Below are 111,961 nucleotides of genomic sequence, written 5' to 3' on the forward strand. Positions count from 1 at the left end.
CAGATAGGCTGTGGTCACAATCTGCGTGTATTCCGGCTAACGCCCTTATCGGCCTGAAGGAAGGCTTCGACGATGTAGGGCACCAGGTCCGCGACCTGCTCAGCCACCCCGTAAGCCGCTTCATATCGCGCGGCGTACTCCTTCAGCGCTTGGTTCAGATCGGCACCGATGGTGATGGTCAATTTAACGGGTGTGCGATCGGGCAGTTTCGGCAATTTCAGGTCGGTCATTGCGTCAGTCCTCCGCTGCTTCTGTCAGGTCGAGGTCCTTCTCCACAATCAGCCGAAGCGGCCAGCCAGGGCGAACCGTCAAGCTGGGTTGGATTTGAAGGGCGCGATCGACGATCCGCTGGCCAGCCACATTGGCCGTGTCCTGCGTGGACTGGCGCAGCGCGGCGACCAGGCGGTCGTCGTCGTCACGGCCCAGCTCGCCGGCTATGCCAAGCAAGGTGGACAATCCCATGCCCTTGAGTAACTTCGCGGTGTGCGCGTCGACGCGATCTTCAAGGCCGGCAAACCCCTGCGTATCCGCCGCCGGCAGATTGTCGATTTCCAGGGAACGGCCGTCCGGCCACACAAAGCGCTTCCAGACGATCAGGATGCGGGATTGTCCATAGGCCACCTGGCTGTCGTATTTTCCGATGATCCGCGTGCCGCGCGGGATCACGACGGTCACGCCGGTCGCGGAATCCCTGACGTCACGGGTCACCTGCGCGAGCACAAGCCCTGGTAGGTCCGAATTCAGGCCCGTGATGAGCGCGGCCGAGATGACCGTGCCCGCCAACACGACCTGGGAAGTTGGCGCCGGACGCAGGGCGTGCGGGTTTAGGGTGCCGGCTTGGTTCGCTTGGGTGAGGAACGCTATCTTTTGACTCTGCGCGTTCGCGGAGATGTCCGACGCTCCCCGTGTCAGACGAGAAACCGTTGTCTCTGCCGGATCTGCTCGCACACCCGTGAGCGCCACGGCCGGCGAAGACGGCGCCCCCGTCATAGCGAAAAACAGTCCGTTGCCCGCCTGCGCTGTTGAGGTGCTCACCGCGTGGCTGCCCGGTTCGGCCATCGGACCGTCAGCCGACCCGGCATGCCGCTGGTGGTGCTCCAGGATCGGACGCCCCAGATCGCCGGGCAAGGGCGCACCCAGCTGCGGGACATCCGCATAGGTCTTCGGCAGGGCCGCGATCTGATCGGGCACACCGGCCTTATGCTTCTCCGGATCGCTCTCCTGACCAGACGATATTGTCGGATGGACCGACGTCGGGCCCAGGGATAGCCACACCATACCTGCCAAAGCCAGGCAACCGACGGCGGCACCGACGATCAGGACGTGACGCTTGATCCGGATGACCCGACGTGGCCGGGCGCGCAAGACCAGCATTTCCGGGTCAACCTTTTCGACGGGGACCGGCTTAGTCATGGCGACCTCCGGAAGCGGTGGTCGCGGTAATGCGGACAATTGCCTGCGGCTTTTCCCCGAGGCGAAGTTCCGCAACCTGGAACAGGCGGTCGACGATATAGAAGTTCCGGCTGACGCGGTAGTTGGTCAATTCCGCCTTCCCGTCTGGCCCGGCGAGGAAGAGCGGTGGCATCTCGGCCGCGTCAAGCGTCTTTGGGAACTCGATATAGACCCGCACTCCGTCATCAAAGGCGCGCACAGGCCGCCAGGCCGGCGCGCTTCCGGTGATCGCATAGCCGAAATGCAGGTCGTCGAGGGCGATCCCGTCCGCCGTCGGCGCCTTGACCGCCTGTGCTTTCGCGGTGGCCTGTACCGCCAGCAGTTCATCCTGCGGGTAACGCCACGAGATGGCGGCCATCGCGGTCGCGGGCGTGCTTTCGACCTGGAGGTGGTAGGTCCGGCGATCGGTCGCAATGACCAGATTAGTCGCCAGGCCCGATAGCTGCGGCTTGACCAGAATATGGACGGTTTGGTCCGTGCCGGCGCCGCTGTGTGTATTCCCGATGGTCCAGCGGGTGGTATCGCCCGCCGAAATCGCGATCAATTGCTCGCCGCCTTGCAGGGCGATGTCTGTCACGCGATCCGGCGCGGTATAGACACGGTACAACGCCCCGGCCCAATACGGAAACACCTGGATCGCGTTGATGAATCCGTCCGCGCGCGGCTCCTGAACGGCCGCTTTATTGGCGGCTGCGATACGATCCAGGGGCTTGGCGCCACCCGTAGCCACCGGGGTGACCTGGGGTACGGGCATGGAGAGGATCAGGCCCGCCGGCAGAACGGCTGTGTCCAGAGGGCGGACCGTCACGGCCGAAGCGATGGGCATCTGGCGCTGGGCGGGCGCAAAACGGGGTTCTACCGGTGGCCGCAGAGCGGTTCCTGCCGTCGCGCAGCCGGCGAGACCGGCGATCGACAGGGAGAGCGACAAAGTCCAAACGAGAGCATGCATGGGGAAGTCCTTAGGGCTGGGGGTGAGACACGGGTGAACTGGAGGCTGGGGCCAGGTCACCGGCATAGTCTTTCGACCAGGCAAGACTGGTGACGTAGAGCCCGAGCGGATTCTTGCGGAGCACATCGGCCAGGGTCGGTGTCTTCTGGCGAATGCCCAGAAGCGCGGTCCATCTCGTGGTCGAGGTCAGGACGCCCGCCTCGTACGTCTGCTCGATCCACTTGATTTGGAAGCTGTTGGCGGAGGCCCGCACGGTACTGGCGATGCTGACCGTGACGGACCGCTTGCCGACGTCGGCCAGGGGGTCGTTGACCCTTGCCTGATCGCTGAGGAAACGCGCGGCGTCGTCTACGGCGAACACATAGGCCTCCAGCCAGTTCTGGCGCGCGACGATCGGATCGGTCGGCAAGGCTCTGACGTCCGTAATGAACCGCGAGAGGAACCAAGCAATCTGCGCATCCGTCGGCTTGATCTCCAGCTCGGCGGGCGCGACGGCACGCACCCCCTCGGTTGGCCCGACCTCGACCACATAGGGCGTGACCCGGCTTTGGCTGCCCTGATAGATGAGACCGCCGGCGAGGATCGCGCTGACCGCGACCGCGCCAAAGGCCAGGGCGCGCCAATTCGCCGCCTGAGCCAAGGCTGAGCCCATGCGGTTATCCCAGACCTGGGCGGCCTTTTGATAGGGGGTCTCAGGTGTGGGAGTGTCGCCGTAGCGCTGGAGAGGTCGTTTGAACATGAGGGCTCCTTCGGCGGATCGCCGTTTGCGGGTGGGAACGTTCAGAATGTTTAGGCTTAGGACTTGTCGGCGATATCGGGTGCGGGCCCGCTACCGCCTTGATCGCCAGAGGACAGGGCCGACTGCACCATATGAATCTGCGTTTGGCGTTGGTGTTGGGCGTGCTGGCGCCGGGCCCAGGCCGGCGGCACGGTGTCTGTAGTTGGCGGGCCGCCGCCCCCCGGTCGCTGCGGCCCCGGACCGGGTGCGCCGCTCGGTGACCCGCCGGCGGGCGGTGACGAACTGTTGCCTGGCCCCTTTGGCACACCCGCCGCGGCCTTGATCGCCCCCAAGGCTGAGGCGCCCCCGCCGAGGACGGCGCGGGCGGCGCCGCCAGCCAGCAAACCTGCGCCCACGGCGGCGGCCGCTGTGCCGACGGCCGCGCCGGCCCCAAGCTGCGGCGCGCCGGAGACCAAACCGGAGGCGACGGTTGGACCAAATATGCCAAGGCCCAGCAGGGTCAGGGACGCCAGGGCCAGGGTGAGCGCTTCGACCAGGCTCGGGGTGGCCCCATTCAAGCCCGTCACATATTGCCCAAAAAAGGACGATCCGATGCCGACGATGACGGCCAGGACCATCACCTTGATGCCGGACGTCACGACGTTGCCGAGCACCCGTTCCGCCAGGAAGGCCGTCTTGTTCCAGAGGGCAAACGGAACAAGGGTAAAGCCCGCCAGGGTCGTGAGCTTGAATTCCAGAATGGTAATGAAGAGCTGGATAGCCAGCACAAAGAAGGAGAGAATGACGAGCAACCAAACGATCAGCAGGACGGCGATGGTCAGAAAGTTGCTGAAGAAGGTGTCCAGCCCCATCAAATCAGCCAGTTGCGTCATCAGCGGCTGAGCGGCGTCGAAGCCAATGCCTGCCAGCCGCCCCGGTTTCAGGAGGTCGCTCGCCGACAGGGTATTGGCGCTGGCATCCAGACCCAGCGTGGAAAAGGAGCGGAAGATCAGGTCCGCGAGATGTTTGAAGTTGTTGATGATGTAGGCGAAGGCGCCGACAAACAGGATCTTGCGGATAAGCCGGGAGAGGATATGGGCCTCTTCGTCGAGCAACCAGAACAGTGCGGCAAGCGTGACGTCGATGGCAATCAGAATGCTGGCGAGATGGCCAACATCGCCCTTCAAGAGGCCGAAGCCCGTGTCGAGATATTGGCTGAACACGGCCAGAAACTGATCAACGATGTTTAAGTCCATTTTCCCCTCCCGGAGCTTTCGGGGTTTTTAGTGTGGCGTGTAGGCGGAGCCGCTGCCGATGAAGGCCTTGGTCAGGGCCCGTGCGGCAGCCTCGGCCTGGGCCTTCCGGGCGAGGTCGAGCGCTTCGGCCCGGTACTGCGCGGACAAGAGGGTCGCAATCTGCATCTGCTGCTTGATGTTGAGGGCCTGTAACTGATTGGCCGCCTGCTGCGCCTGAAGCCCGCCTTCGCTGCCTTGAGAGGCCGTAACCAGATCGCTCAAGGTGGCCGCATCGGTGCTCAGACTTTCGTTGACCTTGGCTTGCACGAGAAGGGTCTGCTCGAACGCATCCATACTGGCCTGCCAGCGGGTCGTGGCCTCGTTGACCAGCCCACTCGACGTGGCGGCGGCGTAGGCGGCCGGGTACTGGGCCTTGAACGCTGCCTGCGTGCTCTGCAGGGTAAAGGCGATGCCTTTCGCCTGCTTCATCAGGTCCGTGATGGCCGCAAGATCGCCATTGAGACGGCCGAGCGTGTTCAGGTCCAGGGACTGCAGGTTCTTCGCCATGCCGATCAGCATTGTGGCCTCGTTCGACAGGCTCTTGATCTGGTTGTTGACCTGCTGCAGGGCCCGTGCCGCCTGGAGCACATTTTGCGCATAGTTCGACGGGTCATAGACCGCCATTTGCGCGCCCGCCGGCGCCACCGTCGTTGTCGCAAGCGTTAAAGCGATGATCGAGGACAGTAGGCAAGATTTCAAGCTAAACATCTGATACTCCTTGTATAAATGATGAATGATTCACGCTGTGACTGAGCTGACTTTTGCGCTGTCGAAGGCCGGCAAGAGGTCCTTCGCCCAGGCTGGCCCCCGCGCGTTCAACAGGGCGGACGCAAAGCCGTCGGCCCCGTGTTCGGCCCAGAGCCGGTCGATCAGGGCCTGGTCGGCGGGGCTCGACGCGGTACAGATGGCCAGGGCCAGGGGACCGAGGTTGAGATCGAACAAGCGGTTGCCCTGGCGCGACTGGAGATAATAGTGCCGCTTAGGCGTCGCCTGCCCGATCAGCTCGATCTGACGTGCGTTCAGGCCGAGCGCCTCATAGGCGGCGCGGCTCTGCAGTTCGGTGGCCCGGAGGTTTGGCAGGAACAGCCGCTGCGGACACGACTCGATCACTGCGGGGGCGACGGCGCTGTCGATGATATCGGCCAGGGATTGGGTGGCGAAAACGACGCTGACATTTCGCTTGCGCAGGACCTTCAGCCACTCGCGAATGCGCGCCGCAAACAGCGGGTTATCGAGAAAAACCCAGGCCTCATCCAGGATCAGCAAGGTTGGCCGGCCGTCGAAGCGGGCATCCAGCTGATGAAACAGGTAGGTCAGGACCGGCGCCATCAAGTTGGGTGCGGCCATCAGCTCTTCCGTTTCAAAGCAGACGCACGCGCTTAGATCCAGGCGCTCGTCGTCCGAATCCAGACATTGGCCGAACACCCCGTCCAGGGTGTAAGGCTGAAGGGCCTGCTTCACCGCGTTGGAGGCGAGGAGCATCACCAGACCTGTCAGTGTCCGTTCCGACACCGGGGCCTGAGACAGGCTGGACAGCGCCGACCATAGGGTTTCCTTGATCTCCGGGGTGATGGCGACATTTTCCTGCGTCAGCAACAAGATCAGCCAATCGAGGGCCCACCCCCGTTCTGTCACGTCATCGATCCGCCGCAGCGGCTGAAACGCTAGCCCGGCTTCGCGGCCGAGCGGATAATGGCTGCCTCCGAGCGCCAGGGTCACGGCGCGCGCCGACGCCCCCTTGTCAAAGATGAAGACCTGCGCCTCAGGATAGCGCTGGAACTGAAGCGCCATGAAGCTCAGGAGGACCGATTTGCCCGCGCCGGTTGGCCCGACGATCAAGGTGTGTCCGACATCGCCGACATGCAGATTGAAGCGAAACGGCGTGGCCCCGGAACTCAGGGCGTGGAATAGCGGTGGACCGTCCAGGTGGCCATCCCTCACCTCGCCGGCCCACACGGACGACATCGGCATCAGATGCACCAGGTTCAGGCTGTGGATCAATGGTTGACGGATATTTGCATAGAGATGGCCGGGCAAGCTGCCGAGCCAGGCTTCGACGGCGTTCAGGCTTTCATCGATCGTCGTGAACCCAAGCCCGTTGATGACCTGCTCGACCTGACGCAGCCGGTCGTCCGCCACACTGCGCTCGGGATGGCTGACGGTGACCGTCGTCGTCAAATAGCCGAAACTGACCTGGTCGGCGCCGACGGCCTGCAACGCTGCATCGGCGTCCAGCATCTTGTTGTCGGCATCGGTATCGACCAGCCGGCTTTCCTGCGCATACATGACTTCGCGGAGGATCGCGGTCACCGACTTGCGCTTGGCAAACCATTGCCGGCGCAACCGCGTCAGGCTGGCGACCGCCGCGGTTTTGTCCAGAGGGATGAAGCGCGTAACCCAGCGATATGGCAGGTCCAGTTGGTTCAGGTGATCCAGGAGGCCCGGCACCGTGTGGTTCGGGAAGCCCTGAACAGTCAGGGTCCGCAGCCAGTCGTCGCCGAGACGTGGCGCGACGCCGCCCGACAGGGGCATGTCCGCCAGGATGGCGTCGAGGTACACCGGCGTTTCGGGCACCGCGACTGGATGCGCTTTCGTCGACACACAGGCGTGCAGGTAGGTCAGGGTCGCCGCGTCATCGAGCGGGTCGATCTGGGCAAAACAGCCAGCCAGCAGGTCCAGGCAGGCATCCGTGCGGCGGACGAAGCGCCCGATGGCATCGTGCCAGTCCCGGCCGCCAACCGTGCGGCTGGTCTCGATCATCGCCGCATTCAGGCTGTCCGTCTGATCGGCCTCTGGAAGACAGGTGAGTGTCAGGTAGTAGGTTGTCTCGAAGGTATGGGCGAGTTCGCCCTCGAACGCCGCGCGCCGTTCCGCCTCGATCAGGCGCGCGAGACCACGCTCGGCGCCGGTGTCGGGATAGCTGTGGGCGGGCGCCCGCAAGGCTTCGAAGCAGAAGGCCCAACCGGACCCAAAGCGGCGCAAGGCGTTGTTCAACCGGGCACACACGCCGACTAGCTCTTCCGGCGTCGCGCTCTCGATATCCGGTCCCCGGTAACGGAAGGTGCGCTGTAAACTGCCATCCTTGTTGAGGATGACGCCCCGCGCCACCAGGGCGGCCCAGGGCAGATGATCGGTGAGGCGATCGGCGGTGCGGCGGTATTGAAAGAGGTTCAGCATGACCAATAGCCTTTCTGGCGCAGGTGACGAAGCAGGACCGGCAGAATGTCCGGATCCTTGCGGGCGGCGAACACGGCGAGGCTATGCCCGACCAGCCAAAGGGCCAGGCCGGGCAGCCACAGGTGAAGGCCGAGGCCCAGGGCGGCCGCGAGTGTGCCGTTGATGATGGCAATGCCGCGCGGGGCGCCGCCCAGTAGGATGGGCTGGGTCAGCGCCTGATGGACTGGCACCTCGAACCCTTCGACCGGATGTGACATCAGACGACTGCGCCTCCGCCGAAGCTGAAGAAGGTCAGGAAGAAGCTGGAGGCGGCGAAGGCGATCGATAGGCCGAAAACGATCTGGATCAGCTTGCGAAAGCCGCCGCTGGTCTCCCCGAAGGCCAAGGTCAGGCCGGTCACGATGATGATCATCACGGCGATGATCTTCGCCACGGGGCCTTGCACGGAGTCGAGGATTTGCTGGAGGGGCTCTTCCCACGGCATATTGCTGCCGGTGGCACGGGCCAGGGTGGCGAGACAAAGGAGCGGCAGGGCAAGCGCGGCCGCGCGGGAGGTCCGGTAAAGGCGTATCGGTCGTGTGCGTTTAGCAAACATAGGTATCTCCTTGATTTTGGGTGGGATCTTCGCCCCTAGATGAGAGGCTGAAGCAGGTAGTCGCCGGCTGCGTCGAGACCGACCACTTGGGTGATGGCCTCCACCCGCCTCGGCGAATGGGTGTGCGGATTGTATCCGGCAATGAACACAACGATGTCGATGGCGTCGACGATCAGCACGCGCGGCACATGGCTGACAGCCTCCTGAATCAGCTGCTCAAGCCGATAGAGGGCGCCGCGGGCGGAATTGGCGTGCAGGGTGGCAAGGCCACCGGGATGGCCGGTATTCCACGCCTTGATCATGTCGAGGGCTTCGCCGCCCCGCACCTCGCCGACGATGATGCGATCCGGGCGCAAACGCAGGGTCGACCGGACGAGGTCGTTCAGGGTGACCAGGCCGGGCCGGGTACGGAGCGCCACACAGTCACGGGCGGCGCAGCGCAGTTCGCGGGTGTCTTCGATCAGGATAATGCGTTGGTCCAGCTCGGCGATTTCGGCCAGAAGCGCATTGGTCAGGGTGGTCTTGCCGGAACTGGTGCCTCCGGCGACGAGGATATTGCGGCGATCCTGTACGGCCGTGCGCAGCGCCTTCACCTGGCGGGAGGTCATCACGCCATCCGCGACGTAGTCCCCTAAGGTATAAACGCGATGCGCCGGCTTACGGATCGAGAAACAGGGTGCGGTCACCACCGGCGGCAGAAGCCCTTCGAAACGTTCGCCGGTCAGGCCCTCGCCGGCCGGCAATTCCGCGCTAACGATCGGACTGTCCTGGTGCACTTCGGCACGGACATGGCTGGCGACGAGCCGAATGACGCGCTCGACCTCGGCGCGCTCCAGCTTATGGCCGGTTTCGACGCGGCCTTGCCCCAGTCGATCCACCCGGATGTGGCCGTCGGGATTGACCATGATCTCACTGATTTCGGGATCGGTCAGGGCCTGGGTCAGCACGTCGCCCATGGCGGTCCGCAACATGCGCCGTAACCGGCTGGCGGAAATGGTTTCAGTCATCGAGACCTCCCAAGATGTCTGGATCAAAGCTCGGCTGGTCCTGCGCCAACCGACGGCCGACTTCGGCGATGAACGCGCGGAACCGCTCCGTGCCGCGGGCGCGCGTGGCCGCGTCCGTCTCCGGCAGGAAGGCGTCGCGTTGCAGGTTGAGGCGAATGAAGAGCGCCAGGGTCTCCATCAGAATGCGTTGGTCCCGCTCGAAGCGGTCCAGTTGCGCGGCATAGGCGCGGAAGCGAATGCTAAAGCGATCATCCAGCTCATTGCCGCCGTTCCGGTCCAGCCAATGGGTGATGGCCATGGCGAGGATGGCGGACTTGTTGGCGCCCGGCTTCGTGGCAAGCGCCTCAAAGCGCTCGGCGACCGGTCCGTAGAGGTAGATCTGATATTTTTTCTTGAACGGGAGCAGGGTCATCTCAGTTGTCCCGGAACAGATCGAGGTTCAGACCCCGGGCCGCGAGCTTGCGATCGGAGGCGAGGGTCGCGGCGGCCGTGGCGGCACGCCCCATCCGTGCGCGATCCATGGCCTTCTTGTCGGCGGCCACATCGGCCTCGTCTTCGATGCCCGCCTGGGTCTCGGGCTCGACCGGCTTAGGCGCCGTCCCGCACGCCGCCAAATCCGGGGCCTGCTGTAAACTCTTGCCCTCGTCCGCCCCGTCCCGTGCCTCTTCGGCCTTCAGGGCATCACGCAAGGCGTTCGAGACACCGCAGACATGACCCGCCCAGTCGTCAGGCCGCGCGACGGGCGCATCCGCGTACTTTCCGTCCCCCAAAGCCGGCGGCGGCAAGCGCCTGGCAATAAAGTTAGCGTCCTCAAAGTAGCGCAGCTTCTTGGCGCGGATCGGGGCGAGGCCTGAGACGAGGACCAGTTCGTCCGATGGCGGCAATTGCATGATTTCACCGGGGGTCAGGAGCGGCCGCGCCGTTTCCTGGCGAGACACCATCACATGGGCGAGCCACGGTGACAGGCGGTGGCCGGCATAGTTGCGTTGCGCCCGCTGCTCGGTGGCGGTGCCGAGGGCATCGGATATCCGTTTGGCGGTGCGCTCGTCATTGGTCGAAAACGCAATACGGACATGGCAGTTGTCTAAGATCGAGTTGTTCTCGCCGTACGCCTTGGAAATCTGGTTCAGGCTCTGCGCGATCAAAAAGGCGCGAATGCCGTAGCCGGCAATAAAGGCCAGCGTCGTCTCAAAGAAGTCGAGGCGCCCGAGGGCCGGGAACTCGTCGAGCATCATCAGCAGCTGGAAGCGATGCTTGAAGCCGTCGTTCCCTTCCAGCTTTTCCGTCAGGCGCCGGCCGATTTGGTTGAGGATCAACCGAACCAGGGGTTTGGTACGGCTTATGTCTGACGGCGGCACGACCAGATACAGGGAGGCCGGACGGTCGCCATCCATCAGATCGGCAATCCGCCAGTCACAGGCCGCCGTGGTCATGGACACCACGGGATCGCGGTACAGGCCGAGGAACGACATGGCTGTCGACAGGACGCCGGAGCGTTCGTTTTCCGACTTGTTCAGGATCTCCCGGGCCGCCGACGCCACCACCGGATGCACAACAGGGGCTTTGACGGTGCCGAGGTGATTGGAGGTCATCATCCGGCGCAGGGTGTTCTCGAACGTGCGTTCCGGATCGGACAGGAAGGTGGCCACTCGGGCGAGGGTCTTTTCCGGCTCGGCATACAAAACGTGCAGGATGACGCCGACCAGGAGCGAATGGCTGGTTTTCTCCCAGTGTGAGCGGTGCTCCAGGGCGCCTTCCGGATCAACGAGCACATCGGCAATGTTCTGCACATCGCGCACCTCATCGGCCCCTCTGCGCACTTCCAGCAACGGGTTGAACCGGGCGGACCGGACGTCGGTGGGGTTGAACAGCAGGCAGTTCGAGAATTGCGCGCGCCACCCGGCCGTCAGTTCCCAGTTTTCGCCCTTGATGTCATGGACGATGACGGACCCGGTCCAGGATAGAAGTGTCGGGACGACAAGGCCGACGCCCTTCCCGCTCCGGGTCGGCGCGAAGGCCATGACATGTTCGGGGCCGACATGTCGGAGATAGCCCTGTTTCCAGCGACCGAGAAACACACCGGCATCGCGCAACAGACCGAACTTTTCAATTTCCCCATTGGTGGCCCAACGCGCGGAGCCATAGGTCGTGACCCATTTGGCCTGACGCGCGCGCCAGACCGAGCCGACAATGGCCGTGAGGCATCCGGCCAAGCCGCTGCCCGCTGCCAGCGCACCGCACCGCGCAAAGACGCCGGGGGCATAGGCGTCGTAAAAGTACCACCAGATGAACAGCTGCCAGGGACGATAGACCGGGACACCGAACACGACCGCCCAGGCAGGCCCTAGTTGCGACTGATACCCCAATTGCAGGGCCGCCCACTGGGTTGCGCACCAGACGCCCAAAACGGCCGTCAGCAGCACGATCAGTATTTGCCCGATGAGGAGCTTCGTGGGGGTCATTCGCGCGGTCCAAAAATCCGATGGCAGGATCGGCATCCTCGGGCACTGGCGCGAAATGAAGGAGTCACCTAAGAAGGTCAGGTACGGACTGGTTTGGTCAACATCGACTTCGGCATCAAGCCGCAACTGCACCTGACCATCGCATTCGCATTGAACCGCTTAGGGCCGAACACCACCAAGCGAGTTCCAAACCTGGGTGGGGATCATGAATTCGATATTTTGGTCATGGCAAAGCGACCTTGATCCCAGAGTGACGCGGAACCTTATCCGCGAAGCTTTAGCTGGCGCGATCGCCGAACTCGATGCCGAATTGGAGGAACGACATGAGCTCACCTCTGATACGATGGGCGTCGCGGGTAGCCCGGATATTGTTGCAACCATTCTGGCCAAGATAGATGCAGCCAAGGTTTTCGTCGGCGATGTAACACCTATTGCGTTCAGTGCAGGCGGCAAGGCCTTGGCGAACCCCAACGTTCTCATCGAACTTGGCTACGCCAAGCGGGCCATTGGTCTGGAGCGTGTCGTCCTCGTTTGGAACACAGCGTTTCCGGGTGCGACGATCGAAAACCTGCCTTTCGACATGCGCGGACGCCGGGCGCCAATGGCGTTTCACCTTCCGACGGGCGCCACGACAGCTGACCTCAGAACCGCGCGCGAGGGTCTTCGCAATCAGTTGCGAGAGGCATTGCGGCTCAGCATCGCGGTTGCTTCGCCATCGTCGCCTCCACCACTCCCAGAGTGGCAACAATCCACATCTACACCGGCCCTTTGGTTTGATCCTGGCGAACGCCTAACAATAAACGAGTTGGGAATGGCGGGCTCAAAGCCCATGGCTCCTGGACCTTATCGGTATGTGCGAATATTGCCGCGACGGTGGGCGGCGCCGGTTAATTTTGGCAACGATGGCACCAACCCCAGAATTCTTGGCCCGACTAGTGGATACAGCTACGGCACTACAAAAGGTGGCTTCCTGACCTACACGGGAAGCCTGCGCGCTGGTGAAAGTCAGCTTGGAAATATGGTGATGCAGTTTCGGAAGACTGGTGAGTTGTGGGGCGTAGACCCTTTCGCCTTCAATGGTGAGTCTGGAAATCGCTTCTTCGCCGACGCCGCTATCAGCCACTTCTCACGTTTCATAAACGATAACCTGCCTTACCTTGCAGAACATGGCGGTCAGGGACCGTACCGGATCAAGCTTGGTGTCTCCGATTTGTCAGGGATGTTATGGAGTTCTGAAACGCGATGGGGGGGATCACCGATTGCGCTCGAAAATCAGGTAGAAGTCGAGTTTGAAGTCGCTTCCACAGATCGAGATCAGGTATTCGACGCACTTCTTACCGCTTGGGCCGAGGTTGCTGCGGCATTCGGGTTAAGCGCTCCGCCGCGCCAGATTATGGTGAGTCAAATACAGGTGTGATGACGCCTTAAGAAATGCCAACACCACGCCCTCGGGCGATCGACCAGTTGATCCCCTCGTCGCGATAGATGCCCGAGACCGTTTTGCCGAGATGATTTTCGAGCACCGGTCGCCACGGCACGAGCGTGAATTCCTTCCCGTGCTCGACCACCGCGAACTTGCCGCTGGGCAAGTGAAGCGATTGACGAAGCTGTCCCTCCACCCGGTCGCCAACCTTTGCCGGCCGATAGGTCAGTCCGGTCTCCTTCACTAATCGATCACTGGCAGCGGTGAGGTCACGGGTTTCCAGGTGCGAGAGCAGTCCGGATATTGGCCGGATCTCACCATCGAACTCAAACGCAAGTTCTTCCTGCAACAGCCACACTTGCCGTTGACGTAGGGCATCAGTCAGTTCCTTACCGAAGCCGGCTTCAGCCACCGAAACGGACGGCTCCACCAGTTCCCTGTCCAGCCAGGTGGCGCCGTTGTATTCCGGCAATCGCGCCAAGGGTATGGGTGACACAAGATCGACCGATACGGGCGCCTGCTGCAACCGCTTCTCTTCATAGGTCAGTGCGGTCTGCAAATAGCTTTCCGGTATCGTGAAACTGCCCGTGTCCGATCGCTCCACGCCTCCGGTCGTTCGACGAATGGCTTCCAGTCGCCGGACATGGGTTTCAGCGAAGGCCTCAGTCGCGGATTGATCGTGGTTCAGATGCGCCGCAACGTCATAGGATCCGCCATTGGCGCCGGCGACGGCGACAATCGTGCGATCAGCCTGTTTGATTTCCGCCCGGCGGAACTCGACTCGGACCAAAGCATCGTCCGCGAGAGGGCGTGTCCGATCCGCCTGACCGATGTCTATCCAGTGGACCTTACCATCGACGCCATCGATCATCAGGAAGTGCCGGTCGCCTTCACCGTCGAGGAGCCCGCGTTTGATCACCCTCCCAACTAAAGGTCCGGCGTCTGTGCGATCCTGCGCCACGCGATGAATGACGCTCTCCTCAGTGGCGCGGGACATACCTTTCAGGGCCAGCTCGCGATGAAGAGATTTAATGATGTCGCCCCGTTCACCCATATCGCGCAAAGTCGTATCGAAGTGTTCGGCGAGGCGCCAGAGCCCCTGCCCTAAATGCTCTGCCAGTCCAAAAGCCTGGAGCTTGGTCAGGCGTCCCGTCAGCACAGCCCGATTTTTTTGATCCAATTCGTCCGTACCGACGATCCGCTCGACGGACATGGTGCGGACCAGGTGCCGGTCCAGACTGGTCAATCGCGCCTGGTCCACTTCCTGCCAGCGCGCCAGGTCGATTTCGCGCTGGGTACGTGGCCCCAGATCTAGGGTGACCAACGCCTCCAACCGGTCGCGCATGCCGTCCTTTATGTAATCTCGGGCAATGACGAGATCCTTGCCGTTTTCGTCCCGGCCCCGGATGACGATATGGGTGTGGGGATGGCCCGTGTTGTGGTGGTCCACCGCCACCCAGTCGAGGCCGGTCCCCAGGTCCTTTTCGACCTGCGCCATGAACCGCCGGGTGAGTGGCTTCAGATCCGCGTATTTGTCGCCATCCTCTGCCGACACGATCAGTCGGAACTGTAGGGGATCTTCAGCTGCCCGATCCATGAACGCTCGACCATCAGCCTGGTCACCGCTACGGTCATATAACTGCCCGGCCTGCCTGTCGGGCGTTACGCCATCCCGCTGCAGATATCTGAGGTGCGCACGCGCCGCGCGCACGCCCTTGCCGGCGAGCTTCGTGTATCGCGTTTTGACTACGACGCGCCGGGCGCTCGGCCCGCGAAGCCGGCCACCGGCGGTCACGGCTGCAATTCCTGCCCCGCGGCCTCGGCTCCAACCCCGCCCCTTGCTGGCTGACGTTTTCAGTCCCCCCGCCTTTTGGGCGGCCTTCAGGACTTTTGGCAGGTACGACTGACCGCCTTTGGACCGAATTCGGCCGAGACGCGGCGTCACCTCATCCCGATCACCAGCCATGACCATATCCCATAGAAATCAACCCCTTACAGCGATTTAAATCCTGCCGAACGGTCCTAAATCCTGAAAAACGATGTGCAGACAATCACTTACGAGAAACAGGAGTTGAGCCTTTATCTTGCCTTATCTCCCCCTCCCTTTCACACGCCTGGTCAGTTCTGGTCGATCGGCACGAACACGGTCGGTAACGGTGGAATTTCCCGATCGGACCCTCCGCGCCCGTCGAGCTCCACGAACAGCCGATCTGCCGGCGGCGGTGTCTCGCCCAGGTAGCGCAAGACGGTGGTGAGATAGGTGCGTGTTTCGGCGGGCAAAGGCGTGCCGGTGAGACTGAGGGCGTACCGGTCGGGACCACAGTTGTACGCCGCGAACAGCCCCGGAAATCCGAACCGGTCGTAGGTCAGGCGCAGATAAGCGGTGCCCGCGAGAATGTTGTCCGATGGCCAATAGGGATCAGGGCCCAATCCGTAGGTCCGGCGCATATCGTCGTAGGTGGCGGGCATGAGTTGCATCAAGCCCATCGCGCCTTTCACGGAGATAATGGGCCGTCCGGCGCGGGTGGTTTGTCCCGCGCATTCCGCCGCCATGACGGCCTCAATCCACGGTATGGGGACGCCGAAGCGCAGGGACGCGACCGCGACTTCGGGACGCCAACGCAGCACCGACGCGGTGTGTGATTCCCCGGCGGCGTGAGCTTCCTTCGCATCAACTGACGGGGCCAGGACATCCATCACCATGGTCGTGGTCAGCCCGGCAAGCACGTGTCTCCGGTTCATAATGGCACCAGCCGCGCGCGGATGGCTGAGCGCTTCACCGGGCCAAAATAACGCCCATCGAACGAGTTGACCGCCCGGACGTTCAGAAGAAAGACGTCATCGTGGCCGAGGGTCGTACATCCCTGCCACCACGGCAAGGTCCGGCCCTTATGATCGACCGCCAGGCGCATCGCCACGGCCTGTCCATTGATAGAGATTGTCTTGCCGTGGGCGCAGATGCGATCGCCCGCCAGCCCGGCTATGGCTTTGATCATCGGCACGGTCGACGGCAGATACCCGCGCGCGTCGGCTAGGGTCCGCGCCGCGTCGGGCGCGTCCACCAGCACCCAATCGCCAAGACGGATAGAGGTCGGTGCGAGGGCGCGATAATATCCCAGCGGCGCGCTGGGGCTCGGATTGTAGATCAGAACCGGGCGAACGGTGTGGGTGGACAGGGCCAAGAGCCCGGCGCCGACGGCGGCCGTTGTCAGAACCAGGCGCACATCACGGCGGCTCGCTTTTGACCGCGCCGGGCGTTGCCAACGCACCGTCATGACGATTTCCCCGGTGTGCGCGGTGGCAGTTTGGTGATGGTTTCGGCGTCGCACCAAGCCTTCAGATCGTCCACGTGATATCGCACGGTGGCCCCCAGTTTCCGGAAGGCCGGGCCGCCGCCGTTGACCCGCAGCCGCTGCAGCGTTTTGGGGGATAGGCCGAGGTAAAAACAGGCCTGTTTGACGCCCAGATAGGGCGTGCCTTTGCGCGCCAGGGCCGCGCGGGAAATCTCGTCATCCATGGGAAATCTGTCCTGTCAGCGCCGGTGGCGGGAGGCGACCGGTCGTGTGGACAGCTTGGTTGCGGGGTCCCCCTTCCGGGAGATTCGGAAACGAGGGGCTCCAAAATCGAATCCCGTTGTGCGATCGACCCGCGAGCCATGCCGCAGGCATGGCGAGCGCCGGGGCTCTCTTCAGACCCCCGGCGCAACCTCAGAAAACCGCTGGCTTTAGGCTACGCCTGCCATCAGTTTCTTGGCCTTGCTCTCCAGATCGAGACGGCTGTCCTGATGGGCTTTCGTTCGGGCCAAGGCGGTTATGCCCTGCACAAAATCGAAGAGACTTTCCGGCTTTTTGCCTTCTTCATTCAGCACGGTTTGAATGATTTTGGCTGTCTCCGGCTTGGTAAACCCGCGCTTTTTCAGGAAGGTTTCGCGGTCGTCGTCATCCTTGGCCACGATCGTTTCACGGGCCGCCTTAATACCGGCGATGAACCCGGCGGGAGACGAGTCCGCGAACTTCGTCAACGCTGGCGCGGCTTCATAAGCGAAGCGCTGGGCCGCGAACTTGCTGTGACGGATGGTGATTTCTTCAAAGTTCTCGACGCCCCACAGGTTGCGATTTTGGCAGACGGCGCGCAGATAAAAGCTGGCGATGCCGAGGGTTTTGGAGCCCACTTCCGAGTTCCATGCGTAAAATCCCCGGAAGTACAAGTCGGGCTCCCCATTGGGCAAACGGCCCGCCTCGATAGGGTGCGTATCGTCCACAAGAAACAGAAACACGTCCCGATCGCTAGCATAGAGCGTGGTGGTTTCCTTGGTGACATCGACATAGGGATTGTGCCGCATGGTGCCCCAGTCGAGCACGCCGGGCACCTTCCAGCGGGTGTCCCCGAGACCGTTTCCGGCAATCTTGCGCACGGCGGACACCAGTTCATGGTCCCAAATCCGGCCATAGTCCGGCCCGGTGACGGCGCGCATTTCGACGCGCCCGTCGTCGGTCTCCAAGCTCTTGATCAGTTCGCTGCGATGGTTCAGCAGACCATGCTGCAAGTTGATCCCGGCCAGCGGCGCGGGAAGTGTACGCAGATACTGAGCGGGTGCGCCGACCAGCCCGCTTAACTGGCCAAAACTCCAATGGGTGGGACTGACCGGCGTGTCCCGTCCGGGCAGGATCAGGGCCAGACTTTCCATGTCGTCGCGGCTGGCTTCCACGCGAACCGCGCTGCTTGCAACCGTGCGGACGTGTGCGCCATCCGCCCGTTTACGGGTGGCGGCATAGAGGTCATCGAGGTTCAGGAAGCGTTCGTCGTCGGGGCGGGAAAACCATTGCGAGGACACGCGGCCATTATGGCCGCCACGCGTCACATCGACGGCAAACGCGCCGGACACAGGGGCATCTTTGGGCAGACTGATAGGGACATTCATTTCGATCTCTCCTAATGGGCTTGGGTTACAGCGGCCTTGCTTGGTCCGCTGAAACCCTGCCCCTCGGCGAGAGCGGGTGTGCAAACGGAGTAGGTGCCTTCGCGGGGAACCGGCTGCAGGGTGCGCAGCGCCCGAAGCTGGGCGGAAGGCACCTCGAAGTGCGCCGAGGGCGGAGCCCTAAGTCCCTTTCTTTTCTGCGGCGACACACTACGGCCCCATTTCTCGCCTAGCAGGAGAATTCGCCACCACCTTCAATTCCCCCCAGAATTGGGTGGCGTGCGGGTGTCCCTGCCCCCCTCGGACACCCGCCCCTTCCCCGAAATTCAACCAAGAAAAAGCCCCACATCGGATGATGCGGGGCCTGCTCTGTTAGTCTATCAGTTGCTGCGCGGACGCGACCACAGGAGATTGTAGGTGTCCGGGTCGTCGCCGGGAAACAGGCTGGCGAAGATCGGGTTGGTCAGGGAGGGATCGTCAAGCTTGAGCGAAATATATTCGCGCTGATTGTCGCTCGTCTTCTTCCACCCGGCCCCGATTTCGGCATCGTCCGAATAGACCCGGTAGGCGGGCGCCTGATCCGATCCGCCTTCGATCGGGACCAGTTTCGCCTTGAACTTGAAAGCGAGGGTCTTGACCGTGCCGGTAAAGGTGTCGCCCGATTTGGTGAATGTACCGATGATTGACATGGTGTCGTCCTTTCTGTGCTCGGGCCGCGACCATCGCGACCTCGATGGCGGTCGTTCGAACGGGACCGGGCCGACCGCACCCGCAGGGCCGGAACGCAGTGGAGGACAGCCGACAGGCTGTTGCGGTCCAAGGACCGGTTTCGTTTAGACCCCAACGTGGAGAGGTCGCCTTGTCGCGTTCCCCACAGACCGGGCGACGTCCTGTCACTCATCGGGGCGTTTGCCAGGTCGGGCGACACCTTTACCGGCACGGTCCCTCGATTTCACGGTCAAGGGGGAACGGGCTGTCGCCGAACGCCCTCTCTTGCTCCCGCCCGCCGGGTCTATCCGGACGATGCCAACGTCGGGGTTCGCCTCACCGCTGCGGCAATCCTGTGAATGGGTTTCGGTCGCGCGCGACGATCCGTCCCCGACAAACCCGATCTTTACCCCTGCCCGCGATCCGGATGCCTCGTATCTCCTGTGGTCCTGTCCGCGTGGACCCTGATGGACCAACAGTCAGGCCCTGCCTCAGCCGATGCGGGGCTTTGGCCCATACCCACCGCCCGTGGCGGTGACACATAAAAAAAGGGACCGCCGTAGCGGTCCCTCCCCATCTATGCCGCCGCCTGTGGCAAGGCGTCCGGATCAATCTCTATTTCAGATGCCGGACTATCGGGCTCCGTCATGTCCGGGGTGGCCGGTTTGGTGCGCAGCGCCACCGGCAACCATTTGCTGGTGGCCAACAGGTCCGCCGCCATGGCCGCCATCTCCGGCTTTTTCAGGCTGGCGATGCGACTGGCCGCCTCATCACCCACCGCCTCCCTAACCGTCTCCTCGATCTGGGCCTTGGTGATCCGGCCCAGATAGGTGCCGACCGTGGGCCGCCAATGCTCCGTCATATCGAGGGTGAGACAGGTGGCCAGACGGTCTGCGGGCAAACGGTTCGCACCGGATTGCTGGTGGGTGTGCTGGACGGCATCGACGGTCTGCGCCACGCAGTGGGCCAGCAGCGCCCCAAGTGTTTCCGGCTCCATCGCCCAGATGTACTCCCAGAGATCGGCGGGCTCATCCGGCATCTGCGAATGCCATGCGTCGTGGCGGGCCTGCACCGCATCGATCACCGCCGTGTCGCCGCCGTCATCGATGAAGTGGGTAAAGCCGGGCGACGTGGCGGAAATCGTCAGGCACCCGCCATAGGACCGGCGGTAAAAGACCGTCAGCACAAGGGTGTGCGCCAGAAGACGGGTGGTCAGTTCGGGTTGCTCGCCCAAAGCCAGACGCAGGGCATAGGTCTTGTGGGCAGTCAGTTCCCGGACCAAACTGTCCGGTAGCGGACGGGACGGCTCCGGGTCTTCCGCCCCCTCGCCGTCCTGATCATCGCGGAAGTCGCCGCCGTCACCGCCCTCAGCGGCGGATTCGTCGTCGTCGCCCGTTTCCGGCTCGGGGTCGGGCGTCAGGTCTTCGAGACGAATAAAGCCGCGCTCGAACTTGGGCTGGCCGTGATAGTCCAGGCTGACGATCACGCCGCCGCGCGCGATGTCGTCGGGATCGTAGGCTGAGGTCAGGGCTTCAATCCGGGCGATTTCGGCTTCGAGTTCGGTCATGCGTGTATCAACGTCATCGGGGATTTCGTCCGCCTCCGCGTAGTCCTCAGACAGGGCCAGCAGCGCGTCCTGTGCAGTTTGCAGAACCTCGGCGTCTTCCGCCGACAAAGCTACCTGCTTGGTGTAGACGCGACGATGGCCGTGGCCATGCGGGAAATCGATATAGGCATCCGCCCATTTCCAGCCTTCGGCATTCTGAACGCCGAGCACAATGGCAGTCAGCCGGTCCAGCGTCATCTGGTTCAGCTTCTCCGGATCATCGAAATAGCCTTCCCCGGCATCGGTGAACAGGTCGCGGTCGATGTGACCGCCCGCCGCTTCGTACGCTTCGATCCCGACGAACTTGGCCCGGCGATCATTGGACCCCACCCGACCTTCGGACACAGCGCGGCGGATTTGATACGGGTCCCGCTGGTAGGCTGGGAGCCGATCGAAGACGGCTTCCTGCCGCTGGTGATCCTCGGTGACGCAGAAGGCCATCAACTGGCCCAAGGTCAGGCTATCGTCACGATAGGCCTGCATCAACCGGGGAGACGCCGCGCCAAGACGGAGGCGCTGCTGCACGGTCTTGGCGCTGACGCCGAAACGGGCGGCAATGTCCTCGACGCCCATCCCCCGCTCGACATTGAGCGCGCGAAACGCGTCGAACTGGTCGGCCGGGTGCATGTCTTCGCGGGTGACGTTTTCATCAAGGCTGATTTCCTGCGGGTCGTTGACGGTGTCGATGACACAGGGGATCGGCTCGGCATCGGTGATTTCGCCACGCGCGACGCGGAGCAACTGGGCCAGCCGACGCCCCTCCCCGATGGTGACGAAGAACTTGCCGGTCGGCGTGTTTGCGCCATCGACTTCCGGCTCGACCACGAGGTTTTGCAGGATGCCCTTGGCGGCGATACTGGCCGCCTTGGCTTCGATGGCGGCGGGGCTATGCGGGGTTTTCCGGGCGTTCCGGGGGGATTTGAGCAACTGGCTCAGGGGGATCAGGGTGTGCTGACCGGCGATCAGGGCGGCGGTAGAAACATGTTTGGTCATGGTCTTAGCTCCTTAGTGGGCTTGGGTTACAGCGCACAAAACGCGCTGCAACCCTGGCCCTCGCCGAGAGCGGGGGGTAGCAAGGGCAAGGGCGGCGCAGCGGAGGGGGATCGCCCGGCCTGCACGCGCCCTCGCCCTCTCAATAATCGTCGTCCTGTACCGCGGAAGGCTGGGGACACCGCCGCGCCGGTCCGCAGGATGCACCCTTGCGTGCGCGAGGGGGCCGCGCCCCCTTAGCGGATGACGTCGCGCCGGGATTCGAGGGCCTGCGGCCAGCGACCGGGCAGTCCCAACAATCGCTTGACGGAAATCGAATTGCTTGGTGAAATCGCTTCCAGTGCTCTTTACGCGAAGGAACGGACGGCCATGGGCCAGCGAACGCCTCCGAAAGACAGGGATACGCCATCAGCCACCGCTTTTGACGTTGGTGCCGCGACGGACGCCTTATTCGCCGAGATCCTGCAAAAAGCCAATAATCCGCTTTTGACCACCAGTCTGGCGCTTCTGCGGGAGGAGACCCTGGCGACGCGCCCCTATGAAGCGGATCTGTTGCCCGACCGTGAAGCCGAATATCAACGACTGCTCGCCTGCTGGCGCCAGCGCGACAAGCGCGGTCTGCAACGCGAACTGACCGCTTATCTGCAACGGCGTTACGACATCGCGGCCCAGGTCGCCGCGCGTATGGATCGGCTCAACTGATCCGGTCCCGGACGGTCTTGCAATGACTGATATTGATCGCATCACTTGCATTTCCCAAATCATGGCTCTAGTATAGCGCGATTAAATCCTCTCCAAAAAAAGAACGGCTGGGCTGAATCAGGGGCATTACACCCTGCGGTCTGTCGTCTGTAAGGGACCACATGGGGAAGCCGTCTCGCATCGAACGCATCTACAGCGACCTAAAGGAGGTCCTGTTTTCCGGTCCGGTCCGTCCGAGCCAGCGCATCGATGTGGATGCCCTGGCTGAGCACTATCATGTCAGCACGATGCCGATCCGCCTGTTGTTGAATCGCATGGTCGGCGCGGGCGTGCTCGACGTCGTCCCCCACGAGGGCTATGTGATACCGGGTGCCACGGAGCGTCGCATCCGGGATGTGCATCGCTGGAATCAGAAAATCCTGATGCTGGCGCTGGAAACGGCGATGGACGATGACGTGCCGGCCGAGTTTCCGGAGTTGAGCCTCGACGCAGAAGACGTGGTTGCTGAAACCGAAGCGCTATTCCTGGCGATCGCCGATTTCAGCGACACTGGTGAGACTCGCCGGGCGATCTCCAATGTGAACGACCGCCTCCGGCCTATCCGGCGTCTGGACACCGGCGACCTGATCGACGTCGCCTCGGAAATCAAAGCCTTTCGAGAGGCCTGGCAGTCGCGCGACCTCCACACCTTGCACCGTCTCGTCTGGCAGTATCATGACCGACGGTTGGCCTTGGTCCCGCATTTTGTGGCCCTCGCCTATAGCCAATAGTATCGGCTCGGCCGTGAGCGGTCCTTATGCTTGTGCACCGAGACTGCGCAAATAAGCGCAGACCATATCCGACAGCGCGTCAGCCTGTGCGCTGATTTCCGCTTCAGCGCGGGGGACCTCGGAAAACTCTCTGCCGATTGCACTCATAGTCGTGTTGATCATACCGGCGACGCGATCGCGGTCGGCAGCGGTCAGGTCTGGCAGGATTTCAGCTATGAACCGTTCGAACAGCGGCTCCCCCGCCCCGCGAACCGCCTGGGCTTCCGGCGCATCCCTGTAGAGAGGCGCGGCGTCAGCGAGCGCGCCGCGTACCGCGGCTTCATCGCATTCCGACTGGATGAAAGCGCGCACTAGCGCCCGAAGACGTTCAAAAGGCGCCAATGCGTTGTCCCCCAACATGTCGCTCAATAAACCCGTGGTTTGTTGCCACTCCTCGCTCTGCAGGCGGAACAGGATCGCGGCCTTGTTTGGGAAATATTGATATAGCGATCCCACGCTCACCCCGGCCCGTTCGGCAACGCGCGCGGTGGTAAAGCGGGCCGCGCCTTCCTGCGCCAAAACCTGAACAGCCGCCTGCAGGATGGCCGAAACCAGCTCGTTCGACCGGGCTTGTTTGGGCTGTTTTCGTGAGGAAATTCTGCGACTTGCCGGTTCTGTCATTGGCGGGCTCCGCAATGCGATTAGCGAATGCGACGAATTATTCGTATTTTCACTCCAACGCAAGTCCCTACTCGATGGAGCTATTTATGAGTACTTTAAACCAATCCCCCCTCGCCCCCCTCCTCGACACACTGTTCGCGGAGGCAGAAGCCGCCACCAGCCCTGCCCTGGCGCAGCTGCCACGCACGGAACGAGAGCGGCTGATGCAGAGCAAAACGGAATATCGCGATTTTTATGGCCTTTTGAAAGACCTGTGGTTGCCCGTATCGCGGCAGACGGGCGATCTGCTGTATATCCTGACGCGCGGCACCGCCGCCCGCCACATTGTGGAGTTCGGCACCTCGTTCGGCATTTCCACCCTGTATCTGGCCGCCGGACTACGTGACAATGGCGGCGGTCGGGTGATCAGCAGTGAGTTCGAGCCGCAGAAAGTCGCCCGTGCGCGTCGCAACATGATGGATGGCGGCGTTTCGGATCTTGTCGAAATCCGGGAAGGCGACGCCCTGGAAACCCTAAAGGACAACCTGCCGGACAGCATCGACTTGCTCGTACTTGACGGCGCCAAGTCGCTGTACACCGAGATCCTGGCTTTGGTTGAACCGCGTCTCCGTCCGGGCGCCCTCATCCTGGCGGACGATGCGGACTTTTGTCCGGAATACCTCGCCCGCGTGCGTGCCCCGAAAGGCGGCTACATGTCGGTGTCCCTGTCGCAGGATATCGAGCTGTCCATGCGCGTCGCCTGACACCCTTCTCTCTCACTTCTCATGCAGCCGCAACTGGCTGTCTAATCTGGAGACTTTCCATGCATATCTTTGTAACAGGCGCGACCGGCTGGGTCGGCTCCGCCATCGTCGCCGAATTGGTCGGCGCCGGTCATTCTGTCAGCGGCTTGGTCCGCACGACCGACAAGGCGCCGTCACTGAGTGCTGCCGGCGCCCAGGTCATCCTGGGATCGGTCGATAACCACGGGACTTTGCGGGAATCGGTCCGCGCCGCGGATGCCGTCATTCATACCGCCTTCAACCACGACTTTTCCAAATTTCACGACGGCATCGCCCAGGACTAGCGTACGATTGAGATCATAGGCGAAGCCCTCGCGGGCACGGACAAGCCGCTGCTGGTGACGTCCGGCCTGGCCGGTTTGCCCCGAGGCGCGGTGGAAACCGATCTGCCAAATTCCGCCGTCCCGCGGCAGTCGGAGCCGTCGGCCCGCCGCTTGGCCGAGGCCGGCATCCGCGCCGCGACTGTGCGACTTGCGCCCTCGGTTCACGGCATCGGCGACTGGGGCTTTGTGCCGATGCTCATCCGCATGGCACGGGAAACGGGTGTGTCTGCCTACCCGGCCGATCATGACAATGCCTGGTCCGGGGTACATCGGCTGGACGCCGCCCGCCTCTATCGCCTGGCGTTGGAGACCGGGGTCACGGAACCGGTTTATCATGCCGTGGCCGATGAGGCGGTCCCGTTCAAAGACATCGCGTATCTAATTGGCAAGCATCTTGACCTGCCGGTCGAACCCAGAGACCGCGCGCACTTCGGCTGGTTCGCCAATTTTGCCTTCGCAAGTATGGCGGCCTCCAGCGTCTTCACGCGCTTCGCTCTGGGATGGACACCGAAGGAACCCGGTCTTCTGTCAGATCTCGATCGGCCTGAATACTACCGACAGTAACCTGAGCCAGGTCGGCAACAAGGACAGAATTGATAATCGCTTGATCAGTAAATGATCAGTTTGGGATCATTTTCGCGCAGGCTTACCGTCGGAAGGCCATGACTTTTCATGGCTTTTTCCCTGATAGGCAAAGGAGCCTGCTATGACCAAGAACCAGCATAAGGCCGAAGACCTGATCGATCTCGGCAATTCCACTGTCGAAACCCGTGGCTCGGTGCCGGGCAAGACGCCCGACAACATCCAGCCGCTGCAATACCCGGCGTTCGGTCTGTCGGCCGACTAAACCCGCTTGCGGCATGCGCATCGCCGTGGGCATGCCGCTCGCCTTTCCCTTAAACCTGACGCCATAAACGTCAAAGCCTGGAGCATTCCCATGCATAAGGTTATTCAAGATAGCGCGGCTTTCGTCGACCTCGGTTCCGCCACGGACGCCACCAAGGGGTCCACGCCTGGAACCCGTCCGGACGGTACGCAGCCGCTGCAATACTTCATGGACGGCCTCGCCGCCGACTGATCGGTAATGGCCCGAGCCTTGCGCCGGGCCATTTTTCCCATTCCCAACCGAAGGGTTCGCACATGGCGTTAAGCCTGCGTCCGCAACTTCATTACTGCGTCGCAAATGGTCGCGTGGTCTTGCTCGACTTGGCCAAGGACCGATATTTTGCACTGCCCGACCCGCTAGATGAGGCCTTTCAGACCCTCACCGCGCGCGGTGGTTCTTTCGGAGACCACACTACTGGTATTCGCAACCTCGTTGAGCAAGGCATTCTGACACAGAAATCCGACGTGACGGGGCCGCCGCACGCTCCGTCTCTTCCTCGCCCAGCGCACAGTTTTGTTGACAGCCCACCCGCCGGATGGGTGAACCCCATTACTTTTCTCCAAGCGCTATTGGCGCAAAGACGTGCCAATGCGGACCATTCCGGCCTGACGCTTCCACACTATGTGCGCCGCGTTAGCGACATGTTGGCGAAATCAGACGACGCACGGATTGAAGCGCCGTCAGCCCAAACCTTAGGGGCGCTGCGGGCATACCTTGCCACGCGCTGGCTGATCACTACACGAGACCAATGCTTATTGCAGTCGGCCACGCTATTCCAATTTCTGGCGCGTCGAGGGTGGCACCCGCGTTTTGTCGTTGCTGTGCGCATGGCGCCTTTCGCCGCACACGCCTGGGTCCAGTCCGGCGAAACGGTCTTGAACGATCGCCTCGATCATGTGCTCCCCTACACGCCGATATTGGTGCTGTGATGACCCGTCGCTATCTGGTTGTCCTCAACAAGACCGCTAACGATGTTCCCTTTACCGCGCCATCTGGCTTCATTCAGGTCCATCGACTCCGCAATGTCGTAGTTTGGGCTGACAATGCCACCAATGTCCTCGGGTTTGAAAGCGAAAACGCCATTGTCATCGGCCACCTGTTCCCGAAGGCGCATAATGCCGCTCCACTGCGGGAGCTGCCATGCGACGCCAGTCAGCAAATCACCCGCACGCAAGGGCAGGTTCTGATTGATCAGTATTGGGGCGGCTACTGCTATTTCCAAATTGATAGCCCCGCGATGGGGCTTTTCGTCGTACGCGACCCGTCAGGCATGATGCCCTGCTATTGGCACGAGGGCGCCACGCATTGGGTGCTGGCGTCGGACGCCGAAACCCTCGCCAAGGCGCTAGGGCGCCGGCCGGAAATCGACTGGAGCATGCTGCGCCGGCATCTGCACGCCTACGATTTGCGATCCGCCCGAACGTGCCTAGAAAATGTAACCGAGGTGTTGCCCGGCCAACGACTGCATCTGACACCCACATCATCTACCGTTGAAACCTGTTGGTCGCCATGGGCATTCACACGCCCTACGCGGCCTGCGTCTCCGCAAGACCTGCGAGAGACGGTCGATGCATGCGTTCAGACGTGGGCGAATGCTTTCAGTAGAATCCTCTTAACGGTTTCGGGTGGGTTGGATTCGTCGATCTGCACCGCTGCGCTCCGCGACGCTCCCAACTTGTACGCCTGCCTCACCATGACCACTGACGAAGCTGAGGGAGATGAGACGCCCTATGCGCGCCTGTTAGCTGGGACTTTCAATCGACGGCTGATTGAGGCGCGTCACGAGTTGAGCGACATCGACTTCACCCGTACGAGTTCCGGCCATCTCCCTCGCCCTGTCAATTATGCCTTAGGCCAAAGTGAGCTTCGTCACCGTCGCGTCCTGGCAGAAGCGGAAGGTCTCGATGCCATCTTCACCGGTGTGGGCGGAGATAATGTTTTTTGTCATGTACGATCTGCGACGCCTGTGGTCGATCGGCTGATAGCCCAAGGCATTATGGGCGCCTTTGCCGCGACCTTGGATATTTGCCGAATGACGGATGCCAGCTTATCCGAGGTCATTCAGGCGGCGCGAGAACGCAGAAAGCGTTCAGCGGCCTATACTTGGCATGTCGACGATAGTTTCCTGACGGGCCAGATATCCTTAACGCTTTACCATCCATGGCTGGAATATCCCAGCGCGGCGCTGCCGGGCAAGGCCGTCCATATTGCGATGCTGGAGCGGCTACAGGCAACGACCGACGGCTATGATCCAGCGACATGGCCCCAGCAGGTTAACCCTCTGGCCTCGCAACCCATTATGGAACTGTGCCTGGGCATCCCAAGTTGGCGCTGGTGTGCCGGAGGGAGAGACCGCTCGGTTGCTCGCGCGGCGTACTCGGATATCCTGCCGGCCGCGCTCATCAATCGACGGTCAAAGGGTGGCGCTAACAGTTTCGCGCACCAGATCGTCTCCCGGCGCCGCGAAGATCTAAGAATGTTCCTTTGTGCGGGCTTGTTAGCCGAGCATCAGGTAATTGACGCGCGTAGTCTGGATGTCGCCCTGGCACCATCGCGCGACATCCCATTTTCAGAGCATTTACGTTTGCTGTTTTTAGCCGAAGCTGAGAGTTGGGCGCGCCATTGGATGTGTATCACCTGAATGGCCAGGTTTATGTAAACGTCGCTACGTGGTGTTCTCTGGTGTCGCTGGAGCAGGCAGTTCTGCTTTCGGTTTTGAAGCGGCCCGTTTCGGTACCACCGCATTACTCTCCGCAACAGCTGCGCTCAGCTTCTCCTTTCGGGCCGGCTCTATAAACGCGCGGTGTATAAACGACTCTAGGACATCCATCATCGTCGAGATCTGGCTGCGGTCAGCAACCCAGCCCCTGTGCGCCGACGCGTTGCCTGCCTCTACCAGAAATTCCAAATGATCCATGTCGACCTGACCGATATGGCCATCCTTCACGAGTTGATTCAATTTGTCCTTAAATGTCTGGTTTTCCGCGATGCCCAGGAGTTCAGAAGCGATATCAAAGCACGTCCTGACGCCTATGCCCGCAAGCATGAACAGATCATTGTCGAGCGCAGTGTACAGTTCCCGCAAGGCTTTGGCGAGACGCGCTGAATCCACTTTTGGAACGGCGACTTCCGTCCATAAGTCATCTATGGAATACCCCAGCCCATTAAGCCATTCTGGGGGTTTTCGTTTGGCCAAGGCTGGCCAATAGGCATTGGTTTCGTAGTGTTCTTCTACGGGCTCTCCGTCCTCATTGTGGCCATATGCCCGCTGATCTTCATCGCCATAAGCCGTTTGCACGAAGACGTGCTCGCATCCACGACAGGCCAGGATATACCATTTCTTGTACCAGGAAATGTAGTCATTCAGACCACGGCGATCGTTGTGAAAGCCGAGGACATCGCAATTTCGCATGCCTCCACACTCTGAACATTCGGCCTTGATCGATTGGCCTAGCTCAGATGCATTCGTGTCAGTCATAGTATCCCCCTCGCCGGTTGTGCGTTCATTTTGCGCAATCGCCCTCGGATAGCAACTGTTTGGCAAAAATGAACGGCTCCGCCGGATACGCGTACGGAGCCGTTCCAGGTGCCTGGGCTTAGGGGTTCCCGGAGAGTGCTGGCACCTGTTTTCAGTTTAGCGTTTCAGCCTATGCCAACGCTCGTATTGGCGGGCTTTTGCTGGGTCGGGGTCTTCCCGCCCCTGTAACCAGAAGCCGAACCAGTCCACGGATCGTTGGTAGACAGCCAGGCGATGCTGAGGCTGCCATTTTACGTGGTACTCGTTCGGGAACACATAAACTTCGACTGGTTTACTCTGCTCGACCAGGGCTGTCCGCGCGGCCAACGCGTCGAGGTATTCCCGGTCGGACAACTGCATGAGCATTGGCGTGTCAATCTTGGCGGCGTTTTGCTCCAGAGAGATCGGTGCCCAGAAATGGCTGTCTCCTTGTGACAATGCCGGATAACCCATCTTCGCGAACCAAGTCCGCGTCGCGTCGCCGACCAACACAGACATAGTGTCGGGTTCGCTGCAGCAGCTGCTCATGGCGACGGCGGCATAACGAGGATGATTTATAAGCGCAAATTGAGTGGTGGTCGCTCCGTCGCTCAAGCCGGTAAGGCCGACCTTGCTCGCATCGATCGTTCCCGTCGCGATTGCCGCATCGATCCCGCTGTCGAGTGCACTTTGAATGCTCCGGCGGTCGGCCCAGTCGGTCATATCGTACGCATTCAACTCATCGAAGGTCGCGACACCGTGAACGACACCCAGGCTTGCCGGTCTTTGGAAACTCAGAACCGCCATTCCATTGGCTGCGAGAAGCTGGATCGGATACTCTTCACCAGTGCCGCCGCGTAAAAAGCCGCGCGACTCGTACTGAACCACGACCAAAGGGTGGATTTGTCCAGGAACATGATCAGGCGGTAAAACCAAATCACCCCAAGTCTGGATGCCGAAAGCATTTTTCCAATGCAAGCGTGTGACCTGCCCCAGTTCCAGGCTCGGCACTTCCGGATTTGGATCGTAGAGCGTCGCTACCTTGCCCGATGCCAAGTCTATGCCGACAATCGCCCGTGGACGGATACTGGTTTCGTGGCCGCAGACCAGTCCTTCGTTGGCCAAACTGCAGCCTATGAGGACGTCGGTGGTGGACAACAAGATCTCCGGGCGAGCCTGGCCAAATCGCCACCGCAGGAGGTCGGTGCGTTCGGTCTGCCAACCGGCTCGAAGTACGTAGACCTCGCGACCATCCCTGGACCACCAAAGACTTGAAACTGGCCCGCACACCTCTGCCAAACAGTTCGCAACTCTACCATCGTGCCAGCGAACGTGTAACGTCTTCGCCGAGAACAGGTTTTTTGGATCGTCGGCGACAGTCCAGGCTGCCTGGTCATTTGGCCCGGGGTAGAAGGCGCTAGCTTCGGCCGGCTTACCCGTCACGGGCGGCGCGCTTAACATTGTTTTCTCCTGAGCGGTGGCAGGCCTTGATGCCCCGGTGACCACGTCGATCACCGTAACGTCTATGTCGATGGGTTCACGAGGCACCGGTACGCTTCCGCTGACCGGCGCAAAGCGTTCGTCATACAGGTATCCCTGCAGCCCTTCCTTCTCGATGTCGGCTTTGGCGACGGCGAGCGCCGGGCGGGCACTGACGATCAGGCCCGTGCCATCCGAGGTCCAGGCCAAATCGTCGACGTCGTAGGCCAGGCGGGAAACCGCGTTCCCGCCGGTGCCGTCGGCCTGAGCTCGCCACACCTGTGTAATACCCCCATCCCGTCGCAGATAGGCGATCCACTGTCCGTCAGGCGACCAGTGCGGCGTGATCGTCGGCATAGGACCGGGAGAGGTGAACGCCGCGAAGCCGAGTTGACTATAGGTGGCGTGGAAAAACTCGCCGCCCCTGTCGATGCGAACCGGGGCTGATTTTCCATCAAGCCGCAATGTGTACATTTCCAGACAGTAGCTGTTGGTGGCGATATTGGCCTGGCGCTGTTGGAAAGCGATCGATTGTCCATTCGGTGAAACCGACAGGATTTGCGCGTGGATGTCTGTATTGGCGACCGGGCCGATGTCCCTCAGTTCAATCAAGTCTTTGGCCGTGACGGTGCGAGATCGCACCGGCAATGCCGACGCCTCCCGTTGACGACAGTCGTTTGCCGCCGGGTCGGCGTGCGAAACCGTGACAGTCAGCGCGCCAAACCCGAAAAGACTTATGAGAAGGCAAGCTCGGCTTACCATGACCGGCCAACCGTCAGGCTGACGAAACGGCCCATGATCGATGCGTTGGTACTGTCGAAGTTCAGCCCGGGGTAAGATGCCGGACTTACTGTCCGGGGTGGATCCTTGTCAAACAGGTTGGAGGCGATCACCGCGACCTTCCATCCGGGCCTACCCGACCCGGCGCCAAAATCATAAGCCAGGTTTACATCAAACGTGGTCCAGCTAGCGATTTCGGCAGTTGGCATAACCCCCGTGTCGTCTTCCGATGCGATGAAGTTGACAATCCCGGTCGCCGACAGACCACGATCGAGATAGCTCAGTCCGCCCCGCGCCTTGAATTTAGGCGCGTTGAAAATCGTACCGGACAACTTCGTCTCTGGGCTAGTCGAGATCGTTTTTTGCCGCAAATCAAGCCAGGACCCGTTGGCGAACAAATTCAACGTCCGACTGCCTGCCAGAGTAACCGTCTGCCGGTAGCTCAAGTCGAAGCCTTTCACCGTCTGGGCGGATGCGTTGGCGTAACGGTTGTGCAGGATGGCCACTATGGTCGCTGGGTCGTACGGCGCCCCTGTCGAATTATAGACGGCGTCGACATCGGCCATCAGGGCCGCCTGAGTGGACGAGCTGGGATTCCAATCTACGAACGGTGCATATAGCGGGTCACTCAATCCCAATACATAGTTAGAGATCGGCTGCAAAACGCGATCTGTGTAGTCGATATCAAACCAAGTGGCAGATATCTTTAAAGAACGGATTTTCGCAGGACTGTAGTCAAAGCCGAACGTTTTCGATGTCGCCCGTTCTGGCTTGAGGTCGGGATTGCCACCCCATTCGAGGAACCCGTTGCCCGCACCGCTGTAACCCAGCCATACGCCCGGATAGATATACAGCGTGTGGGGGTCATACATCTGAACGAAGGACGGCGCCTTAAAGGAGGTGCCCCACGTCGCGCGGAGTGTCAGATCATCCACCGGGACGTAACGCAGTCCGACACGGGGATTGGTCGTTGTGCCGAAGTCGCTATAGGTCTCGGTTCGCGCCGACAGGCTGAGTTCTACTTCTTTTAGACCCACGCGGTCGGTCGATGGCGTAACCAAGGGCGCCAGGGCTTCGACATAGGCATAGGTGACATGTCGCGAGACGTCCTGCTCGTCACCGGATGCGAAGTGTTCCTGGCGGTAGCCGCCGCCCACGGCCATCTTCAAATCGCCGGTGGGCAACGCTAAGGCTGTACCGTCTGCCGTCACTTCGGCATATTGGGTGTCGTTTTCATATTGCGCGACGCCTGTAATGCCATAGGCCGGGTACGCAAACCGTTGACTGTTTCGACTGCCGGCGGTGGCGGCGGTTGCCCGGACCTTCCAGTCCGCCCCGAGCCGGGTTTCGAATGTCAGGGCCGAGCTGTAGTTGGGCGTGTAGACGGAGATATCGCTCTTGGCGCTGGTGGTGCTGTAATGGTAACTGCCTTCTGCCGTGCGGTCGCTGACCATACCATCGAACAGAAGCGTGCTGCGGTCATTGATGTCCCAGCCGCCAGCGACAAAGAGGGAGTGGCGCTTGTTGGATTGAAGCAAGTTGCCGTCGGCGGGTACAGCCGATGCAAACGCGCGGTCGGCCGCCAGGACGGGATCGGTCTCGTCGATTTCCGCATTCACGAGCAAATAGCTGGATTTGCCGGACCATCCTTGCAACAGGCTCAGGAAACGCTGCGCCCCTCCCCCTTGCGCGCTGTCTCCCAACCGCGCAACCGCCTCGCCGCCGCTATAGTTTTTTCGGAGGATAAAGTTGACTACACCGGCCACCGCGTCGGAGCCGTAGATCGCCGACGCACCATCCGGAACCACTTCGATGCGCTGAACTGCCGCCAACGGAATGCCGGAAATGTCGCTGCCTTGGTAAAAGGAGTCGGCTGCGAGCCGATGCCCGTTCAACAAGACCAAAGTGGCGTCGCTGCCAAGACCGCGCAGGTTGACAGTCGAGGCATTGGAGATGTTCTGATTGGCGAGATTGGTGGCGCCGGCGGCAATGACGCCTGGATTCTGACCTCCCGCGAAGTTTTCCGGCAGGCTGCGCATTACGTCACCGATCTGGGCGTAGCCGGAGACTTCAATGTCCTTGCGGGAGATCGTATGAACCGGCGACGTAGGATTTCCACCGCGGACGTGCGACCCCGTAACGATCACTTCGGTCGGCCGCTCAGCAGCCGCTTCCGGCTTGGACACGACCCGCAGCGTAATGGTGTCTTCCGTGGTTCCTGCAACCTCCAGGCCCGAATTCACCAAGATCAAGGTTAGCGCCTCTTCGATCGTGTAGGTGCCCTTAAGCGCGGCGGTGGTGGTGTGGGAAGCGGCGTCGTATGGAAACAGAATATGGAGTTGCGCTTGGCGGGCCAGGTCGTTGAGCGCGGAAGCAGTGCTCTCTGCCGGAATATCCAAAGAGACCTCGCGGCTGTCGGCGAAGGCGCAATTACCGGAGAGCAGAGTTGCGCCCACTATGAGCGCAATGATGGAGGTCCGGATGCCGGGCCTCGGACGTGTGTTGTGCATTTTAAATTCCCCTCAGTTACATGTCACTTTTGTGACCCTGAGGAGAAAGACTGAGCGACAGCGGAATACCCCACATACCGCCACAAATAAAGTTTCACACGAGACTATCGCGTCAGATTGATCACCTGTCCGTCGTCAGTTGCGCGGATACCGAAGCTCTCGTTTAACCCCCGCAAGAAACCCGAAGCGTTATGGACGTTGAAGCGTCCGCCGAGACGCACCCCTGCGATGGATGGATCTTTGATGACAATCTTGCGCGACAGGTAGCGGTTGAACTCGTCCACCACCATTGACAGCGGCTGGCCGGTAAACACCATTTCGTCAGATTGCCAGGCGGTCACTGTCTGCATCGTCTCGTCCGACAGCGCGCGCACCGTTCCGCCGTCTTTGCCAGCAAGTACCGATTGGCCGGCTGCCAGGGCCAATTTGCCCGTCCCGCCAATATGTTCGGCGAGGATAACAATGCCTGGTCCCTCTATCACCGTGACTTCGACCGCTTGCCCTTTTAGACGCGCATTGAGTTTCCCCGCCAAACCCATAATGACCCGTCCCTGAGCATGGAGCCGCCAGGGGCGATCTCCTGCCGGCAGGTTTAGTGACACCTCCCCGCGCTCAAGCCATATTTCTCGCGACGCGTTGTCGTAACGCCAGGCGATACGCGAGTCAGTGTTCAGGTCAATATGTCCGCCATCCGGCAGAGCCACATTTGCCCGGCCGCCGACAGTCGTTTCGGCGTGCACCCGTCGATTCGCCAAAGCTACAAAGCTGCCTCCGCCGACGATCACGGCAGCGACGCCGACCAGTGCCCCAGCCAGCCAACGCCGCCTGTCTACTACCCGAACGGGCCCCTCGAAGTCATCGGCTTCGCTATCAATGTGACCCTCGGCTAAGCCAAACGTCGCATCAGTGCCCACCATACGGGCAAAGGCGGAAGCGTGACGGGGATCGGCATCCCGCCAGCGCTCAAACGCCTTCTGGTCAGCCGTGCCCAGATCGAGCCGCGTATGCCATGCGGCCGCGGCTTCGAGGATGTCGTTCAGGTCTTTGTCGAGGGCGTCAGTCACGTGGGTATCCGGTAATGGGAGGCAGCGCTCCCGGCGGCTACCAGCTTAAGGCAACTCAATCAGAGATGGAAGAGTTAGGTGCATTCTCTTTGTCAGAGACAATCGCGGCCAGGCCTTTCCCCACATCGTCCGCTTCCAATAGTTTATTGAGCGCGACCATGCCACGGGTCAAATGGATCTCCACGCCCTTCAGACTGATCCCCATACGTTTGGCAATTTCATTCCCAGACAGGCCATCAATCTTGCGCATGACCATCACCCGCCGACTTTTCGGCGGCAATTTGCTGATGGCCATCAGGACACGACGCAGGTGGTCTCGATCCGCCGCGAAGGCGCCTGGGCCCGGCGCCTCGTCTTCGACGTCGCCGCCGCCCATCCCGGGCTCAAGCCGCGCCAGTGGCGCCACCCGATGCTTGGCAACGAAGTTACGCGCCAGGTTCAGGACGGACTGACGGACATAGGCTTTGGGATTGTCTATGGTGCGCCAGCGGTCATCGACCATGAGTTGGGTATAGGCGTCATGGACCAGATCGCGGGCCGCACTGTGCGATCCGACCAAGCGCTTTGCCACGGTCAGAAACAAGCCTTCGTGCGGCGAGACGCAATCCCGGAACCAGCAATCGACCTCGCGAACCCAGCCCGGTCGTCGCTCACCCTCGCCCATCGTCGGGTTGAAATCCATGAAGAAATAGCGGTCGGCGACATCCAGTGCGACCGCGATGAATGCCAGCCGGCGCGGACCAATCTTGAGGGTTCCCGCCTCCATGGCGGTCAATTCACCAAAGCTCAGGCCCAGTGCATCCGCGAGCCAAACCTCGGACATTTGCAGCATGATCCGGCGAGTTCGCAACCGTGCGCCCACATGCCGGTCCAATGCGCCCACCGCGCGGGCATTCATATAAAGCTGTTCAACCTGATCGGCGTCCATCTCTGACTCCGGAAAGGCTCGATCGCGGTACGCCCCCGCATTGAGCCTCCATTGATCCTGGTGATCAGGGAGTTAGAAAACCGGTCTTACTCGGTCCCTATGGCCTTTAGCCGGAGCCTATTGCATACGCCATAGGCTCCCCGACCGAAGGTCAAGGAGGGTGTACCGGAGTGGCCGGCAACAACCAGTAAGACTAGGGGTTTTCTACGACCCCAGGCCCGCGCGTACGGACCCGGATCGACTATAGCGTGAGCCGGTTTGCAGAGCTAGTCAAAATGACAGAGCATCTTTGGCCGCGGATAAGCGTAATTCTGTAATAACTTGATTGAACGAGCTGGGAGGTGGAAGTATTCTAAAAATTGCCGATTCTCTCCGCAGCCGCCAATCGTCGGTTGTAGAACTTTTCTCAGGTGTTGCGGGCAAAGCCTTCATACAGTTGTTCCGTTAAGAAAGCCGTCAAGTACCGCAAATGTCACGTGCTCTTATTAACGACCGGATTGATCATTTTCGCGATTTTGGAATTTGGCCTCGGGTTCAAGAGTTGAACGCTGAACAATGGCTAGGAAATTTCGCAGAACACGAATTGTTCATTGCAGAAAGACTACTTTCCCACTTTACCTATTTTAACCGTACAATGACTGATGCTTTACTGAAGCAAGCAATCCAAAACTTTTTGACTAGCAAATGGCTGGTTGCCGATTTTGGTCAGCCGCCCTCATCAGCTGATTTGTCTTCGGTTCGATTTGTAGTTAGCGAGGGCGAAGATCCAAATGCGACTGACAGTGGAAATTTATTCGCACGGAAGTTACGTGACATAATTCGCATCCCTGAAGTCTACATACGGACGCCCGAGAAGGCATTAAGGGAAGCTTCTGCCGCTAAGCACTTCGTGTTCGTCGACGATTTTGTGGGCAGCGGCAATCAATTCATTGCGACTATCGAAAGGCAATATTCAAATACTGGAAAATATTCATCTTTCGAACAGCTGCTTGCGACGCCGGGCTATTCGATTTCCTATTGCCCATGCGTAGCCACAGCATATGCGCAGCATCAACGAATTGCGGTCCGCTTCCCAACGATTAATTTATTCCCAGCACACCTGCTAACATCAAGTCACAACTGTACACTACCAAGCTCACGAGTGTGGCACGGAATGTCCTCCGGCGACTTGACGACTGCATTGTCGTCTTTGAGAGCCATTTCTCTCCGTGCAGGTTTTTCAGAGGATGATGGTGGCCAAGACTCGTGGCACGGCTTCCATAGATTGGGCCTCTCCCTTGCTTTTGATCATGGGATTCCTGACGCAAGCCTCCCAATCTTTTTCTCCGAACGAAACGGCTGGAAGCCATTAATAGGGAGAGCATAATGCCGACCGACTCCAACATCGCCGAAAAGCTAGAGCAATTGTTTGGGAGCTTCAGAGCAGAATCGTTACGGGATGATCTCTACCCATTATTCAATGAGCCTGAATACTTTTATTATCTGATAGCGCCCAAGTCATGCCTACTTGAAGGCGGGCGTGGATCTGGAAAGACAACCGCGTTGCGCTGCATGACTTACGAGGGACAAGCAGCACTTACCAGCAACGACTTTTCGGAACCGAAATTTGTTGGCCTATACACGAAAATTAATACGAATACGGTAGCCTCTTTTTCTGGTCCTGAGTTAAATATAACTTCATGGCAAAGGTTCTTCGGCCATTTCATCAATTTGATGATATGTGAAGAAGCGTTGATTTATATCAAGTGGCTTAAAGATTACCGTAAAAGTAATCACCTAGATGCGAAGATGAATTATACGCGCGTGGGCCAGGCTCTTGGATTCGCAAACGTTACAACTCTAAACGACTTATTCAACGCAATAGACCACTCCAGAATGAGTCTGGAGATATATATTAACAATTTCGGCGATTCAAAGCCAACAATTTCGCCCCTTCAAACGCCCGTCAATATACTTATGGAAGAGATGCGGGAACTAGATGGGCACAAAGACACTAACTTCTTCATAATACTTGATGAATACGAAAACTTTCTAGATTACCAGCAAAAAATTGTTAACACCCTTATTAAGCATTCAGGAGAAAATTACTTTTTCAAAATTGGCGTTCGTGAACTTGGCTGGCGAGAGAAGACGACTCTTAATTCGTCAGAAGTGCTTATTAGCCCCGCAGATTACGAACGGATCCAAATTGAGGAAAAGTTGGAGAACGATTTTGCGGCTTTCGCAAAACGGGTGTGTGATGCACGGCTGCGGAAGGCAGACACGGCACTTTTCGGCCCAGCAATTGACGTAGAAACGCTTTTACCAGGCCTTTCAATTAAGGCGGAAGCAATTGAGCTCGGCGTAAGCCGGCACGTCGAGACCTTTCGATCATTTTTGCTGTCGACGGCAGACACTCATCGACTTCTGGACCTGCACGATCACGAACTTTACGTGTTCCAAGAATTGAACAAGCAAAACCTACCAGAGGCGACTAAGGAAATAGAAGATTATTATCTCGGAAAAAAGAGCAGTAGGGAGCGATATGAGAACTATGCTTACTCACTACTATTTTCAATTTCCGGAAAAGGTGCCAAAATTTCTAAATATTACTGCGGCCACTCTGTTCTAGCAAAGACAACGCATCAAAATATTAGATTTTACATGCAGCTTGTAAACGAATGCATTCGAGAGCAGTTTGCTGTGGGCAAAAGTATTTCCGAGCCTATCGATGCGCAACTTCAAACGGTAGCGGCACGTAATGTGGGATTGAGCTACTTGCGGGAACTGGAAGGTGTGTCGGTTCAGGGCGGGTCATTGGCAAAACTACTTTTGGGTCTGGGACGCCTTTTCCAAGTCATGGCCGCGAATCCAGTAGGTGGCAAGCCAGAATGCAACCAGTTTGAAATGTCGGAAGAAGTTTCCGATGTCGATAGTCAGACAAACCAAGAAGTCAGATCTCTGCTTATTGAAGCAGTTATGCATTTAGCACTTGTACGGACACCGGGAACGAAACTTACGACAGCGAGCGACGTCCGTTCTTGGGACTACGCACCTCATCCCATATTCGCAGCATATTTTGGCTTCAGCCATCGCCGCAAGCGCAAGATGAAGGTTGAAGAATCAGATTTGATTGCCCTTACAAAACAACCTCAAGAGACAATCAAAAAGTTGCTCGGACGTCGAGCACCTCTTGCCGACGAAGCACTTCCTATTCAGATGAGCATGTTTGATGAGTACTTTTGCTGATATCGGCCTGAGAGCGCCACCACATGCGATATACGAGACGCGTGACAGGGTAGCTTTCGCCCCTGATTCTGTTTTGATTTTCGGTCATTTTGAGACTCGGAGTCATTTGCCGGAAAGCTGGGTGTCCCAGTTGTCTCAACAAAGAATCTTTCAAGTCGCGGAAGGAAGTGATTTTGGCCAAATTCGAATCGAAGGTGAAATTGATGAGGATTTGTCCCTGCGGGAGAACTCCAAGTTTAGAGGTTGGCTGAATAACTTGCCGGCCACAACAGTATATCTGGATATCACGGGGCTTGGGCATCACTTGTGGATGCCGATCTTGCGAATGCTGCTCGAAGGCGGAAAAGTAGTTCAGTGCCTTTACACAGAACCCGGTGAATATACTTACAGTTCAAATCCTAGACCAGGCGACTTCTATGATCTCAGCGAAAAGATGCGCGGGTTCAGACCGATTCCTACTTTCGCTCGTATTCCCTCAAGGGGGCGTCCGGCAGGCCTTTTGATACCGCTCCTCGGTTTTGAAGGCGTCCGTTTCAAGCATTTAGTTGAAGTTATTGAGCCGAACGATAAGGACATTTATCCCATCATAGGGGTACCTGGGTTCGAAATTGACTATCCATTTCATACCTTTGAGGGCAATGCAGATCCGTTGCGATCGACTAGGGCGTGGCAGAGAGTTGACTATGTCGACGCCTCCTGCCCCTTCTCGCTATTCAGCCTAATTGAGCGCATGCGTCAGGACCATCCAGGGCGGGCGATTCAAGTTGCAACTATTGGGACTAAACCCCATGCCCTCGGGGCCATGCTTTATGCAATGAGGGACGATACATGCGAAATTCTATATGATCACCCGGTTCGTAAACAGGGCCGCACGCACGGTAGCGGGAAATGTCACGTGTATGATATTTCGACATTTTGGCGTACTGGTCATTGATGCAGGACATCCTTCACTACACTCCCGAAAAAACGGCTAAAGCTCTGATTGCCAAGTCTCGAATAGGCAATCCGCATTCCGTGGCAGATTTTTGCGTTGGAGATGGCAGCCTCATTCGTGCCGCAGCTATTCGATGGCCTGAGGCGAGATTGTTCATCAATGATGTAGACACAGAAGCCTTAGCTCATGCCGCTATGAAAGTACCCAGCGCTTCACTGAGCTCGGTTGACTTTCTTAGTGAGCAACTGACTGAGCATTTGCACTCAAATAACTTTCAACGCTTCAGCACCATTTTGCTCAATCCGCCTTTTGCTAACGTAGGTGCAAAACGTTGGCGGCCACGTGGTATTTTCAGTGATGTGCCATGTAGTCGCGCGATGGCCTTCCTGTTAACTGCTGTCGACCACATTGAACATGATGGTGAAGTTCTGGCAATTTTACCAGCTTCGACAATTCACAGTCATATCGATGAAACTGCTCGAAATGTCCTTGGACAGGTGGGCAAATTCCGCGTTTTAAGCAAGCCTGCTCTAGGCGTTTTCCCTAGAATAAGTGCGACGACCTACATGGTGCGAGTTTCCAAGGTCCGACCCGAAAAGCGTAAAATGTCCGAGGAAACCGGTCTAAGTGCAGACTGCGCTCGGCTCGTGGAATGCATCGTCCGAGGAAATATCTCTACTAAGAAATCAGAGCGCGTAGTGACAGATGACACCGAAGGAATGGTGCATACAACATCTATCAAAAACGGAAAAATCGTAGAAATATATCAACTGCCTCAAACGATGGAGGCTAGAAGTTCGCGCAAAATTCTGGAAAATTACATTCTAATACCAAGGGTAGGGAAAATAGATCCCGGACATATTGTAATGAAATTGTGCAGTGCGCCTCTGCATCTTTCTGACTGTCTTTTCGCCATACGCTGCGATTCTCCCGATATGGTTTCGGAGATTCATGCAAGGCTTATAGATGATTTTACAAATTTGAAGGAATTGTACAAGGGAACAGGTGCGCCTTATTTAACCAGAGATCACCTTGCTAAATACATGACTAAATTACTGTCCAAAAAGATAATTAAGCGCCTTTGTGGTAATTGAACTGTCTCGCCAAGACAAATTATTTAAAATCCCGGCTCCGGTGTTCGATCCGGGCCTGCATGGCGACCCGCGGATCGACACCCGGCCCGCCGTTTCGGAATTCATCGCCCGGCTGATGCGGCGGATGGAGCGGATTATCCCGGTCGCCGACCTCCGCCAACATATGTGACAGGTCGACGGCCGTGCGTGCGATCACATGGACGACCTCCCCTTCCCGCTGCACATAGCCGGTGATCAGAACCAGGCTGGCGCCGTAAACGGCTTGTTTGTATGTCTCGCCCACCTGCTCCCAGACAATGATATTGGCATTGGCCGTTTCGTCCTCGATCGTCATGAAGATCACGCCGTTGGCCGAGCCCGGTCGCTGACGGACATTCACCATGCCGGCAACAGAAACGTAGCGCTTATCTTTCGAGGCCATTGCCTCCTGGCAGGTGACGAACCCTCTCGCCTGCAAATCCGCACGTAAAAACGCGACCGGATGAACCGTCTGGCTGAAGCCAACCGTGTTGTAGTCCTCGACGACATTGGCACCATCGGTCATGCGCTTCAGGGCCAGGTCGAGATTTTCATATTCAGAGACGCTTCGGCCATGTTGGTCGAGAACGCAGTCGAACAGAGGCAAGACATCGTCCCCCAGGGACTTGATGGCCAGGGTGGCATCCCGTCGAACGATCCCAAAGGACGTATCGAAAACATTCGCCTTAGCCAGCTTGCGCAAGGTCGATGCCGGTGTTTTGGCACGGCGCCACAGGTCGGGAATAGATTTGTAGGGTGCCTCGCCACGCCGGAAAACCAGGTCGGCAACATCCTGGCTACGTATGCCCTTGATCAGCCGAAACCCTAATCGAACGGCAAACTTGCCGGGTCGTTTGCTGGGCTCCAAAGTACAGTCCCATCGGCTGTTGTTGGCGCAGAACCAGCGGATTTCCACGCCGTGGGCTTTGGCGTCGCGGATCAGTTGTGCCGGTGCGTAGAAGCCCATAGGCTGGCTGTTCAGGATTGCTGCCAGGAACACATCCGGGTGGTGGCATTTCATCCAGCATGAGGCTTCCGCGATAATAGCGAACGAGAAGGCGTGCGATTCGGGAAAGCCATAGCTGCCAAAGCCTTCCAACTGCTTGACCAATTGATTGGCGTATTCTTCGGTATAGCCGTTTTTCAACATGCCATCGATGATCGCCTGGCTGACTTCGCCCAGCCCGCCGGTCTTCTTAAAGGTGGCTTGCGCGCGCCGGACCTGGTCGGCTTGCCCTGCGGTAAAGCCAGCGCACACAGAGACCAGCCGCATCGCTTGTTCCTGAAATAGCGGAACGCCTTTCGTCTTCGCGAGAATGCCTTCCACTTCTGGCGTCGGATAGGTGACCTCCTCTTCGCCTTTCAGACGTCGAAGATAGGGATGGACCATATCCCCTTGGATGGGGCCTGGCCTGACGATGGCGACCTGAATCACGATCTGATAAAAGGTGCGGGGCTGGGTCTGTGGCAGCATACTGATCTGCGCGCGGCTCTCGATCTGAAAGGTGCCGATGGTGTCGGCCCGGCGGATCATCGCGTAGGTCTTTGGGTCTTCTGGCGGGATGGAGGCCAGGTCCATATGGATGCCCTTATGCTCGGCCAGGAGATCGAACCCGCGCTTCAAAGCGGTCATCATGCCCAGGGCCAGACAGTCCATTTTCATGAACTTGAGGACATCGATATCGTCCTTGTCCCACTCGATCACCTGCCGTCCTGCCATCCGGGCCGGTTCGATCGGCACCAGTTCGTCCAGGCGATCGTTCGTCAAGACGAAGCCGCCGGGGTGCTGAGACAGCTGGCGCGGAACGTCGAGCAGCAGGAGGTGTATTTCGAACGCCTGTTTCAGGCGGCGATCATTGATGTTGAGACCGAGTTCCGCCGCCATTTCCGGCGTACAGCCTTCCGAATGCCAATATCGAATATTCTTGGCCAGAACCTTGATGGTGTCCTCCGGAAAGCCGAGGACACGCAAGGCGTCACGCATAGCGCCCCGCGTGCGGAAGCGCGAGACCACGGCTGTCACCGCGGCATGGTCGCGGCCATACGTCTCCCATATCCATTCATAAACCTGCTCACGACGCTGGTGCTCAAAGTCTACGTCGATGTCGGGCGGCTCTTTCCGTTCCAGAGAAATGAAGCGCTCAAATAGCAGGTCATTGCGTGACGGATCGACCGAGGTGATGCCCAGGACATAGCAGACGCAGGAATTGGCGGCCGAACCTCTGCCCTGGTGGAGGATGTCACGAGACTGGGCAAATTTCACGATCGAATTCACGGTCAGGAAGTACTTGGCGTAGTCGAGCTGGTCGATCAGGTCGAGCTCATGCTTCAGCAGATCGATGACCGACTGCGGCACGCCTTCGGGATAGCGCCACCTCGCGCCGGCCCAACAGAACCGCTTCAAGGCTTCCAGTGCCGACACGCCGGGCAAAAGCCGCTCTTCCGGGTATTGATATTCCAGCTCCGACAAGGAAAACCGGCACTTGTCAGCGATTTCCTCCGTCCGCCGCAGGGCCTCTCGGTAATCCGAAAACAGCCGGTGCATTTCCTCGGGGGACTTCAGGAACCGGTCAGCATATTTGTAACGGAGATCGCCCATTGTATCGATGGTGCACCGGTTCTTGATGCAGGTAATGACATCGTGCAGGAAGGCGCGGTCATGAGCGGAATAGAGGACGTCGTTGGTGACTACGGTCGGGACGCGCTGCTTTACAGCCAGATTCGACAGGGTATGCAGACGCATATGGTCGTTCTGCCGGTAACGAAGGGACAACGCCATGTACGCATGCTCGCCAAACAGGGCTTTCACTTTCCGAAGGCGCAAGGCGCACAGGTCGTCCGGCTCATCCGGTATAAAAACCGCCAGCAGCCCTTCATGAAAATCCTCGACATCCGACCAGTCGAGATCGCACTTCCCCTTCCCCGCCCGCATCTTGCCTAGGGACAAAAGCCGGCACAGATTGCCATAGCCGGTCCGGTCCATCGGGTAGACCAGTAGGATCAGGCCATCGCGCAAGACGAGACGGCAGCCGATGATCAGGCGAACACCCGTTTCTTGGGCGGCCACATGGGCGCGCACGATGCCGGCAAGGGTATTGGTGTCGGTAACGGCCAGGGTGTCCATGCCCAGTGTCTTTGCGCGGTCGAACAAAGCGTCCGGCGCCGACACCGCCTGAAGAAACGAAAAATACGAGGCGCATTGCAGTTCGACGTAGGCCATCACTCGAACTTTCCGTGCAAATACCACTTCAGGCCGCCCGTATCCGCATGCTGGCCATCGCCCGTCCGGAAGGCCCAAAAGCGTTCGCCGCCATCCACTTCCAGGATGAAGTAGTCGCGCACCTTTCCTTTTTCCCGATCGGCGATCCACCACTCGCCATGCACCCGCTCCGGCCCGTCCGCACAGGCTACGGCGTAACGCTGCCCACGCCAAGTAAAGGCTTTCGGCGGGTGGTCCGGCATGACCGCTAAGGCCATGATCTCTTCAGGCTTGCGGTACAGGCGCTGTGGCCGGCGATAGATCGCGTTACGTTCGGACCCAACCTCTTCCGATGTCGGGGAGACGCGGCGGACGGCGCGTTCGGGAATATCCGTGGCGACGGATATGGCGCGATACAGGCAGTCGCTGCCGTGGCGATTGGCCAGGACGTCCCACAGGTCTTCGACATCCGGACGTGCCGGCGTCTCAAACGACGCCAAGGTTTGTTTCATCACCAGCGGTTCGGTGAAGGCGGCAGTCATGACCATTTTCTCCACGCCCCACCCCGGATCGACGGTTTCGATCTTGTCGACCAGCAGCTTGGCCAGACGCCGGGCATCGCGAACCGGCTTGGCCGTGCTCACGAAAATCGTCTCAATCCGGTTATCGGTGCGGGTGAAGTGCAGGTCGAGCCGGCGGCTGCCGAGACCGGCCTCCTCCAGCCGCAGGCACATCCGGTCAGTCAGGCGCCGGGTGTATTTCTCAATGGTCTCCGGCGCGCCGATCGGTTCGGCGAAAATGCGCTCGATGCGGATGAGTTCCGGCGCTTCGACCGGTTCGATGGGTTCATTCAACCGCCCGAACGCCTGATCGATGCGGCGGAAGAGCTTGGGCCCAAAGGTCTTGGTGAGCAGCGGACGCGGTTTGCCAGCAAGTTCACCGATCGTGTCCAGGCCCAACAGCCGCAGGTCCGGCAGCATGTCGGGCGGCAGGCGCAAGGCTTCGACCGGCAAGCGCCGTAGCGCGTCACCGGTTTTGTCACGCTCAACGATCTGCATCGGCTGCCGGCCAAAGCGTGCCAGTGCGTGGGCGGCGCCCCAGGTATCGGCCAGCGCTGCGACACAAGAGATGTTGAAGTCAGCCAGCCGCCGGCGGGCGTCCTCGATCAGGCCCGCCTCTCCCCCAAAGAGATGGGCGGCGCCCTGAATATCGAGGACCAGCCCGTCGGGCGGATCGGCGGCGACGAGCGGTGAGTAGTGCCTTAGGCCCCACACCGCCAGCTTTTCCAGGGCGTCAGCGTCGGCGGTCCTATCGCCATCGAGAATGACGAGGTCCGTAAACAGGGCTTCAGCCTTCGCTACAGGCATGCCGATATAGACGCCCATCTGCCTGGCGAGATCGTCAGCGCCGGAGACGACGCGGCGGCGACCGTCGGATCCTTTCAGGACAAGCGGCACCTCACGAGACGGCGCGGATGAACCCATCGCCCGCCTCAGTCGATCCGTCGGCCAATTGGGAAGGAATAGAGATAAGACCCTGGCCATTACACGCCTCTACTTCAAAGTCTGCCGGTCGCCCGCTTCGTGCGTGCATCAATTCGAGCTGCCATTTGGCCCGTCCCACCCCTCGGACGGGCAAAGGCTCGGAGTTCAGTTCCGTTACCCTCCAGCGCGTAAAGGCCGAGGTCTGGTTGCCGAAATCGCGGGCGTCGACGTTGCGCCGCCACCGCCGCAGTGCGATCGCCATCGTGCTGGTCTTTTCAGCCGCAAACTGGAGCCGTTGGGAGTCCACGGGTTTCAGGCTGGATAGTTCCGCCACCACCGCCGTCGGACCGCCATGAGACAACGCCTCCAGAAAGCTATCGAGCAGTTCCGATTCGTCAGCGACGCGGCAAAAAACAACCTGGTTTTCGCGGAGGCCTGATCGCGCCAATGCCGGTTCAAACAGATCCGGCTGGATATGGCACCACAGGACCTTGCCGCCGGTCCGCGCCGCGATGCCGGCCGCGAAAGCAGCGGGAGCCGTACAGTCTATTGCGCCATTGGCGCCACCGGCGATTTCATGGAGAGCGCCCATGGCGAGCCCTCCCCCTGGTAGCTTTTCATCGATTGTGGGGACATGGAATGGAAGGACCGTTCGGAGGCGGGCGTGTATCCGTTCGATACTGGCAATCTGGGTGCGGAGACTGTCCAAGTTGGCCCTACTGGCGGATGACATGACATTCCGTGTCCTTTCTGAACTAAAAATGGAGTGCTTGAGAAAATATGTTCCCTTTTTGTTCTTTCGTGAAAGGAGAGTCAATACGGGGAGTCACACTTGTTAGGCTTGGGTCGGATCTTTACGCAATTTCCCACCTGGATTCCATATAACTGCCAGACACTTAAGTGGCACACCTTATCGTTCACTTTTTTTGCCCCCCCTTTTCAAACTGGAGCTTCCTGTGCAGCTCTAACAATGCGACAATACAGCTTCCGTGCGTCCCGAAAGTAGCCAGATATCTTTGAGGGCCAATGCGCGTCCCCATCGTCTTCATGTTTAACAGCTTTGCTTCTGGCGTCCCCGACTGGTACGGCGGGCATTTCGACGCTGCTTTTCTTCAGGCCCTTTCATCTGTGGATCCCGTAGGTGAAAGCCACACTGCCGTCTACCGTGGTGACGCTCTGGTGAGCGACTTGGCTACAAAGGTGACAGCAGTCCACGAAGTTCGTGGGGGTTACAGTTACACCCAATCTAGCGATCCGGACCTTTTGCGCACGATAGTTTGGGATTTTGCTGACGCTTTGGCTTGCCAAGCACACTCGGTCGATCAGGAAGACTTTCCAATCATTTTTGGCATGGGCGGGGCGCATTGCATCTTTCTACCGACATTTACACGAGATTTTGCTGTTGCGATGGACAAGATACTCCGCGCCACCGCCGGGTACCTAGGGTATGTTGAGATCGATTTAGCCAACCCCTTGCAGCGAAAGCTTTACGTCGACTTCCTCATCAAAGATGCCGCAATCGTCGGTGGCCAAGTTATTACGGAACTAAGTTCAGAGGGAGAGGACGTGATCTTCTTTTCCCAGGCGACCGCATTCAAGCCTAACGGGTCTCGCGTCGTACCATATGGGGATCTGCGCAACTTTCAACCGGCGTTGAAAATTCCAACCGAGCTATCTGCCCGTGGCAAACTGACACTTGATCGGTATGAAGGCAAAAAAACATTCAGTTTGCAGGAAAAAGTTCTGGCAGCACTAGCACGGTCGCAGCAATATTCGTCGACGAAGTCTTCGTTCTCGATTGGTCTCACTCCAGGCGCCGAAATTCCGCTTGAAGCCATCCTACCTGAAAACAAATTCAAAAAGTACTTGTTAGACAGCGAGAGCGACGACGGCGCATCTAAAGCAAAATTTTTCCGTGAACAGTTGGATATTGGCCCAAACGATTGGCGATATTTGGCCGCACAATTCCATGACGGTTTGCTCAAATCTGACCTTGTCCAGGTACACGTCAAGAAATGGGAAACAGGCTCTGGTGTCAAGTTTAATGCCACTATGCCGATTGTCGGACGGAATGGGAAAACCGTTTACGTGGAGACAAACTGGATTATGAAGCCGGGCAATTTGCCCAGTTTCTCTACAGCATTTCCTGGCAAACGGCCGGACGCTCCTGTGCTTGGAACACCGCCGCCAGTGCTACCTGCCGAAGTTGTCGGCGACGCTAGGTGGGAAGGGATATTTGCGCTGGCTAGTGAGGCTGGTTGCATGGCCGCGACCTCCGCAGTGCCCACGCCGATGGCTATTCGCGGATTTGGCATTGAAATGGAGGGCATGTGCGGTCATGCCGCGGTTAGAGTGTTTGATACGAAGGGCGGATTTGGTAAATGGGCTATGGATACTGGGCACGCCAGCCGCCACTACAAATCGGGTGCCCGTATAAGCGCTCGCGTTTCTAGCCAGTCCGTTGATCGAGCGATTGCCTACGCGACCGCCTTCGCGACTGTGCTATCGCATAACGGGATCGGTTGCGTTGTGGAAACCCGGTTGACGTGATCGGCAAATATCATTCGCAACTTCAGCGACTTGCGTGTCGGAAAGTAATTATAGCAGGCCGTCACATTCTCGCGCGCATGCGTCATTAACGATTTAAAGTCAAGCATAAATGTGAAAAAGCTTGACATTTTGTTAAAAAAGTGTTAATGTGGGAGGTGGTTGTAATTCCGCGACCACATATACCGCCGGGTCACGAAGTATTCTAAACGCCTGATATTTCTAAAAATTTCAACGTTCTAAATTCAATCCAACCGACGGCCTTACTCATATTTTTGAAAGGTCAAAATGACAAAAAACACCTACTCCTCACTTCTTCAAACCGCGTTTATGGAAACCCTTCCAGAAGCGCGCCTGCACTCGCTGTTGGCAATGCTGTGGGCATTGCTTGTACCGGCTATTGGCGGGGCCCTGACATGGTATTTGACAGGTAGTATCTCTTATACTGCTGTAACCGCTATTGTCGCAGTTCCGGTCATCTTCATCGCCGTTTTCCTTTGGAAGGCCATGATTGCGGTTCCGCATCGGACGATTACCGAGCAAGGCCAACAGATTAAGGCTTTGCTAGCGATCAAGGCTACCGAACCCCTTGCCGAACATGACATTCGTCTGTTTCGTCGCTTCAACAAAGTTTTCGGTGCGGCTGAAACACAGTTCCTGCGTGCTCATAACTTTTATATTCCGCTCCAGACATCGCATCTCGATCCGATCAATGACTTCGTAGCGGGATGGGATGGACCGACTTTTGAGTTCAGAGACCCTGTGCTCGATGCCAAGCTGGCGGCGTGCAAGGACGCCGCCCTGCATTTTTACGGAGAGACGGCACGTATGTTTACTTCCGCGAACCCCCATTTCCTGACAGTCCGCACGGACCTGGATCGCGGGGAAGAGTTGACTGAGCAGACACAAGCACATGTCCAACGCCTCACTACACGCGCGACCGAATTGCTTTTTGCTGCCGATGCCGTCACGAAAGAAGCTATCGCGCGCGGCCTCAGCCCCTTGCCCGCGGTACGCAGCCGGAGTCGCGCCACCACCGCATAACCGCGTCCTATAGTATCCGACTAGGTCTTAAAGGGGGGGCTAATTGCCTCCCTTTTTTTTCCGCGCGCAGTAAACTCCTGAGCCGAGGATCCACGCCTTTACGCATTCCTTGTGCAGCTGCGAACAATGCCTGCCACGCCATTATTGCACAGAATGCTAGAACCAACTTCGCCATTGGCCTGTTGTGTCACGCAGGCGTTTTACCAGGAGATACCCATGTCCGATACCGCTCCCCATTTCATCGACAGCACCAAGACCGACGCGCAAGCCACGCTTGAACAGGCCACCGATTTCGCCAAGCAAGGTGCGGAAACGATCGAGACGACCGCAAATGACTTTTCAAACCGCGCGTCTGATGCCCTGCAATCGGGCACGGCCGCCGCAAGCGATACGGGCAAGCGCGCCCTGTCCTCACTGGTCGATATCAACAAGACCATTACCGATGCCTATAGCCAATCCGTGTCGGAAATGAATGCCCTGGCCCAACAAGCGTTCCAGGTTCGCACCGCCAAGGACCTGATCGCCTTTCAAAGCGATGTGCTGACGCAGTTCCAGCGCAACCTGGCCGCCGCCGCAACCCTCTATTCGACGATCTGGCAAACCGCGACCCAATCGGTCACGGCCGCAACGGATCGCGTCCAAGAGACCACGGATAACCTGCGTCAAGCCGCTTAGGCCTGCCACGCCGTGAAGGCCATCACCGCCAAGTCTCTAAATGCAAAAGGGCCGCCCGATGGGCGGCCCTTCCATTGTCTAGCAATGCACGCGGACAGCTTAAAAGCGCTGGCCCCCTGCGATGAAGGCCGTGCTCATATAGCTTGCCGCTTGCGGCATTTGACAATGAGACATTGGACCACCTCCTTTCGCTTGTTGAACGTTAACACGAATATAAGCGCAAAACAGGTGACTTCAAGAATATCCCGATTTATGAATCGGCCGCCAAGACGGCGGGTTGGAGCTTTACCTATGACAGTCAAACGCATGGACAATGTTGGTATCGTCGTTGAGAATCTCGATGCAGCGATCGATTTCTTTCGCGAGCTCGGCCTGGAATTCGAGGGGCGGGCCACGATTGAAGGCGAATGGGCCGGGCGCGTCACGGGGCTGGGTGACCAGCATGTGGAGATTGCCATGATGCGCACGCCCGATGGCCACAGCCGGATCGAGCTCTCCCGCTTTCTCAGGCCGCAGACCATCGCGGATCACCGCAAAGCGCCCGTCAACGCCCTGGGTTACCTGCGTGTGATGTTTGCGGTCGACGACATCGATGAAACGCTCAAAAGACTGCAAAATCGTGGTGCTGAACTGACAGGCGAAGTCGTCGACTACCAAGGCGTCTATCGCCTTTGTTATATTCGCGGGCCGGAAGGCATTCTTGTTGGTTTGGCTCAGGAATTGGGCTGACGGTTGGGTCAGGTCGGCAGTTATCGGCCCTGCGCCACTGCGCTCCGATCGGTTGCCAATGCCACAAGTTCATTTTGCGACACAAACCCGTCCGCATTCGCGTCGGCTGTGTCGAACACCGTCTGCATCACGGCCAGCATTTCCGGCAGGCTGATCGATCCATCGCCATCCATATCCATCACCTCGAATCGCGATGCGACAAGCGCAGCCGTCTGATCCGCTGAATTGGACACTTTGAGAGCGGCGACATCAGTCATGGTCGCGTGCACCATTTCGGCCGAGCTGATCAACTGGCTCTGGTCCGTATCAATCGAATAGAACATGCTCAGGGCGGCCCCTGCGCTTTCCTTCAGGCTGATGCGGCCATCGTGATCGCGATCCTGCAACTGGATGGTCTGCCGGGCGATCGCGCGTGCGGCCTGATCTGCGTCCGCGGTGCCTTTTGCGGCGACGGGGGAGGCCAGAAGCACCAAAGCGCCAAACGAAAAAACAAAAAGGGACTTCACGGCCACCTCCACGCAATACTGAGGCCTTGTGCATAGCGCGTCAGAGATCAACGATCGATGCGTCGCGGGGGCGTGATTCATCAGGTGGCGTAAGTTTATGGAACGTATGATTTCCTGATGTCTGCGTCTTCAAAACTCAGATGTCACTCGCAGACACAGACTGCCGGCTTAACGGAGCTTCAGCCATGATCGATCTTGACGTAGATGCCGGCGCCAACGCCATCGTCCAGCTATTAGAGCATTACAAGACAGGTCAGCTGGAGCGCGGCGTGGCCGCGCAGCAGTTAATGACCTTCCTGGGCGAAGCGGCCCAAGGGATGGACCTGACCGCAGACGAAGACAAACGCATCGAAGTCTATGTCATGACCCTCCTGCGCTGGATCGAGACCGACGACCTTAATCCCGATGAAGCGGCCTCGGATCTTTGCGACATGCGCGAACTGGCCGAAGCCAATGATCCGGAATTCCTGGACCTGCTGGACACAGACGCCGAATAATATTTTCACGCGACAGAGCGCTGAGATGGGGTGTCGTTTGCCGATTACGCAACGAACCCGATCAGACCGTTCTTTTCCGCAAGCGTGCCGTTCTCCAGGAGCGTATCGATTTCCTGATCGATAACGCCTTTCAGCTGGGCGCTCGTCGCGGCGAAGCCAAACAGGCGCGAGACCGCCATGGCCAGTTCGGACCGGCTGGCGCCAAAGTTCTCTGTAATGACTTTGCGAATGGCGGCCTGGATTTCGGCGGGCGGCAACATGTCGGATTTGCGCAGGCTGGCTGACGCGACCTGCGAGCGGTCCCTGACCGCCACCTCCTGATCTGGGAGGGAATAGAACTCGCCCTCAGCCTTGATCAATCCGCGGGCGACATTGAGACGCACCGCGCTTGCTACCACGCCCCGGATCCGGTTGCCCGCGCGTTGCAGCCCCCACAGCATCCGGATACGTGTCGCCACTTCGTCCTCGTGAATTGGGCCTTCCGCTTCGACGATCTTCAACACATAGTCCGCCATCAGACCAGACGGCACATCATGCGGCTCGACCGACAGGTTTACCGGAAAGCTGGCCTCCAGGTAGGGCATACGTGCGTCAACAGCGGCGACAGCGCCAACCACAGGCGTCACGACGTCGCCCTCACCGTCTTGATGGAATTCAAAACTGACGGGTACGGCCTGCTGTGCGCGGTAGCCCTCTTCGTCGCGCTCCCGCCACTCGGCCCGCGCCGCCGCGATCGCGTCTTCAACCTTTTTCAGTTCTTCGCTTGGACGCAGATACCAGTCGGCGCTCCAGATGCGGTGAATAATCCAGCCGTGCGCCTCCAGAACCTGCTGGCGCAGACGGTCGCGGTCACGGGCCGAGCGTGAGGAATGGTACTGGACGCCATCACATTCGATGCCCAGGACAAAGCGCCCCGGCTTGTCGGGATCGGCCACAGCCAGGTCTACGCGAAACCCGGAGGCGCCGATCTGGGCTTTCACGTCATAGCCCAGCGCCGTGAGACGTTCGCAGACCTGCTGTTCGAACTCGCTGTCGTAATCGGCATCCAGGGCCTCCCCCTGCCCGAAATGGCCGGTTTCAGCAAAGGTCAGGAATAGCTTCAGGGCCGCGACACCGCGTGAGCGCGTCCGTTCGAGGTCGATGTCACCACCGGTGAAATTGCAGAAGACTTCGCAACGGATCTTGGCGCGCGAGATCAGGACGTTCAGCCGGCGCTCCCCGCCCTCACCGCTCAACGGACCGAACGAATGAGCGAGATAGCCTTCCTTGGTCTTGCCATAGCCGACCGAGATGAAGATGACATCTCGCTCATCGCCCTGGATGTTTTCCAGGTTCTTGACGAAAAACGGTTCGTTGCGGCTGGCGCTGAAGTGCTCTTCCAGTTCCGGATGAGCGCGCCGCATCAATTCCAGTTCCTTCAGGATACATTGGCGTTGCGAGACCGAGAAGGTCGCAACGCCCAGACTCTGTTCCGGGAACTGGCGGACATGCGCGATCACCGCCTCGGCAACGCGCTTGGCCTCCAGCGGATTGGTACGGGTGCCGCCGCGTTCGTAAAACGTGTCGCGCATCAAATGGAATTTCAGGCCCATGCCGGCGACGGCGTCATAGGGACTGGGCACGATGAACAGACGGTTCTCGTAGAATTCGCGGTTGGAGACAGCGATCAGCGACTGGTGCTTCGAGCGGTAGTGCCAACTGAGCATGCGGTGCGGCACGCCCTTAGCGAGGCACAGGTCAAGAATGCTCTCCGCGTCCTTGGCCTGGATGGTGATGGCATCGTCGTCTTCGGGCTCTTCCTCGCCAGTCAGCTTCTTGAAGAAGGAGGTCGGGGGCAACTGACGTTCATCGCCCACAACGACCAACTGCTTGACCCGTGCGATGGCGCCCAGGGCATCTACTGGCTCGATCTGGCTGGCCTCATCCATGACCAGCAGGTCAAAGTCCAGGGTGCCGGGTTTCAGGAACTGCGCCACTGATAGCGGAGACATCATGAAGACGGGCTTCAATTGCTGGATCGCCGGCCCCGCCTTTTCGAGGAGCAGACGGATCGGCAGGTGGCTGCGTTTTTTCGCCATTTCCGCGTTCAGGACACCGAGCGGACCGATGCCGGCGGCGCCCTTGGGCCGTCCCTCGCCATGCTGCAGGGCGATCTGTTCCTTGGCCAGCTCAATGCGCGCTGTGTCCAGTTGGCGGAATTGCGTCACCAGCCGGTTCTGATTTTCGCCGTCGAAGGCCTTCAACTCTGGCCAGGCCTTGAACAGTTCCCCGCGCAGGACATTGGTGTAGGCGCCGTCAAAAGCGCTGACAATGTCAGGGCCCTGGAGGTCGCCGCGGTGTATGGCCTCCACCACCGTGCCAACCCCCATAGCCGCCAGTGCCCTGCCTCGGGCCGCGAACGCAATAAAGCGACTGAGCGCTTCCACATGACCCATCCAGCCCGCTAGGCGCGTCTGCAAGGCTGAGACCTCAACCGCACCCGACGGGTCGATTTGCGGATCGCTCAACGCCAGTTGACGGACAACGCGCGCATAGGCGTCGGTAAACCCTTTCAGACTTACCGATAGAACCTCCCGCGCCTGATCGGCAGCGACGACCTCGGCATCGCCCATCATCGCCAGCTTCGACCAAGTGGCCTCGGGTAGATCCGGCTGGTCAAACCGCCAGTCGGCGATAGCCGTCAGTTCAGTCCAGTCGCTGCTCGCCCCGTCCCATCGCCTGCCAAAGACCTCGCCGTGTCGCGCCAGGGCAGAGAAATCGGTCTCCGCCGTCTGCAGGGCGATGGCCAGATCGACGATACGTAGGCGGTCTTCCGGCGTTGCCGGTAAGACGCCTGTCACATAGGAGCGCAGCAAAGCTATGTTTCGCTTGAATGCGCCATCCAGGAATCGAAACAGGTTCCGGCTTTTGACAACGAGATCTTCGCGGATGGCGCCGTAGGGTGCCGACAGGCCCGTGTCATTGAAGACGCCCCGCGCCTGCGTGCGCAGGTCGGCCAGACGACGGCCCGCGTCCAGCAAGGCTGAAATGGTTTTAGGCTGGCGCCAACCGGGATGCGCCAGCGCCGAACGGTCCACCCGGCTCGGCACGGTGCTCAGTTGGAGATAGTCGCTCGCAGTCTGCAGGTCCCCCAGGACCTTCACATCGGGGGCGCCGAAGTGGAGCGACGCTTTGGCCCCCTGCGCCAGTGCCGTCTGCAGATTGGCATCGACTTCCTTGATGACCGTAACCACCTGATCGCGTTCTGCCGGATCGAAAGCGTCCGCGCCCACACCGCGCCAGGGATGCTGGGGAATGGGCCCTAGGTCGCGCGACCGCTCCGCCAGTTCGACGGCAATGGCGCGGCGTGACACCACGTCTTCCGTCGACCAGTCTCCGGCTGTTGGCAGCGCGAGCCCTTCACCGGGACGCCCCGCCTCTTCCCATTTGGCAAGCCGACCGAGCAGCCGCTGCGGTGCGATGCCTGAAGGTAACAAGGGGGCGTGCAGACGGCCGGCAAACGTGTTTAGGGTCTCCGTGGTATCCGTCAGGCGTTGAATGACCGTCAGATCACCGCGCGCCGGACGCAAGGCCCCGTCCCGTGTGCGCTTCAGTTCTTCCAGCACGGCCCGTTTGTTGATCTTGTTCGAATGCAGCTCCAGCGTCAGCGGCCCCAGGCCAACAGCCTTCAGGCGCCGGTGGACCACATCGAGCGCGGCCATCTTCTCCGACACGAACAGGACCTTCTTGCCACGCGCCGCGGCCGCTGCGATAATATTGGTGATGGTCTGTGACTTGCCCGTTCCCGGTGGTCCCTTGATGACCAGGGTTCTCCCGCCGGCGGCCTCGGCAATCGCGACGGTCTGGGAGCTATCGGCGTCAACGACATGGTGCAATTCCAGTGGACGGATCGCATCATCAATGGCGGCCGTATCCGAAATGAGCGGCTCAGAGGCTTCAAAGCCGTCGCGCAGCAAGGCCGAGATCAGCGCATTGTCCTCGATGCTGTCCTGGGCTGGCCAATTGTCAGGGTCGAGGTCCCGATACATCAGGAACTTCGAGAAAGAGAAGAAACCCAGCACCATGGCATCGGGCAGAACCTGCCATGTGGGCTTGCTGGAGACGGTTTCCGCAACGCGCGCGAAATAGCCCGCCAGGTCCAGTTCGTCTTCGTCCTTGAAATCCTCGATGATTAGGCTGAACTCAGCCTTCATTTTGGCCTGAAGGGTCAGGTTCGGGGATGGCGGTTCGTCCCGCCATTTGAGCTTGAATTTGTCGGCGGCACTCGACCGCTCCAACTGGACCGGGAGCAGAACGAGCGGGGCATGACGCACCAGCTCGGAATTGTCGGCGTCATACCAGCGCAGTAAACCCACGGCGAGATATAGGATGTTGACGCCCTGCTCCTGCTCCAGGGTCTGGGCATCATACCAGACATCGAACAGGCGTTTCTGCAGACCTTCCGAGGTCAGACGGGTCTGCAATCTCAAATCCGTATGCCGAGACGCTTTTCCGGAACTGTCGAGCTTATCGTCTTCCGGCTGCGGAATGCCGCCGGTTTCGGTATCATCCTCGTCCAGTTCAGCCCGATCTTCCGCGCTCAGTTGTACGCCCGGCAGGAAGGTCATGCTCTTGCCGTCACTCAAGGTCCGGAAGACTTCCACCGCCTTTTCATCGACGATCTCGATGGCGCGGTTGTTCCGTGTGCGGAGCGGTACATTGAGGAGGCGATTGCGGGTGGAGAGGTCGAGGAGCGCGTGCCGCTCCTTGAGAAGGCGCTCGCGAATAGATACCAGATTTTCCCCGTCAGCCATGCCGTGCCCCATCCATCTTTTCCAACCTATCAACCCCTGAGCGAAAAAGTTCAAGCGCGTAATCGTCACCGACACCGCCACCCGCGACCGGCAAAACATAAGGAAGGCGTATTTGGTCAGTCATTCAGAGACCTGTATGCCTAGGTTTCCGATCCGCCGTACTGGCAGATCCTCATTCAGGATAATCCTATGAGCGTAGAAACCCTTATTATCTGGCTCGTAGTGGGCGCAATCGCTGGCTGGCTGGCCGGCGCCGTCGTCAAGGGCGGCGGCTTTGGTCTCGTCGGCGACATCGTCGTGGGCATCGTGGGCGCCATCATCGGCGGCTGGCTGGCCGGCGTTTTGGGAATTCATATAGGCGGCGGCATAATTGCTTCGATCATCACGGCCACCGGTGGGGCGATCGTATTGCTGTTACTGGTGCGCTTGGTCAGGCGAGCCTAACGCAAGAACAGGTCTGCCCGCTGACACGATGTCAAGCTCACCAGGCCTAGCTGTCTGGATCGGCTGACCAGGTTGCCAAGAGCATACGCAGGGTCGGGTTACTGACCATCGTGTGGGCGAGCGCCGGCGACATCCAGGCGGTTTGCCGCTGACTGGCTTCCGGCCAGAAAGCCAATTGCCGGTCGATGCGCATCGGGTAGACGTCAACCACGATCTCCGCCGGTGCCTCGGCGCCCTTGGGTTGCTTCATGTAGGTGAAGGTGCCGACAGGCTTTGTTGCGATTTCACCAATCAAGCCGGCTTCTTCATAGGCCTCCCGCGCCGCCGCGTCCGGGTCGGTAAAGTCGTCCATAGGCCATCCCTTCGGGATGATCCATTGGCGCGTCCCCCGCGACGTAACCAGCAGAACCTCCCGCTCACCTGCGGGGGTCAGGCGGTAGGGCAGCGCACCGATCTGTCGATAGGATAGGTCCACGGATTGATTCAGGCCTGATGTTGAAACTGCACACCAGTTTTCAGTGCTTCGGGTTATGAATCAATTGGGAATGGTTATCTGTCACCCGCTGTGTGCACCGATCTCTCAAAGTCCTGTCAATATGGGGATCCGTCCTTATGAACGAAACGCCACAGGCCGTCTGTGAGGACGGCCTTCAAGTCGTCATCTGGATAAGTGCCCTCGTCACCTGGACTGCGATCTCCGATTTCCAGATAGGTCACCTTCTCAGTGGTATTGTTGACGAGATGGTGGGCATTGCCCGTCCCGGCTTTGAAGCCCGCGCAAAGGCCCGGACCTAACGGGGTTTCACCCGCATCCGTAAATAGCGTTGGGAAGCCCGCAAGGATATAGACAAACTCGTCCTGCTTAGAGTGGGCGTGGCGTAAAGCCGATATAGCGCCCGGCTGCAGTTCCGTCAGATTGACGCCGAAATTACCAAGCCCGAAGACATCGCCCAGTTGCCGCTTCGTGCGCCCGGCCATGCGCGAGGCAAAGGGCTCTGGATAGTTCGAAGGCCGCACGCGGGCCGGCACGTTTGCAGCGACGACCGCAACCGGAGTGGCATCGGAGATAGCCTTCGACGGCTTGTCTTCTGGTTCTATCACGCGGCACCCGTCGGATTGACGACGTCCGGCGGATAAGTGCCGTGGCCTTCGATGACACGATCATCCTTAAGCCGAAGAATCTCACTGACGCGTACGCCCGCCTGGTTCATATAAAGGATCACGATGTGATCGACGCCGGCGAACACGGCCTCAACGGTGAAGCGCAGGTCCGGGATCGCCTTGATGCCCGCACGCCAATACTCCCGAATTTCAGCTTTACCCTGCAACCGTCCACCACTGTCGGGGCGGATTCGTCTCGCAAACGGCGAGGTGAAGGTGGCATCCTCATGGAAATGCGCCAGCACGCGCTCAATATCGTGGGCATTCCAGGCGGCGGCCCAATCCTCTGCGAACGCTTTCGGATCGATACTCATACAGTGTCTCCCTTATTTCAGGCGCTTCGTCCGCGCAATGGCGGCGATTACCCCGATCATGTCCGTCCCACCTTCGCCCATTTCGACGGCATTTTTCAACAGGCCCTGACCGGCATCGAGCAAGGGGGTGGCACAGTTTTTCGACTCGGCGAGGCTTTGGATCAGACAACAATTCTGCAGCACGTCGCTGATGGCCGCCTGGGCGGTTAAGTCGTTGGCGACCACCTTAGCGAGCTTGCCTCGCGAAACGGCGCTTGCCATAGGTCCGGCATCAAGAATGGTACGGAACAGATCAGCATCCAGACCGACCGATCGTGCGAAGTTGACGGCCTCGGCCAACCCCGTCACCAGCGTAATGAGAAATAGATTTACCGCCAGCTTTATACGGAGCGCCCCCGGCACCGGCCCGCACGGATACATATCCTTGGCCATTTTCAGGATAAGGGGCTGAACTTCGGCAATGACAGCGTCGACACCGGAGGCCATCGCCACGAGTTCCGCCCGTTCGGCCACCCCCCGCGAACCGGAAACAGGGCATTCGACATGATGTCCCCCCGCTGCCTCCACATCCCGTGCCAATGCGGCTGAATAGTCAGGTGCGACGGTTCCCATATTGACCAGGATGCGCCCGCTGACGTGGCGTTGAAAACAGTCGGTATCGCGGCCCAGCACCTCATCGATTGCTTGGCTGTTTCGCAGCATCAGAATTACGACCCTTGCGGCGCTCATCGCCTCCGTGGCGGATGGGATAACCTGCGCTCCCAGCGCCGCCAGGCGCTGAGCCGCCGGTGCCGACCGGTTCCATACCCTCAAGGCGACACCGGATCGGAGCAAGTTCGCCGCCATCGGCTCGCCCATCAATCCAAGGCCTAGAAACGCTACCTTCATGTTTCCTCCAAGTGGACATTCCCTACCCGGCCCGCTCTCCCCTTCCGTCAACGACCGTAATTGAAGCGCAAGGTGGCTGTGCCAATGACGTGCTCGTGCGCCAGAAAGCCAGCGAGCGCTGGCGTTGTGCTGGCGTCGACTGGAAGATGGGAGATATTTAGCGCCTTGACGGTCAGCAGGTATGCGTGGGTGCTTCCGACCGGCGGACAGATACCGACATAGCCCGGCCTTCCCATATCGGTGCGCGGTTCCAGTGCGCCGGAAGGCAGTTCACTTTCTGAAAGCCCGGTAGCGTTACCCGGCACATTGGCGACGACCCAGTGCATGAAACCGACGTCCGTTGGTGCGTCTTTGTCATATAGTGTCACCAGGAAGCTCAGCGTGCCGGCGGGTACATCGCTCCAGGTCAAAACCGGCGCCCGGTTGCTGCCCTCACAGCCGAGCCCGTAGCCTTGCGCGAGAACCATCGAAGCTGCCGGAGCGCCGTTGACAATGTCCGGGCTCGCCACTGAAAAGGGTTTAGCGGCTGCGGGGCCGCAGACGCTCAGCATTAGGGCTATTACCAAAGAAAAACGCATATCAAACTCCTGATTTTATTCACCTTGGCACATAATGATGCGCATAGATGTGCGTTGAAGTGCATTTTTCGTGCTGAATCGCGCAAATCGGGCCACATCCCATGGTCTTTACCAATGACAACAGGGTAATGTGCATCATGCCCCCTCTTCCAGACATCACATCGGACACCTATCAACGCCGGATTTGGCAGCGCCCCGATGTCGGCGCCACTGCCACGGTTCGCCAGGATCTTGACGTCAGGATTTCCAGTCTGCTTGTGCTTCAGCCCTCGCTGATCGTGGTCGAGCAGGGTCACAAGACGGTGCACTGGGACGGCGGCCACATTCGGGCAGGCAAGGGAGAAGCCGTTTGGCTCTCAAAAGGGCGGTACGACGTGATCAATGAGCCGGCACCGGGTGGCGCCTATGAAGCCTTTTGGCTTGCCTGGACGCCAGCCAGCCTGGACCGCCGTCGCACGACAGCCGCACAGAATAGTAGGTCAACGCCTCAGGCGATTATGCTCCAGCCAGAAATGACCGATGCCCTGCAGCGGGCCCATCTGAGCATTGGCGATCCCAAACTCCCCGACGCTATCGCCTTACATCGCATGGAGGAGGTTCTTTACTGGCTGGGTCATCTCGGCATCCGCATCGACCATTCATCGGATATCACTTTGACTGACCGCGTCAGCACTCTTATTGCGAGCGATCCCGGTCATCCCTGGACACTCCAGGCCGTTGCCTCACGCTTAATCGTCAGTGAAGCGACTTTGCGACGCACGCTGTCGGATAAGGGCACGGGGTTTACGGAGTTGTTGATTGACGCGCGCATGTCCGCAGCGCTGTCTCTGTTGCAGAGCACAGATTACCCGGTTGATCGCATCGCACTCGAAGTTGGCTACGCCTCGCCCTCTCGGTTCTCTGTGCGATTCCGTGCGCGCTTCGGTTTTGCGCCTACAGCAATTCGTGGCCATAAGCGCTTACGCAAGTTCCAGGAGTTTCGCGAGTGCCCCTAAGTCGACAGGCTTAGTCAGGTGATCGTTGAAACCGGCTTCGGCCGTGCGCTTGCGCGTCTCTGTATCGCCCCACCCTGTCTGCGCGACAACCCGCGTATCGGTCAGAACCGGATCCCGACGAAGCTGACGGCAGACCTCGTAGCCATCCATTATGGGCATGCCAATATCGAGAAGCACGATTTCCGGCTGGAAATCGTGCGCGACCGCGACCGCGGAGCGCCCGTCGAAACAAGTCCGTACGTCGCAACCGTATAGCTCCATCGCCCAGGACAGAGTCATGGCAGACGGCTCGTTGTCGTCCACGACCAGAACACGGCGCGGGGCTTTTCGGGAATAGTCGGGCATGATTTCGGCGAACATAATTGGCGTCCTCTACTCGCGTTTTGCGGCTGCATATGCTGAGAGTGATCCGCCGGGTTCAACTCGTTGACCGAATCTTTGACCTTATTCGTTTAAGGGTAGTTAACCACAAATAAGGATGGAATATGGATAGTTCGCACGGCGAAGTATCCGTTCAGCCAATCGCTTTTTTCCAGTTTGCTTTCTTCTCGGCATAGGCAGGTTCGGCTTCCGCCTCCTGCCATTTTTTGTAAAATACGGCTGCGCTCTCAGCCTTGATCGGGTCACCTGTACCCCGTTCCAGAAGCGCATGGCCGCTCGCCTTGTCGTATTTCCGGCCGCCCTTGTAATTGGCGTAGCGCCGCGCACGGGTATATCCCATCTGTAGAAACTTACGCGCCATATCCGCGCCGACAAACTCCCCTCGTTTCAAATAGACATGAAACTGCGCCAGGATTCGACGACTGCTGTCTTCAGCAATTTCCGGGGTGCGGAACCGCCATAGCGGCACGAGCTCACTTTTATATGGTTCGCAGATGAGCACACCCTGCTCCCCTTTGCCGACGCGGTACAGTTCCGGATGCTGCCGGTAGTCGGTCTCAGGATCCCAGGCGTAGCTCGCCTTATCGAAATTCAGGTAGCTTGGTGTGCGAGGTGTGGTTGTCCGTGGCTGTTCATTTGGCATATGGCCCATCCATAGCCCCCTTACCCAAAGCGCTCGCGGATTAGCGCTGGTGCCACTTGAAGCCGGGCCGTTGTCGGGCGCCGGCAATGACAGAGCCGACGGCCAGTGCGGCCACCGCGATCTTGGCGAAGCCTACCAGGCGCGGTGGCAAACGGTTGGCCATCGGGCTGTTCACCAACGCGGCGGCTGTCAGCAATTTGCCAGAGGGCGGCCGGCGGGTTAGAAGCTGGGCAAAAGGTAACAAGTCTAGGACTTGTGTTGCGCGGTTGGTCAATGATCGTTTCATCGGGAGCTCCATATCTCAGCTGAGTGTAAAGGCACCGCCATAAGTTTCACCTGCGTTTCTCGTGGTCACAGCGTAGCAACCCATAAGTACCGTCAATCACTCCGTTGCACGATCAACCTCCGTGGCGGTGTCGACGCCTTCAACGGGCTGCGCGACCTTCCTTACGTTCGCCCAGTTGTATCCCAGTTCGGCGACACGCCGCTGCAACACGGACCAGATTTCGAGGACTGGGTGCGGGTCCCGCGTCATCACCCACAGAAGCTTCCCCGTCGGTTCCCCGACGATGGTCCATGTATAGTCTTCTGCGTGGTCCATTACCCAATAATCTCCCAGATAGAACGGACCGAAGAAAGACACCTTCCATTTGGCGTTCCCGCTCCCAGGAACGACCTTTGCCTTGCTCGGGATTTTCCGCTCAGGGCCATCCGCCGTGTCCTTGTGCAAGGTCGCCTGGATCTTGATATCGCCCTCTTCGGTCAGCGCATAATGATCGGTGACGCCTTCATAGCCGGCCTCGAAAGGATTTTCGTAACGACCGACCTCGTACCAGAGACCGGCATAGGCATTGAGATCGACGGCCTTGCTGGGATCGGGCACCTTCTGGTTCTCCGCTCGGCGCCGGGAACTACTATAGAGGGCCGCGACGGTGCCGGCGGCTACGCCTACGAGCAACCCGGTCAGGGCGAGTTTGGCGACTTTCATTGCGATATCCTTTTGAAATAACGCATCAAGCATTCCTCAGAGGCCTGTAAGCGGACAATTCGGAAGGCGCACCGAAGGAACAAGGCCTCTCTTATGCTTTTCCACCACTGGACAGCCTCCGACGTCTTGCCACATCTCGCTTTTACGGTTCGGTGTGATCCTCCCGCCTGCGACCTTATCCGGCGGGTGTTAGCGTCTGGCTCTACGCTTACCCTTGGAGGTCCCATGTTTATCGAAACCAGCTCGGATCGTTTTCGCCGCGAAATCGCGGCCCACCTGGCTGCGTTTCTGTGCGACCCTGACGGCGACGAAGCCGTGGCGCTTCAGATCATAGAGATCATCGCCTGGCGTATGACTGCGCGGGAAGACTACCAGGTCGCCACGGTTGGTGCTTTTGTCAGGATTAATCTGGCCTGGCTGGACAAGGGCCGGATCAGCTATTGCGAGCTCCTCGAACGCTTTACGACGGCTGCCGCCTATGCGGCGCTGGGCCATGAGGCCTTAGCCAGTACGCTCAGCGTATCGGTTCCGGATGTGCGTTTGCCATGACAAGAGCCGACCATGTAAATCCACAGAACGGACTGCCGGTGCCGCTAAAAGGCGGATGTGCCTGCGGCGCTGTCAGGTTCGAAGCCATCGCGGAGCCGATCCGTGTCGGGCTTTGTCACTGCATGACCTGTCGCAAAAAGCATGGTTCGGCCTTCAATCCTTTTGTTGTCTTCCAGTTTGAAGATGTCTTGATTGGCGGCGCGTTGCAGTCCTGGCGCAGTTCCGAGCACGCCACGCGACTGAGCTGTGCGACCTGTGCCTCACCGATCTGCTATCAGGAAGATGCCGGCACTGAGATTGAGCTGAATCTCGGCAGCTTCGACGACACGAGCCTGTTTGCGCCCCAGTATGAAAACTGGACCGTCCACCGGGAAACCTGGCTACCGGCGCTCGGGATACCAACGCGGGCAACGGACTCGGACTTCCAGAAACGACATTTGGCTAACGCCTAACCGAACCCACTTCCGAAAAAAACGGGTCAGGTGCACGGGGCAGGTCTCAGCACGCATTCGAACTGAAAACTTACGTTCGCTCTGTTAGCCCTGTGAGTCGCAATACTCGAAGAAACGAGGCTACTCATGGCAATACGCCCCTACTGGAGCGGCACGATCCGCGTGTCCCTGGTCTCACTGAGCGTCGATATGTTCACCGCGCTGGATGCTGGCCAGAAGATTGCTTTTCACCAAATTTATAAGCCAACCGGTGAGCGGGTTCGCCAGAAGCTGGTTGCCGGCGAGGTCGAGGTCGAGCGCGCCGACATCGTGAAGGGCTATGAGGTCGAAAAAGGCGAATATATCCTCTTCGAGCCGGACGAGATCAAGGACCTGAAGATCGCCTCTAGCAAGGCCATGGAACTGGTACGTTTCGTGCCTTACGATGCCGTGGACGCCATCTATTTCGACACGCCCTACTATCTGGCGCCATCGGGCAAGGGCGACCTCGCTACCTTTAGCGTCATCCGCGACTCGATGCGTGAGCTGAAGGTCATGGGCATCGGGCAAATCGTCATTTCTGGTAGCGAGCGCCTATGCGCCATCAAGCCATGCGGCCCTGGCCTGCTGTTGGAAACCTTGCACTATGCCGATGAGATCAAGAAGAGCGGCTACGTCTTTGGCGATATCAAGACCGTCTCGGTTGATGGCGACGAAAAAGACCTCGCCAAACAACTGATCAAGCGCAAGGTCGGCGATTTCGAACCGGAAGAATTCCACGATCGCTACAGCGATGCCCTGCGGGAGCTTGTAGACTCCCGTATCGAAAACCGGGAACCGGTCATCCCCGAAGAGCGTCCGGCGGCCAAGGTGGTCAATCTCATGGATGCCTTGCGCGCCAGCCTGAAAGAGCCGTCCGGCTCTGCCGCCAATGATAGCGCGGAAGCGGCGAAACCTAAGGCCTCCCCGAAAGCAAAAGCGAAAGCCGCGCCAGCCCGTAAGGCAGGCTAACGATGGACGATCAGGGCTACCGGGCAGCGAGGGCAAAGGCAGCAAAGGCCACCAAGGGTGCCAAACTCCAGTTTCGTGAGTTGGAACTGGCCACGCTCGCCGATGCCGTGCCGCCAGGACCGGAGTGGGTGCATGAGGTCAAGTTCGACGGATATCGGACGCTTACCGTGATCGACGCCGGACAGGTCACCATGTATTCGCGCTCCGGCCTCGACTGGACCGCAAAGTACGCCGATATCGCCCGGCGCCTGAAGGCCCTGAAAATCGACAACGCCATCCTCGATGGCGAAATCGTCGCCCTGAACGAACACGGGGCGTCTAGCTTTTCCAGGCTGAAAGCCGAACTCATGGCTGGACGTAGCGATGAGTTGCAATATTACGTCTTCGACTTGCTGATCCTGAACGGGGAAGACCTGACGGGCCAGACCTTGCTGGAACGCAAGGCGAAGTTAGAGACGCTTCTGGCCAGCGCCGACTTCGAGAACCATGTCATATACAGTGAGCACTTTGCCGAGAACGCAAACTTCCTGCCGCATCTGTGCAACCTGGATATGGAAGGCATTATCTCCAAACGGGCGGACTCGACCTATCACGGAGGCCGCGGCAAGACATGGCTCAAGGTCAAATGCCATAAACGACAGGAATTCCTGATTGTCGGTTTTACCGAGTCCACGCATGCCGGCCGCGGCTTCCGGTCGCTGCTCCTCGGCTATTACGATGGCCCGACGCTGAAGTTTGCCGGCAAGGTCGGCACCGGGTTCAACGGCGATCTCCTGCAGGACATCCGCGCCAAGCTCGACAAGCTGAAAGTCATCTCAAAGCCGTTTAGCAAGCTGCCGCCTGATGTCGGCCGCGGCATCTGGGTTGAACCTAAATTGGTGTGCGAGGTCGAGTTCACCGAATGGACGCCAGAGGGCCGCTTGCGTCATCCCTCGTTCCAAGGCCTGCGCGAAGACAAGTCCGCCAAGGCCATCGGTCGCGATACGGAAATGCCCGTCAAGGCTGCTGTGAAGGCCGCCGCCAAGGAAGTGAGAGGCGAGACGCCTCCCGGAAAGCAACGTCACCCCTCCGCGCCACTTAAGACGCCGGACAGGATCGATGTCGGTGGAATCGGTATTTCGCACCCGGATCGGATCGTCTTTCCCGACGTAGGGATTACCAAGCTACAACTCGTCCAGTTTTACGAGTCCATCGCCGAGCGTATTTTGCCGCACATCGTCAATCGGCCCCTTTCCCTGGTCCGAGTCCCGGATAATGTCGATGGGCAACAGTTCTTCCAGCGCCATTTGCCGGAGCGTGGCGGTCTGCATAATGTCCAGGTCGTCAATGTGCCGGTGAAGGAGCGAACGGAAGACTATATGCAGATCAGCGACAAGCTGGGACTGCTTTCCCTGGTACAATGGGGCGGCATCGAGTTCCACCCTTGGGGCAGTCATTCGGACGCGCCTACCCTCCCCGACCGGATGATCTTCGATCTTGATCCCGATCCTGAGGCGCCTTGGGACAATGTCATCGACGGTGCCGCCGAAATCCGCGAGCGCATGAGGGAACTGGGCCTGACAAGTTTCCTGAAGACGACGGGCGGAAAGGGCCTGCATGTGGTCGTCCCAATCGAGCGGAAGTACGGATGGCCGGCCATCAAAGGCTTCACCCGTGCCATAGCGGAATCCATGGCGCAGGACAGCCCGACGCGCTACATCGCCAATATGAGCAAGGCCAAGCGCAAAGGGCGGATTTTCATCGACTACCTCCGCAATGATCTGACTTCCACCGCTGCCTCTGCCTTTTCAGTCAGGGCGCGGCCGGGCGCAGGGGTTTCAACGCCGTTGTTCTGGAGAGAGTTGACGCCAAGCCTGCGGCCCGGTGACTACACCCTCTTGACCCTCGGCAAGCGGCTAAAATCCCAGAGGACCGATCCCTGGGCCGACTATTTCGACCTTGAGCAGTCTTTACGGCCCGAAATCCTGAACGCGTTAAACATCAAGGATATTTAGGTGCGCGGCATCGTTGCATCCGTTAATCGACGACGCGACGCAAAAAGCGATGAGCGCACAGGAATATTCGCCTTGCGAGGGTAAAAGTACGGGAAAAGGATTGACCACAGACCATATCTTCACCGCATTGCCAGAATGGCCGACTTTATATTCCCCGCCCTGGAGGCGTTCGCGGCTGGAGACATTACACAGTCTGACGTGTGTTATACCCTTACGGCCCACCTGTTGTCGGCTGTCCCCGGTGACCACGTCACAGGGCTTGACGCCGCAGTGCTCGGTTATGTCCAGACTGTCGTGGCATCGCTGGCGGACGGGAACCGAGCTGTGAACGAGGCCGCGCGTGTGCCGATCGTTTTGCGTGAGAAGTTGCAGGCGGGCTTCGTGCTTGATAGCAATGGCTCCATCCAAGCCTCGCTCTTTACAGAAAATCGATAGCTCTCCGGGACCTTGATTCCTGACTCTTTATGCATATCACGGCAGCATCCTCGCACATCAAGGAGGATTACAGATGTCGAAAGAGGGTATGTACGTCGAGCCCCGCGCACAGGGCGACTTTGCCGTTCGCAAGGAGGGCGCCAAACGTGCCAGCGCAACCGCGCCGACGCAGGCGGAGGCTATTGCGCGCGCGCGCGAACTGGCGCTGGGCGGCGAGATTCATGTGGCGCGGGTCCGCAACAGTGGCGACGGCCCCGACAAATTCCGCAAGGTGTGAGATCGGCGAGACCGCTATGGCCCACAACGTCTTAGCCAAACTGTTGGCAGAGAAGCGGCGGAGTCGTCAGGCGCCCCGCTCCGCCTGCACAGCCTTGGCACTGCTCGCCTTGAGCGCGGAGATTGACGCCTTCGTATCTGCCGCTTCGCCTGACCCTGCCACAACGCCAACTGTCAGGCTGATCGGGCACTGGGAGGGACCGTTGATTCTCCCTGCTTGACTCCTTCACACATTGAGAACAAAGTAAGAACATTCTTAATATGGAGGCGTCGATGACTAACTCAATCGCTCTTTTTCCCGGAATGTTTGCCGACGTCGCCGATGACTGGCGCGTCTTCGTGATCGAGGCAGATGCGCGACATGCCGGCGTCGTTTATGTCGGGAGCTTCCCTTATGATACCACGGGCTTGCCCTTGCATCCTGACGCTCCTGCGATTGTCGGATGCTGGGACGGCAAAAGCCCTGGCGCCCGCCAGATCAGCGAACGTCAGAAGCGTTTCGACGGGCTCATCCCCGTTGTTCACTTTGAACCCGTATTCCAGCAGCAGTACGCCTGATCACAATCCGTGGAGAACGGCTGCCAGAGATGGACGGCTATCGGGCGTTTCGGTTATAAGGTGGGTCATGGGAATACGGCTCTACGACAGTGCATGGGTGGCGCTTCGCGGTGTGGACACGCCGCAGCAGGTGCAGAAAGATCGGCTCAACCCGGCGATCTTCATCATCGACGGCTATCGCTATGATATAGATGGCCGCGCCTTCTATGTCTCCGAAACGGCGCCTGACATCTTGCGCCTTCTCAGCCTGCAAGACGCTCGCACCCTCGGCCTGTCGACACAATATGTGGCGCCGAAGGAAATCCTGGCCTGACGTACGGGTCTTTACCGATGGCGTTGATCCGTCGTTTGACGACGGTTCCATCTTGTCGGATAGATAGGGTCTCTATCACCAGGACCAGCGACATCGATGTGCAATCTCTACTCCATGATGAGCAACAAGGAAGCGATCCGGGAATTCGCCAAATTTCTGCGCACGACGCCCAGCGCTGATAACCTGGACACGACGCCCGATATTTTCGCCAACGGGTACGGCCCCATCGTCCGCAATACCGAGACCGGGCGCGAACTGGCGGTGTGCAGGTGGGGCATGCCATCGTCGGAGGATGCGATCGGGAGCAAGACGTATGACAGTGGTACAACCAATATACGACGCACCTGGCTGCCGCACTGGAAGCCGTGGCTCGACATACCCAATCGGTGCGTGGTGCCGGCAACGTCCTTCTGCGAGCCCGATCAAGTCGGTGGGACTTTCAAGAACCAGTGGTTCGCCCTGGATGAGAGCCGGCCCCTCTTCTTCTTTGCCGGCATCTGGACGCCGCTATGGACGTCGGTCCGCAAGGTGAAGGAGGGTGAAACCACTGCCGACCTCTATGGTTTTCTGACGACGGCCGCAAATGCAGACGTCGCGCAATATCACGACAAGGCCATGCCTGTTATCTTGCGAACGCCGGAGGAAGTCGAAGAGTGGTTTGCGTTGCCCGTCAAAGAAATTAAAGACTTTCAGAAATCAAAGACATTGCCCGATGGTACCCTGAGCGTGGTCTCAACGGTCTTGAAATGGGATCCGCCAACCGCGACACCGTCCCACCTGAAAGATAAGCCTGAGGCATTGCCCGCACCTGCGGCGTCTGTCCAGCCGGACCTGTTTTAGGCAACCAGCCTGTACTCGAACCCGTCATCCGCCCAGGGCGTTTGGAGGTCGAGATTGTCCGCCCCGTCCAGCCAGGTGGCGAAATCTTTCGGTTCCACGACGACAGGTTCGCGATCGTGGATCTGCGCCATGCGCGGCCCTGGATCGCGCGTCAGCATGGCTGCGGTCAGCAGTAGCCCGTTCTCCGTCTTGATCGCATTGTAGATACCCGCCACACCCAAGGGCAGTTTGTCAGTCCGCGTGATCGCCAGCCTGGCACCCTTTGCCCCTTTGCCGAATAGCTCACTGCCCGGCTTCACCTTTTGATGGAACGCGTTCATCGGAAATAGGCATCGCCACTTGCGGCGCCACGGCTCACTGAACGACTCCAATTGGTGCGCCGTCTCGATGCGGGCATGAAACAACCGTTTGTCGCATAGTTCCGGCGCCGCACTGAAGCGCGGCGCGATCAGGCCCCATTCCATTTCTTTTAGGACGTGATGCCCCTGGCTATTTCGCGCCAGCAGATCAACCTTTTTCCCGGCCAACATGGGATCGTCTCTCTTCAGATTGTTAAACGGCGGGTCCACCGCCAAATAGCCGGCATAGACCGCCATCTCCGCCGGCCCGCCATACTTTCCACACATACGCTTACCTACACATCCTGTCGCTCAATGACGCGTCGGGTTTAACCCGGTCAGGGCATCCACCAGTCCGGCGACGTCAACGCGCGCGCTGCCGGAGACTTCGACAAACCGGGTGCCTTCGGGCGCGACGGCCACCTCTCGGTTTGCCCACGTCTTTGCCAAGGCCGCCGCATAGGCCGGCTCGGTCATGCGGGTAAGCTCCTGGGCGCCGTCATACATCGGCATGATCCCGTCCTGCATCAGGCCAAGCATATTGCGCATGGCGTTCTGCAGGCCGGGCGTCTCAGCGCATCCGCGATCGACAGCTTCAGCCATCGCCCGCGCAAGGGCCATTTCCGTGCTCAGCTTGCAGGCGGAAAAGAGCTTTGAGACGTCCAGCAAGGTGGCATTCATTACGAATGGCGTGCCGCCTGGGCAGGTCACGTAAAGCACGTGGCGGTCGTCGGAATACCCCGTAAAGGCGGTGGCGGCATTCCACTCCCCGGCCTCGCCCAGCTTTATCGGGACATCGTGATACGCAAAGGCGTCGATCTCGTCGATCTCAACAGACAGTCCGCTACCAGTGCACAGGGCCTTGAAGTCGTCGCGCGAAATCTCCAGCAACAGCGACGTATCTATGGCCTTGCGAGCAACCTTCTCAATCTTCGCCAACCGCGTCTCCAGATTGGTGTCCTGATTGAAAGCAATAACATTGCCGGTGTTGGCCGCAGTCTGAACCACACCATCAAGACGAACGACGAGGGCCATCTGATCGCAGTGATCTTGCGCCCACCATTCCGGCCGGGCCTCCAGCCGTTCGATGACATAGCGCTCGATCACCGGAAAGTTGAAGATCGTCAGATGATCTCCCGCCTTCGGATAGATGTCGGCGCGTATCGTATTGATGCGCAAGGCCCCCGACGGGCATTTCAGCTGGAACAAATAGCGCGTCATCGCGAACATCCAAAAGATTAATGTTCTATATTTGTTCCTACTCGATGACAGAGTCAAGCCCCGGCATTTCATGAATGTGGGAGCAGCTCCAGGGTGGCGCTATCGGGTTGCCCCCCACACCAGCGCTCCAGCGCCAGGCGAAAGGGGCTTCTCGGATCCGGATCGACAACGTTGAACAAGGTCATGCTGGAGCGGAACTTGAGGTCGTCCGGCGTTCCAAGATAGGTCGTCAGGTCCGGCGCGGTCGCCGTGAGCGTGGCTTCCGTACAGGCCAGAAGGCGTAGCCCTAAAATCGGATGGTCCAGGTAGGCCGCCGCCTCGCCGAAAGATCGGATGCCGTAGAATTTGGCGGTTGGCGATCGGCCGAGCGCGGCCAATTGCGGAAATATGAACCACATCCAGTGCGACCGTTTTCGGCCGGCGTGCAATTCGGCGAGCGCGGCCGCATAGGTCGACAGTTGCGCATCCTGAAACCGCTTCAGGTCGAAGGGATCGTCCATGGCGAATCCGTCCTACTCCTCGGCAAGGACAAGCAGGTCCGGCAGGTCTTCACTGCGCGCCAGCCAGAAGCCGATCATCTGGCGGATGTCAGAGGCGGCATCGTCCGGATCGAGCGCGCCGGTCCGGACCTGCTCCGCCAGGTCGGAAATGTACCGGGTCAGTTCGGGTTTGAGATGCGCCCCCAGTTCCGCGTCGAACAGAAGCAGTAAGTCCTTTTCGGTTTCGGTGGGCGTCAATTCGCGGCGTTGCAGGCGTTGCAGGGTCAGTTGAATGGCGTCGTCGGTCGTCTCGGCCGTCAGGCTGGCGGGGATGGCGGTCATGGGATGTCCTTTGTCAGAGGCAGGAATGAGCGCCGCCGCGCAGAATAGGAATCCCATCAGACTCCGAACAACATAAAATTTCAGTGGGAAACGTCGTTATCGCGCCCGCACCGGCTGTTGTGACGGCGCGAGTCGACTTAGGCAGACAGTCTTTCGCATCCTGGTGTACGCATGCCCCTGACTAAGCAGACGATCGATCCGTTCATTGAATTGTTGCGGGCGGTGCGCGAAAGCTTCAACACCTACGATTTGCAGGAGAAGCCCGGTGTCCCGTGCGCGAAGGGCACGATCACCGCACGGCTCAATAACCTGATGGTCATTTCAGACGCGCTTGAGGCGCGTGAACCGAACAGCAAGGATACCCAGGAGATTCAGCAGATTAGCAACAGTCTGGCTTGGCTGAAGGAGGATAAGGACGTTCAGAAGGGCTTTACAGGTGCTGACCTGGAACTGCCAGAAACGGCCCTCTCAAAATCGCACTCGGGATTTGTCCTGTCTGGACAGGTCACCTATCTCGAAGCCATATCCATGTTACAGCGCGCCCTGCAGGACATCATCCTCGCCAACTAGGCGCGGGCGAAGTTGGGTTTGCGCATGGAGATCGCTTCAAAGGGCCCCTCGAAAGGTCGACGTACGACGGTCAGCTTGAAGCCTTCGTAAGGACGTCGCCCTCATGGGTAAGGACGGGTGCGAAGCGATAGTTGCGCGCTTTCGCCAGGCCTTCGTACGGCTTTCTTGCCATCCTTGTTCATTGTCCCCTCCTGAAAGCGGAAGCGTACGGCCCCTTCCCTCGCTGTCGAGCCGAATTCTCCGAAGGCGGACGCTAGGTGCGTGCGTCTTGCCAGAGCCGGCCGTAGGCTGCCGAATCCTGCAGCAATGTCTGGTGGGTGCCCGAGCGCACGAGAGTGCCGTTCTTTAAAAACAGCACCTGATCTGCGGCTTCCACCAAAGCGAGACGGTGCGTGATCAGAACGAGCGTGGTTTCCCGACTGTGGTTCTGTCTTAGCGTCCAGATGGCTTCTGCTTCGCTAGCCGGGTCGAGTGCGGATGTGCTCTCGTCCAATATAATGACCGGCACCCGCGTCCGCGCGATGCGTGCCAACTCCAGCTTTTGACGCTGCCCTCCCGAAAGCCGCTCCCCCAACTCGCCCGCGCTTGCGGTCAGGTCTATGTCGCGGTCCGGATCATGGAACCGCCAATCCATGAGCAGTTGCATCAGCTCGGCCTCTGTCAAACGGCTTGGTGGATACAAGGCATTGGCCAGTAAACTGCGATTCAGCAAGGTCACTGTCTGCGGGACGTACAGCACATACTGGTAACGCTGGCCGCGCGGTATGCGATCGAGGGGAAAGTCGTCGATCAAAACCTCGCCTTTATCAGGCCGAAGAATGCCCGCCATAATTTGCGCCAGAGTGGACTTCCCAGATCCGTTGGGCCCGACAAGCACGTTGAAGCTTCCCGGCTGGAGCGTCAGGCTGATGTCCTGGACGCTTGGCAGCCCAACCCCGTAGGCGAAGCTGACGGATCGCAGTTCAACGCCCGCTGCCCCGCTGCCTGGTGCGCGCGCCGACTCTTTGGCACCCTCTTCCTCCCTACCCAAGTCCAGGATGTCCCGGACGGTAATGAGAGCGAGAGCGGCTTGGCTGATCACATAGCCAAAGCCGCTAAGCGGAAGCACCAATCGGAAGGCATAGGCTTGCAACAGGACAAGCCCGCCGATCGTCATGGCGCCATCCAGGGCGTCCCGTGCGCCGAGCACGAGCAGACCGCATACGCCCGTGCCGGCGACGCCATACTGCAAGGCCGCTACGCCGACATGGCTCGCCAGCATGTCGCTGAACGCATGCGCACGCTCGCCAAACCGCTCGCGAACCAAGCGGCGCTCCTGCGGCAGAGCCCCGTTGAGCACGACCCGGCGGGCATTGCGCAGGATGTCGGCGACGGTTTCAGACACGTTCCCCGACGCCGCGCTGGCTGCGGCACTCACCTGGTGTTGCTGAGTGGCGCCATACCAAGTGGCTACCGTAAAGGCGACCAGCGTCACTGCGAGCACCGCCACATATAGCGGCTTCAAGACGCTGGCAATGATCACCAGACTAATGCCCACCTGCAGAAACGTTGGCAGGACTTGCCAAATTAGCCCGCCGACCAGAATTTGCAGGCCAAACGGCAGGCGCTCGATCAGACCCAGAATTCGTCCCGTGTCGCCATCCCGTGGCCCCGCCAGATCGGGCATGGCGCGCTTCAAGACATCATCGACGATCTCCTCATTCAGGCGATCGATAATCTTCTGAGAAAAGACCTGTCGCCAGGCAGCAAGCACACTGCCGCCGAGCGACGCGACGACGAACAGCACAGATAGCACTGTGGCCCACTCCAGGGTTGTTACATCGTGAGATAGTCCGTCGATAAGCACCTTCAAAAGATAGGGGCTGCCAGCGCTAAGGCCGATGACGATGATTTCCATGGCGAGGCAGAGCATGAGGGTTACCCGCAGACCGGTGTCCCGGTCAATCATGGCGCCCGCCAAGGTGGCCAGGACGCGTACATTGCCGTTATTGGAGCAGCGTCTTGTAATCCCCATTGACCATTTTCCTTCCATAATGCAGCAACCGCTGGACGCGCGATTTGAGAAAAGCCGATCGGCCATTCCACTCGTCGCGAACAAGCGCTTCGCCAAACAGGGCGCAGGCGATTTCCCGCAGCGACGCTCCCGCTTCCATTCCGTCGAAGGCCTGTAAGGCGAGTGCCCATTTCTGAGCGCGGCGCTCGACGGGGAACAGGCTTGATGGAAAACGCTTGAGACGCCGGAAGGCATTCAGCCGCGAGACCGTCAGCAACTTGGGTTCGATGCCGGTGAACAGGTCGAGTTCACACCGCAGGCGGGCAGCCCCGTCTGTGAGCGTGCCGGATCGGACGTGCAGTTCTACCTGGTGCTGCCCGTCGTCCAGGATCAGGTACTCCTGGCCTTTGCCGTCCGTAATGAGGTGGCTCATGTTTGGAAAAGCGGCGATATCGAACGCTTCAGGATCGCATAGGGGTACCGGCTCGGCATGCACACTGATGACGGCCGGATCGTACTCCGGCGACCAAAGCAGCCGCACACCAGGATTGCCTTCGCCGCGGCCTTCCGCGTGAACCCATACCCCGCCTAAAAATGGCGCGACAAGTCTTCGTCGAGCAGAATCATGCTGTCCGAAGGCGCGATCGTACATTCGGCTGCCTCCAATATCGCCGCTTGTTCCCGGAAGAGGGAATTACGCTTTAGCCATAGCCACGCCCAGGTTCGGCGATCGCTTTGCACATACCGCGCGTAGTTGGCGCGTTGCATCCAGTCAGCGCCCGGCGCTGTCCCCTTCGTGGCTTGGCCCATTTTGTCCACTCCAGGCGGGCATTCTGCCCGCCGTACAGACGCCATCAGCGTCTACGCTACAGTCACAATTCCCAAAGCGTGACCCACCGCTACGGATCGGCAGGCGGGCCGGGTTGATCCGGGTTGGCATTTTCCCGGTCCAAATAGAGCTCCAGGCATTTTACAAGCACGTCATCGATACGGTCAGCGAGGTCCATCAGCGCGTCTCGTCTGAGGTCTTCGCGCAGATGGCTCATTGCGTCGATTGCCCTCGCAAGACTCGCATCCAAGCTATTCCCGTTGCCTATCGGCGCCGAGACCATCTTTGACGGATTACGCGGCATGCTCTTGCCTTATCGGCCGATCATCGAAGAGGACGGCTTCGAGCCCAGTGCGCAAGCGGGTACGATCCAGTTGCATCTGCGACACCGCAATCGAAGCGGCTTGCAGTTTGACAGAGTCCCCAAATGATCGGGCGGCACCCAGCCGTTCCAAAGCGATGCCATTGCGTTCGAACACCGTACGCAGGATCATGGTCGGCATCAGTCCGATAATCCGGTCGACACCGCGCTGGATGCCAAATTCAAGATACCCGCATACGAGTGTTTGACAGATCAGGCGTCGCTGCTCGGGCGGGAGTCGGCTGTCGATACAGAAGCGTGTACCTTCCCATACATCGGGCGTCGAAAAGACCGTCTTGTCATCGACGAATTCATCAAAGTGATCCTGCAACATGCAGCCAAACCCGATTGGGGTCAGACGGCTGGCGCCAAGCACAGTCTTTCCATCAAGAGTGTAGACAAGATACTTGGACGCCAGGGTGTCGTATTTATCGAACTCCATTCCGTCGACAGAATGCACATCGTAGTTTTGTCGCTCAATAAACTCGCGCTGCCTCAATTGAAACTGACTAATGAAGAGGTCACCTTGCTTGGAAATGGTCGTAAAACTCAACAACTGCAACATCTGAATACTCCCCTCTTGGTGGTCCCGGAGGTATTCAGATGAACAGACAAATTAACGAAATAAAATCCAGCATACACGGGAGTTATGGGTCGATTAGCCCCATTTTCATGGCCGTTAGGACCGCGCCTGTCCGTGTTTTGACCTTTAGTTTGGTAAAGGCGTGGCGCAAATGCGAATCGACGGTGCTGGACTTGATCCCGAGAATATCGGCAATTTCTGCGTCATAGAGGCTCCGGCCGACGCCTTCGAGCACCTGCCGCTCCCTGAGTGACAGAACTTGTCCGCGCGGCGGGCGGGCCGGTTTGGTGACAAAGCTCCGGAACACTTCGAAGAACTGATTGCAGTAGGCGACGAGCACATCAAGGCTGGGCAGGTCTTTCGCATGAGGGTCCGACGTCGCCAGTGCGATACCGGCAACTTGGGACATCGGCCCCTTAAACGGGATGCCCACACCATGATGCAAGCCGGCGGCCTGGGCTTCTCTGAGAAAACGGCGTTGGCGCGGCGACAGGGGCATCAGGCGTTCAAGCTCATGCCAGTGGAAGGGTCTGAATGTACTGGTCGCGCACTGGGCTACGGGGTCGATCTGCCGGCAATTATGCGTGTCGTAGTATCTCTGCCAGCTCAGGGGATAGGTGTTGATGAGGCCGAACCCCAAATGATGCTCGGCGATATCGTAAGCGCTGATGATCGAGAAGTTCATTAGGTCGTATCCGAGGCCTGTCATGGTCTCGGTAAAGAATTCGAACAGCGCCTCAACCGTCTTGATGCGCCGGGTCGCTGCGATAAAAGACAGTAGGGCCGGCATGGCGTAACTCGCAAAACCGCGCGTGGATCGCGCGTGGCAGGTGCAATAACACCATATTCAACCGGCAACTTCATATTGCAAGGCATGGTCGGTGATCATCGTATGATCACCGACCATGCTGTGGGGTGTTTGGGGCTCGTACTGTCTTTTTCCATGTAGCCAAAATGGAGGGACAGTTTGAATCAAAAATTGAAAATCGTTGCCGTTGTCCAAGACGCCTTCGACAGCAAGCGTGGAACAGACGCGCTGCACGCACTCGCGCGTCTACTCGGACAGCAATTAGCGCGTGAATACATCCAGCGGAACAAGCCTGACAAGTCAGCGGATGCACCTTACCAGCAGATCAGTTCGCCTTGCTTTAGCGCACTTGAGGGCGACCGCGCGACCTCAAGCCCGGTCCTAAAGCCGCCAACCAAAGAGATGCCGTCCAATTGACCGAGCTTGGCCATCGTTGACCGATCGGCGAGCTAGGGCATCGGGCTGACCTGCGGCAACGTGATCAAATTGGTCACGAAAGGCGCAGCATGCACCAAGAAACGTCCGGCAAAGGGAAGGCAGTCGCGGCGCAGTCAGATACGACTGTCGGGCGCCAGGAACAGACACCTGCATCCAACCCTCCCTTCGCGCGCTTTCCCGCCGAGTTGATCGCCGAGACGCAGGACGTTTTCGGCCGGCGGACCGGTCGAAATCTAACCAACGAAGAGGCGCGGCAAATTCTCGAAAATCTTGTCGGCTTTTTCGACACCTTAAACCAGTGGCAGCGCGAACAGGACAGTAATCGCGCCCCTACCCAAGGATAATCCCGGCGTAGCGATCGAAGGGTGGCGCGCCTAATTTACGGACGCACCATGCCTAAAACATCTAAAAGACAGCACAGCACATCAGCCCCCAAGCCTTCGAGCCGGAAGGCGGTCGTCTACGCGCGCGTATCTTCAAAGGAACAGGATCGTGAAGGGTTTTCCATTCCCGCGCAAATGAAACTGCTCGCTGAGTTCGCTTATGACAATGAATATAAGATTGTAGAGGAATTCATTGATGTGGAGACGGCGAAGACCGACGGCAGAAAGCAGTTTGGCGAAATGATCGGCTATCTCCGCCGGCACCCATCCGTTCGAACAGTTCTCGTTGAAAAAACAGATCGTTTGTACAGAAATCTCAAAGATTGGGTGACGGTCGATGAGTTGGATATCGAAATTCACCTGGTCAAGGAGGGCGTGTCCCTATCCAGAGATTCCCGTTCATCCGAAAAGTTCATGCACGGCATCAAGGTATTGATGGCCAAGAACTATATTGACAACCTCTCTGAAGAAGTCCGCAAGGGTATGCTTGAAAAAGCCACGCAGGGGCTTTGGCCGAGCGCGGCGCCAATGGGCTACGTCAATGTGATCGCCCCTGACGGCAAGCGGATTATCGAAGTCGACCCGAAATACGCTGAGATTATCCCAAAGATATTCCAGTGGTACGCGACAGGAAACTATAATCTGCGCGAGGTGGGAACACTGGCCCGGGGCGCCGGCCTTGTCTTTCGCCGAACAAACTCGTTCGTTCCTCTCGGAACCATTGCCCGCATTCTTCGCAATAGAGTCTATACGGGCGAATTCGAATGGCTCGGGCGTGTATATCAGGGGAAGCACCAGCCGTTGATTGACAAAGACCTGTGGTACCTGGTCCAGGACATTCTGGATGGCAAGCTCATTCGGAAATTGCCGAAGGCTGGCGGCAGTGTGCGGGAATTCGCGTTCACCGGTATGATCACCTGCGGCCACTGTGGTTGCGCTCTAACGGCCGAGGTGAAGAAACAGAAGTACATTTACTACCATTGCACGGCTAACAAAGGAAAATGCCCCGAGAAGTATGTGCGCGAGGAGCGGTTGGTGACACAGTTTGCAGGGCTCCTGCAAAAATTGAGGTTCGACGACGAAGTCTACGATCTTGTTGTAAAAGCCCTAAAGTCCAGCCACGCAGTCGAGCGCGACGAACACACACAGGCTATAACCCGTCTTACGGCTGAAATTGCTCGATTGGTGCATCGGGTTGACCAAGTCTACGTCGACAAACTGGATGGGAAAATCACGGAAGACCATTACACCCGCATCTCGAACCAATGGAAAGAGGAACGTCGACGGTGTGAAGACGATCTGATCCGCTTTCAGGAAGCCAATCACACATATATGGACGACGGCGTCGCCCTGCTCACGTTAGCGCGGGATGCCCACAAAATATTTGAAGCTCAGGACGGACCAAACCGACGGATGCTACTCAATTTTGTATTATCGAACTGCTCATGGAAGGCAGGTACACTGACGGCAGATTTCCGCGAACCATTTAATTTGCTTGAAGAAAATTCTGGGCAAATATCGCAGGAAAAATCGGAACCTGGGTATGATGATGCCGAAAAGAAGAATTGGCTGGGGAACTAGGACTCGAACCTAGAATGACGGTACCAAAAACCGGAGTGTTACCATTACACCATTCCCCAGCATATAGCCGGCTCCGCCGGCGAAGCATGTCGCCGCGAGAGGCGTGGAGATAGCGCAAGGTTTTGCCCAAGGCAATCCCCTGAAACAACTTTTTCGCGGCAAGATGCCCCTGTAGAAGCGTTATTTGTGGATCATTGACCAAAACGATTGCATTTTGGCCCTTCCAGCAATTGATAAATTCATGCAAACCCACTTTTCCCCCTTAACCCTGGCCTATAACCGCTTGATGGCGAACAGCTTTAAGAGCTTTACAGGCGCGTCGATTCTGGGAATGGCGGATGCAGCCGATCTCGATGACGCCGCATTGGCGCAAGCCCTGTTCCATGCGCCGCAGGCCATTGTGTCTCACGGCACGGAAACCGATCCCGTCTTCTGCTACGCCAATGAGCAGGCGTTAATGCTATGGGAGATAGATTGGGAGGCTTTCACCCGCCTGCCCTCGCGTCTCAGCGCCGAATCCGCCAGTGACATCCAGTCCGACCGCGACACCCTGCTGAAAGCCGCGCTCGCCAGGGGGTGGGTTGATGACTATGCCGGCGTGCGTATTTCCAGCACCGGTCGGCGGTTTCATATCCGGAACACGACCTTGTGGAATGTAGTCGATAGCCTGGGCGTTCATCATGGCCAGGCCGCCTTTATCCGGGATTGGCGCTTTCTCTGAAATATGCTAACTGCGCGCCATGTTTGAAACCCCGCAAACCACGCCCCCCGTCGTCATCGCCGCCTTTTACCACTTCTTCGATTTCCCCGATTTCGAAGCCATGCGATTGTCGCTATATGACCGTCTGAACGCTCTGGGCATCAAGGGTTCCCTGCTCATTACCGCCGAAGGTGTCAATTCGACCATGGCCGGCACACGGGAGGCCATAGATGCGTTTCTCGATTATCTGCAAAATGACCTGATCGGTGCAACGGTCACCTGGAAGGAATCCTATGCCGACTACCAGCCCTTCGGGAAGCTGCGCGTTCGCCTGAAAAAGGAAACGATCGGCATCGGCGAACCGGTATCTATGAAGCGTTTCGGACAGTATATCGAACCGAAGGACTGGAACGCCCTGATTACCCGCAATGACGTGGTGATCATCGATACGCGCAATGACTATGAGGTCAATCTCGGTACATTCGAGAAAGCGATCGATCCCAATATCCCTAACTTCAAACACCTGCCGCAATGGACGCGCGACAACGCCGAATTGTTGAAAGGCAAGAAGGTCGCCACCTTCTGCACCGGCGGTATTCGTTGCGAGAAATATACCTCATGGCTGATCGACCAGGGTATTGAAGACGTTTATCACCTCAAGGGCGGCATCCTGCAATATTTTGAAGACGTGCCCGTCGAGCAGTCGCTTTGGCAGGGCGAATGCTTCGTCTTCGATGAGCGCATCGCCGTCGATCACAGCCTCCAGCCGTCGCAGACCGCCCTGCTCTGCCTGCACTGCGACCACGCCCTCACCGCAGAAGATCAGCAGCAGGCCAGCTATGTCAAGGGTGTATCCTGCCCGCATTGCGAGGGCGATGTCCGTCACGCCCACGATCGCCCGCCGACGCAGAAACGCCCGGGTCGCATCAAGTTCTGATCTGCGGTGCGGCCCAGCCACATTGCGGGCTGAACAAGCCGCATGACAACCTCTTCATTTGACCTGACCGCATTAACGGCTATGCTGTCAGACGAATATCGATGGGGGGCTTTGGGTTACGCATGAAACAGTTCTTTATAACGCTGGCAGCCGTCGTCGTGGCCCTGCTGATCGTCTTTGTGGCCCTGCCGATCGGCGCGGTGGTCATGATCGCCTCGGCCGCCAAGCCCAAGGTGCCGGAGGCCGTCGTCCTGTCGCTTGACCTGCGGCAGAAGATGACCGATCAGAGCCGTAATACCCCCTTCGCCTTTTTAATGGGCAAGAGTCTCTCGACCATGGATGTGGTGACCACCCTGCACCATGCGGCTGATGATTCCCGCGTCAAGGGTGTCTTTATTCGCCTGCCCGAAGGCGGCATGTCGCCTTCCGCCGCCGAGGAAATCCGCAACGCCATCGTCTATGTCCGCCGCGCCAACAAGCCGGTGATCGCGCATAGCCAGGGTCTTTATCCGGACACCATGGTCGTCGCCTCCTATATGCTCGGCGCCTCCTCCGGCAATCTGTGGATGCAGCCGCATTCCTCCTTCCAGGTCACCGGCATCGCAACCTCGACCATGTTCCTCAAGCGCGCCTTCGACAAGTACGGCGTCAAGGCGGAGTACGAGCAGCGTTACGAGTTCAAGAACGCGGTCAATCCGTATCTCTACAGCGATTACACGCCAGCCCACCGCGAGGCGACGCTTGGCTGGATGAACAGCATTTATCATTCGATGATCAATAATGTCGCCGCCGACCGCCGCACAGACGCTGGCAAATTGCAAGCCACGCTGGAAGCCGGTCCATACGGCGCGGAACAAGCTCTCAAGCTAGGCCTGGTCGACCAGCTCGGCCAGGTGCAGGATGCCGAGGACGCCGCCATAAAGCGCGCGGGCAATGGCGCCAAGGTCATGGATATCGCCGACTATGAAAGCACCCTGACGCCGTCCTTCTCCGGCGAGACCATCGCGGTGATCGACGGTGAAGGCGCCATCATGACCGGCCGCGCCGGCAGCGGTGGCGGTTTCAACAGTGACCCCGGCATGATTTCGGATGAGATCGCCGGCGCCTTCTATAAGGCCGCCAAGGACAAGAACGTGAAGGCCATCGTCTTCCGCGTCTCGTCGCCCGGCGGTTCCGATACCGCCTCCGAGCAGATCGCTGAGGCCATGCAGGCCGCCAAGGCCGCGGGTAAGCCCGTGGTCGTCTCCATGGGCGAATATGCCGCGTCTGGCGGCTACTGGGTGTCTTCGGGTGCCTCGTCCATCGTCGCCAATCCCAGCACCCTCACCGGCTCGATAGGTGTCTTCGGCGGCAAGTTCGCTATCGGTGACGCGTTGGCGCGTTTTGGTGTCGATAACCGCGACATCTCCGTGGGTGGCGATTACAGCCAGGCCTTCAGCCAGACGCAGGGTTTTTCGCCGACGCAGCGCGCCGCCCTTTCCGGCTGGATCGACGAGATCTATAACGGCTTCGTCACCCATGTCGCCACCGGCCGCAAACTGCCGGAAGCCACCGTGCGCGATATCGCCAAGGGCCGTGTCTGGACCGGCGAACAGGCGCTTAGCCTGAAGCTGGTGGATAAGCTCGGCGGCTTTTATGACGCCGTCGATGTTGCCAAGGGACTGGCCAAGATCGACAGCAAGACTGAGGTGCGACTGGTCGATTACGACACAGAACCCGGCCTTTTCGGCGGGGCGAAACAGAACGTCCATATGGGCATAAGCGGCCTCAAGGCGCTGTCCTTCCTCGGATGGGCAATGAGCGATCCAAAGGCCGAAGCGGTCATGTCCCAGGTCCGCGATGAACGCCTGCGCGAACAAGGCGCCAGCGTCCTCGCCCCGGAAGCCTATCAGGCAAGCGTGCGGTAATAATCTTCGGACTCAAAAATTTGCCTCCCGCACTAGCTGCGGGGGGCTTTTTATTTACGTCCGCCCATCTCCATGCAACCGCCTCCAGAAGGCTTGTCCGATCCAGCACCTTACATCACATCGCTCTTTCTTCTCGGCGGACATATGCAGGACAGGCGGATCTTTCCAAAACTTCTGGGAAAGAATTTTTCAGCCAACCATGCAGCGGCTGTTTCTTCCACATCGGCATATCTATGCCCGCTATTTCCTGACTGTGACCGTTTGCTATTGGTCTACCCAGCAAACTATGCACCTATGCGGGACAAACGTTCCTCACACCATTTATGAAAAAAGCGGCGGAAGGTTTTCCTTCCGCCGCTTCTTGTTTACCCGAAGGTCTCGATCTTAGTAGCTCAGATCGAAGCCTAGACGCACGTAACGCGGGGTGTTGTAGTAGGTCGTCTTGCCATAGTTGGAGCTGACAACACCAACGCCAGTCGTTTCGTAAGTCAGGCGACGTTGCAGAATCTGGTGGTTATCAAACACATTGAAGATGTCCGCACGCAAGACCAGATTGCCACCAATGGCGTACTTTTCAGGCACGGTATAGCGGAACGACAGGTCGAGATTCTTGGTCCAATCGCTCTTCAAACCCTTGCCCTGGACAGCACCGACACCGCCACAATAGTGCGAGTACGGGCCGTAGGAACCAGCATAAGGATCGGTCGGATGATAACCCAGGCAAGAGAAGTGCGCCGGGGACTGAACAAGAACGTTAGCACCAATCATGAAGTTCGGCGTAAAGGCATACGAACCCCAAACCTTAAGGGTGTGCGTACGATCGTTCGGCAGCAGGCCGGTAGCGTAATCTTCGAAGCCCGGTGAGTCGAACGCGATGGTCGCGCCAGCATCGTCCTGCTGCGAGTTTCCGACTTCCGACTTAACCGTACCTTCGTAGTTCCCGTAGGAACGCGACCAGGTATACGACCCTTGCAGGCCCCATTTGCCATCGAAGGCACGCTTCCAGTCAAACACCAGGGCCTGATAGTTGCGTTTCGGGTCGTGGTAATGTCCCAACTGGTCCGCGGTCAGGGTGATTGTGCGGGTCTCAGTTTCACCAGCCAGCGGCTGCTTCAGGTTAATTGTGACGTCATGATCACCAACGTTCCAGACATAGTAGGAATTGGAAATGGTGCCATCCGTATAGATCGAGCTATCAAGGCCATTGGCATCGAGATAGTCAATAATAGCCGTCTGGAAGTCAGAGTCTTCCGATATGCGCTTCAGGTCGCGGTTGATATAGCTCAAACCGAAGGTCCACATATCGTTGAAACGATAGGTGGTGCCTAGAATGATTTCATCCTCTTCTGTGGCTTGCAGACCAATTGAGGTCTTGGAAGTCGCGCCTTCCTGTGAACCATTACCGTGAACGTTACAGGCCGCTGTGCCGACGACATAAGACGACAAGCCCGGCGCCGAATTGATCGAAGCACTGGCGGGTGTATCGGGACAAGGTGCGCTGAAACCGGTAGGAATATCTACTACAGGTGCGCCTACAGATGTCGGCAGCCCCGTTGACGGGTCGATATCCCAACCGCCTGCCGGCTGGGCAAAGAGCGCTTCGAAATACAGATCCTTGCCGCGATAACCAAGATTCATCGCGGGAGGAATAAAGTTAGATCCGTAAGATCCATAGACCTTCCAGTTACCGTCAGTATCCGGCGTCCAGGAGAAACCGAGACGCGGGCCAATATTGCCGGTCAGATTGAGATAGCGTTGCCCGGAAAGATTGTTCTGGGTAAAATCGTCATTCCGAACGCCGACCTGAACGTTGAAAGTCGGAGTGATATCCCACGAATCCTGAATATACCAAGCACTATTCTCTGCGCTGACATTACCGCCAAGGAATTCGTAAATAACATGAAGCACTGAATTTGGATCAGTGGAACCAACAGCAGGCGCACCAGCGGTTCCATAAACACTGGAATCCGGGTTGGTCTCGTAGCTGTAGCTGACGGGTTGGGTACCGACGAGGGTCGATATCTTTTCCATCGTGTTCTCTTCGTGGTCATAACCGAAGCGAACATGGTGACGGCCAGCCAGTTCAAAACGCATATCACCGTCAAAGCGATAGAACTTACGTTCAACATTATCAACCGAAACACTGAGGCTTGGCTGGGCAGAAGATATCGTTTCCGAGCCTCCCGTGTAGATGCCATCCGTACCATAATAGCTTGCTACGTTATAGTCGGTCAGATTGCCCGGCAGGAAATTATCCGCATCCTTGGTGTCGCCATAGGCTGCCGAAATCGTAAACCAGTCAGTAAGTTGACCATTATAGTTCAGGACGTAGCTTTCACCACCCAAGGTCTCAACCGTACGGTCCGTTTGATTGCCGACAGTCTCACCGTCGAAATCATAAACATCGCCAATTTCTTCGCGCGAAGTGTCAAAATAGGTCAGCGACAGACGTTGGGTAGGTGTGAAATAGGCGTCGAGCTTGGCGCCAAGGAAAGGATCCTGGTTCTTAAGACGGGTGAAAGCGCCCGTACGGAAATTGCCCGTTTCACGAACATTATCGTTCATCTGGTACAGGCCGTACGCGAACAGGTGATCCTTGATCAGAGGACCGCCCATTTCGACCGACAGGGAGTTTTCCTGCGTCTTGTCAAACTTGCCAGTGTAGGAATAGGTGTCGAGTTGGTCGGCTCCCAAATCCTTGGGTGCATAGTTCCCATGGATGGCGAACATGAATTCGTTCGTACCGGACTTGGTCGTGGCATTGACAACGCCACCTGTCGCGCGGCCAAATTCAGCAGCGTAACCGCCGGTCTTAACTTCGATGGTTTTGTAGAAGTCAAACGGCACCTGGTTTCCACCGACATAGGTATCGGGGTTGGTGATATTAAGACCGTCGATGTAATACGCGTTTTCAGCGACCGAACCGCCACCAAACGACGAGGACTTTTCGAAACCGCCATTACCGGTCTGACCACGGGTAACCGTCGGGGCCAGCAAAGTAACGGCGTTCAGGTTACGGGCGATCGGCTGTTGCGAAACCAGGGTATCCAGATCAACGGTTAGACCGGTCGTTGTCTTGGTAAAGTCCTGGCGAACGCGCTTGCCCTTGACCACGACGGTTTGCGTCGCACCGGTCGAATTCAGTGCAATGTCATAACGCACTTCCTGCGAAATAACGATCGTTGCCGTACCGGTGGCGTCATCATAACCGTTGGCTGAAACCGTATATGTATATTCACCAGGCAACAGACCAATGGCCGAAAACTGACCTGACGCATTCGTGGTGAGTGTGCGAGACTGACCTTGTGCCGACGAAGTCAGAGTAACCGTAGCGCCAGCCACAGGCGCACCGCCAGAATCAGTAACCGTGCCGAGCAGAGCGCCCGAGGTATAGTCCTGAGCTTGAGCTACAGCAGGCAGCATTGTGGCGACGGTCGCCACCAGGGCGCCGCCGGCCATCGTCGACAACGCCGCACCGCAGATCGTCGTCGTGGCCAGAAGGCCAGATCGCAAAGATAATTTTTTCACTTGTTTCTCCGGGTTACATGAGGGTGTAGGCGCACCCACCGCAGTTTCCAGCATTACACGCTGTTAATGAAGTTAAAGACCCGTGTCGCAAATCCGTCAATCGCGCGACATATTTTTGTCGATATCAATTGCAACCTGTTTCAATAAAGTCACAGCCGAAACATTACCCTAGGGAAACTACAACCAACACTTTCTGGTTAATTTAACCGGCACGTATCCAGACAATTTTCGTGAATGATTTTTTCAAATTATAATAAAATTCAAATTATTATTAAGGACTTATAATGCGCCTCCTCATCCAAACGGATGCAAATAAATTCCCCTGAATAGTTACGTTATCCCGAAAATCATTTCAGACGATTTTGCGTTGCCCGCATTGCTAAAATGGCAAAATATCAGAACAGATGCAGATTCGACGCATCGTTTTTAACGTCTTACATGGACATATGTCGCCGATGTAACCGTTTCCGGCGGGTAACTGGCGGCCAGAACATGTGCCAAAAGAAGACTGAGCAGCGCGGCGGCAATCCGCTGCGAACGTTTTGATAAATATATAAAAAATGTCGAACCCATGGCTAACCCGTCCTGATCTTCTCAAGACGGAAGCAAACCGCAAGCCAGCCGCCAGATCAGCCGGTCGCTACAGCGGGAAACGGCATGGCTCTGATTTTCTGGACGATTTCGGTGACGCGGCGACAGTTCGCGCCGAGATCGGGAATATTGTAACGACTTACCGATCGCACATCGACGCTGCGCGGATCGATCCGGATGACGATATCCGATTTGAAACCGTAGAAATTGTCCTGGTAGGTTGCCTCCACGCGCCAGGGAGACGTGCCGAAAACTGTATAATGGTTCTGCTTCAGCATGGTGACAATCGCCGGAACCTGATCTTCCGTGATGACCAGATTATCGATTGTTTTCGCGGCCGGACAGGTTGCTTCATTAATGGCGGCAACTGTTTTCCCGCCCCAGTCCAGCGACTCATTGCGCGGCACCCGCGGTAAATCCTCTATCGGCAAGGCATCCCTGCCCCTTTGCGCCACCAGCTTATCCGAAAAGCTAAGCGGCCGGTCCCAGTTGGTGGCGACGTCCGCGATCGGCGGATAATCCTTGAGCAATTTGTGATACCAGGCATAACCGCCAAGGATGCCGCCAGCGATCACAACCGCCGCCAGAGCCCAGGGCGCGCGGTACTTCGGGCACTTGAAAAGTGAGATCAGCAATGACAGCGCAGCCACGACCAGAGCCACCATGGCCATGCGCGGACCTATGCCCAGTGTCAGAGTCTTGAAGCCGAGATCGAGGCTGATATAGCCCAGATGCGTGATCATCATGGTGCCCAACAGGAACAGAGCCGTAATGACCGAAACCATGAACGCCAGATGCGCAAAGGCAAACCCCTTCTTCCGCGCCTTATGCGGCGTGCCATTAAAGGCATCGTCGGAATGCGGATCGGACACTCGGCACCTCCCAGGTTACGGCGGGTTTTGGTCGACGCAAATTAGCTCAAGGAAAGCCAGCGTCACGCCCTTACCTTCAAAACACGAAAAACAACGGCGAGAAAGTTAAATATTCAACATTATTGCGCGGCATAGAAACCGCGCATACCATGCTGGACCCTTTAATTTTCAGGACTTTCCGGCACTTTCAACTTGCCACAAAATCTTCGATAGATCAATATCTTGCTGATTGAGCGCGACGTCCGGCGTCGCGTCTGAGGCATCATTCTGGCGGCCTGCGACACGACGCCCACGCACCACCGCCGGCAGATCGAGCCAGAGCCCCGTAAAGGCCGTGTTTTGCTGACGAGTGAGGTCGGCGCAACGGTCCCGCCAGGCGGCTTCACGAAATGTAGCGTCCAGAACAACCGACTGCCCGGCGTTCAGAGTCGTCTGTGCCAGGGCGAACATGTGATCATAGACGCGCACATTTTCATCGGGCGAATAGGCTTCCTTCGGCAGGGTTTCATATTCTGGCCAGGCCCACAGACATTTGCGGATTTCATCGCTGCGCAGGATCACGGCGCCCGGCGCCCGGCCGATCCGCGGCGCTTCCTTGCGGGCGCGCGTGCTTTTGCCCGAACCGGACAGGCCGCCTATCGCCATCAGTTGTGCCGGCTGTATCTCTAGGAAGCCCTGTGCCGCCTTGAGATACAGGCGGGCCTTATCCATGCCGCCATTAGGATCGTGTGCCGAATTGGCGCTGACGTGACAGCGCACAGCCGCGCGCATAGACATGTAAAGCGGCAGGCACTTCAGCCCGGCATAGACGGCATGGGCATCACCTTCAAGGCGCGCCGCCTGCTCCAGCCAGACATTGAGCACCAGATTGGCCGACGCCTCATGCCCCCTCACCCACAGATCCATCAGCAGAAAGGCCAGATCATACAGGACATCAATCTGGCTCAGGCGGTCATTGAATTCGATGCAGTCGAACAGGACCGGCTTACCATTCTCGATCAGGATATTGCCGAGATGCAAATCTCCGTGGCAGTGGCGGACAAAGCCCGCCGCGAACCGCGCTTCTAAGGCCGGCGCCAGTTCGCCATACACGGCCTGTATGGTCCGGTCGTAAGTGTCAACCAAGTCAGTACCCAGCGGCTTACGAAACGCAGCGATGTTTTCACGATTTGAATCAATTACATATTTTGTATTGTTGACGTTCCGCACATCGCTGCATATCTCAGAGCCGGCATGAAATTGAGCGATCAGTCGCCCCAGGTCCCGCATCTGGCCCGACTCCGGCGTCCAGCCCAGCCGGCCGGCACTTTGTGCCGCCAGAACCCCGGCCGTATCGAAACGACGCATGACCAGAACGCTCTCTCCGGCAACTTCCTCGACACCAAGATAGATGTCCGCCGCCAGGCGCTGATTGAAGAGCAGTTCCCGCAACAAGGCCGTCCGACGCTTTTCCGGCGTAGTGAAATCAAGAAAACCGTAATCGACGCTTTTCTTGAGCTTGTAGGCCCGCTCGCCCTTCAGGACGACGGTTGCGCACGAGGTTTCAATCACTTCGTCGGCACCTTCACGAAGATAATCGAGAGCCTGACTTAACGACACAATCCGCTTCCCTCTGCTGTACGACCGCCAAATCGGCTAAGCCGCTTTTGCCGTTCTTGCAAGCGGATTAGCCTTGACCTTCACAGTCTTGTCTACCAGATGACAGACATGACGATGCCCGCCTCCCTGCCTGCCGATATTGAGGCAATCATCTTCGACTGCGACGGCACCCTGGCCGATACATTCGGCGCCCATTTCCGCGCCTTTCGTGACATCCTGGCGGACTATCAGGTCGCCTTTGATGCAGAATTTTACCACGCCCGCCTGGGCCTGTCGCGCTACCAGTTGCTGGAGGATCTGAAGCAGACGCAAGGCAAGCCCTTTGATGAACAGGCCGTCGCCGAGCGCAATACCGCGGCATTTCTTAAGCATCTGTCGGCTATTCGGCCAATTCCTTACACGCACGACATTCTGCGCAGCCAATATGGACGGCTCAAGCTGGCCGTCGCCTCCGGAGGACAGCGGCCTATTGTCGAGGCCACGCTTAAAGCTATTGGCGTGCGAGACATGCTCGATTGCCTTGTCACCATAGAGGATACCGGTGTGGGCAAGCCAGCTCCCGATCTTTACCTGCTGGCGGCGGAACAGATCAAAGTCGATCCTCGCTTCGTTCTGGCTTATGAGGACAGCGATGAAGGTATGGAAGCCGCTGAACGCGCCGGGATGCGCGTTATCGATATCCGCCCGTTTTACCGGACCGATCCAGCCAGGTGGTGATCAGGGATAGAGCCTGGCGCGCGACCAGTTGCCTTGGGTCGTCTCACGGCGAAACTGAAGGCGGTCATGCAGGCGGAACGGCTTGTCGCGCCAGAATTCAATGCTGAGCGGCGCAACACGGAAACCCGTCCAGTGCGGTGGACGTGCGATCTTGCCCAGGCCGAACTTCAGGCCATATTCCGCCACCTTCTTTTCCAATGCGAACCGGTCCTCCAGAGGGCGTGACTGATCAGAGGCCCAGGCGCCGATCTGGCTTTGCCGCGCGCGACTGTGGAAATAAGCATCAGCCTCGGCATCGCTGACGCGCGTTACGTCTCCACGGATACGCACCTGACGGCGCAGCGACTTCCAGTGGAACAGCAGGGCCGCCTTAGGGTCTTGCGCCAGTTGCTGACCTTTTGCACTCAAGGTGTTGGTATAAAAGACAAAACCGTCTTCATCAAAATCCTTCAATAGCACCATACGCACATCGGGCAGGCCATCGGCATCGACAGTGGCCACGGCCATGGCGTTCGGGTCATTCGGCTCCCTGGCGACGGCATCCTTCAACCATTGACCGAACAGAGCAAAGGGCTCTCCGGCATCGATCTCGGCCTCATGCGCGGCATGGGCCTCGGCATATTCATCGGCGGAAGGACTGGGCGGGATCAGCGAATCGGTCATAGCGGCCTTAAGATTTTAAAAAGGATAATCAGGCATTAATTTCAGATTATGACCCTGAAAATCAGCGTCGCTCCATACGTGTCAGAATGGACTTCGGAGGCCAGAACTTCAAGATGGCGGAGTTAAAAACAGAGGCCGAAGCGCTCGAAGAACTGGGCCTGGCCGATATGGCGCCGGACGATGCGATCCGCTGCGCCTTCCGTCAGCGCCTGAAGCAGGTTCATCCCGACCTGAACGGCGGCACGGATACACAACTCAGGCGCCTGATATTGGCGCGGGATATGCTGATACCCGATTCGAATATATCAGCAAAACGGACAGATTTTTTTAAACAATTCGATATTGAACAGGTTCGGACTGATCGCGCTTACGCCCTGCATATCAGCCTGCATCAGGCCCTTTTCGGCGGCCGTATTACGATGGATGTCCCAGCTTTGGAATTTGCCGAGGCGGACCCCCCTCTGGCCTCTTTGATCGAAACCAGACACCTGCACATTATCCTGCCGCCGGGCCTGAGGGATGAATCCGTCGTCAGCCTGACCTGCGACGCCAATCCCAGACAATGGCTTTTCCGCATCCATATCGAAGCAGGTAGTGAGTGCCGCGTATGGGGCGACGATATCTGGATGACGGCCAGGGTCGAAAACCGCTTTTTGCGCGGTGGCGGCCAGACGACAATCGAAACACCGCAAGGTCCACAACATATCAATATTGACCCCAGGACACCTTCCGGGGCTAGCCTGCGCCTGAGGGGCCAGGGTCTGCCGGCTACGGAAACGGCGCCCGCCGGCGATATGCACATCCGTCTGGAAGCCTGTCCCGACAGCGTTCGTCCGTTGGGTCGCGTCCTCACCGATTTCCGCCAGCGCTGGGCGTCATAATCCAAAACAAAATGCGATTTTCCCGCCGCACTCACCTGTGGCATGACGGCGGCAAATCATCAGGGAGCCGCACATGTCACTGACATACGATACCTTCAGCCCGTCGCTTGGTATACGCAAAGACGCTTTCGGCAACCCGGTCGGCAAGGCCATCCCGGACTGGCAGGGCTGCGCACGGCTGCCAGATACTGAATTGGTCGGACGGACCTGCCGGCTGGAGCCCTATGACAGTGTTCATGCCGAAGGACTTTACAGCGCCTATGCCGCGGATGATGGCCGTATGTGGAGCTACCTGCCCTATGGCCCGTTTGATGACGCCCAGGCCGTCAATGACAGCATACAGGACTGGCAGAAAAACAAGGGTTTGCATACCTTTGTTATCCTGGAAGATGAAACACCGGTTGGCCATGCCAGCTTCATGCGTTACGACCTGGCGCATGGCAGTGTCGAGGTTGGCGGTGTCACCTTTTCACCCGCCCTGCAACGCTCCACCGCGGCAACCGAGGCCATGTACCTGATGATGCAACACGCCTTCGATCACGGTTACAGGCGCTATGAATGGAAATGCAACCAGCTCAACTTGCCGTCCAGCCTCGCAGCGTTGCGACTGGGCTTTAGCTTTGAGGGCGTCTTCCGCAATGCACAGGTGGCACGCGAAGGCCGCCGCGATACGGCGTGGTACTCCGTCATTGTCGAGGAATGGCCGCAGGTGCGCGCACGACTTGAAGCCTGGCTTGATCCGGGCAATTTCGACGCGGATGGCATACAGCGTAAAGCCCTGAGCACTTTTCCGCTTTAAATCTCGGCCGCTGAAACCGCTGCCGACGGCTTCGTCAACAAAGGTGAAGCCTTTTCAATCATGCCATTTTCGCGCGCCACCAGAGTCGGCACCAGGATCTGACTGGTGACATTGGTCGCCGTGCGCATCATATCAAGGATGCGGTCAATGGCCGCCAGGATCGCCAGCCCTTCGAGCGGCAGGCCGGCGGTCGAAAGCGTCACGGTCAGCATGACAGTGGCCACGCCCGGCACGCCTGCAGTGGCCAAAGATCCTAGGATCGAGGCCAGAGCGATCAGCAGATAGTGCTCCGGCGTTAGCACGATATGGAAATAGTTAGCGATAAAGATCGACGAGATCGCCGGATAGATGGCGCCGCAGCCGTCCATCTTCATATTGGCGCCGAGTGGCAGCGCGAAGCCGGCATAGGATTTCGGCAGCTTGAGGTTATCTACCGCAACCGCCAGCGACACCGGCAGGGTGCCGATCGAGGAACAGGTAAAGAAGGCTGTCTGCTGGGCGGTGAAAATACCCTTGTAAAAACCCGTGATACGCAGGCCATGCAGTTTGAGCAGGATCGGGTAAACGACGAAGATTTCGGTCAGACAGCCAAGATAGATCAAACCGATATAGGGGATTAGCGGCTTGAGCGCCTCCAGGCCATAACTGGCCACTACTGAGCCGATCAGGCCGAACACGCCGATCGGCGTTAGCTGGATGATCCAGCGCGTCAGCTTGAACATGATCTGAGAACCTTGTTCAACCAGATCGCTCAAGGCTCTGGTTTTCTGGCCTAAAGCGCCCAAGGCCGACCCCACCAGAATAGCGAAGAAGACGATGCTGAGAATCTTGCCATCGGCAAAGCTCTTGAAGATGTTCGATGGCACGATGCCGGTAATCACCTCGACCGGGCCCGGGATCGGATCATGCACCTCAACCACCAGCGGCAGGCCGGCCAGGCCCGCGCCCGGCTGGAAATAGATGCCTATGGCCAGGCCCACCGTTACCGCGATGGCCGAGGTGATCATGAACCAGATAATGGTCTGGGCACCGAGCTTCAGCGCCCTGCCCCCCGTCCCTTCCTCGCCATGCCCCAGACGCGCGATCGACGCGGCGATGGTGAAAAAGACCAGAGGCGCCACCAGCATCTTGATGGCGCGGATAAAGGTATCACCGATCGGCGTCAGAAAAGGCAGAGCTTCCTTGCCCCAGTACAGCGCCACACCGATACCCGCCGCGAAGGCGACCAGGGTTTTCAGCCAGAACGGAATTTTACCGAGCCATTTCATGACGATACTTTCGCGTGCAACCAGTTGCCTCTTATATGGCGGTAATACACACGAATTACACACTAAAAAATTTGCGACCTCGGTTAAACGGCGCTAAAGCCAACTTACATTTTGCAACCAAGAAAAGCCCATGTCCCACAATACCTTCGGTCATCTGTTTCGTGTCACCACCTGGGGCGAAAGCCATGGGCCGGCGCTGGGCTGCGTGATCGATGGCTGTCCGCCGGGAATCGCGCTTTCCGAAGCGGATATCCAGTGGGCCATGGATCGCCGCAAGCCGGGCGGTTCGCGTTTCGTTACCCAGCGCCGCGAGGCCGACGAGGCGAAAATCCTTTCCGGCGTCTTTGAAGGCGTCACCACCGGCACGCCGATCTCCATCCTGATCGAGAACACCGACCAGCGCTCGAAGGACTATGGCGACATCGCGAAACAATTCCGTCCCGGCCATGCCGATTACACCTATTTCGCCAAATACGGCGTGCGCGATTATCGCGGTGGTGGACGCTCTTCCGCCCGCGAAACGGCCGCGCGCGTGGCCGCCGGCGCCGTGGCGCTGAAAGTCTTGCGGGTACTCGTCGGTGAGCAGGTCACGGTGCGCGGGGCTTTATCGCAACTCGGCATCCACAAAGCGGCGCGAGGCAACTGGGATTGGGCCGAGGTCGGCAACAATCCCTTCTTCTGCCCCGATCCGGCGTCAGTAACTCTTTGGGAAGACTATCTCGACGGCATTCGCAAAGCCGGCTCCTCCATTGGCGCCGTGGTTGAGGTCCAGGCCGAGGGCATCCCCGCTGGCTGGGGCGCCCCGATCTATGGCAAGCTCGATTCCGAACTGGCTTCAGCCCTTATGAGCATCAATGCCTGCAAGGGCGTCGAGATTGGCGAAGGCTTCGGTGCGGCCGAGCTTTCGGGCGAGGACAATGCCGATGAAATGCGCATGGGACCGGATGGCCCTGTCTTCAAGTCCAACCATGCCGGCGGCATACTGGGTGGTATCTCCACCGGCCAGACGGTCGTGGCGCGCATGGCGCTGAAGCCGACCTCCTCCATCCTCACCAAACGCGAAAGCATCGATGTCGAAGGTAATGAGGTCGAACTGCTGACCAAAGGCCGCCATGACCCGTGCGTCGGTATCCGCGCCGTGCCGGTGGCCGAAGCCATGATGTCGTGTGTGCTTCTGGACGCTTATCTCAGACATCGCGGCCAGACGGGCGGCGCGGCGTTTGAAGTTGGCTGAGTATGTACGAAAACCTGTCCGACATCGAACCAGATATCATTTCAAAAACTCTGGAATTGCCTGATGGGGGACATCTTGTGTTCGTTGATTACGCCAAGCTTCCTCATGTTCGAGGAGGTATAACTAACCTGCTGCGGTTTAATGTTGAAGGCAGCAGAATGTGGGCCGCGGAGACCATTGAAAGTGGCGATATTTTTACGAGCATGGAACTGAATGGCGATTCAATTTATGCGTTTACCTAGTCATGCTTTTCCGTTGTGATTGATCTTGATTCAGGTCGAATAAGATCGCGCATTTTCACAAAATAAACGCCTATTGTAATTGTTAAAGTTACACTTATATGGAGGTCACATTTCAAGGGAGACTTTCTCATGATCGACAAAAGACCTTACAAACAACTCGGTGGCGCCAACCACGGCTGGCTGAACGCCAAACACCATTTCTCGTTCGCCTCCTATTACGATCCGGCCAAGATGGGCTGGGGCAGCTTGCGCGTCTGGAACGACGACGAGATCAAGGCTCAGACCGGCTTTCCGCCGCATCCGCACAACGACATGGAAATCATCACCTATGTCCGTGAAGGCGCCATTACCCACCAGGATTCCCTTGGCAATAAGGGGCGCACGGAAGCGGGCGACGTCCAGGTGATGTCGGCCGGCACTGGTATTCGCCATTCGGAATACAATCTGGAAAGCGAAACCACCAAGATCTTCCAGATCTGGGTCGAGCCCAGCGTTCGCGGCCAGCCGCCCGCCTGGGGCGCCAAGCCCTTCCCAAAGGGCGACCGTGCCGGCAGGTTCGTCACCCTCGCCTCCGGCTTCAAGGGTGATGAGGATGCCCTGCTGATCCGCACACCGGCCCGCCTGCTGGGCGCCACCCTGCTGAAGGACCAGTCCGAATCCTATACGCCGGTGAAAGCCCCCGAAGGCCAGACCAGACACCTCTATCTGGTGGTGGCGCGCGGCAAGGTCAGCGTCAATGGCGTCGAACTGGATGAACGCGACGGTGCGGCCATCAAGGATGAAGCCACGCTCGACATCCGAGCACTGGAAGACGCCGAGGTCGTGCTGCTGGATGCCGCTTAAGGCTTGAAGCGCCTCCGGAAGGTGTTACCATACATCTTCCGGAGGTATTTCATGCGGACTCTTCTTTTTGTTGCCAACTCATTACTGGCTTTAGCGGCTTGCTCTCCGACGCATCAGGCGCAGGTGGCCAACGCCGAATCAACGGCCGCCTCGGCGGTCATGTCAGCCATTACACCGCCTCCCGGCAGCCCGGCCCATAGTCTAGGCGGTGTTGATCTCGATAAATCCATTACCCTAGTCGGCACCGAGCCCTTCTGGAATATCCTGTTCGGTGATGGCCGCCTGGTCTTTTCCAGCCCGGATTCGCATCAGGGCCGCACGGTATCGGCCCCCTTTATCCTGAATAAGGACGGCGCCGAATGGCATGATGACGATATGGATATCTATCTGACGCCGGTGCGCTGTTCGGATGGCATGAGCGACCGCGGCTATCCGTTGAAAGCAGTCGTGCATATTGGCGGAACCGTCCTGAAAGGCTGCGCCAACAACACATCGCGCCTGCCCCAGAATCGCCCCTGAGTTACTTCAATCCGACTAGTTTATGGGTCTGGACGCTCATGCGCCATTGCGGGTGTTTCAGGCAGTAATCGATCACGGCCTGGGTATTGGCGGCCTGCTGCGGATCGTCCTTCGGCTGGAGATAATAGCGCTCAAAATTCAGGGCGAGAAATTCGGCCGGGTTGACACCTTCCTGCGGCCAAACCAGTTTTAATTCCTGACCATGGGTCTGATGCAGGCGATTGTCCGCCTTCGGGCTGACACAGATCCAGTCAATCCCTACCGGTACCTTGAGCGTGCCATTGGTCTCGACCGCGATGAAATAGCCTGCCGCCTTGACCGCCGCGATCAGGTCTGCGTCCAGTTGCAACAGGGGTTCGCCGCCGGTGAAGACCACGGCTTTCTGGCTCGGATCTGCACCTCCCCAGACCGCATCAAGCGCTGTAACTGTTTCCGAGGCGGTTCGAAACCGCCCGCCGTTTTCACCGTCGGTGCCGACAAAATCCGTATCACAGAAGGTACAGGCCGCCGTGGCGCGGTCCTGCTCGCGGCCGCTCCACAGATTGCAACCGGCAAAACGCGCGAAAACATTGACGCGACCAGCTTGCCCGCCCTCGCCTTGCAGGGTCAGAAAGATTTCCTTGAAACTGTACATCAGCGCTCCGCCGGAGTCCGGGCCTCAAGAAAGTGCTCGAAGCCGGTTTTGCGCAACTGGCAGGCCGGACATTCGCCGCAGCCATAGCCCCAGGGATGGCGCTCGGCGCGCACGCCCTTGTAGCAGGTCGTGGTTTCTTCCAGGATCAGGTCGACCAGCGCCTCGCCGCCCAATTCCTCCGAAAGCGCCCAGGTCTGTGCCTTGTCGATCCACATCAGCGGTGTGTGGATTTCAAACGGCCGCTCGATGCCCAGTTGCAGCACGGTCTGCATGGCCTGGAGCGTGTCGTTGCGGCAATCGGGATAACCGGAGAAGTCCGTCTCGCACATGCCGCCGACCAGGTGATCCAGGCCGCGCCTGTCGGCCACGGCAGCCGCATAGACGAAGAAGACCAGGTTGCGCCCCGGCACGAAGGAGGACGGCAGGCCACGTTCGGTCATGACGATCTCGGTCTCGCGGGTCAGCGAGGATTCCGCCACGGCGCCGAACCCGCGCAGATCGCAGACATGGTCTTCGCCGAGGCGCTCCGCCCAATGCGGAAAGGTCTCACGGAATTTCGCCAGCACCGTGGTCCGGGTCGTCATCTCGATCGAATGGCGCTGGCCGTAATCGAACCCGATCGTCTCCACACGCTCGAAATGGGTCAGGGCCCAGGCCAGGCAGACGCTGGAATCCTGTCCCCCGGAAAAGAGGACAAGCGCGGATTTGGCGGCGGGAACATGATCCAGGGACGCGGACATGGAACGAAAACTTTCGATGCTGTGAAGTCCTCATCTAAAACGCGCCTTTGCGAAGTTTTGCAAGCCTTTTGACGCGACGCAAAAACGGTTTCCTTTGACGTTTACGTCAAGCTGGCCAATTATAGACGGGCGAGAGGTGCAATCCATGACCCAGCTTTTTTCCGACATGTTCGGCACGATTATCGACAATACGCCATACATGAAGGCGATCGGCGCCTATTATGCCGGCGCTTCGGAAGACGGCATCACCATGGCTATGCCATGGCGCGAAGATCTGGTCGGTGATCCGGAAACCCGCGTCATCGCCTCCGGCGTGGTTACGGCTCTGCTCGATAACTGTTGCGGCATGGCGGTATGGGACAGGATCAACGCATTCAAGGCGGTCGCCACACTTGACCTGCGCATCGACTATATGCGCCCGGCCCTGCCCGGCCATGAACTGAAGGTGACCGCCAAATGCTACAAGCTGACACGCAGCATCGGTTTTGTGCGCGCCTTCGCTTATGAAACCAGCGTCGACGATCCGGTAGCCGCGGCGCAGGGCGCCTTCATCGTGACGGCTTTGAAATCCGATGCCACAGGCGTGAAATCATGATTAAACCGGACGCTGCATTGAAGAGCATCTCCTTCGCTACTTTTCTGGGCGTATGTCTGGAACTGGCCGGCGACGAACTGACCGCCCACCTGCCTTTCGCCCCGCACCTGATCGGCAATCCGATGATTCCGGCCCTGCATGGCGGCGTTATTGGCGCCTTCATGGAAATCACAGCTATGGCGCAATTAAAGCGCGACGGCAATTTCGATCACATACCTAAACCGATAGACGTCAACATCCAGTACCTGCGCTCTGGCAAGCCGCTCGATACCTATGCCCAGGCCGTTGTGAAGCGCATCGGGCGAACCATTTCCAGCGTCGAGGTTTCCGCCTGGCAGGAAACGCGCCAAAGTCCTATCGCCACCCTTCAGGCCCATTTTCTGATGGATTAAGCCCGGGCCAATTCTCCATAAAGGTGCATTTTGCAATTGAACAATCCAGGATTGCTGATACCCCTAAGAAGGCGCAGCAATAGGGCTGCGCTTGCCTATATATGATTCTGAGGGATCACACATAATGTCCAGAGAGAAAAAAATAAACGTTGCCAAAGCTTTATCAGTACAGCTTCGCGCAACAGAAGAGGCCATTGACACGGCTCTTTCCGAAGCCGCCCATCTGATCGAAACCTATGTCACTTCGCGGCGCGCGATTCACATGTCGACAATTATCGGCAACGACGTCCATCAAAATACGCTCAAGGCGATGATGGCGCTCAGCACGGCCCAGCAGCACATGACCGCCGCACACACAAACCTGACCTTGGTTCAGGCACAGATCGGTCTCGGCAATGTCGCCGTCCTGCCGGCAGATGATAAGCCGGCCCCGCCGCCGACCGGTTATTACGTGACGCCTGTTGAAGAAGAGGTCATCACCGCCGAATAGCCCCTTCCGGTCCAGGCGGGAATCGCGGCTTAAGTCCATTTGTGACAGGCGTCACGCAAGGACGAATTATATGCTGCATTCTCCCCTGGCCATTTTCGGCGCCGCTTTTCTGATCTTTGCCAGCCTCATGGCTTTTATCTTCGGCACATGGCGGGAAAGGGCCGGCGCGGCGCTTTATCTGGCGGCATACGTGGTCGCCAACGGACTGAACTGGCTTAGCCATATGCAGGACCTCAGCCACACAATAACGGATATCCTATGCCTGATCGGATTTGTCATCTTGTGCTGGAAATCGCCACATCCCTGGCCATTATGGGCGGCTGGTTTTCAACTCGCTTCCACCATGACCGGCATTTGCGGCCTACTGAACATCACCGTCTCCAAATGGGCCTATATGACGCTCCTTATCCTTTCGGCGTACGGTGTACTCTTGGCCTTGCTCGCTGGAACTTTTGCCGCCGCTCGCCGAAAACGGCGGCAACACATAGGCGGAAGCGAATAAAATCCACAAAATAGGTTGATTTTCCCATTATTAGATTTATTTTCCTCTGAATTAATTGTAATTCCTATTCCGGTGGCCCGTTCGGCCTTATCTTTGATACGATACCTGGTATGACCCTTTCGCATAACCACATCTGGGCCGCAATCGATGCCCTGGCGAACCGGCTCAATACCACGCCGTCGGGATTGGCGCGCCTGGCGGGTCTCGATCCGACAAGTTTCAATAAATCAAAGCGCGCCTCATCGGACATTCTACCGTCTGGCCAGTCCCGGCCGCGCTGGCCATCAACCGAAAGCCTGGCTAAATTGCTTGAAGCGACGGGCATCAAGTTTTCCGAATTCGCCCTGCTGGCTGAAGGCCGGTCCGGCGGACAGGGCATTCCACTGATCGGCTTCGCCCAGGCTGGTAATGAGGGATTCTTCGACGATTCCGGCTTTCCACTAGGTCAGGGCTGGGATGAAATCACCTTCCCGTCGGTTAATTCGGGCCTCTATGCGCTCGAAATTTCCGGTGATTCGATGCTGCCGCTTTACCGGGATGGCGACCGCATCCTGGTCGATCCTCATAATCAGAATCTGCGCAAGGGCGACCGTGTGGTGGTCAAGACGACCGAGGGTGAGGTTATGGCCAAGGAACTGGTACGTCTCTCCGCTCGTCAGGTGGAGTTACGTTCGTTGAATCCGGAGTTTCCGGACCGGGCCTTGGACCGGTTGCAGGTGGCGTGGATCGCGCGGATCGTGTGGGCCAGTCAGTAGAATGAATGTTACGGGGCGCGGGGCCTGCGGCCCCAAGCCTTCCCTGTCTTGTTTTCTCTCCGCCCCTGAGGGCGGGAAGAAAACAAGAGAAGAAAGGTGTGGGGTCACGGACCCCACACCCCATAACAATTTGCTCTATGACTTCCCCGCATAATCACCATATTCCCAATCATAGGGCACGCCAGTGTCGCCGAGAATAAATCGAACCAGATCGGCAAAAGCCGCTTCCGTGCGGACATCATTCGACAAGATCAGTACGCAACGTTTGGACATCTCAAGACAAACCAGGGTGTTGGCTGTCTGGCCATCATGCCCGCCCTTCATAAAACCATGTCCCTGCGGCCCGTCAAATACCACCACACCCAAGCCGGCATAGAGATCCTTGCGCTGCTGATCAGCCGGCAATTCATCGGCGAACGGCGGGAACTGCGTCTTCGTACCAATATGCAATTGCGGCCTGGTCATCTCCGCCCGCGAAGCGGCTGAGAGCCCCTCGCCCCGCACCAAGGCCGCGGCAAATTTCGACAGATCATCAATGGTCGTATCCATCGAACCGGCGGCCCGTACCTTGCTGCGCTCGTCGTGCTCGACCGCCTCCCCCTTGTCGTTGAAGCCATCGGCGAGATTGGGCCGGAAGTCGTCACGCCACATCAAAGAGGTGCGGGTCATGCCAAGGTTTTTAAATATGGCATTCGTCAGATCACCGACATCGACGCCCAGCCCCTTGTCCTTGCGGCCCTGCTCTATGACAAACTGCAGCAGGATCAGCCCCTCGCCCGAATAGGCAAAGCGCGTGCCGGGATCATAGTGGATGCGCAGCTTTTGATCCGGTTCCAGCCACCAGAAATTGGCGAACCCGGTGGAATGGGTCAATGCCATGCGCGGCGTGATCAGCTTCCAGCGCGGATCACTGGCCAGATCCTTGTAGGGTCCGTACTTATCCGGATAGATGGCATTGGTGTCGTACTCGACCAGCGGCCTGTCGAGCTCATCGGCAATCGGCGTATCAAGCCCGATCCGCCCCTGATCGACCAGTTTCATGACCGTATAGGCAAAAACCGTCTTGGTTAGCGAGGCGCCATACATGACCGTGTCGGTCTGGAGCGGGTCTCCCCTGGCATTGCGGACGCCATAGCTATGGACATAGGCGACCTTGCCGTCATCGATGACCGCAATGGCCAGCCCCTTGCCACCCGTCGTTTTCATGGCCTCAGCCACTTTTGCATCTATAGCCGGTGGCGCCGGGATAGGTTGGGGCGCGGCAGCAAAGGTGGGTACGCTTAGCAGGGCACTGAGAGCGACGACATAACGCAGCATGACAACCTCCCGATTTTACGGAAGGTCACCATGCTGTGTGCGGTACGTCAAGACAGCTTAGGCGACCAGATCGCCGTTAATCCCCTGTTCGAGCAGGGCAATCGTGCGCTCCAGTCCGAAAATGGCGACGAACGAACCAAAGCGCGGTCCCTGGCTTTGGCCAAGCAATACTTCATACAAAGCCTGAAACCAGGCGCGCAAGGGCTCGAATTCATGCGCCTTTCCGACCTCGAACACCAGATTTTGCAGAACCTCGGCATCTCGCGTATCGGTCGGCAGTTCGCGGAATTTCGCCGCCAGCTCGGACATTGCCGCCTTTTCCTTTTCGTCCGGCAATCGGAAGGTTTTCGACGGCTTTACGAAGTCCTCAAAATAGTTGATCGCATAACCGGCCAGGCGGTCGAGCACCGGTTCCGACTCCGGCGTGGCGCCCGGAATATAGGCGCGCAGGAAGCCCCATAGCGTTTCCTTGTCCTGAGCATTAGCGACAGAGACCAGATTAAGCATCAGGCCGAAGGTCACCGGCGGTGACTTGATCCCCGTATCGCCACGCAGCACGAACCAGACCGGGTTTTCAATCTGCTTAGCCTCTTCTTGCTTCGGGAAGGCATCCAACTGCTGGAAAAATTCGTCGGTCGCGCGCGGAATGACGTCGAAATAGAGCTTCTTGGCCGATTTCGGCGACTGGAACATGTAATAGGCCAGAGACTCCGGCGCGCCGTAACGCAACCAGTCTTCCATGGTCAGGCCGTTACCCTTGGATTTCGAAATCTTCTGGCCGGCCTCATCGAGGAAAAGCTCATAGTTGAAGCCTTCCGGCGGCGTACCACCCAGCACCTTGCAGACCTGAGACGACACCTTAACAGAATCGATCAAGTCCTTGCCCGCCATCTCATAATCTACACCCAGGGCCGCCCAGCGCATGGCCCAGTCCGGCTTCCACTGCATCTTGACGTGGCCACCGGTCACCGGCACTTCAAAACGCTCGCCGTCCTCTTCAAAGACGATCGTGCCGGCCGCGACATTGCGTTCCAAGGTCGGCACCTGCAGAACGAAACCGGTCTTAGGCGAGATCGGCAGGAAGGGCGAATAGGTGGCGCGACGATCCGGGCCCAGGGTCGGCAGCATGACCTTCTGGATAGCGTCGAAACGATCCAGAGCGGTCAGCAGCGTCTGGTCGAACATGCCACTCTTGTAGCATTCGGTGGAAGAGAGAAACTCATAGGTAAAGCCGAAGCTATCCAGGAACGCCTTCAGGCGCGCATTATTGTGCTGACCGAACGACGGATATTCGCCGAACGGATCACGCACCACGGTGAGCGGCTTATAAAGATCCTCGCGCAATATCTCGGCATTGGGGATGCCGTCCGGCACCTTGCGCAGGCCGTCCATGTCATCCGAGAAGCAGATCAGCCGCGTGGCCCAGGCGCCGCCAGTCATGGCCTCAAAAGCCTGGCGCACCATGGTGGTGCGCGCCACCTCGCCGAAGGTGCCGATATGCGGCAGACCGGAAGGCCCGTAACCGGTCTCGAAGATCACGGCGCGGTCCAGCCCCTCAAAAGTTTTCAAGGCCTCGTCTGTCTTGCCGGCCTCGATCAGGCTTAGCGCCCGTTTCTGGTCTTCATGTCCCGCAATGCGCGATTTGACCAGACGCGCAATCAGGTTGCGGGCCTGTTCAAACGGCCATGCACGGCCGGCGTAAGCAAGGGAAGCGAGAGACGACATGAGGAACCGGAAACTCCATAATTTAAAGAGGCCATGGCTTTAAGCCGCGCGCCTCTATGCGTCAATGAAAAGCATTCGGGAAACCTTCTTCGGCAGCCAATAACTTAACCTCCCCCTACGGAAACATTTTCGCTTGACCCATCTGCCGAAAGCACATAACTTTACGTTGACGTAAATGTAAGATTCTGCCACTGTCCATTCAAATCCAGAAAATGCCCAAAACGTACCCATGGAAACGCACCCTAAAGACTCCAACCGCACCTATTCGATCCGTCAGCTCTCCAAGGAGTTCGACGTCACGGCCCGCGCCCTGCGCTTCTATGAAGACAAGGGCCTGATCTCGCCGCAGCGCAAAGGCCAGACGCGCCTCTATTCGCCGCGCGACCGCGCCCGTCTGCAACTGATCCTCCGCGGCAAACGTCTGGGATTTTCGCTGGTTGAAATTCATGAAATCCTCGATCTTTACACACCCAAGGATCATGGCGCCGCTCAGATGCGTGCCACGCTGCACAAATATCGCGGTCAGATCGAGACCCTGAAACGCCAGCGCGAAGATATCGACGCGGCGATCAAGGACATGGTGGAAGGGTGTGTCTGGCTGGAAGGTCAGATCAATGAGCTGGAATCTGAAACCTCAAACTGATCAATATTTAATTCTACTTTCCTAAACAGGGATAACAAGAAAATGGCCTATGTAGCCCCGGTCCGCGACTATCAGTTCCTCTTCGAAAATGTCTTCAAGACGGACCAGTACAGCAACCTGAAAGGATTCGCGGACGCGGACGCGGGAACGGTGGCAGCCATTCTGGAAGAGGCCGCGAAATTCGCCGAGGAAGTCGTTCACCCGATCAATATCACCGGCGACAAGGAAGGCTGCACGCTCGATCCGATCACCCATGAAGTGACCGCCCCGAAGGGTTACAAGGAAGCCTACAAGGCCCTGACCGAGGCCGGCTGGACCGCCCTTTCCGGTGATCCGCAATATGGCGGCCAGGGCCTGCCGCACTTCGTCAATACCGCCTTTTCGGAAATGCTCTCCGGCGCCTCGTCCGCCTTCGGCATGTATCCCGGACTGACCGAAGGCGCCATATCCGCCCTTACCGCCGGTGGGACACAGGCGCAAAAGGACCTCTACCTGCCCAAGCTGATCAGCGGCGAATGGTCGGGCACCATGAACCTGACCGAGCCTCACTGTGGCACTGACCTTGGCCTGTTGCGCACCAAGGCGGTGCCGAATGGTGATGGCAGCTACAAAATCACCGGCCAGAAGATCTGGATTTCAGCCGGCGAGCACGATTTCACCTCGAACATCTGCCATCTGGTGCTGGCGCGCCTTGAAGGCGCCCCGGCCGGCGTTAAAGGTATTTCGCTGTTCCTGGTGCCGAAGTTCATCCCCGACGCCGACGGCAATCCCGGTGAGCGTAATTCGCTGCAATGCGCCGGCCTTGAGCATAAGATGGGCATTCACGGCAATTCGACCTGCGTCATGATGTATGACGAGGCCAAAGGTTTCCTGTTGGGTGCGGAAAACGAAGGGCTGAAGATCATGTTCTACATGATGAATAATGCCCGTTTCGGCGTCGGCCTCCAGGGCCTGGCGATCGGTCATGCCGCGCTTGTGGCCGCCAACCAATTCGCAAAAGACCGCCTGCAGGGCCGCGCCCTCACCGGCCCGAAATCACCGGAACTGCCGGCCGACAGCATCCTCGTCCACCCCGATGTCCGCCGTATGCTGCTTGAAAGCCGCGCCCTGATCGAAGGCGGCCGTGCCTTCCTGGCTTGGGTATCGCTTCAGGCCGATCTCGCGCACGTTTCCGAAGACGAAAAAGAGCGTGAAAAAGCAAGCGACTATATGGGTCTTCTCACCCCGGTCATCAAAGCTTATCTGACCGACAAAGGCCTGAAGGTCACGCAGGACGCCATGCAGGTCCACGGCGGTTCCGGCTTCACCGAGCACTTCCCGGCCTCGCAATATATGCGCGATGTCCGCATCACCCTGATCTATGAAGGAACCAACGGGGTACAGGCGCTCGACCTCGTCGGCCGCAAACTGCCCTCCAAGGGCGGCCGTGCGCTGCAAACCTTCCTCGGCGAAATCGACTCCTATATAGCCGCGGAAGAAGCGGATACGAAGGTGCCGGCCTATATCAAGGCGCTTAAGGACACCAAGGCGAAACTTTTTGATGGCACCATGTGGCTGATGCAGAACGGCATGGGCAATCCGGATGCCGCCGCCGCTGGTTCGCTCGACTACCTGCATCTCTTCGGCCTGACCTGCACCGCCTATATGTGGGCGCGCATGGCCAAGGAAGCCCAAGCCCAGATCGACGCCGGCGCCACTGATCCCTTCTTCGACACAAAGCTCAAGATCGGCCGCGTATTTCTGGAACGCATCCTGCCCGACGCCGAGGCGCATCTGATCAAGATGAAGGCCGGGTCAGATGGCCTGATGGCGCTGACTGACGATCAATTCTGATCGGCTCGCGGGGACCGGCCAGGCTGGTCCTCATAAAATACACGCGACAAGATAGGCGCCTTGCCCGTTAACCATATCCGGTATAGCTTATTCCTTTGGGGATAAGGGGCCTGGTATGAAGACGATTATAGCTGTGATCCTGCTGGGATGCGTCACGGCTTTTGCCTTGTGGGCGATAGCGCCGGAATCAACCGCCAGGCAATCCTGCGCGGTGCTTTCCACGGCCTGCATCAATACACCGGCCGAGTTCACTCATATCATCACCGATTATCACGGCGTGGCTTCAGATGGGCAGCCGCAATCGGAATATATATCGCTTTACAAAAACAGTGATAACCAGGAGCCGACGGTCCGCTTTGAAGCCCGCATCGATTCCCTGACAAGGGCCGAATTACCGGCCGACTTTACGTGCGCGCCGCGGGGCACGGATGAACTGCTGTGCCATCGACTGGTGCCGGACAGCAGCATCGAGGAAACCGCTATCCTGCGTCCGCAGGGTTTCCTGGGACTGCAAGCCTGCGATCCATCCTATGATGTGCTTTATCTTACACCGCGCGCCGGGCTTTCCGGCATACGTCTTGAAGACTATGCCGACCTGCGCCAGCGGCCCTCGCCACCGAGATATACCCTGTGGCAGGCCATGCTGGATCGCCGGAAGTGTGGCTAAAACCGGAAAACTAGAGATTTTCCAGTACGTATTCGGCGCTGGAGACCTTGAATTCACCGCCGGCCTCGACGAACAGTTTGTCGATCTTGCCATCCCGGATCACAGCGGCATAGCGCTGCGAACGCGGTCCCATGCCGAAGCCCGAAGCATCAAGCGTCAGGCCCATGGCCTTGGCGAAATCACCATTGCCATCGGCCAGCATGACCACTTCATCACTGATGCCCTGATCCTTCGCCCAAGCCTTCATGACGAAATAATCGTTGACCGAAGTGCAGGCCACAACATCGACGCCCTTGGCGGCGAAATCAGCCACATGGTCCTTGAAGCCCGGCAGGTGGCGCGCCGAACAGGTCGGGGTGAAGGCGCCCGGCACAGCGAACAGGACCACCGTCTTGCCGGCGAAGAAGTCCCTGGAGGCAACGGGCTTGGGCCCAGCTTCGTCAACCAGGGTCAGGGTGAGTTCGGGGATGGAGTCGCCGGATTGCAGGGTCATGACATGTCTTTCTGTATGGATCGCGGCGAAGTCGTAAAGGCATTCGCCATCAAAATGCGATACGGATGGCTATCCGCATTTGTGGCATTTTGCAATCAAGACAGTTGTATCCATATAAGGTACTATAACCTCCTCACGCTCGCGCCCTTCCAGAGGCATTGCCGCCATGATCAGTTCATCAGACACGTTGACCGAAGATGGTCACCCGCCGGCTCATATTTCCTATCAGGGGCAGTTGCTGATCGCCATGCCGGTATTGAATGACCAGCCTTTCAATCACAGCGTCATCTATGTCTGCCAGCATGACGAGGACCACGCCATGGGCCTGATCCTGAACCAGCCGATCAGTGGTCTGAATTTCAGCAAGATGATGAAGGAACTGGGCATAGAAAGCGACAATCCACGCTTCGCCCAAAGGCTGGCCATGCAGAAGATCTATCGCGGCGGCCCGGTCCAGAATGATCGGGGCTTCGTGTTGCACAGCCTCGATTATCAGATAGACGACATTACGCTCGATCTCGGCGGCCCCTTCATCAGCCGCCCCGATGGTGAAGAACAGGGCGTGGGACTGACCGCTTCACGCGATATCCTTGTCGATCTGTCCGCCGGCGCCGGTCCGGCTCGCAGCCTGATCGCGCTCGGTTACGCCGGCTGGGGGCCAGGCCAACTGGAAAGCGAAATCAGCCAGAATGCCTGGCTGGTCGTGCCCGCGAGCCAGGAACTGATCTTTGGCGGTGATCCGGAGCATCTGTGGAGCCGGGCCCTGGCCAGCATGGGTATCCAGCCGGGGCACCTGTCAGGGACGGCGGGAACGGCTTAAGCCGGCTTCAGTTCGCTGCGCAGGGATGCCGCCAGGAAAACTTCCGCATCGACCGGTTTCAAGGCCTTAGCAAACCCGTAACCTTGCCCCAGATGACACCCAAGGTCATTGAGCCGCCCGGCCAGGGCCATATCCTCGACCCCCTCGGCCACGACCTCCAGTCCGAAATCACGCCCAAGGGTCAGAATGGCGTGAACGATTTTTTCCGACGCCGCATCCGTTTGCAGCGTGATGATAAACGAGCGGTCGATCTTCAGCGTATCGAAGGGCAGCTTGGCGAGGTATGACAGGGACGAAAAGCCGGTGCCGAAATCATCGAGCGCGATGCCGGCGCCCGCGTCACGCAGGGCTTCCAGTGTGCGCGCCGCGGCGTCCGGATCGCGCATGACGTCGCTTTCGGTCACTTCCAGCTTGAGACATTTCCCCGGCAGACCCGCCTCGCGGATCAGGCGGGAGACATCTTCCACCAGATGCAGCCGTTCGATCTCCGGCGCTGACAGATTGACGCTGACGAAAAAGCCGGCGGGCAGATCATAGGCCGCACGCCACTTCGACAGGCACTTTACCGTCGAATTCAGGATGATAGCGCCCAGATCGGTCATCAGGCCGAGATCGCGCGCCGCCGTCAGAAAATGATCCGGCGGGATGATGCCGCGTTTAGGATGCACCCAACGGGCCAGGGCCTCGAAGCCCGCGATGACGCCCGTCTTGAGGTCGACGATAGGCTGATACCAGGCGTGAATCTCGCCGCTGATGAACGCCTTGCGTAACTCGGCCTCCAGCGCCAGGCGGGTCAGGCCATCGCTTTCCAGGTCACGCTTGTAGGCCGCCACGCCACCGGCCCCCTTTAATCGGGCGGCCTCAACCGCCATCTCGGCACGACGCAGCAGTTCGGCGCTTTCAAGCGCCCCGACGCCCCCCTCGATCGAGACCGCGCCCATCGAAAAGGTGGGGTGTATATCGAAGCCGGCGATGATAATCGTGCGCTCCATGGCGTTACGCATCCGCTCGGAGACGCGCGGAAAACCACGCAGGGTAAGGACCGCAAATTCATCCTCACCCAGCCGCGCCAAGACGGAAGCGTCACCAAAAGCCTCCCGCAGGCGCTGCGCCAGAATACCCAGCACCAGGTCGGCGCGTTCATGGCCGAGTGCTTCGTTCAAACGACGGAAGCGATTGAGATCGCCCACCACCAGATCGTAATCGCCCTCACGAGACAGCAGGCCCCGGCTGGCGTTCAGAAATCCCTGGCGATTATACAGGCCGGTGAGCGGATCAATATGGATATCCTGGACAAGGCTGTCCGCGTCCGGCATCTGGCGGATATCCCGGCTCATCTCGGTCACTGTGCCGAGCACAAGGGCCGGCCGGACCTTACACCCCTTGAAATACAGCAGGCGCCGGTCTTTCAACCGCATCAGACACTGAACATGCTCTTCGCCAGGCAGGCCGGCTGCAGTACGCACTTCCAGCGTTTTCAGGATCATATCCAGTCGGTCGGTTTCACCGGAGACAAACAGCGGCATCAGGTCTTCAAGCGTGAAGACACCAGTCAAAAGCGGCAGATCAAGCGCCTGCGCATCGCCTCTGAATTCAAGCCGGCCACGCGAGAGATCATAAGCCCACAGGAGGCTGTCGGCGCCCGCCAGCGCAAGCGCCTGGATAGTCTCGTCCTCCAGCCATAAGGGCGATGCGCTTCCGCTATCCATAATGCCTTCCGCCCTCCATGACAGTTGCCCCTGTCAGGAATGACGTGATTTGCGCCGGAATGCACCCGCAACTGCATAAAAATTACGCCGCCAGCAAGGCCGACACATCGCTCATGGTTTTGGGCCCCAAAAGCGCGCTGGCGCACGTCTTTTGCCTGCTTATGGCCGAACCGACGCGTACCAGATCATCGCGGCCGACACCTTCGATATCGGCAGCCACCTCATCGAGTGTAAAGACCTTGCCGAAGGTCGACAACTGGCTGGCGAAGGTGCCGCAGCGCGAGGCCGCACCTTCGTGATTCAGGAACAGCGAGGTCATGAACTGCGCCTTCGCCCGTTCCAGTTCCGCCTGCAAAGGATTGGATGAAAGCTCGCTCAAAACCTTTTGAATCAGTTCGATAAGCGGCGCCACATCCGCGGCCGCGCAACCGGCATAGATGCCGAAAATGCCGCCATCACGGTATGGCGTGGTGAAGGAGTCGATGCTGTAGGCCAGCCCCCTCGCCTCGCGCGCCTCCTGGAACAGGCGCGAGGCCATACCACCCCCCAGGATCTCGCTGAACAGGCGCAAGGGAATAATATCCTGGCTCAGCCGGCTGACACCTTCAAAGCCGATGGTCAAATTGGCCTGTTCGATCCTGCGCTTCTGGACGTGGCGTTCCGTGGTGAAGCGCATGGCTGCCGGCTTGCCGAAACCCGCATGGGCCGGAACGGACTCGACACGCGGCTTCAGCGCCGCATAAACCTCTTCCGGCACCACACCGCCGGACACGCAAACGACGATCTGGTGTGGCGCGTAAAGCGTCTCGGCAAACTCACGCAAGGCATCAGGTGTCACCGGTTTTAAGCTCTGTTTCGTGCCCAGGATCGGGCGACCGAGCGATTGTCCGGCAAACATGGCCGATTGCAACAGGTCGAACACATGGTCGTCCGGCGTGTCATAGGCTTCGAGAATCTCCTGTTCGACCACCTTCTTCTCGCGTGCCAGTTCTTCCGCGTCTATCGCCGGGCGAAACATCAGGTCGGTAATGATCTCCAGCGCCAGCGGCATCAGGCTGTTGAGGCCGCGCACCTCGAAGCGCGTATGCTCATAGCCGGTGGAGGCATTGATGGTGCCGCCCTTATGCTCGATGGCTTCGGCGAGGTCGCGGGCCGTGCGGCCAGCAGCGCCCTTGAAAACCATATGCTCCAGCAGGTGCGCCCAGCCTGATTGCGCCTCAGTCTCGAACCGCGCCCCGCCATAGATCAGGGCACTTAGAGCAAACGTCTTCAGCCCTGGCATAGGATCGACCAGCAGGCGCAGCCCGTTATCAAAGGTATAGAGCTTTTGCGAGGCGAGGATGGTCAAACGGTTTTGTTCTTTCTGGCACGCTGGTAAATTACACTGCCGAAAACGCCCAACAGAGCCCAGCCGAGGCCAAACCAGGTCAGGGCATATTCCATATGGCGGTTAGGCAGGGGCGCGGTCAGCGGTCCCTGCGACAGGCCCGCTATATCGGCGTGACTGGCCTTGAGGTCAAGGACCAGGAAATAATCGTCTCGCAGACTGGCATTTAGCCGCGGTCCCATTTCGGTCGCCGAGCGCCAGTACCAGTCATTTTCGGCGACGCGATTGACCAGGGTAAACGGGCCGGACTTTTCAAAAGCTCTCAGACGACCGACCGGCGTAATCACCAGTGCCGCAGGGGGTAATTTTTCCCTAGCAAATCCGACATCGACCAACATGGCCTTCTCTTCCAGCGGACAAGCCGTCAGAACCCGATACCCCGGCACACCATCGACTTCCGAATGCATGTAGATTGCGTGGCCCAGGTCGATCTTGCAGGCTGCCAATGCCGCCGACCGCCAGTCGGGCTTCGCCTGCGCCAGCAAGGTTTCTGCCGGCAGGGGCGCGGCAGCCTCCGTGCGGGCCATATCGGCAATCAGCCCTTCCTTCCATTTCAGGCGCTCAAGCTGCCAGATGCCCAGCCCATTGAGGATGACAAAGGCAATCCCGGCGGTAATGGCCAGTCCGGGCGGCACGGCTTTCAGATATTCACGCAGGGTCATGAGGCGCCGTTTAAATAGTGAGGGCGCCGGCTCTGTAGCCGACGCCCGTAAAGCAAAATCAAATTCAGCCGTCCGATTAGTGCGGACCACCGAAGATGACGTAGACGAAGGCAAAGAGGAAGAGCCAGACCACGTCAACGAAAT

114 protein-coding genes and 1 tRNA gene (1 of these 115 cut by a window edge) are annotated in these 111,961 nt (G+C 58.6%); 51 read left to right on the forward strand and 64 right to left on the reverse strand.

Annotated elements, in window-relative coordinates:
• Positions 1 to 14: 14 nt before the first annotated feature.
• From BLO49_RS02135 to BLO49_RS02190, 12 genes are read right to left on the reverse strand one after another with little or no spacing between them, the layout of a single operon-like run.
• A complete protein-coding gene (locus BLO49_RS02135; protein ID WP_090643604.1) occupies positions 15 to 230 on the reverse strand; it encodes a DUF2274 domain-containing protein in 216 nt (71 codons plus the stop codon).
• Between the two features lie 4 nt (positions 231 to 234).
• Complete coding sequence (locus BLO49_RS02140; protein WP_090643607.1) at positions 235 to 1,413, reverse strand: TraB/TrbI/VirB10 family type IV secretion system protein; 1,179 nt, start codon at positions 1,411 to 1,413, stop codon at positions 235 to 237.
• Positions 1,406 to 2,401 (reverse strand): P-type conjugative transfer protein TrbG, encoded by a 996-nt coding sequence (gene trbG / locus BLO49_RS02145; protein WP_090643609.1) that lies wholly within the window; start codon positions 2,399 to 2,401, stop codon positions 1,406 to 1,408. The genes BLO49_RS02140 and trbG overlap by 8 nt, the downstream gene beginning before the upstream one ends.
• 10 nt (positions 2,402 to 2,411) lie before the next feature.
• A complete protein-coding gene (gene trbF / locus BLO49_RS02150) occupies positions 2,412 to 3,140 on the reverse strand; it encodes a conjugal transfer protein TrbF (protein ID WP_090643612.1) in 729 nt (242 codons plus the stop codon).
• A 56-nt stretch (positions 3,141 to 3,196) separates the two neighbouring features.
• Positions 3,197 to 4,375: a P-type conjugative transfer protein TrbL gene (trbL, locus tag BLO49_RS02155; RefSeq protein WP_090643615.1), complete on the reverse strand. Its 1,179-nt coding sequence runs from the start codon at positions 4,373 to 4,375 to the stop codon at positions 3,197 to 3,199.
• A 27-nt stretch (positions 4,376 to 4,402) separates the two neighbouring features.
• A complete protein-coding gene (gene trbJ / locus BLO49_RS02160; RefSeq protein ID WP_090643618.1) occupies positions 4,403 to 5,122 on the reverse strand; it encodes a P-type conjugative transfer protein TrbJ in 720 nt (239 codons plus the stop codon).
• 30 nt (positions 5,123 to 5,152) lie between these two features.
• Complete coding sequence (gene trbE, locus BLO49_RS02165) at positions 5,153 to 7,591, reverse strand: conjugal transfer protein TrbE (RefSeq protein ID WP_090643621.1); 2,439 nt, start codon at positions 7,589 to 7,591, stop codon at positions 5,153 to 5,155.
• The gene (locus BLO49_RS02170) at positions 7,585 to 7,848 is read right to left on the reverse strand and encodes a VirB3 family type IV secretion system protein (RefSeq protein WP_090643623.1); all 264 of its coding nucleotides are present in this window, start codon (positions 7,846 to 7,848) and stop codon (positions 7,585 to 7,587) included. The genes trbE and BLO49_RS02170 overlap by 7 nt, the downstream gene beginning before the upstream one ends.
• Positions 7,848 to 8,186: a TrbC/VirB2 family type IV secretion system protein gene (locus BLO49_RS02175; protein WP_090643626.1), complete on the reverse strand. Its 339-nt coding sequence runs from the start codon at positions 8,184 to 8,186 to the stop codon at positions 7,848 to 7,850. Before BLO49_RS02175 ends, BLO49_RS02170 begins: the two co-directional genes overlap by 1 nt.
• 35 nt (positions 8,187 to 8,221) lie before the next feature.
• Positions 8,222 to 9,193, reverse strand: a complete 972-nt coding sequence (gene trbB, locus BLO49_RS02180) for a P-type conjugative transfer ATPase TrbB (protein ID WP_090643629.1) — start codon at positions 9,191 to 9,193, stop codon at positions 8,222 to 8,224.
• On the reverse strand, positions 9,186 to 9,605 hold the full coding sequence (locus BLO49_RS02185; RefSeq protein ID WP_090643631.1) for a hypothetical protein: 420 nt from the start codon (positions 9,603 to 9,605) through the stop codon (positions 9,186 to 9,188). Before BLO49_RS02185 ends, trbB begins: the two co-directional genes overlap by 8 nt.
• Position 9,606: 1 nt before the next feature.
• Positions 9,607 to 11,655, reverse strand: a complete 2,049-nt coding sequence (locus tag BLO49_RS02190; RefSeq protein ID WP_090645987.1) for a conjugal transfer protein TraG — start codon at positions 11,653 to 11,655, stop codon at positions 9,607 to 9,609.
• 205 nt (positions 11,656 to 11,860) lie between these two features.
• Between BLO49_RS02190 and BLO49_RS02195 the strand changes: the two genes are divergently transcribed.
• The gene (locus BLO49_RS02195) at positions 11,861 to 13,072 is read left to right on the forward strand and encodes a hypothetical protein (RefSeq protein WP_090643634.1); all 1,212 of its coding nucleotides are present in this window, start codon (positions 11,861 to 11,863) and stop codon (positions 13,070 to 13,072) included.
• Positions 13,073 to 13,079: 7 nt separating this feature from the next.
• Here the strand turns inward: BLO49_RS02195 and BLO49_RS02200 are convergent, their stop codons facing one another.
• The 7 genes from BLO49_RS02200 to BLO49_RS02230 all read right to left on the reverse strand — a co-directional run bounded on the left by BLO49_RS02200 (position 13,080) and on the right by BLO49_RS02230 (position 21,303).
• A complete protein-coding gene (locus BLO49_RS02200; protein WP_090645990.1) occupies positions 13,080 to 15,044 on the reverse strand; it encodes a DUF3363 domain-containing protein in 1,965 nt (654 codons plus the stop codon).
• A 152-nt stretch (positions 15,045 to 15,196) separates the two neighbouring features.
• Entirely contained in the window at positions 15,197 to 15,805 is a 609-nt protein-coding gene (locus BLO49_RS02205; RefSeq protein ID WP_245678825.1) for a lytic transglycosylase domain-containing protein, read from the reverse strand.
• A gap of 11 nt (positions 15,806 to 15,816) precedes the next feature.
• Entirely contained in the window at positions 15,817 to 16,353 is a 537-nt protein-coding gene (locus tag BLO49_RS02210; protein ID WP_090643635.1) for a S26 family signal peptidase, read from the reverse strand.
• Entirely contained in the window at positions 16,350 to 16,595 is a 246-nt protein-coding gene (locus tag BLO49_RS02215) for a helix-turn-helix transcriptional regulator (protein ID WP_090643638.1), read from the reverse strand. The genes BLO49_RS02210 and BLO49_RS02215 overlap by 4 nt, the downstream gene beginning before the upstream one ends.
• A gap of 207 nt (positions 16,596 to 16,802) precedes the next feature.
• Entirely contained in the window at positions 16,803 to 17,999 is a 1,197-nt protein-coding gene (locus BLO49_RS02220) for a DUF932 domain-containing protein (RefSeq protein ID WP_090643641.1), read from the reverse strand.
• Positions 18,000 to 18,376: 377 nt separating this feature from the next.
• Positions 18,377 to 18,685: a DUF736 domain-containing protein gene (locus BLO49_RS02225; RefSeq protein WP_090643644.1), complete on the reverse strand. Its 309-nt coding sequence runs from the start codon at positions 18,683 to 18,685 to the stop codon at positions 18,377 to 18,379.
• 596 nt (positions 18,686 to 19,281) lie between these two features.
• Positions 19,282 to 21,303 carry a ParB/RepB/Spo0J family partition protein gene (locus BLO49_RS02230; protein WP_090643646.1) on the reverse strand — a complete coding sequence of 674 codons (2,022 nt, stop codon included), beginning with the start codon at positions 21,301 to 21,303 and terminating at the stop codon, positions 19,282 to 19,284.
• Between the two features lie 315 nt (positions 21,304 to 21,618).
• Here BLO49_RS02230 and BLO49_RS02235 point away from each other — a divergent pair, with 315 nt between their 5' ends.
• Entirely contained in the window at positions 21,619 to 22,002 is a 384-nt protein-coding gene (locus BLO49_RS02235; RefSeq protein WP_170828165.1) for a hypothetical protein, read from the forward strand.
• Positions 22,003 to 22,163: 161 nt separating this feature from the next.
• A complete protein-coding gene (locus BLO49_RS02240) occupies positions 22,164 to 22,772 on the forward strand; it encodes a GntR family transcriptional regulator (RefSeq protein WP_090643651.1) in 609 nt (202 codons plus the stop codon).
• A 24-nt stretch (positions 22,773 to 22,796) separates the two neighbouring features.
• Here BLO49_RS02240 and BLO49_RS02245 read toward each other — a convergent pair whose 3' ends face one another.
• Entirely contained in the window at positions 22,797 to 23,432 is a 636-nt protein-coding gene (locus tag BLO49_RS02245) for a TetR/AcrR family transcriptional regulator (protein ID WP_090643654.1), read from the reverse strand.
• Between the two features lie 203 nt (positions 23,433 to 23,635).
• On the opposite strand from BLO49_RS02245, the gene BLO49_RS02250 reads away from it, so the two are divergent.
• From BLO49_RS02250 to BLO49_RS02265, 7 genes are all read left to right on the forward strand, one after another.
• Complete coding sequence (locus BLO49_RS02250; RefSeq protein ID WP_245678826.1) at positions 23,636 to 24,175, forward strand: O-methyltransferase; 540 nt, start codon at positions 23,636 to 23,638, stop codon at positions 24,173 to 24,175.
• 59 nt (positions 24,176 to 24,234) lie between these two features.
• A complete protein-coding gene (locus tag BLO49_RS18550) occupies positions 24,235 to 24,498 on the forward strand; it encodes an NAD(P)H-binding protein (RefSeq protein WP_245678827.1) in 264 nt (87 codons plus the stop codon).
• Positions 24,499 to 24,573: 75 nt separating this feature from the next.
• Positions 24,574 to 25,101, forward strand: coding sequence for a Rossmann-fold NAD(P)-binding domain-containing protein (locus BLO49_RS18555; protein WP_245678828.1), 528 nt, complete (start codon positions 24,574 to 24,576; stop codon positions 25,099 to 25,101).
• A gap of 142 nt (positions 25,102 to 25,243) precedes the next feature.
• Positions 25,244 to 25,384 carry a hypothetical protein gene (locus BLO49_RS18315; RefSeq protein ID WP_170828166.1) on the forward strand — a complete coding sequence of 47 codons (141 nt, stop codon included), beginning with the start codon at positions 25,244 to 25,246 and terminating at the stop codon, positions 25,382 to 25,384.
• A 90-nt stretch (positions 25,385 to 25,474) separates the two neighbouring features.
• Complete coding sequence (locus BLO49_RS18320) at positions 25,475 to 25,615, forward strand: hypothetical protein (RefSeq protein ID WP_170828167.1); 141 nt, start codon at positions 25,475 to 25,477, stop codon at positions 25,613 to 25,615.
• Between the two features lie 62 nt (positions 25,616 to 25,677).
• On the forward strand, positions 25,678 to 26,352 hold the full coding sequence (locus BLO49_RS02260; RefSeq protein WP_090643659.1) for a lasso peptide biosynthesis B2 protein: 675 nt from the start codon (positions 25,678 to 25,680) through the stop codon (positions 26,350 to 26,352).
• Positions 26,352 to 28,064 (forward strand): asparagine synthase-related protein, encoded by a 1,713-nt coding sequence (locus BLO49_RS02265; protein WP_090643662.1) that lies wholly within the window; start codon positions 26,352 to 26,354, stop codon positions 28,062 to 28,064. The genes BLO49_RS02260 and BLO49_RS02265 overlap by 1 nt, the downstream gene beginning before the upstream one ends.
• A 24-nt stretch (positions 28,065 to 28,088) precedes the next feature.
• Here the strand turns inward: BLO49_RS02265 and BLO49_RS02270 are convergent, their stop codons facing one another.
• The 5 genes from BLO49_RS02270 to BLO49_RS02290 form a co-directional block, all read right to left on the reverse strand.
• On the reverse strand, positions 28,089 to 28,901 hold the full coding sequence (locus tag BLO49_RS02270; protein ID WP_090643665.1) for a DUF4145 domain-containing protein: 813 nt from the start codon (positions 28,899 to 28,901) through the stop codon (positions 28,089 to 28,091).
• A gap of 156 nt (positions 28,902 to 29,057) precedes the next feature.
• A complete protein-coding gene (locus BLO49_RS02275; RefSeq protein ID WP_245678898.1) occupies positions 29,058 to 31,040 on the reverse strand; it encodes an Atxe2 family lasso peptide isopeptidase in 1,983 nt (660 codons plus the stop codon).
• A 113-nt stretch (positions 31,041 to 31,153) separates the two neighbouring features.
• A complete protein-coding gene (locus tag BLO49_RS02280) occupies positions 31,154 to 33,688 on the reverse strand; it encodes a TonB-dependent receptor (protein WP_090643670.1) in 2,535 nt (844 codons plus the stop codon).
• A 104-nt stretch (positions 33,689 to 33,792) separates the two neighbouring features.
• Positions 33,793 to 34,752, reverse strand: a complete 960-nt coding sequence (locus BLO49_RS02285; protein WP_090643673.1) for a FecR family protein — start codon at positions 34,750 to 34,752, stop codon at positions 33,793 to 33,795.
• Positions 34,753 to 34,807: 55 nt separating this feature from the next.
• Positions 34,808 to 35,680: a sigma-70 family RNA polymerase sigma factor gene (locus tag BLO49_RS02290; RefSeq protein WP_090643675.1), complete on the reverse strand. Its 873-nt coding sequence runs from the start codon at positions 35,678 to 35,680 to the stop codon at positions 34,808 to 34,810.
• Positions 35,681 to 36,149: 469 nt separating this feature from the next.
• On the opposite strand from BLO49_RS02290, the gene BLO49_RS18100 reads away from it, so the two are divergent.
• The 4 genes from BLO49_RS18100 to BLO49_RS02305 are packed head-to-tail and all read left to right on the forward strand — an operon-like array spanning position 36,150 to position 40,936.
• Positions 36,150 to 37,046: a phosphoribosyltransferase-like protein gene (locus BLO49_RS18100; RefSeq protein ID WP_139159600.1), complete on the forward strand. Its 897-nt coding sequence runs from the start codon at positions 36,150 to 36,152 to the stop codon at positions 37,044 to 37,046.
• Entirely contained in the window at positions 37,046 to 38,908 is a 1,863-nt protein-coding gene (locus BLO49_RS02295; RefSeq protein WP_090643678.1) for an ORC-CDC6 family AAA ATPase, read from the forward strand. Before BLO49_RS18100 ends, BLO49_RS02295 begins: the two co-directional genes overlap by 1 nt.
• On the forward strand, positions 38,892 to 39,842 hold the full coding sequence (locus tag BLO49_RS02300; protein ID WP_090643680.1) for a hypothetical protein: 951 nt from the start codon (positions 38,892 to 38,894) through the stop codon (positions 39,840 to 39,842). Before BLO49_RS02295 ends, BLO49_RS02300 begins: the two co-directional genes overlap by 17 nt.
• On the forward strand, positions 39,842 to 40,936 hold the full coding sequence (locus BLO49_RS02305) for a methyltransferase (protein ID WP_090643683.1): 1,095 nt from the start codon (positions 39,842 to 39,844) through the stop codon (positions 40,934 to 40,936). Before BLO49_RS02300 ends, BLO49_RS02305 begins: the two co-directional genes overlap by 1 nt.
• Positions 40,937 to 40,955: 19 nt before the next feature.
• Here the strand turns inward: BLO49_RS02305 and BLO49_RS02310 are convergent, their stop codons facing one another.
• From BLO49_RS02310 to BLO49_RS02320, 3 genes are read right to left on the reverse strand one after another with little or no spacing between them, the layout of a single operon-like run.
• On the reverse strand, positions 40,956 to 44,174 hold the full coding sequence (locus tag BLO49_RS02310; protein ID WP_090643686.1) for an error-prone DNA polymerase: 3,219 nt from the start codon (positions 44,172 to 44,174) through the stop codon (positions 40,956 to 40,958).
• The gene (locus BLO49_RS02315; RefSeq protein ID WP_245678829.1) at positions 44,174 to 45,637 is read right to left on the reverse strand and encodes a Y-family DNA polymerase; all 1,464 of its coding nucleotides are present in this window, start codon (positions 45,635 to 45,637) and stop codon (positions 44,174 to 44,176) included. The genes BLO49_RS02310 and BLO49_RS02315 overlap by 1 nt, the downstream gene beginning before the upstream one ends.
• Complete coding sequence (locus tag BLO49_RS02320; RefSeq protein WP_245678830.1) at positions 45,612 to 46,229, reverse strand: ImuA family protein; 618 nt, start codon at positions 46,227 to 46,229, stop codon at positions 45,612 to 45,614. The genes BLO49_RS02315 and BLO49_RS02320 overlap by 26 nt, the downstream gene beginning before the upstream one ends.
• A gap of 434 nt (positions 46,230 to 46,663) precedes the next feature.
• Between BLO49_RS02320 and BLO49_RS02325 the strand changes: the two genes are divergently transcribed.
• From BLO49_RS02325 to BLO49_RS02340, 4 genes are all read left to right on the forward strand, one after another.
• Complete coding sequence (locus BLO49_RS02325) at positions 46,664 to 48,187, forward strand: DUF6883 domain-containing protein (protein ID WP_090643694.1); 1,524 nt, start codon at positions 46,664 to 46,666, stop codon at positions 48,185 to 48,187.
• Positions 48,188 to 48,472: 285 nt separating this feature from the next.
• Positions 48,473 to 49,228, forward strand: coding sequence for a hypothetical protein (locus BLO49_RS02330; RefSeq protein ID WP_090643696.1), 756 nt, complete (start codon positions 48,473 to 48,475; stop codon positions 49,226 to 49,228).
• A gap of 216 nt (positions 49,229 to 49,444) precedes the next feature.
• On the forward strand, positions 49,445 to 49,903 hold the full coding sequence (locus tag BLO49_RS02335; protein ID WP_170828169.1) for a phasin family protein: 459 nt from the start codon (positions 49,445 to 49,447) through the stop codon (positions 49,901 to 49,903).
• 291 nt (positions 49,904 to 50,194) lie between these two features.
• A complete protein-coding gene (locus BLO49_RS02340; protein ID WP_090643700.1) occupies positions 50,195 to 50,632 on the forward strand; it encodes a VOC family protein in 438 nt (145 codons plus the stop codon).
• A gap of 20 nt (positions 50,633 to 50,652) precedes the next feature.
• Here the strand turns inward: BLO49_RS02340 and BLO49_RS02345 are convergent, their stop codons facing one another.
• Entirely contained in the window at positions 50,653 to 51,138 is a 486-nt protein-coding gene (locus BLO49_RS02345) for an EF-hand domain-containing protein (protein WP_170828170.1), read from the reverse strand.
• A gap of 185 nt (positions 51,139 to 51,323) precedes the next feature.
• Between BLO49_RS02345 and BLO49_RS02350 the strand changes: the two genes are divergently transcribed.
• A complete protein-coding gene (locus tag BLO49_RS02350; protein ID WP_090643706.1) occupies positions 51,324 to 51,635 on the forward strand; it encodes a hypothetical protein in 312 nt (103 codons plus the stop codon).
• 44 nt (positions 51,636 to 51,679) lie between these two features.
• Here BLO49_RS02350 and BLO49_RS02355 read toward each other — a convergent pair whose 3' ends face one another.
• Complete coding sequence (locus BLO49_RS02355) at positions 51,680 to 56,428, reverse strand: DUF3320 domain-containing protein (protein ID WP_090645995.1); 4,749 nt, start codon at positions 56,426 to 56,428, stop codon at positions 51,680 to 51,682.
• 189 nt (positions 56,429 to 56,617) lie between these two features.
• Between BLO49_RS02355 and BLO49_RS02360 the strand changes: the two genes are divergently transcribed.
• A complete protein-coding gene (locus BLO49_RS02360) occupies positions 56,618 to 56,872 on the forward strand; it encodes a GlsB/YeaQ/YmgE family stress response membrane protein (protein ID WP_090643707.1) in 255 nt (84 codons plus the stop codon).
• A gap of 46 nt (positions 56,873 to 56,918) precedes the next feature.
• On the opposite strand, the gene BLO49_RS02365 is transcribed toward BLO49_RS02360, so the two are convergent.
• The 5 genes from BLO49_RS02365 to BLO49_RS02385 form a co-directional block, all read right to left on the reverse strand.
• The gene (locus tag BLO49_RS02365) at positions 56,919 to 57,347 is read right to left on the reverse strand and encodes an NUDIX hydrolase (RefSeq protein ID WP_170828171.1); all 429 of its coding nucleotides are present in this window, start codon (positions 57,345 to 57,347) and stop codon (positions 56,919 to 56,921) included.
• Between the two features lie 116 nt (positions 57,348 to 57,463).
• On the reverse strand, positions 57,464 to 57,973 hold the full coding sequence (locus tag BLO49_RS02370) for a cupin domain-containing protein (protein WP_281187177.1): 510 nt from the start codon (positions 57,971 to 57,973) through the stop codon (positions 57,464 to 57,466).
• Positions 57,970 to 58,347, reverse strand: coding sequence for a nuclear transport factor 2 family protein (locus tag BLO49_RS02375; protein ID WP_090643712.1), 378 nt, complete (start codon positions 58,345 to 58,347; stop codon positions 57,970 to 57,972). Before BLO49_RS02375 ends, BLO49_RS02370 begins: the two co-directional genes overlap by 4 nt.
• A 12-nt stretch (positions 58,348 to 58,359) precedes the next feature.
• A complete protein-coding gene (locus tag BLO49_RS02380) occupies positions 58,360 to 59,235 on the reverse strand; it encodes an NAD(P)-dependent oxidoreductase (RefSeq protein ID WP_090643715.1) in 876 nt (291 codons plus the stop codon).
• Between the two features lie 47 nt (positions 59,236 to 59,282).
• Positions 59,283 to 59,702: a YbhB/YbcL family Raf kinase inhibitor-like protein gene (locus BLO49_RS02385; protein ID WP_245678831.1), complete on the reverse strand. Its 420-nt coding sequence runs from the start codon at positions 59,700 to 59,702 to the stop codon at positions 59,283 to 59,285.
• Positions 59,703 to 59,914: 212 nt separating this feature from the next.
• Here BLO49_RS02385 and BLO49_RS02390 point away from each other — a divergent pair, with 212 nt between their 5' ends.
• Positions 59,915 to 60,808 (forward strand): helix-turn-helix transcriptional regulator, encoded by an 894-nt coding sequence (locus tag BLO49_RS02390; protein WP_090643720.1) that lies wholly within the window; start codon positions 59,915 to 59,917, stop codon positions 60,806 to 60,808.
• On the opposite strand, the gene BLO49_RS02395 is transcribed toward BLO49_RS02390, so the two are convergent.
• The 4 genes from BLO49_RS02395 to BLO49_RS02405 form a co-directional block, all read right to left on the reverse strand.
• On the reverse strand, positions 60,773 to 61,168 hold the full coding sequence (locus BLO49_RS02395) for a response regulator (protein ID WP_090643723.1): 396 nt from the start codon (positions 61,166 to 61,168) through the stop codon (positions 60,773 to 60,775). The genes BLO49_RS02390 and BLO49_RS02395 overlap by 36 nt on opposite strands.
• A gap of 154 nt (positions 61,169 to 61,322) precedes the next feature.
• On the reverse strand, positions 61,323 to 61,841 hold the full coding sequence (locus tag BLO49_RS02400; protein ID WP_220083688.1) for a DUF4385 domain-containing protein: 519 nt from the start codon (positions 61,839 to 61,841) through the stop codon (positions 61,323 to 61,325).
• Between the two features lie 31 nt (positions 61,842 to 61,872).
• Positions 61,873 to 62,118, reverse strand: coding sequence for a hypothetical protein (locus tag BLO49_RS18105; protein WP_139159601.1), 246 nt, complete (start codon positions 62,116 to 62,118; stop codon positions 61,873 to 61,875).
• A 96-nt stretch (positions 62,119 to 62,214) separates the two neighbouring features.
• Positions 62,215 to 62,820: a lipocalin family protein gene (locus BLO49_RS02405; protein WP_090646006.1), complete on the reverse strand. Its 606-nt coding sequence runs from the start codon at positions 62,818 to 62,820 to the stop codon at positions 62,215 to 62,217.
• Between the two features lie 225 nt (positions 62,821 to 63,045).
• Here BLO49_RS02405 and BLO49_RS02410 point away from each other — a divergent pair, with 225 nt between their 5' ends.
• The 8 genes from BLO49_RS02410 to BLO49_RS02450 all read left to right on the forward strand — a co-directional run bounded on the left by BLO49_RS02410 (position 63,046) and on the right by BLO49_RS02450 (position 69,227).
• On the forward strand, positions 63,046 to 63,369 hold the full coding sequence (locus BLO49_RS02410; RefSeq protein ID WP_090643725.1) for a hypothetical protein: 324 nt from the start codon (positions 63,046 to 63,048) through the stop codon (positions 63,367 to 63,369).
• Entirely contained in the window at positions 63,366 to 63,821 is a 456-nt protein-coding gene (locus BLO49_RS02415) for a GFA family protein (protein ID WP_090643728.1), read from the forward strand. The genes BLO49_RS02410 and BLO49_RS02415 overlap by 4 nt, the downstream gene beginning before the upstream one ends.
• 126 nt (positions 63,822 to 63,947) lie before the next feature.
• Entirely contained in the window at positions 63,948 to 64,811 is an 864-nt protein-coding gene (gene ku, locus BLO49_RS02420) for a non-homologous end joining protein Ku (RefSeq protein WP_090643731.1), read from the forward strand.
• 2 nt (positions 64,812 to 64,813) lie between these two features.
• Positions 64,814 to 66,805, forward strand: coding sequence for a DNA ligase D (ligD, locus tag BLO49_RS02425; RefSeq protein ID WP_090643733.1), 1,992 nt, complete (start codon positions 64,814 to 64,816; stop codon positions 66,803 to 66,805).
• Between the two features lie 508 nt (positions 66,806 to 67,313).
• Complete coding sequence (locus BLO49_RS02435) at positions 67,314 to 67,517, forward strand: DUF2188 domain-containing protein (protein WP_090643738.1); 204 nt, start codon at positions 67,314 to 67,316, stop codon at positions 67,515 to 67,517.
• 272 nt (positions 67,518 to 67,789) lie between these two features.
• On the forward strand, positions 67,790 to 68,074 hold the full coding sequence (locus BLO49_RS02440) for a hypothetical protein (RefSeq protein WP_139159602.1): 285 nt from the start codon (positions 67,790 to 67,792) through the stop codon (positions 68,072 to 68,074).
• 67 nt (positions 68,075 to 68,141) lie between these two features.
• Positions 68,142 to 68,387 (forward strand): hypothetical protein, encoded by a 246-nt coding sequence (locus BLO49_RS02445; RefSeq protein ID WP_090643743.1) that lies wholly within the window; start codon positions 68,142 to 68,144, stop codon positions 68,385 to 68,387.
• A gap of 96 nt (positions 68,388 to 68,483) precedes the next feature.
• Positions 68,484 to 69,227 (forward strand): SOS response-associated peptidase family protein, encoded by a 744-nt coding sequence (locus BLO49_RS02450; protein WP_090643745.1) that lies wholly within the window; start codon positions 68,484 to 68,486, stop codon positions 69,225 to 69,227.
• On the opposite strand, the gene BLO49_RS02455 is transcribed toward BLO49_RS02450, so the two are convergent.
• The 4 genes from BLO49_RS02455 to BLO49_RS02470 all read right to left on the reverse strand — a co-directional run bounded on the left by BLO49_RS02455 (position 69,224) and on the right by BLO49_RS02470 (position 71,607).
• Positions 69,224 to 69,853, reverse strand: a complete 630-nt coding sequence (locus BLO49_RS02455) for an SOS response-associated peptidase (protein WP_090643748.1) — start codon at positions 69,851 to 69,853, stop codon at positions 69,224 to 69,226. The genes BLO49_RS02450 and BLO49_RS02455 overlap by 4 nt on opposite strands.
• Positions 69,854 to 69,877: 24 nt before the next feature.
• The gene (locus BLO49_RS02460) at positions 69,878 to 70,786 is read right to left on the reverse strand and encodes a hypothetical protein (RefSeq protein ID WP_139159603.1); all 909 of its coding nucleotides are present in this window, start codon (positions 70,784 to 70,786) and stop codon (positions 69,878 to 69,880) included.
• Positions 70,787 to 70,854: 68 nt separating this feature from the next.
• Positions 70,855 to 71,286: a DUF1810 domain-containing protein gene (locus tag BLO49_RS02465; RefSeq protein WP_090643753.1), complete on the reverse strand. Its 432-nt coding sequence runs from the start codon at positions 71,284 to 71,286 to the stop codon at positions 70,855 to 70,857.
• Between the two features lie 12 nt (positions 71,287 to 71,298).
• The gene (locus BLO49_RS02470) at positions 71,299 to 71,607 is read right to left on the reverse strand and encodes a hypothetical protein (protein ID WP_090643756.1); all 309 of its coding nucleotides are present in this window, start codon (positions 71,605 to 71,607) and stop codon (positions 71,299 to 71,301) included.
• Between the two features lie 171 nt (positions 71,608 to 71,778).
• Here BLO49_RS02470 and BLO49_RS02475 point away from each other — a divergent pair, with 171 nt between their 5' ends.
• On the forward strand, positions 71,779 to 72,177 hold the full coding sequence (locus BLO49_RS02475) for a hypothetical protein (RefSeq protein ID WP_090643758.1): 399 nt from the start codon (positions 71,779 to 71,781) through the stop codon (positions 72,175 to 72,177).
• A 253-nt stretch (positions 72,178 to 72,430) separates the two neighbouring features.
• Here BLO49_RS02475 and BLO49_RS02480 read toward each other — a convergent pair whose 3' ends face one another.
• The 6 genes from BLO49_RS02480 to BLO49_RS02500 form a co-directional block, all read right to left on the reverse strand.
• Positions 72,431 to 74,125 (reverse strand): ABC transporter ATP-binding protein, encoded by a 1,695-nt coding sequence (locus tag BLO49_RS02480; RefSeq protein WP_170828173.1) that lies wholly within the window; start codon positions 74,123 to 74,125, stop codon positions 72,431 to 72,433.
• 37 nt (positions 74,126 to 74,162) lie between these two features.
• Positions 74,163 to 74,822, reverse strand: coding sequence for a DUF2285 domain-containing protein (locus BLO49_RS02485; RefSeq protein ID WP_090643763.1), 660 nt, complete (start codon positions 74,820 to 74,822; stop codon positions 74,163 to 74,165).
• Positions 74,759 to 75,025 (reverse strand): transcriptional regulator domain-containing protein, encoded by a 267-nt coding sequence (locus BLO49_RS18700; RefSeq protein ID WP_425388792.1) that lies wholly within the window; start codon positions 75,023 to 75,025, stop codon positions 74,759 to 74,761. The genes BLO49_RS02485 and BLO49_RS18700 overlap by 64 nt, the downstream gene beginning before the upstream one ends.
• Positions 75,026 to 75,069: 44 nt before the next feature.
• Entirely contained in the window at positions 75,070 to 75,216 is a 147-nt protein-coding gene (locus tag BLO49_RS18325; RefSeq protein WP_170828174.1) for a hypothetical protein, read from the reverse strand.
• Between the two features lie 76 nt (positions 75,217 to 75,292).
• Positions 75,293 to 75,925: an acyl-homoserine-lactone synthase gene (locus BLO49_RS02495; protein ID WP_090643769.1), complete on the reverse strand. Its 633-nt coding sequence runs from the start codon at positions 75,923 to 75,925 to the stop codon at positions 75,293 to 75,295.
• An 82-nt stretch (positions 75,926 to 76,007) separates the two neighbouring features.
• Positions 76,008 to 76,733 carry a helix-turn-helix transcriptional regulator gene (locus tag BLO49_RS02500; RefSeq protein WP_090643771.1) on the reverse strand — a complete coding sequence of 242 codons (726 nt, stop codon included), beginning with the start codon at positions 76,731 to 76,733 and terminating at the stop codon, positions 76,008 to 76,010.
• Positions 76,734 to 77,257: 524 nt separating this feature from the next.
• On the opposite strand from BLO49_RS02500, the gene BLO49_RS02505 reads away from it, so the two are divergent.
• Positions 77,258 to 77,533 (forward strand): hypothetical protein, encoded by a 276-nt coding sequence (locus BLO49_RS02505; RefSeq protein ID WP_090643774.1) that lies wholly within the window; start codon positions 77,258 to 77,260, stop codon positions 77,531 to 77,533.
• 48 nt (positions 77,534 to 77,581) lie between these two features.
• Positions 77,582 to 79,153, forward strand: coding sequence for a recombinase family protein (locus BLO49_RS02510; RefSeq protein ID WP_090643777.1), 1,572 nt, complete (start codon positions 77,582 to 77,584; stop codon positions 79,151 to 79,153).
• Here BLO49_RS02510 and BLO49_RS02515 read toward each other — a convergent pair.
• A tRNA-Gln gene (locus tag BLO49_RS02515) sits at positions 79,139 to 79,212 on the reverse strand. The genes BLO49_RS02510 and BLO49_RS02515 overlap by 15 nt on opposite strands.
• A 182-nt stretch (positions 79,213 to 79,394) precedes the next feature.
• Between BLO49_RS02515 and BLO49_RS02520 the strand changes: the two genes are divergently transcribed.
• The 3 genes from BLO49_RS02520 (at position 79,395) to sppA (ending at position 82,697) form a co-directional block, all read left to right on the forward strand.
• On the forward strand, positions 79,395 to 79,874 hold the full coding sequence (locus BLO49_RS02520; RefSeq protein ID WP_090646008.1) for an MEKHLA domain-containing protein: 480 nt from the start codon (positions 79,395 to 79,397) through the stop codon (positions 79,872 to 79,874).
• A gap of 19 nt (positions 79,875 to 79,893) precedes the next feature.
• Positions 79,894 to 80,790, forward strand: coding sequence for an oxygen-dependent tRNA uridine(34) hydroxylase TrhO (gene trhO, locus BLO49_RS02525; protein WP_090643779.1), 897 nt, complete (start codon positions 79,894 to 79,896; stop codon positions 80,788 to 80,790).
• A 122-nt stretch (positions 80,791 to 80,912) separates the two neighbouring features.
• Entirely contained in the window at positions 80,913 to 82,697 is a 1,785-nt protein-coding gene (sppA, locus tag BLO49_RS02530) for a signal peptide peptidase SppA (protein ID WP_090643782.1), read from the forward strand.
• Between the two features lie 384 nt (positions 82,698 to 83,081).
• Here sppA and BLO49_RS02535 read toward each other — a convergent pair whose 3' ends face one another.
• From BLO49_RS02535 to BLO49_RS02545, 3 genes are all read right to left on the reverse strand, one after another.
• Positions 83,082 to 86,225, reverse strand: coding sequence for a TonB-dependent receptor (locus tag BLO49_RS02535; RefSeq protein ID WP_170828175.1), 3,144 nt, complete (start codon positions 86,223 to 86,225; stop codon positions 83,082 to 83,084).
• A gap of 629 nt (positions 86,226 to 86,854) precedes the next feature.
• Positions 86,855 to 87,688 carry a DUF1499 domain-containing protein gene (locus BLO49_RS02540; protein ID WP_245678832.1) on the reverse strand — a complete coding sequence of 278 codons (834 nt, stop codon included), beginning with the start codon at positions 87,686 to 87,688 and terminating at the stop codon, positions 86,855 to 86,857.
• Between the two features lie 168 nt (positions 87,689 to 87,856).
• Positions 87,857 to 89,287 (reverse strand): bifunctional aminoglycoside phosphotransferase/ATP-binding protein, encoded by a 1,431-nt coding sequence (locus tag BLO49_RS02545; RefSeq protein WP_090643787.1) that lies wholly within the window; start codon positions 89,285 to 89,287, stop codon positions 87,857 to 87,859.
• A 108-nt stretch (positions 89,288 to 89,395) separates the two neighbouring features.
• Here BLO49_RS02545 and BLO49_RS02550 point away from each other — a divergent pair, with 108 nt between their 5' ends.
• The gene (locus BLO49_RS02550; RefSeq protein WP_090646013.1) at positions 89,396 to 90,004 is read left to right on the forward strand and encodes an HAD family hydrolase; all 609 of its coding nucleotides are present in this window, start codon (positions 89,396 to 89,398) and stop codon (positions 90,002 to 90,004) included.
• On the opposite strand, the gene pdxH is transcribed toward BLO49_RS02550, so the two are convergent.
• Positions 90,005 to 90,667 (reverse strand): pyridoxamine 5'-phosphate oxidase, encoded by a 663-nt coding sequence (pdxH, locus tag BLO49_RS02555; RefSeq protein WP_090643790.1) that lies wholly within the window; start codon positions 90,665 to 90,667, stop codon positions 90,005 to 90,007. It abuts the gene before it with no gap.
• A gap of 113 nt (positions 90,668 to 90,780) precedes the next feature.
• Between pdxH and BLO49_RS02560 the strand changes: the two genes are divergently transcribed.
• A complete protein-coding gene (locus BLO49_RS02560; RefSeq protein ID WP_170828176.1) occupies positions 90,781 to 91,548 on the forward strand; it encodes a DnaJ C-terminal domain-containing protein in 768 nt (255 codons plus the stop codon).
• Positions 91,549 to 91,621: 73 nt separating this feature from the next.
• Positions 91,622 to 92,347 (forward strand): GNAT family N-acetyltransferase, encoded by a 726-nt coding sequence (locus BLO49_RS02565; protein WP_090643794.1) that lies wholly within the window; start codon positions 91,622 to 91,624, stop codon positions 92,345 to 92,347.
• On the opposite strand, the gene BLO49_RS02570 is transcribed toward BLO49_RS02565, so the two are convergent.
• Positions 92,344 to 93,615, reverse strand: a complete 1,272-nt coding sequence (locus BLO49_RS02570; protein WP_090643796.1) for a dicarboxylate/amino acid:cation symporter — start codon at positions 93,613 to 93,615, stop codon at positions 92,344 to 92,346. The genes BLO49_RS02565 and BLO49_RS02570 overlap by 4 nt on opposite strands.
• A gap of 130 nt (positions 93,616 to 93,745) precedes the next feature.
• Here BLO49_RS02570 and aroC point away from each other — a divergent pair, with 130 nt between their 5' ends.
• From aroC to BLO49_RS02585, 4 genes are all read left to right on the forward strand, one after another.
• Positions 93,746 to 94,849 (forward strand): chorismate synthase, encoded by a 1,104-nt coding sequence (gene aroC / locus BLO49_RS02575; RefSeq protein ID WP_090643799.1) that lies wholly within the window; start codon positions 93,746 to 93,748, stop codon positions 94,847 to 94,849.
• Between the two features lie 2 nt (positions 94,850 to 94,851).
• On the forward strand, positions 94,852 to 95,091 hold the full coding sequence (locus tag BLO49_RS18110) for a hypothetical protein (protein ID WP_139159604.1): 240 nt from the start codon (positions 94,852 to 94,854) through the stop codon (positions 95,089 to 95,091).
• A gap of 129 nt (positions 95,092 to 95,220) precedes the next feature.
• Complete coding sequence (locus BLO49_RS02580; RefSeq protein WP_090643801.1) at positions 95,221 to 95,934, forward strand: pirin family protein; 714 nt, start codon at positions 95,221 to 95,223, stop codon at positions 95,932 to 95,934.
• Between the two features lie 51 nt (positions 95,935 to 95,985).
• Positions 95,986 to 96,453 (forward strand): hypothetical protein, encoded by a 468-nt coding sequence (locus tag BLO49_RS02585; protein ID WP_139159605.1) that lies wholly within the window; start codon positions 95,986 to 95,988, stop codon positions 96,451 to 96,453.
• A 1-nt stretch (position 96,454) separates the two neighbouring features.
• On the opposite strand, the gene queE is transcribed toward BLO49_RS02585, so the two are convergent.
• Both queE and queC read right to left on the reverse strand, forming a co-directional pair.
• Positions 96,455 to 97,090, reverse strand: a complete 636-nt coding sequence (gene queE / locus BLO49_RS02590) for a 7-carboxy-7-deazaguanine synthase (RefSeq protein ID WP_245678900.1) — start codon at positions 97,088 to 97,090, stop codon at positions 96,455 to 96,457.
• Positions 97,087 to 97,827 (reverse strand): 7-cyano-7-deazaguanine synthase QueC, encoded by a 741-nt coding sequence (queC, locus tag BLO49_RS02595; protein WP_090643810.1) that lies wholly within the window; start codon positions 97,825 to 97,827, stop codon positions 97,087 to 97,089. The genes queE and queC overlap by 4 nt, the downstream gene beginning before the upstream one ends.
• A gap of 145 nt (positions 97,828 to 97,972) precedes the next feature.
• Between queC and BLO49_RS02600 the strand changes: the two genes are divergently transcribed.
• From BLO49_RS02600 to BLO49_RS02620, 5 genes are all read left to right on the forward strand, one after another.
• Entirely contained in the window at positions 97,973 to 98,422 is a 450-nt protein-coding gene (locus tag BLO49_RS02600; RefSeq protein ID WP_090643812.1) for a PaaI family thioesterase, read from the forward strand.
• Positions 98,419 to 98,814, forward strand: a complete 396-nt coding sequence (locus tag BLO49_RS02605; RefSeq protein WP_090643814.1) for a PaaI family thioesterase — start codon at positions 98,419 to 98,421, stop codon at positions 98,812 to 98,814. The genes BLO49_RS02600 and BLO49_RS02605 overlap by 4 nt, the downstream gene beginning before the upstream one ends.
• 262 nt (positions 98,815 to 99,076) lie before the next feature.
• The gene (locus BLO49_RS18330; RefSeq protein ID WP_170828177.1) at positions 99,077 to 99,304 is read left to right on the forward strand and encodes a hypothetical protein; all 228 of its coding nucleotides are present in this window, start codon (positions 99,077 to 99,079) and stop codon (positions 99,302 to 99,304) included.
• A gap of 70 nt (positions 99,305 to 99,374) precedes the next feature.
• Positions 99,375 to 99,806: a hypothetical protein gene (locus BLO49_RS02615; protein ID WP_090643820.1), complete on the forward strand. Its 432-nt coding sequence runs from the start codon at positions 99,375 to 99,377 to the stop codon at positions 99,804 to 99,806.
• 110 nt (positions 99,807 to 99,916) lie between these two features.
• A complete protein-coding gene (locus BLO49_RS02620; RefSeq protein WP_090643822.1) occupies positions 99,917 to 100,561 on the forward strand; it encodes a S24 family peptidase in 645 nt (214 codons plus the stop codon).
• Positions 100,562 to 100,696: 135 nt separating this feature from the next.
• Here BLO49_RS02620 and BLO49_RS02625 read toward each other — a convergent pair whose 3' ends face one another.
• Positions 100,697 to 101,878: a serine hydrolase domain-containing protein gene (locus tag BLO49_RS02625; protein WP_090643825.1), complete on the reverse strand. Its 1,182-nt coding sequence runs from the start codon at positions 101,876 to 101,878 to the stop codon at positions 100,697 to 100,699.
• A gap of 57 nt (positions 101,879 to 101,935) precedes the next feature.
• Positions 101,936 to 103,603 carry a lysine--tRNA ligase gene (locus BLO49_RS02630; RefSeq protein ID WP_090643827.1) on the reverse strand — a complete coding sequence of 556 codons (1,668 nt, stop codon included), beginning with the start codon at positions 103,601 to 103,603 and terminating at the stop codon, positions 101,936 to 101,938.
• Positions 103,604 to 103,832: 229 nt separating this feature from the next.
• On the opposite strand from BLO49_RS02630, the gene BLO49_RS02635 reads away from it, so the two are divergent.
• The 3 genes from BLO49_RS02635 to BLO49_RS02645 all read left to right on the forward strand — a co-directional run bounded on the left by BLO49_RS02635 (position 103,833) and on the right by BLO49_RS02645 (position 106,746).
• Positions 103,833 to 104,246: a MerR family transcriptional regulator gene (locus BLO49_RS02635; protein WP_090643830.1), complete on the forward strand. Its 414-nt coding sequence runs from the start codon at positions 103,833 to 103,835 to the stop codon at positions 104,244 to 104,246.
• A 42-nt stretch (positions 104,247 to 104,288) separates the two neighbouring features.
• Positions 104,289 to 106,079: an acyl-CoA dehydrogenase C-terminal domain-containing protein gene (locus tag BLO49_RS02640; protein ID WP_090643832.1), complete on the forward strand. Its 1,791-nt coding sequence runs from the start codon at positions 104,289 to 104,291 to the stop codon at positions 106,077 to 106,079.
• A gap of 115 nt (positions 106,080 to 106,194) precedes the next feature.
• A complete protein-coding gene (locus BLO49_RS02645) occupies positions 106,195 to 106,746 on the forward strand; it encodes a hypothetical protein (protein ID WP_090643835.1) in 552 nt (183 codons plus the stop codon).
• 10 nt (positions 106,747 to 106,756) lie between these two features.
• Here the strand turns inward: BLO49_RS02645 and BLO49_RS02650 are convergent, their stop codons facing one another.
• A complete protein-coding gene (locus BLO49_RS02650) occupies positions 106,757 to 107,239 on the reverse strand; it encodes a peroxiredoxin (RefSeq protein WP_090643837.1) in 483 nt (160 codons plus the stop codon).
• Between the two features lie 166 nt (positions 107,240 to 107,405).
• Between BLO49_RS02650 and BLO49_RS02655 the strand changes: the two genes are divergently transcribed.
• The gene (locus BLO49_RS02655; RefSeq protein WP_090643840.1) at positions 107,406 to 108,059 is read left to right on the forward strand and encodes a YqgE/AlgH family protein; all 654 of its coding nucleotides are present in this window, start codon (positions 107,406 to 107,408) and stop codon (positions 108,057 to 108,059) included.
• On the opposite strand, the gene BLO49_RS02660 is transcribed toward BLO49_RS02655, so the two are convergent.
• From BLO49_RS02660 to BLO49_RS02675, 4 genes are all read right to left on the reverse strand, one after another.
• Positions 108,056 to 109,768, reverse strand: coding sequence for a putative bifunctional diguanylate cyclase/phosphodiesterase (locus BLO49_RS02660; protein WP_090643843.1), 1,713 nt, complete (start codon positions 109,766 to 109,768; stop codon positions 108,056 to 108,058). The genes BLO49_RS02655 and BLO49_RS02660 overlap by 4 nt on opposite strands.
• 82 nt (positions 109,769 to 109,850) lie before the next feature.
• Positions 109,851 to 111,116, reverse strand: coding sequence for a M16 family metallopeptidase (locus BLO49_RS02665; RefSeq protein WP_090643845.1), 1,266 nt, complete (start codon positions 111,114 to 111,116; stop codon positions 109,851 to 109,853).
• On the reverse strand, positions 111,113 to 111,817 hold the full coding sequence (locus BLO49_RS02670; RefSeq protein WP_090643848.1) for an SURF1 family protein: 705 nt from the start codon (positions 111,815 to 111,817) through the stop codon (positions 111,113 to 111,115). Before BLO49_RS02670 ends, BLO49_RS02665 begins: the two co-directional genes overlap by 4 nt.
• A gap of 76 nt (positions 111,818 to 111,893) precedes the next feature.
• On the reverse strand, positions 111,894 to 111,961 hold the end of the coding sequence (locus BLO49_RS02675; RefSeq protein WP_090643850.1) for a cytochrome c oxidase subunit 3. It continues 829 nt past the right edge of the window; the window shows 68 of its 897 coding nt (coding positions 830-897); its start codon lies off the right edge, out of view; the stop codon is at positions 111,894 to 111,896.

Source organism: Asticcacaulis taihuensis (assembly GCF_900100255.1).
GTDB lineage: Bacteria > Pseudomonadota > Alphaproteobacteria > Caulobacterales > Caulobacteraceae > Asticcacaulis > Asticcacaulis taihuensis.

What these genes read in the sequence shown, in the direction of transcription:
- BLO49_RS02135 (WP_090643604.1), bottom strand. Translation starts at nt 230, where the DNA reads ATGACCGACCTGAAATTGCCGAAACTGCCCGATCGCACACCCGTTAAA.
- BLO49_RS02140 (WP_090643607.1), bottom strand. Translation starts at nt 1,413, where the DNA reads ATGACTAAGCCGGTCCCCGTCGAAAAGGTTGACCCGGAAATGCTGGTC.
- trbG (WP_090643609.1), bottom strand. Translation starts at nt 2,401, where the DNA reads ATGCATGCTCTCGTTTGGACTTTGTCGCTCTCCCTGTCGATCGCCGGT.
- trbF (WP_090643612.1), bottom strand. Translation starts at nt 3,140, where the DNA reads ATGTTCAAACGACCTCTCCAGCGCTACGGCGACACTCCCACACCTGAG.
- trbL (WP_090643615.1), bottom strand. Translation starts at nt 4,375, where the DNA reads ATGGACTTAAACATCGTTGATCAGTTTCTGGCCGTGTTCAGCCAATAT.
- trbJ (WP_090643618.1), bottom strand. Translation starts at nt 5,122, where the DNA reads ATGTTTAGCTTGAAATCTTGCCTACTGTCCTCGATCATCGCTTTAACG.
- trbE (WP_090643621.1), bottom strand. Translation starts at nt 7,591, where the DNA reads ATGCTGAACCTCTTTCAATACCGCCGCACCGCCGATCGCCTCACCGAT.
- BLO49_RS02170 (WP_090643623.1), bottom strand. Translation starts at nt 7,848, where the DNA reads ATGTCACATCCGGTCGAAGGGTTCGAGGTGCCAGTCCATCAGGCGCTG.
- BLO49_RS02175 (WP_090643626.1), bottom strand. Translation starts at nt 8,186, where the DNA reads ATGTTTGCTAAACGCACACGACCGATACGCCTTTACCGGACCTCCCGC.
- trbB (WP_090643629.1), bottom strand. Translation starts at nt 9,193, where the DNA reads ATGACTGAAACCATTTCCGCCAGCCGGTTACGGCGCATGTTGCGGACC.
- BLO49_RS02185 (WP_090643631.1), bottom strand. Translation starts at nt 9,605, where the DNA reads ATGACCCTGCTCCCGTTCAAGAAAAAATATCAGATCTACCTCTACGGA.
- BLO49_RS02190 (WP_090645987.1), bottom strand. Translation starts at nt 11,655, where the DNA reads ATGACCCCCACGAAGCTCCTCATCGGGCAAATACTGATCGTGCTGCTG.
- BLO49_RS02195 (WP_090643634.1), top strand. Translation starts at nt 11,861, where the DNA reads ATGAATTCGATATTTTGGTCATGGCAAAGCGACCTTGATCCCAGAGTG.
- BLO49_RS02200 (WP_090645990.1), bottom strand. Translation starts at nt 15,044, where the DNA reads ATGGCTGGTGATCGGGATGAGGTGACGCCGCGTCTCGGCCGAATTCGG.
- BLO49_RS02210 (WP_090643635.1), bottom strand. Translation starts at nt 16,353, where the DNA reads ATGACGGTGCGTTGGCAACGCCCGGCGCGGTCAAAAGCGAGCCGCCGT.
- BLO49_RS02215 (WP_090643638.1), bottom strand. Translation starts at nt 16,595, where the DNA reads ATGGATGACGAGATTTCCCGCGCGGCCCTGGCGCGCAAAGGCACGCCC.
- BLO49_RS02220 (WP_090643641.1), bottom strand. Translation starts at nt 17,999, where the DNA reads ATGAATGTCCCTATCAGTCTGCCCAAAGATGCCCCTGTGTCCGGCGCG.
- BLO49_RS02225 (WP_090643644.1), bottom strand. Translation starts at nt 18,685, where the DNA reads ATGTCAATCATCGGTACATTCACCAAATCGGGCGACACCTTTACCGGC.
- BLO49_RS02230 (WP_090643646.1), bottom strand. Translation starts at nt 21,303, where the DNA reads ATGACCAAACATGTTTCTACCGCCGCCCTGATCGCCGGTCAGCACACC.
- BLO49_RS02240 (WP_090643651.1), top strand. Translation starts at nt 22,164, where the DNA reads ATGGGGAAGCCGTCTCGCATCGAACGCATCTACAGCGACCTAAAGGAG.
- BLO49_RS02245 (WP_090643654.1), bottom strand. Translation starts at nt 23,432, where the DNA reads ATGACAGAACCGGCAAGTCGCAGAATTTCCTCACGAAAACAGCCCAAA.
- BLO49_RS02250 (WP_245678826.1), top strand. Translation starts at nt 23,636, where the DNA reads ATGCAGAGCAAAACGGAATATCGCGATTTTTATGGCCTTTTGAAAGAC.
- BLO49_RS18550 (WP_245678827.1), top strand. Translation starts at nt 24,235, where the DNA reads ATGCATATCTTTGTAACAGGCGCGACCGGCTGGGTCGGCTCCGCCATC.
- BLO49_RS18315 (WP_170828166.1), top strand. Translation starts at nt 25,244, where the DNA reads ATGACCAAGAACCAGCATAAGGCCGAAGACCTGATCGATCTCGGCAAT.
- BLO49_RS18320 (WP_170828167.1), top strand. Translation starts at nt 25,475, where the DNA reads ATGCATAAGGTTATTCAAGATAGCGCGGCTTTCGTCGACCTCGGTTCC.
- BLO49_RS02260 (WP_090643659.1), top strand. Translation starts at nt 25,678, where the DNA reads ATGGCGTTAAGCCTGCGTCCGCAACTTCATTACTGCGTCGCAAATGGT.
- BLO49_RS02265 (WP_090643662.1), top strand. Translation starts at nt 26,352, where the DNA reads ATGACCCGTCGCTATCTGGTTGTCCTCAACAAGACCGCTAACGATGTT.
- BLO49_RS02270 (WP_090643665.1), bottom strand. Translation starts at nt 28,901, where the DNA reads ATGACTGACACGAATGCATCTGAGCTAGGCCAATCGATCAAGGCCGAA.
- BLO49_RS02280 (WP_090643670.1), bottom strand. Translation starts at nt 33,688, where the DNA reads ATGCACAACACACGTCCGAGGCCCGGCATCCGGACCTCCATCATTGCG.
- BLO49_RS02290 (WP_090643675.1), bottom strand. Translation starts at nt 35,680, where the DNA reads ATGGACGCCGATCAGGTTGAACAGCTTTATATGAATGCCCGCGCGGTG.
- BLO49_RS18100 (WP_139159600.1), top strand. Translation starts at nt 36,150, where the DNA reads ATGTCACGTGCTCTTATTAACGACCGGATTGATCATTTTCGCGATTTT.
- BLO49_RS02295 (WP_090643678.1), top strand. Translation starts at nt 37,046, where the DNA reads ATGCCGACCGACTCCAACATCGCCGAAAAGCTAGAGCAATTGTTTGGG.
- BLO49_RS02300 (WP_090643680.1), top strand. Translation starts at nt 38,892, where the DNA reads ATGAGTACTTTTGCTGATATCGGCCTGAGAGCGCCACCACATGCGATA.
- BLO49_RS02305 (WP_090643683.1), top strand. Translation starts at nt 39,842, where the DNA reads ATGCAGGACATCCTTCACTACACTCCCGAAAAAACGGCTAAAGCTCTG.
- BLO49_RS02310 (WP_090643686.1), bottom strand. Translation starts at nt 44,174, where the DNA reads ATGGCCTACGTCGAACTGCAATGCGCCTCGTATTTTTCGTTTCTTCAG.
- BLO49_RS02315 (WP_245678829.1), bottom strand. Translation starts at nt 45,637, where the DNA reads ATGGGTTCATCCGCGCCGTCTCGTGAGGTGCCGCTTGTCCTGAAAGGA.
- BLO49_RS02320 (WP_245678830.1), bottom strand. Translation starts at nt 46,229, where the DNA reads ATGGGCGCTCTCCATGAAATCGCCGGTGGCGCCAATGGCGCAATAGAC.
- BLO49_RS02325 (WP_090643694.1), top strand. Translation starts at nt 46,664, where the DNA reads ATGCGCGTCCCCATCGTCTTCATGTTTAACAGCTTTGCTTCTGGCGTC.
- BLO49_RS02330 (WP_090643696.1), top strand. Translation starts at nt 48,473, where the DNA reads ATGACAAAAAACACCTACTCCTCACTTCTTCAAACCGCGTTTATGGAA.
- BLO49_RS02335 (WP_170828169.1), top strand. Translation starts at nt 49,445, where the DNA reads ATGTCCGATACCGCTCCCCATTTCATCGACAGCACCAAGACCGACGCG.
- BLO49_RS02340 (WP_090643700.1), top strand. Translation starts at nt 50,195, where the DNA reads ATGACAGTCAAACGCATGGACAATGTTGGTATCGTCGTTGAGAATCTC.
- BLO49_RS02350 (WP_090643706.1), top strand. Translation starts at nt 51,324, where the DNA reads ATGATCGATCTTGACGTAGATGCCGGCGCCAACGCCATCGTCCAGCTA.
- BLO49_RS02355 (WP_090645995.1), bottom strand. Translation starts at nt 56,428, where the DNA reads ATGGCTGACGGGGAAAATCTGGTATCTATTCGCGAGCGCCTTCTCAAG.
- BLO49_RS02360 (WP_090643707.1), top strand. Translation starts at nt 56,618, where the DNA reads ATGAGCGTAGAAACCCTTATTATCTGGCTCGTAGTGGGCGCAATCGCT.
- BLO49_RS02375 (WP_090643712.1), bottom strand. Translation starts at nt 58,347, where the DNA reads ATGAGTATCGATCCGAAAGCGTTCGCAGAGGATTGGGCCGCCGCCTGG.
- BLO49_RS02380 (WP_090643715.1), bottom strand. Translation starts at nt 59,235, where the DNA reads ATGAAGGTAGCGTTTCTAGGCCTTGGATTGATGGGCGAGCCGATGGCG.
- BLO49_RS02385 (WP_245678831.1), bottom strand. Translation starts at nt 59,702, where the DNA reads ATGGTTCTCGCGCAAGGCTACGGGCTCGGCTGTGAGGGCAGCAACCGG.
- BLO49_RS02390 (WP_090643720.1), top strand. Translation starts at nt 59,915, where the DNA reads ATGGTCTTTACCAATGACAACAGGGTAATGTGCATCATGCCCCCTCTT.
- BLO49_RS02395 (WP_090643723.1), bottom strand. Translation starts at nt 61,168, where the DNA reads ATGTTCGCCGAAATCATGCCCGACTATTCCCGAAAAGCCCCGCGCCGT.
- BLO49_RS02400 (WP_220083688.1), bottom strand. Translation starts at nt 61,841, where the DNA reads ATGGGCCATATGCCAAATGAACAGCCACGGACAACCACACCTCGCACA.
- BLO49_RS18105 (WP_139159601.1), bottom strand. Translation starts at nt 62,118, where the DNA reads ATGAAACGATCATTGACCAACCGCGCAACACAAGTCCTAGACTTGTTA.
- BLO49_RS02405 (WP_090646006.1), bottom strand. Translation starts at nt 62,820, where the DNA reads ATGAAAGTCGCCAAACTCGCCCTGACCGGGTTGCTCGTAGGCGTAGCC.
- BLO49_RS02410 (WP_090643725.1), top strand. Translation starts at nt 63,046, where the DNA reads ATGTTTATCGAAACCAGCTCGGATCGTTTTCGCCGCGAAATCGCGGCC.
- BLO49_RS02415 (WP_090643728.1), top strand. Translation starts at nt 63,366, where the DNA reads ATGACAAGAGCCGACCATGTAAATCCACAGAACGGACTGCCGGTGCCG.
- ku (WP_090643731.1), top strand. Translation starts at nt 63,948, where the DNA reads ATGGCAATACGCCCCTACTGGAGCGGCACGATCCGCGTGTCCCTGGTC.
- ligD (WP_090643733.1), top strand. Translation starts at nt 64,814, where the DNA reads ATGGACGATCAGGGCTACCGGGCAGCGAGGGCAAAGGCAGCAAAGGCC.
- BLO49_RS02435 (WP_090643738.1), top strand. Translation starts at nt 67,314, where the DNA reads ATGTCGAAAGAGGGTATGTACGTCGAGCCCCGCGCACAGGGCGACTTT.
- BLO49_RS02440 (WP_139159602.1), top strand. Translation starts at nt 67,790, where the DNA reads ATGACTAACTCAATCGCTCTTTTTCCCGGAATGTTTGCCGACGTCGCC.
- BLO49_RS02445 (WP_090643743.1), top strand. Translation starts at nt 68,142, where the DNA reads ATGGGAATACGGCTCTACGACAGTGCATGGGTGGCGCTTCGCGGTGTG.
- BLO49_RS02450 (WP_090643745.1), top strand. Translation starts at nt 68,484, where the DNA reads ATGTGCAATCTCTACTCCATGATGAGCAACAAGGAAGCGATCCGGGAA.
- BLO49_RS02455 (WP_090643748.1), bottom strand. Translation starts at nt 69,853, where the DNA reads ATGTGTGGAAAGTATGGCGGGCCGGCGGAGATGGCGGTCTATGCCGGC.
- BLO49_RS02460 (WP_139159603.1), bottom strand. Translation starts at nt 70,786, where the DNA reads ATGACGCGCTATTTGTTCCAGCTGAAATGCCCGTCGGGGGCCTTGCGC.
- BLO49_RS02465 (WP_090643753.1), bottom strand. Translation starts at nt 71,286, where the DNA reads ATGGACGATCCCTTCGACCTGAAGCGGTTTCAGGATGCGCAACTGTCG.
- BLO49_RS02470 (WP_090643756.1), bottom strand. Translation starts at nt 71,607, where the DNA reads ATGACCGCCATCCCCGCCAGCCTGACGGCCGAGACGACCGACGACGCC.
- BLO49_RS02475 (WP_090643758.1), top strand. Translation starts at nt 71,779, where the DNA reads ATGCCCCTGACTAAGCAGACGATCGATCCGTTCATTGAATTGTTGCGG.
- BLO49_RS02480 (WP_170828173.1), bottom strand. Translation starts at nt 74,125, where the DNA reads ATGATTGACCGGGACACCGGTCTGCGGGTAACCCTCATGCTCTGCCTC.
- BLO49_RS02485 (WP_090643763.1), bottom strand. Translation starts at nt 74,822, where the DNA reads ATGTACGATCGCGCCTTCGGACAGCATGATTCTGCTCGACGAAGACTT.
- BLO49_RS18700 (WP_425388792.1), bottom strand. Translation starts at nt 75,025, where the DNA reads ATGGCGTCTGTACGGCGGGCAGAATGCCCGCCTGGAGTGGACAAAATG.
- BLO49_RS18325 (WP_170828174.1), bottom strand. Translation starts at nt 75,216, where the DNA reads ATGAGCCATCTGCGCGAAGACCTCAGACGAGACGCGCTGATGGACCTC.
- BLO49_RS02495 (WP_090643769.1), bottom strand. Translation starts at nt 75,925, where the DNA reads ATGTTGCAGTTGTTGAGTTTTACGACCATTTCCAAGCAAGGTGACCTC.
- BLO49_RS02500 (WP_090643771.1), bottom strand. Translation starts at nt 76,733, where the DNA reads ATGCCGGCCCTACTGTCTTTTATCGCAGCGACCCGGCGCATCAAGACG.
- BLO49_RS02505 (WP_090643774.1), top strand. Translation starts at nt 77,258, where the DNA reads ATGCACCAAGAAACGTCCGGCAAAGGGAAGGCAGTCGCGGCGCAGTCA.
- BLO49_RS02510 (WP_090643777.1), top strand. Translation starts at nt 77,582, where the DNA reads ATGCCTAAAACATCTAAAAGACAGCACAGCACATCAGCCCCCAAGCCT.
- BLO49_RS02520 (WP_090646008.1), top strand. Translation starts at nt 79,395, where the DNA reads ATGCAAACCCACTTTTCCCCCTTAACCCTGGCCTATAACCGCTTGATG.
- trhO (WP_090643779.1), top strand. Translation starts at nt 79,894, where the DNA reads ATGTTTGAAACCCCGCAAACCACGCCCCCCGTCGTCATCGCCGCCTTT.
- sppA (WP_090643782.1), top strand. Translation starts at nt 80,913, where the DNA reads ATGAAACAGTTCTTTATAACGCTGGCAGCCGTCGTCGTGGCCCTGCTG.
- BLO49_RS02550 (WP_090646013.1), top strand. Translation starts at nt 89,396, where the DNA reads ATGACGATGCCCGCCTCCCTGCCTGCCGATATTGAGGCAATCATCTTC.
- pdxH (WP_090643790.1), bottom strand. Translation starts at nt 90,667, where the DNA reads ATGACCGATTCGCTGATCCCGCCCAGTCCTTCCGCCGATGAATATGCC.
- BLO49_RS02560 (WP_170828176.1), top strand. Translation starts at nt 90,781, where the DNA reads ATGGCGGAGTTAAAAACAGAGGCCGAAGCGCTCGAAGAACTGGGCCTG.
- BLO49_RS02565 (WP_090643794.1), top strand. Translation starts at nt 91,622, where the DNA reads ATGTCACTGACATACGATACCTTCAGCCCGTCGCTTGGTATACGCAAA.
- BLO49_RS02570 (WP_090643796.1), bottom strand. Translation starts at nt 93,615, where the DNA reads ATGAAATGGCTCGGTAAAATTCCGTTCTGGCTGAAAACCCTGGTCGCC.
- aroC (WP_090643799.1), top strand. Translation starts at nt 93,746, where the DNA reads ATGTCCCACAATACCTTCGGTCATCTGTTTCGTGTCACCACCTGGGGC.
- BLO49_RS18110 (WP_139159604.1), top strand. Translation starts at nt 94,852, where the DNA reads ATGTACGAAAACCTGTCCGACATCGAACCAGATATCATTTCAAAAACT.
- BLO49_RS02580 (WP_090643801.1), top strand. Translation starts at nt 95,221, where the DNA reads ATGATCGACAAAAGACCTTACAAACAACTCGGTGGCGCCAACCACGGC.
- BLO49_RS02585 (WP_139159605.1), top strand. Translation starts at nt 95,986, where the DNA reads ATGCGGACTCTTCTTTTTGTTGCCAACTCATTACTGGCTTTAGCGGCT.
- queC (WP_090643810.1), bottom strand. Translation starts at nt 97,827, where the DNA reads ATGTCCGCGTCCCTGGATCATGTTCCCGCCGCCAAATCCGCGCTTGTC.
- BLO49_RS02600 (WP_090643812.1), top strand. Translation starts at nt 97,973, where the DNA reads ATGACCCAGCTTTTTTCCGACATGTTCGGCACGATTATCGACAATACG.
- BLO49_RS02605 (WP_090643814.1), top strand. Translation starts at nt 98,419, where the DNA reads ATGATTAAACCGGACGCTGCATTGAAGAGCATCTCCTTCGCTACTTTT.
- BLO49_RS18330 (WP_170828177.1), top strand. Translation starts at nt 99,077, where the DNA reads ATGTCGACAATTATCGGCAACGACGTCCATCAAAATACGCTCAAGGCG.
- BLO49_RS02615 (WP_090643820.1), top strand. Translation starts at nt 99,375, where the DNA reads ATGCTGCATTCTCCCCTGGCCATTTTCGGCGCCGCTTTTCTGATCTTT.
- BLO49_RS02620 (WP_090643822.1), top strand. Translation starts at nt 99,917, where the DNA reads ATGACCCTTTCGCATAACCACATCTGGGCCGCAATCGATGCCCTGGCG.
- BLO49_RS02625 (WP_090643825.1), bottom strand. Translation starts at nt 101,878, where the DNA reads ATGCTGCGTTATGTCGTCGCTCTCAGTGCCCTGCTAAGCGTACCCACC.
- BLO49_RS02630 (WP_090643827.1), bottom strand. Translation starts at nt 103,603, where the DNA reads ATGTCGTCTCTCGCTTCCCTTGCTTACGCCGGCCGTGCATGGCCGTTT.
- BLO49_RS02635 (WP_090643830.1), top strand. Translation starts at nt 103,833, where the DNA reads ATGGAAACGCACCCTAAAGACTCCAACCGCACCTATTCGATCCGTCAG.
- BLO49_RS02640 (WP_090643832.1), top strand. Translation starts at nt 104,289, where the DNA reads ATGGCCTATGTAGCCCCGGTCCGCGACTATCAGTTCCTCTTCGAAAAT.
- BLO49_RS02645 (WP_090643835.1), top strand. Translation starts at nt 106,195, where the DNA reads ATGAAGACGATTATAGCTGTGATCCTGCTGGGATGCGTCACGGCTTTT.
- BLO49_RS02650 (WP_090643837.1), bottom strand. Translation starts at nt 107,239, where the DNA reads ATGACCCTGCAATCCGGCGACTCCATCCCCGAACTCACCCTGACCCTG.
- BLO49_RS02655 (WP_090643840.1), top strand. Translation starts at nt 107,406, where the DNA reads ATGATCAGTTCATCAGACACGTTGACCGAAGATGGTCACCCGCCGGCT.
- BLO49_RS02660 (WP_090643843.1), bottom strand. Translation starts at nt 109,768, where the DNA reads ATGGATAGCGGAAGCGCATCGCCCTTATGGCTGGAGGACGAGACTATC.
- BLO49_RS02670 (WP_090643848.1), bottom strand. Translation starts at nt 111,817, where the DNA reads ATGACCCTGCGTGAATATCTGAAAGCCGTGCCGCCCGGACTGGCCATT.